At 45.0% G+C, this 115343-nt stretch carries 100 protein-coding genes and 1 tRNA gene (1 of these 101 running past the window's edge); 53 read left to right on the forward strand and 48 right to left on the reverse strand.

What is annotated here, in order from left to right; all coding sequences use genetic code 11:
• Positions 1-216: 216 nt before the first annotated feature.
• Positions 217-1266, reverse strand: coding sequence for an S-methyl-5-thioribose-1-phosphate isomerase (gene mtnA / locus N4A56_RS11510; protein WP_295547436.1), 1050 nt, complete (start codon positions 1264-1266; stop codon positions 217-219).
• A gap of 393 nt (positions 1267-1659) precedes the next feature.
• On the opposite strand from mtnA, the gene N4A56_RS11515 reads away from it, so the two are divergent.
• Positions 1660-2964, forward strand: a complete 1305-nt coding sequence (locus tag N4A56_RS11515; protein WP_295547439.1) for a GGDEF domain-containing protein — start codon at positions 1660-1662, stop codon at positions 2962-2964.
• 500 nt (positions 2965-3464) lie between these two features.
• Here the strand turns inward: N4A56_RS11515 and N4A56_RS11520 are convergent, their stop codons facing one another.
• The 3 genes from N4A56_RS11520 to N4A56_RS11530 all read right to left on the reverse strand — a co-directional run bounded on the left by N4A56_RS11520 (position 3465) and on the right by N4A56_RS11530 (position 7158).
• Positions 3465-5270, reverse strand: coding sequence for a methyl-accepting chemotaxis protein (locus N4A56_RS11520; RefSeq protein ID WP_295547441.1), 1806 nt, complete (start codon positions 5268-5270; stop codon positions 3465-3467).
• Positions 5271-5650: 380 nt separating this feature from the next.
• A complete protein-coding gene (locus N4A56_RS11525) occupies positions 5651-6568 on the reverse strand; it encodes a hypothetical protein (RefSeq protein ID WP_295547443.1) in 918 nt (305 codons plus the stop codon).
• Positions 6569-6570: 2 nt separating this feature from the next.
• On the reverse strand, positions 6571-7158 hold the full coding sequence (locus N4A56_RS11530) for a DUF1007 family protein (RefSeq protein WP_295547445.1): 588 nt from the start codon (positions 7156-7158) through the stop codon (positions 6571-6573).
• Between the two features lie 198 nt (positions 7159-7356).
• Between N4A56_RS11530 and N4A56_RS11535 the strand changes: the two genes are divergently transcribed.
• Together N4A56_RS11535 and N4A56_RS11540 are read left to right on the forward strand one after the other, a co-directional pair.
• Positions 7357-7626, forward strand: coding sequence for a DUF2325 domain-containing protein (locus tag N4A56_RS11535; protein ID WP_295547447.1), 270 nt, complete (start codon positions 7357-7359; stop codon positions 7624-7626).
• A gap of 13 nt (positions 7627-7639) precedes the next feature.
• Positions 7640-7951, forward strand: a complete 312-nt coding sequence (locus N4A56_RS11540; RefSeq protein ID WP_293669843.1) for a tetratricopeptide repeat protein — start codon at positions 7640-7642, stop codon at positions 7949-7951.
• Between the two features lie 376 nt (positions 7952-8327).
• Here N4A56_RS11540 and N4A56_RS11545 read toward each other — a convergent pair whose 3' ends face one another.
• Complete coding sequence (locus N4A56_RS11545; RefSeq protein WP_295547450.1) at positions 8328-9320, reverse strand: NAD(P)H-dependent glycerol-3-phosphate dehydrogenase; 993 nt, start codon at positions 9318-9320, stop codon at positions 8328-8330.
• 333 nt (positions 9321-9653) lie between these two features.
• Between N4A56_RS11545 and ahbB the strand changes: the two genes are divergently transcribed.
• From ahbB to N4A56_RS11600, 11 genes are all read left to right on the forward strand, one after another.
• The gene (ahbB, locus tag N4A56_RS11550; protein ID WP_293668391.1) at positions 9654-10133 is read left to right on the forward strand and encodes a siroheme decarboxylase subunit beta; all 480 of its coding nucleotides are present in this window, start codon (positions 9654-9656) and stop codon (positions 10131-10133) included.
• Between the two features lie 227 nt (positions 10134-10360).
• The gene (hemL, locus tag N4A56_RS11555; protein ID WP_295547452.1) at positions 10361-11629 is read left to right on the forward strand and encodes a glutamate-1-semialdehyde 2,1-aminomutase; all 1269 of its coding nucleotides are present in this window, start codon (positions 10361-10363) and stop codon (positions 11627-11629) included.
• 158 nt (positions 11630-11787) lie between these two features.
• Positions 11788-12855, forward strand: a complete 1068-nt coding sequence (locus N4A56_RS11560) for a cobalamin biosynthesis protein (protein ID WP_295547454.1) — start codon at positions 11788-11790, stop codon at positions 12853-12855.
• Positions 12855-13604 carry a precorrin-3B C(17)-methyltransferase gene (gene cobJ / locus N4A56_RS11565; RefSeq protein ID WP_295547456.1) on the forward strand — a complete coding sequence of 250 codons (750 nt, stop codon included), beginning with the start codon at positions 12855-12857 and terminating at the stop codon, positions 13602-13604. The genes N4A56_RS11560 and cobJ overlap by 1 nt, the downstream gene beginning before the upstream one ends.
• Positions 13605-13619: 15 nt before the next feature.
• Entirely contained in the window at positions 13620-14036 is a 417-nt protein-coding gene (locus tag N4A56_RS11570) for a cytochrome c3 family protein (protein WP_293668397.1), read from the forward strand.
• Between the two features lie 185 nt (positions 14037-14221).
• Positions 14222-14623 carry a cytochrome c3 family protein gene (locus N4A56_RS11575; RefSeq protein ID WP_293668398.1) on the forward strand — a complete coding sequence of 134 codons (402 nt, stop codon included), beginning with the start codon at positions 14222-14224 and terminating at the stop codon, positions 14621-14623.
• Positions 14624-15110: 487 nt separating this feature from the next.
• On the forward strand, positions 15111-19262 hold the full coding sequence (locus N4A56_RS11580; RefSeq protein ID WP_295547459.1) for a hypothetical protein: 4152 nt from the start codon (positions 15111-15113) through the stop codon (positions 19260-19262).
• A 251-nt stretch (positions 19263-19513) separates the two neighbouring features.
• Positions 19514-20068 (forward strand): acetate uptake transporter, encoded by a 555-nt coding sequence (locus N4A56_RS11585; RefSeq protein WP_295547461.1) that lies wholly within the window; start codon positions 19514-19516, stop codon positions 20066-20068.
• Between the two features lie 535 nt (positions 20069-20603).
• A complete protein-coding gene (locus tag N4A56_RS11590) occupies positions 20604-21623 on the forward strand; it encodes a substrate-binding domain-containing protein (RefSeq protein ID WP_293668403.1) in 1020 nt (339 codons plus the stop codon).
• A gap of 417 nt (positions 21624-22040) precedes the next feature.
• Positions 22041-23663, forward strand: coding sequence for a BCCT family transporter (locus N4A56_RS11595; protein WP_295547465.1), 1623 nt, complete (start codon positions 22041-22043; stop codon positions 23661-23663).
• 9 nt (positions 23664-23672) lie between these two features.
• Positions 23673-24359 carry a serine protease gene (locus N4A56_RS11600; RefSeq protein WP_295547467.1) on the forward strand — a complete coding sequence of 229 codons (687 nt, stop codon included), beginning with the start codon at positions 23673-23675 and terminating at the stop codon, positions 24357-24359.
• A gap of 146 nt (positions 24360-24505) precedes the next feature.
• Here the strand turns inward: N4A56_RS11600 and purE are convergent, their stop codons facing one another.
• From purE to N4A56_RS11615, 3 genes are all read right to left on the reverse strand, one after another.
• A complete protein-coding gene (gene purE, locus N4A56_RS11605; protein ID WP_293668406.1) occupies positions 24506-25006 on the reverse strand; it encodes a 5-(carboxyamino)imidazole ribonucleotide mutase in 501 nt (166 codons plus the stop codon).
• 19 nt (positions 25007-25025) lie between these two features.
• Positions 25026-26294, reverse strand: a complete 1269-nt coding sequence (purD, locus tag N4A56_RS11610) for a phosphoribosylamine--glycine ligase (protein WP_295547474.1) — start codon at positions 26292-26294, stop codon at positions 25026-25028.
• 183 nt (positions 26295-26477) lie between these two features.
• Positions 26478-27302, reverse strand: coding sequence for a mechanosensitive ion channel domain-containing protein (locus N4A56_RS11615; RefSeq protein ID WP_293668408.1), 825 nt, complete (start codon positions 27300-27302; stop codon positions 26478-26480).
• A 263-nt stretch (positions 27303-27565) separates the two neighbouring features.
• On the opposite strand from N4A56_RS11615, the gene N4A56_RS11620 reads away from it, so the two are divergent.
• Positions 27566-27988: a universal stress protein gene (locus N4A56_RS11620; protein ID WP_293668409.1), complete on the forward strand. Its 423-nt coding sequence runs from the start codon at positions 27566-27568 to the stop codon at positions 27986-27988.
• Positions 27989-28137: 149 nt separating this feature from the next.
• Here the strand turns inward: N4A56_RS11620 and N4A56_RS11625 are convergent, their stop codons facing one another.
• On the reverse strand, positions 28138-28287 hold the full coding sequence (locus tag N4A56_RS11625) for a hypothetical protein (RefSeq protein WP_295547480.1): 150 nt from the start codon (positions 28285-28287) through the stop codon (positions 28138-28140).
• Positions 28288-28289: 2 nt separating this feature from the next.
• On the opposite strand from N4A56_RS11625, the gene cls reads away from it, so the two are divergent.
• The gene (gene cls / locus N4A56_RS11630; RefSeq protein WP_295547482.1) at positions 28290-29711 is read left to right on the forward strand and encodes a cardiolipin synthase; all 1422 of its coding nucleotides are present in this window, start codon (positions 28290-28292) and stop codon (positions 29709-29711) included.
• Between the two features lie 451 nt (positions 29712-30162).
• On the opposite strand, the gene N4A56_RS11635 is transcribed toward cls, so the two are convergent.
• The 3 genes from N4A56_RS11635 to N4A56_RS11645 form a co-directional block, all read right to left on the reverse strand.
• Complete coding sequence (locus tag N4A56_RS11635) at positions 30163-31293, reverse strand: YibE/F family protein (protein WP_295547485.1); 1131 nt, start codon at positions 31291-31293, stop codon at positions 30163-30165.
• A gap of 216 nt (positions 31294-31509) precedes the next feature.
• On the reverse strand, positions 31510-33102 hold the full coding sequence (locus N4A56_RS11640; protein WP_295547487.1) for an alkaline phosphatase: 1593 nt from the start codon (positions 33100-33102) through the stop codon (positions 31510-31512).
• A gap of 612 nt (positions 33103-33714) precedes the next feature.
• Positions 33715-34956: a M48 family metallopeptidase gene (locus N4A56_RS11645; protein WP_295547488.1), complete on the reverse strand. Its 1242-nt coding sequence runs from the start codon at positions 34954-34956 to the stop codon at positions 33715-33717.
• Positions 34957-35629: 673 nt separating this feature from the next.
• Here N4A56_RS11645 and glnH point away from each other — a divergent pair.
• The 3 genes from glnH (at position 35630) to N4A56_RS11660 (ending at position 37901) form a co-directional block, all read left to right on the forward strand.
• Positions 35630-36370, forward strand: coding sequence for a glutamine ABC transporter substrate-binding protein GlnH (gene glnH / locus N4A56_RS11650; RefSeq protein WP_293670944.1), 741 nt, complete (start codon positions 35630-35632; stop codon positions 36368-36370).
• A gap of 112 nt (positions 36371-36482) precedes the next feature.
• Complete coding sequence (locus N4A56_RS11655) at positions 36483-37154, forward strand: ABC transporter permease subunit (protein ID WP_295547491.1); 672 nt, start codon at positions 36483-36485, stop codon at positions 37152-37154.
• A 9-nt stretch (positions 37155-37163) separates the two neighbouring features.
• Positions 37164-37901, forward strand: a complete 738-nt coding sequence (locus N4A56_RS11660) for an amino acid ABC transporter ATP-binding protein (protein ID WP_293670947.1) — start codon at positions 37164-37166, stop codon at positions 37899-37901.
• 97 nt (positions 37902-37998) lie between these two features.
• On the opposite strand, the gene N4A56_RS11665 is transcribed toward N4A56_RS11660, so the two are convergent.
• Positions 37999-38304 carry a Dabb family protein gene (locus tag N4A56_RS11665; protein ID WP_295547494.1) on the reverse strand — a complete coding sequence of 102 codons (306 nt, stop codon included), beginning with the start codon at positions 38302-38304 and terminating at the stop codon, positions 37999-38001.
• Positions 38305-38504: 200 nt separating this feature from the next.
• Here N4A56_RS11665 and N4A56_RS11670 point away from each other — a divergent pair, with 200 nt between their 5' ends.
• Positions 38505-40241, forward strand: a complete 1737-nt coding sequence (locus tag N4A56_RS11670) for an AMP-binding protein (protein ID WP_295547496.1) — start codon at positions 38505-38507, stop codon at positions 40239-40241.
• Positions 40242-40752: 511 nt separating this feature from the next.
• On the forward strand, positions 40753-41574 hold the full coding sequence (aroE, locus tag N4A56_RS11675; protein WP_295547498.1) for a shikimate dehydrogenase: 822 nt from the start codon (positions 40753-40755) through the stop codon (positions 41572-41574).
• A gap of 228 nt (positions 41575-41802) precedes the next feature.
• Here the strand turns inward: aroE and N4A56_RS11680 are convergent, their stop codons facing one another.
• A complete protein-coding gene (locus N4A56_RS11680; protein WP_295547501.1) occupies positions 41803-43128 on the reverse strand; it encodes a M14 family metallopeptidase in 1326 nt (441 codons plus the stop codon).
• Positions 43128-43973: a M15 family metallopeptidase gene (locus N4A56_RS11685; protein ID WP_295547503.1), complete on the reverse strand. Its 846-nt coding sequence runs from the start codon at positions 43971-43973 to the stop codon at positions 43128-43130. Before N4A56_RS11685 ends, N4A56_RS11680 begins: the two co-directional genes overlap by 1 nt.
• 403 nt (positions 43974-44376) lie before the next feature.
• Between N4A56_RS11685 and dnaX the strand changes: the two genes are divergently transcribed.
• From dnaX to recR, 3 genes are all read left to right on the forward strand, one after another.
• Entirely contained in the window at positions 44377-46272 is a 1896-nt protein-coding gene (gene dnaX / locus N4A56_RS11690; protein WP_295547506.1) for a DNA polymerase III subunit gamma/tau, read from the forward strand.
• 129 nt (positions 46273-46401) lie between these two features.
• A complete protein-coding gene (locus N4A56_RS11695) occupies positions 46402-46713 on the forward strand; it encodes a YbaB/EbfC family nucleoid-associated protein (protein ID WP_293670959.1) in 312 nt (103 codons plus the stop codon).
• Between the two features lie 13 nt (positions 46714-46726).
• The gene (gene recR / locus N4A56_RS11700; protein WP_295547509.1) at positions 46727-47332 is read left to right on the forward strand and encodes a recombination mediator RecR; all 606 of its coding nucleotides are present in this window, start codon (positions 46727-46729) and stop codon (positions 47330-47332) included.
• A 444-nt stretch (positions 47333-47776) separates the two neighbouring features.
• Here recR and cobT read toward each other — a convergent pair whose 3' ends face one another.
• The gene (cobT, locus tag N4A56_RS11705) at positions 47777-48928 is read right to left on the reverse strand and encodes a nicotinate-nucleotide--dimethylbenzimidazole phosphoribosyltransferase (RefSeq protein ID WP_295547510.1); all 1152 of its coding nucleotides are present in this window, start codon (positions 48926-48928) and stop codon (positions 47777-47779) included.
• Between the two features lie 153 nt (positions 48929-49081).
• Between cobT and N4A56_RS11710 the strand changes: the two genes are divergently transcribed.
• The 12 genes from N4A56_RS11710 (at position 49082) to N4A56_RS11765 (ending at position 59620) form a co-directional block, all read left to right on the forward strand.
• Entirely contained in the window at positions 49082-50437 is a 1356-nt protein-coding gene (locus N4A56_RS11710; protein ID WP_293670964.1) for a trypsin-like peptidase domain-containing protein, read from the forward strand.
• 212 nt (positions 50438-50649) lie between these two features.
• Entirely contained in the window at positions 50650-50838 is a 189-nt protein-coding gene (locus N4A56_RS11715; protein ID WP_293670966.1) for a ferredoxin, read from the forward strand.
• Between the two features lie 510 nt (positions 50839-51348).
• Positions 51349-52020 (forward strand): YkgJ family cysteine cluster protein, encoded by a 672-nt coding sequence (locus N4A56_RS11720; RefSeq protein WP_293670967.1) that lies wholly within the window; start codon positions 51349-51351, stop codon positions 52018-52020.
• Positions 52020-52409, forward strand: coding sequence for a hypothetical protein (locus N4A56_RS11725; protein ID WP_293670968.1), 390 nt, complete (start codon positions 52020-52022; stop codon positions 52407-52409). The genes N4A56_RS11720 and N4A56_RS11725 overlap by 1 nt, the downstream gene beginning before the upstream one ends.
• Positions 52399-53028: a tetratricopeptide repeat protein gene (locus tag N4A56_RS11730; protein WP_293670969.1), complete on the forward strand. Its 630-nt coding sequence runs from the start codon at positions 52399-52401 to the stop codon at positions 53026-53028. The genes N4A56_RS11725 and N4A56_RS11730 overlap by 11 nt, the downstream gene beginning before the upstream one ends.
• Positions 53029-53211: 183 nt before the next feature.
• Complete coding sequence (locus tag N4A56_RS11735; protein WP_295547514.1) at positions 53212-53673, forward strand: DUF3833 family protein; 462 nt, start codon at positions 53212-53214, stop codon at positions 53671-53673.
• A 237-nt stretch (positions 53674-53910) separates the two neighbouring features.
• Positions 53911-54618 (forward strand): cell division ATP-binding protein FtsE, encoded by a 708-nt coding sequence (gene ftsE / locus N4A56_RS11740; RefSeq protein ID WP_293670971.1) that lies wholly within the window; start codon positions 53911-53913, stop codon positions 54616-54618.
• Entirely contained in the window at positions 54618-55490 is an 873-nt protein-coding gene (locus tag N4A56_RS11745; RefSeq protein WP_293670972.1) for a permease-like cell division protein FtsX, read from the forward strand. Before ftsE ends, N4A56_RS11745 begins: the two co-directional genes overlap by 1 nt.
• Positions 55491-55553: 63 nt before the next feature.
• On the forward strand, positions 55554-57221 hold the full coding sequence (gene ilvD / locus N4A56_RS11750; RefSeq protein ID WP_295547517.1) for a dihydroxy-acid dehydratase: 1668 nt from the start codon (positions 55554-55556) through the stop codon (positions 57219-57221).
• A 434-nt stretch (positions 57222-57655) separates the two neighbouring features.
• Complete coding sequence (locus N4A56_RS11755) at positions 57656-57820, forward strand: hypothetical protein (RefSeq protein WP_295547519.1); 165 nt, start codon at positions 57656-57658, stop codon at positions 57818-57820.
• Positions 57821-58050: 230 nt separating this feature from the next.
• Complete coding sequence (locus N4A56_RS11760) at positions 58051-59043, forward strand: MerR family transcriptional regulator (protein WP_295547521.1); 993 nt, start codon at positions 58051-58053, stop codon at positions 59041-59043.
• 148 nt (positions 59044-59191) lie between these two features.
• Positions 59192-59620, forward strand: a complete 429-nt coding sequence (locus N4A56_RS11765; RefSeq protein ID WP_295547523.1) for an MOSC domain-containing protein — start codon at positions 59192-59194, stop codon at positions 59618-59620.
• Between the two features lie 310 nt (positions 59621-59930).
• On the opposite strand, the gene pal is transcribed toward N4A56_RS11765, so the two are convergent.
• From pal to N4A56_RS11790, 5 genes are all read right to left on the reverse strand, one after another.
• A complete protein-coding gene (gene pal / locus N4A56_RS11770) occupies positions 59931-60485 on the reverse strand; it encodes a peptidoglycan-associated lipoprotein Pal (RefSeq protein ID WP_293670977.1) in 555 nt (184 codons plus the stop codon).
• Positions 60486-60694: 209 nt separating this feature from the next.
• A complete protein-coding gene (locus tag N4A56_RS11775) occupies positions 60695-62038 on the reverse strand; it encodes a translocation protein TolB (protein ID WP_295547526.1) in 1344 nt (447 codons plus the stop codon).
• 22 nt (positions 62039-62060) lie between these two features.
• On the reverse strand, positions 62061-62981 hold the full coding sequence (locus tag N4A56_RS11780; protein WP_295547528.1) for a TonB family protein: 921 nt from the start codon (positions 62979-62981) through the stop codon (positions 62061-62063).
• An 11-nt stretch (positions 62982-62992) separates the two neighbouring features.
• Positions 62993-63418, reverse strand: a complete 426-nt coding sequence (locus N4A56_RS11785) for an ExbD/TolR family protein (protein WP_293670980.1) — start codon at positions 63416-63418, stop codon at positions 62993-62995.
• Positions 63419-63422: 4 nt separating this feature from the next.
• Positions 63423-64115 (reverse strand): MotA/TolQ/ExbB proton channel family protein, encoded by a 693-nt coding sequence (locus N4A56_RS11790; protein WP_293670981.1) that lies wholly within the window; start codon positions 64113-64115, stop codon positions 63423-63425.
• Between the two features lie 460 nt (positions 64116-64575).
• Between N4A56_RS11790 and N4A56_RS11795 the strand changes: the two genes are divergently transcribed.
• Positions 64576-66231, forward strand: coding sequence for a TolC family protein (locus N4A56_RS11795; protein ID WP_295547531.1), 1656 nt, complete (start codon positions 64576-64578; stop codon positions 66229-66231).
• Between the two features lie 319 nt (positions 66232-66550).
• Here N4A56_RS11795 and N4A56_RS11800 read toward each other — a convergent pair whose 3' ends face one another.
• Together N4A56_RS11800 and N4A56_RS11805 are read right to left on the reverse strand one after the other, a co-directional pair.
• On the reverse strand, positions 66551-67255 hold the full coding sequence (locus N4A56_RS11800; RefSeq protein WP_295547533.1) for a hypothetical protein: 705 nt from the start codon (positions 67253-67255) through the stop codon (positions 66551-66553).
• 184 nt (positions 67256-67439) lie between these two features.
• A tRNA-Leu gene (locus N4A56_RS11805) sits at positions 67440-67526 on the reverse strand.
• A 472-nt stretch (positions 67527-67998) separates the two neighbouring features.
• On the opposite strand from N4A56_RS11805, the gene N4A56_RS11810 reads away from it, so the two are divergent.
• From N4A56_RS11810 to N4A56_RS11830, 5 genes are all read left to right on the forward strand, one after another.
• The gene (locus N4A56_RS11810) at positions 67999-68943 is read left to right on the forward strand and encodes a bifunctional riboflavin kinase/FAD synthetase (RefSeq protein WP_295547534.1); all 945 of its coding nucleotides are present in this window, start codon (positions 67999-68001) and stop codon (positions 68941-68943) included.
• Positions 68944-68969: 26 nt separating this feature from the next.
• Complete coding sequence (locus N4A56_RS11815) at positions 68970-70757, forward strand: chloride channel protein (protein ID WP_295547536.1); 1788 nt, start codon at positions 68970-68972, stop codon at positions 70755-70757.
• A 631-nt stretch (positions 70758-71388) separates the two neighbouring features.
• On the forward strand, positions 71389-73851 hold the full coding sequence (locus N4A56_RS11820; protein ID WP_295547538.1) for a CHASE3 domain-containing protein: 2463 nt from the start codon (positions 71389-71391) through the stop codon (positions 73849-73851).
• A gap of 213 nt (positions 73852-74064) precedes the next feature.
• Complete coding sequence (locus N4A56_RS11825; RefSeq protein ID WP_295547540.1) at positions 74065-74760, forward strand: FadR/GntR family transcriptional regulator; 696 nt, start codon at positions 74065-74067, stop codon at positions 74758-74760.
• Between the two features lie 79 nt (positions 74761-74839).
• Positions 74840-75862: an alpha-hydroxy-acid oxidizing protein gene (locus N4A56_RS11830; protein ID WP_295547543.1), complete on the forward strand. Its 1023-nt coding sequence runs from the start codon at positions 74840-74842 to the stop codon at positions 75860-75862.
• Positions 75863-75963: 101 nt separating this feature from the next.
• Here the strand turns inward: N4A56_RS11830 and N4A56_RS11835 are convergent, their stop codons facing one another.
• On the reverse strand, positions 75964-76788 hold the full coding sequence (locus N4A56_RS11835; RefSeq protein WP_295547545.1) for a nitroreductase family protein: 825 nt from the start codon (positions 76786-76788) through the stop codon (positions 75964-75966).
• 342 nt (positions 76789-77130) lie between these two features.
• On the opposite strand from N4A56_RS11835, the gene N4A56_RS11840 reads away from it, so the two are divergent.
• Positions 77131-78309, forward strand: a complete 1179-nt coding sequence (locus N4A56_RS11840; RefSeq protein ID WP_295547548.1) for a Na/Pi symporter — start codon at positions 77131-77133, stop codon at positions 78307-78309.
• Positions 78310-78867: 558 nt separating this feature from the next.
• Here the strand turns inward: N4A56_RS11840 and N4A56_RS11845 are convergent.
• Positions 78868-79290 (reverse strand): universal stress protein, encoded by a 423-nt coding sequence (locus N4A56_RS11845; protein ID WP_295547549.1) that lies wholly within the window; start codon positions 79288-79290, stop codon positions 78868-78870.
• Between the two features lie 852 nt (positions 79291-80142).
• Here N4A56_RS11845 and N4A56_RS11850 point away from each other — a divergent pair.
• Positions 80143-82089: a molybdopterin biosynthesis protein gene (locus N4A56_RS11850; protein WP_295547550.1), complete on the forward strand. Its 1947-nt coding sequence runs from the start codon at positions 80143-80145 to the stop codon at positions 82087-82089.
• Between the two features lies 1 nt (position 82090).
• Positions 82091-82558, forward strand: a complete 468-nt coding sequence (locus N4A56_RS11855) for a YbhB/YbcL family Raf kinase inhibitor-like protein (RefSeq protein ID WP_295547552.1) — start codon at positions 82091-82093, stop codon at positions 82556-82558.
• A 307-nt stretch (positions 82559-82865) separates the two neighbouring features.
• On the opposite strand, the gene N4A56_RS11860 is transcribed toward N4A56_RS11855, so the two are convergent.
• The 3 genes from N4A56_RS11860 to carB are packed head-to-tail and all read right to left on the reverse strand — an operon-like array spanning position 82866 to position 88543.
• Positions 82866-83864: a KpsF/GutQ family sugar-phosphate isomerase gene (locus N4A56_RS11860; protein WP_295547554.1), complete on the reverse strand. Its 999-nt coding sequence runs from the start codon at positions 83862-83864 to the stop codon at positions 82866-82868.
• A 28-nt stretch (positions 83865-83892) separates the two neighbouring features.
• Positions 83893-85278, reverse strand: coding sequence for an amidophosphoribosyltransferase (gene purF, locus N4A56_RS11865; protein ID WP_295547556.1), 1386 nt, complete (start codon positions 85276-85278; stop codon positions 83893-83895).
• A 28-nt stretch (positions 85279-85306) separates the two neighbouring features.
• A complete protein-coding gene (gene carB / locus N4A56_RS11870) occupies positions 85307-88543 on the reverse strand; it encodes a carbamoyl-phosphate synthase large subunit (RefSeq protein WP_295547559.1) in 3237 nt (1078 codons plus the stop codon).
• 393 nt (positions 88544-88936) lie between these two features.
• Between carB and hisH the strand changes: the two genes are divergently transcribed.
• Positions 88937-89578, forward strand: a complete 642-nt coding sequence (gene hisH / locus N4A56_RS11875; protein WP_295547561.1) for an imidazole glycerol phosphate synthase subunit HisH — start codon at positions 88937-88939, stop codon at positions 89576-89578.
• Positions 89568-90347 (forward strand): imidazole glycerol phosphate synthase subunit HisF, encoded by a 780-nt coding sequence (gene hisF / locus N4A56_RS11880; RefSeq protein WP_295547563.1) that lies wholly within the window; start codon positions 89568-89570, stop codon positions 90345-90347. The genes hisH and hisF overlap by 11 nt, the downstream gene beginning before the upstream one ends.
• A 442-nt stretch (positions 90348-90789) precedes the next feature.
• Here the strand turns inward: hisF and N4A56_RS11885 are convergent, their stop codons facing one another.
• Complete coding sequence (locus N4A56_RS11885) at positions 90790-91122, reverse strand: hypothetical protein (protein ID WP_293671048.1); 333 nt, start codon at positions 91120-91122, stop codon at positions 90790-90792.
• 31 nt (positions 91123-91153) lie between these two features.
• Positions 91154-92800 (reverse strand): hydantoinase/oxoprolinase family protein, encoded by a 1647-nt coding sequence (locus N4A56_RS11890; protein ID WP_295547566.1) that lies wholly within the window; start codon positions 92798-92800, stop codon positions 91154-91156.
• Positions 92801-93410: 610 nt separating this feature from the next.
• Here N4A56_RS11890 and N4A56_RS11895 point away from each other — a divergent pair.
• Positions 93411-93803, forward strand: a complete 393-nt coding sequence (locus N4A56_RS11895; RefSeq protein WP_293671046.1) for a MucR family transcriptional regulator — start codon at positions 93411-93413, stop codon at positions 93801-93803.
• 126 nt (positions 93804-93929) lie between these two features.
• Here the strand turns inward: N4A56_RS11895 and N4A56_RS11900 are convergent, their stop codons facing one another.
• Positions 93930-95516 (reverse strand): peptide chain release factor 3, encoded by a 1587-nt coding sequence (locus tag N4A56_RS11900; protein ID WP_295547569.1) that lies wholly within the window; start codon positions 95514-95516, stop codon positions 93930-93932.
• Between the two features lie 303 nt (positions 95517-95819).
• On the opposite strand from N4A56_RS11900, the gene N4A56_RS11905 reads away from it, so the two are divergent.
• Positions 95820-97187, forward strand: coding sequence for a deoxyribodipyrimidine photo-lyase (locus tag N4A56_RS11905; RefSeq protein WP_295547572.1), 1368 nt, complete (start codon positions 95820-95822; stop codon positions 97185-97187).
• Positions 97188-97215: 28 nt separating this feature from the next.
• Here N4A56_RS11905 and N4A56_RS11910 read toward each other — a convergent pair whose 3' ends face one another.
• Entirely contained in the window at positions 97216-97989 is a 774-nt protein-coding gene (locus tag N4A56_RS11910; protein WP_295547575.1) for an exodeoxyribonuclease III, read from the reverse strand.
• A 196-nt stretch (positions 97990-98185) separates the two neighbouring features.
• Between N4A56_RS11910 and N4A56_RS11915 the strand changes: the two genes are divergently transcribed.
• From N4A56_RS11915 to N4A56_RS11925, 3 genes are all read left to right on the forward strand, one after another.
• Positions 98186-99253: an aminopeptidase P family protein gene (locus N4A56_RS11915; RefSeq protein ID WP_295547577.1), complete on the forward strand. Its 1068-nt coding sequence runs from the start codon at positions 98186-98188 to the stop codon at positions 99251-99253.
• 241 nt (positions 99254-99494) lie between these two features.
• Complete coding sequence (locus N4A56_RS11920; RefSeq protein WP_295547579.1) at positions 99495-100130, forward strand: tetratricopeptide repeat protein; 636 nt, start codon at positions 99495-99497, stop codon at positions 100128-100130.
• 7 nt (positions 100131-100137) lie between these two features.
• Positions 100138-100497: an STAS/SEC14 domain-containing protein gene (locus N4A56_RS11925; RefSeq protein WP_293671040.1), complete on the forward strand. Its 360-nt coding sequence runs from the start codon at positions 100138-100140 to the stop codon at positions 100495-100497.
• A 735-nt stretch (positions 100498-101232) separates the two neighbouring features.
• Here the strand turns inward: N4A56_RS11925 and N4A56_RS11930 are convergent.
• The gene (locus tag N4A56_RS11930; RefSeq protein ID WP_293671039.1) at positions 101233-102906 is read right to left on the reverse strand and encodes a VCBS repeat-containing protein; all 1674 of its coding nucleotides are present in this window, start codon (positions 102904-102906) and stop codon (positions 101233-101235) included.
• A gap of 317 nt (positions 102907-103223) precedes the next feature.
• On the opposite strand from N4A56_RS11930, the gene N4A56_RS11935 reads away from it, so the two are divergent.
• The gene (locus N4A56_RS11935) at positions 103224-104483 is read left to right on the forward strand and encodes an RsmB/NOP family class I SAM-dependent RNA methyltransferase (RefSeq protein ID WP_295547581.1); all 1260 of its coding nucleotides are present in this window, start codon (positions 103224-103226) and stop codon (positions 104481-104483) included.
• 181 nt (positions 104484-104664) lie between these two features.
• Here the strand turns inward: N4A56_RS11935 and fliQ are convergent, their stop codons facing one another.
• The 15 genes from fliQ to N4A56_RS12010 form a co-directional block, all read right to left on the reverse strand.
• Positions 104665-104934, reverse strand: coding sequence for a flagellar biosynthesis protein FliQ (fliQ, locus tag N4A56_RS11940; protein WP_293671037.1), 270 nt, complete (start codon positions 104932-104934; stop codon positions 104665-104667).
• Positions 104935-104946: 12 nt separating this feature from the next.
• Complete coding sequence (gene fliP / locus N4A56_RS11945) at positions 104947-105669, reverse strand: flagellar type III secretion system pore protein FliP (protein ID WP_293671050.1); 723 nt, start codon at positions 105667-105669, stop codon at positions 104947-104949.
• 7 nt (positions 105670-105676) lie between these two features.
• Positions 105677-106111 (reverse strand): flagellar biosynthetic protein FliO, encoded by a 435-nt coding sequence (fliO, locus tag N4A56_RS11950; protein ID WP_295547585.1) that lies wholly within the window; start codon positions 106109-106111, stop codon positions 105677-105679.
• Entirely contained in the window at positions 106104-106652 is a 549-nt protein-coding gene (fliN, locus tag N4A56_RS11955) for a flagellar motor switch protein FliN (RefSeq protein ID WP_293671049.1), read from the reverse strand. Before fliN ends, fliO begins: the two co-directional genes overlap by 8 nt.
• Before the next feature lie 38 nt (positions 106653-106690).
• On the reverse strand, positions 106691-107170 hold the full coding sequence (locus N4A56_RS11960; RefSeq protein WP_293671035.1) for a flagellar basal body-associated FliL family protein: 480 nt from the start codon (positions 107168-107170) through the stop codon (positions 106691-106693).
• A 35-nt stretch (positions 107171-107205) separates the two neighbouring features.
• Positions 107206-107934 carry a flagellar motor protein MotB gene (locus N4A56_RS11965; RefSeq protein ID WP_293671034.1) on the reverse strand — a complete coding sequence of 243 codons (729 nt, stop codon included), beginning with the start codon at positions 107932-107934 and terminating at the stop codon, positions 107206-107208.
• A 3-nt stretch (positions 107935-107937) separates the two neighbouring features.
• A complete protein-coding gene (locus N4A56_RS11970) occupies positions 107938-108807 on the reverse strand; it encodes a flagellar motor protein MotB (RefSeq protein ID WP_293671033.1) in 870 nt (289 codons plus the stop codon).
• Positions 108808-108843: 36 nt separating this feature from the next.
• The gene (locus N4A56_RS11975; RefSeq protein WP_293671032.1) at positions 108844-109605 is read right to left on the reverse strand and encodes a flagellar motor protein; all 762 of its coding nucleotides are present in this window, start codon (positions 109603-109605) and stop codon (positions 108844-108846) included.
• Between the two features lie 21 nt (positions 109606-109626).
• Positions 109627-110361 (reverse strand): YggS family pyridoxal phosphate-dependent enzyme, encoded by a 735-nt coding sequence (locus N4A56_RS11980; protein WP_295547589.1) that lies wholly within the window; start codon positions 110359-110361, stop codon positions 109627-109629.
• A 119-nt stretch (positions 110362-110480) separates the two neighbouring features.
• Entirely contained in the window at positions 110481-111398 is a 918-nt protein-coding gene (era, locus tag N4A56_RS11985; RefSeq protein ID WP_293671030.1) for a GTPase Era, read from the reverse strand.
• Between the two features lie 475 nt (positions 111399-111873).
• Entirely contained in the window at positions 111874-112644 is a 771-nt protein-coding gene (locus tag N4A56_RS11990; protein ID WP_293671029.1) for an aminotransferase class IV, read from the reverse strand.
• On the reverse strand, positions 112641-114011 hold the full coding sequence (locus N4A56_RS11995; RefSeq protein ID WP_295547591.1) for a chorismate-binding protein: 1371 nt from the start codon (positions 114009-114011) through the stop codon (positions 112641-112643). Before N4A56_RS11995 ends, N4A56_RS11990 begins: the two co-directional genes overlap by 4 nt.
• The gene (locus tag N4A56_RS12000; RefSeq protein WP_293671027.1) at positions 113983-114537 is read right to left on the reverse strand and encodes an aminodeoxychorismate/anthranilate synthase component II; all 555 of its coding nucleotides are present in this window, start codon (positions 114535-114537) and stop codon (positions 113983-113985) included. Before N4A56_RS12000 ends, N4A56_RS11995 begins: the two co-directional genes overlap by 29 nt.
• A gap of 12 nt (positions 114538-114549) precedes the next feature.
• Positions 114550-115302 carry a polyphenol oxidase family protein gene (locus N4A56_RS12005; RefSeq protein ID WP_293671026.1) on the reverse strand — a complete coding sequence of 251 codons (753 nt, stop codon included), beginning with the start codon at positions 115300-115302 and terminating at the stop codon, positions 114550-114552.
• Positions 115293-115343, reverse strand: partial view of a 5-formyltetrahydrofolate cyclo-ligase gene (locus N4A56_RS12010; protein WP_295547594.1) — the 3' portion only. 528 nt of this gene lie beyond the right edge of the window; 51 of the gene's 579 nt are visible here — the last part of the coding sequence; its start codon lies beyond the right edge, outside the window — the gene reads right to left on this strand; the stop codon is at positions 115293-115295. The genes N4A56_RS12005 and N4A56_RS12010 overlap by 10 nt, the downstream gene beginning before the upstream one ends.

Genomic DNA, 115343 nt, shown 5'->3' on the forward strand with positions numbered 1-115343 from the left:
ATATTACTTTGAGCCAAGTGAAAGAGGCGGTTGCTTTAATAAACAACCGCCCCAAAAAGAAACTAGGTTTCAGGACAACCATCGAGTTTTTAACTGAACTCGGAATATATCAACTGTTAAGTTTGACGTGACAATCTGCGCGAGAAAGGTTCTTAAAGCCCGCGGCAGCGTCGTCGAAGACACCAAGCTTCTATCAATAACTGCATAGCATAGAAGCTATTTACCCTGTTCCTCGAAAGCTTTTTTGATGGACTCTGAAAACGGAGGACGCAGCACGCCGACTTCGGTCACAATTCCTGCGATAAGCTCGTTTGGAGTCGGGTCAAAAGCAAAGTTAAATACAGGAACATCATCTGGTGTAATTTGAGTATCGCCTACATGCGTTACTTCCAATGGGGTGCGGTCTTCAATCGGGGTAGAATCTCCATCAGGCATATTTCTATCGATGGTAGATAATGGTGCTGCCACATAGAAAGGAACATTGTGTGCTTTCGCGAGTAATGCGACAGAGTAGGTACCAATTTTGTTTACAGCATCGCCATTTGCAGCAACACGGTCTGCGCCGACGACAACTTTATCTACCATTCCACGACGCATAAGAAGTCCACAAGCGTTGTCGCATGCTACGGAAACCGGAATGCCGTCCTCTTTAAGCTCATAGGCTGTCAGACGTGCGCCTTGCAGGAACGGACGGGTTTCGTTTGCGATAACAGAGATGTCTTTTTTACCTGCATCCACTGCACCACGCACAACTCCAAGTGCTGTGCCGTATCCAGCTGTTGCCAGCGCGCCTGCGTTACAGTGCGTCATAACAGTGTCGCCGTCGTCAATTACGGTTGCACCGTGCACTCCAATAAGCTTGCAAATTTCAATATCTTCTTTGTGGATTACTTTTGCTTCTTCAAGCCAGATGTCCATCAGTGCTTCAATGGTTTCTGCCTGAGAAGATTCCCATAGAGCTTTCATACGTTCTACGCCCCAACGTAAGTTAACTGCGGTAGGACGAGCTTCTGCAATTTCTTCTAATTTAGCATCAAGATCTTTTTTCCAATTTTCGCTGCCAGAAACTTCTTTTGCCGCAATCCAGCAGCCATACGCAGCTGTAACTCCAATTGCCGGAGCACCACGTACAACCATTGTTTGCAGGGCGTAAATAATATGTTCCACAGTCTGGCAACAGTAATCATCTTCGCGTGTTGGAAGATAACGCTGGTCAAGCAGTACAAGTGCTGCATCTTCATCAGAAAATCGGATATGACGTTCCATTTTATTCTCTCTATGGGTTTAGAAAACGCTTCGATATGTCGATAAAAAACCAAGGCGTAGTGCTAACTGCAATTTTTCGAGACAGTTAATGTGGATTGTACCGTGCCTGAATTTCCTAACAATCATGTAGTCTGCACAATTCACTTTAATGCCGCATGTTGTGAGGGCAGTAGCATATGCATATTCTTTATCTCGGTTTCTACCGTGCCGCATGGATGTCTAGGTAACAACGCAAAGAAACGCATCCTGTGAATAAAAATTACAGCCGAACAGATACCCTGTTGTTCTACTCTGAGCAAGGTAGTGCACCGCTTGCCCCATAGGGCACTTCAGGCTATTACACGTGGTAGAGAGGGTTAAGATTAACTATGATAGTAAACTTTAGAGGTTAATATGAGAGCGCTCAGGGATCTAGTTCTCTCTTTGTTTCTGCCTATTGCCGTGCTTGGTGGAACATATTTTATTTCAATGAATCAGCATGTTATTCCGCATTCTGTGGTACCTATTCTGCCATCGTTACCGTTTGTTATTGCGATTAGCGGTGGTGCAATGGCGTGGAAGTTCAAGCGCAGTAAAGCAGTCTTTTTGCTGATACTGATTGCCCTTGCATGCTGGCTTATTACCTTACATTTGCCTGGGATGAGTAGCACCGGAATGCGTTTGCGGCAGGCATATGGACTTTCTGCCCTGCTATTGCCGTTAAATCTGGCTATTTTTGCCTACTGTGAAGACAGGGGAGTTTTCACTTTCTGGGGGGCTCTTTCTGCACTGTTTATCGCTGCACAAGCCGCTGTTGTTGCCGCTGTTCTAGAGCCTGCGCAAGGCAGTGACTTCATAGCTTGGGTACATGCTATAGCAATGCCGCTGGACAGGCATGATCTTTTGCCTGCATGGGCAAGCAGCTGGACATTTTTACCGCAGCCAGTGCTTATTGTAGCAGGCAGCGTATTATTCCTTTTATGCCTGTTTATGATAATTAATCGCGGTAAACGTGACAGCACGTACGTTACGTTAATTACGAGCTGCATAGCGGTTCTTGCAGCGTATCATTATGTGGCTGTTCCTAATGTCAGTGCATTGTTCTTCATGGCAACCGCTTTTATTATTACGCTTTCCTTATTTCAGGACTCATATTTCATGGCGTATGTGGACGAACTGACAGAGTTACCGTCTAGACGTGCGCTTAATGCAGACTTTAAAAAGCTTGGTCGTAAATATGCCCTTGCAATGGTTGATATCGACCATTTCAAGAAATTTAACGACACATACGGGCATGATATCGGCGATGATGTGCTTCGCATGGTAGCTGGTCACCTTTCCAGAGTGACAGGTGGAGGCACAGCCTATCGATATGGTGGTGAAGAATTTACCATTGTTTTCCCAAAGGGTGTTGCCAAGGAAGTTGAATCACACCTAGATGATTTACGCCAACGGATAGCTCGAACAGACTTTCATATCCGTAGTGGCAAACGTGCACCAAAAAAGAAAAATGTACGTAAGGGCGCTGTAAACGTCACAATCTCCATTGGTATTGCAGAACGCACAGATGGAGCACAGTCACCTATGGATGTGGTAAAGCTTGCAGATAAAGCGCTCTACAAAGCAAAAGGAGCAGGGCGTAATATTGTGAAAATTGCAAGTGCGCCACGCAATTCTCGATCAAAAGAGAAATCTTCGAAGCGTAATTTTCGTAAATAAAAATTGTTGGCTTTCGCTTACAAGCCGTTAGCGAGGTTCAGATGCAAAGGCTTGCCGTAGTTTTTTGTCTTCGACGACGCTGCCGCGGGCTTTAAGAACCTTTCTCGAAGAAAGGTTCTTAAAAATCTCCAAAGACTTTTATTAGCGAGATCAGCACGTTTTTTCCGCTCTCTCGCGGCTTAAGCGACACGACCTTTTTCGTATCCGTGTGCGCTTCTTTCATACTAAGTTCTTTTGATGGGAACTTAATTAAGAGTTGAATAGTACAAACAAAAAGGCTGTCCTGCATGTGTAGGACAGCCTTTTTGTTTAAATTAAGTTACGCTAAGCCGTGCAAAGACATATCCAACGGGATACCCTCGCATAATAAAAAGTTTTGAAGGGGGTCTGGGGGAAACTTTGCAAAAGTTTCAGCCCAGCCGCCGGAGGCAACAATCCCTCGGAGAGTCGCCGAAGGCTTTTAAGAACAGCCTTCGAAGACACGTCCCCTCACTGCATTTTTATGCATCAGCTTTTAGTTGTTCAATAACGGCATCTAAGTTTTCTGCTTGGGCTACAAGCTCTTTTGTGTTCGAAGCAGATATATCGACGAGATTTGTATTTTCTTTTGCGATGAGATCAATTTCTTCAACGCTCCTAGTGATCTCTTCAGAAGCTGCTGATTGTTGCTCTGCGGCAGCTGCAATTGATTGTACCTGCTCTGCTGCTGATTCAACAGCAACAACGATATCTCTAAGTACCTCGCCGGATTTACCTGAAAGGGTTTGCACAGAATTAACAGCTTCGAGGGTTTCATCCATTCCTTGAGCATTGAGCTTGGCAAGGTCTTGTATTGTTTTAATGTTGCTGCTTACTTCATGGGTCGCGTTCATAGTTTTTTCTGCAAGCTTACGCACTTCATCTGCAACAACGGCAAAGCCTCTTCCTGCATCACCTGCACGCGCAGCTTCAATAGCCGCATTCAAAGCCAACAAGTTGGTTTGGTCTGCAATGTCATTAATGACGTTAATGATATCACCAATGGACTCTGATTGAGCATCGAGCGTGTTCATGTTGCCTTTCAACTCTACACTGCGTGAATGTAATTGTGTGATAGCAGCAACGGTTTCTGTAACGACATCCTCACCGTGTTGTGCCATTTCGCGGGAACGCTCTGCATCTGATGATGCTTCGCTCGCATTTCTGGCTACTTCCAGCACGGTTGCGTTCATTTCTTCCATAGCTGTTGCGGCATCACTAATGCGTGTCATTTGGGAGTTTGTGCCTTGCAGAATATTTGAATTCTGTGTGAACAGTGACCCGATTTCGTCATTCATGCTGTGAACAAAACCTTCTAATTGAGACGCTGCTGTAAGGATGCCGTCGCGTGTGGCAACTTCGGCTTGTGCCCGCGCATCTTCAGCCTGCTCTGCTGCTTGGTGTGCTTTGCGAGCTTGCTGTTGAGCTTCAGCCTCTTTTTCTTCCATTTCTTTTTTATCAAGCCTGAAGGTTGCAACCATTTGAGTCAGTGATTGCTGTAAATTGGTTATTTCATCGCGTCCATCGATGGAAATAGGGACATCAAGATTGCCGGATGCTACTTGCTGAGCTGCATCTGTCGCATCTGAAAGAGGGCGCAGGATGCTGCGTGAAATCATAAGGCACAGTGCAATGATGAAGACAAAAATAACGGAAAAAAGAATAATTTTTTCTAAGAAAGCATCATCTGTCATTGCTGTGATTGTGCTATTGATGCCCTCTCCTTTCGCTTCAATGCTATCAATATAAACACCTGTTCCGATGATATACCCCGTGTTACCTATCATGGTTGCGTAGCTGATTTTAGGCTGGTTTCCCATACCGGGTTTTTCAAAGATATATTCTACAAAACCGCCACCAGACTGTGCCTTAAATGCCAGTTGTTTGAGAAACTGAACACCATTGGAGTCCCTCAGGCTCTCAATATTTTCACCAACTCGTGATGGTGTTGGCGGAAATGCTACCAGCTTGTTGTCTTTGTAGATGAAGAAATAGCCAGAATTGTCCTGTTCGTATCGCAGGTTGTGTACTGCATTTTGTAGTGCTGCGTGTTGTTCGGCTACTGGTAATTGACTAATCTTTTTATTTAATAAATGAGCCAGAGTTGTAGTAGCAAGCTTAATTGAATTTTGACGCCCTTCAAACATTTCATTTTTAGCTGTTGCTACTGAATAATCTTTGATTTGCTGTGTAGTAAAATAGAAAAGAGAAAAAGCACCGAGAATGCACAGCATATTAATGAGCAGTAATGATAATATTCTGCACTGAATAGTAAACCTGCGTAACATAAACCCCTCCATGATACGCGCCGTTTACAAACGGCAAGTTAGTGTTATGTGAAAATTCCTAGGTTCGTATGTTCAGCCCCCTACTAATAGTAAGAGAAACTATTAGCGTTAATAGTCTTGTACATGTTCTTTCAGAAAGGTCAATAAGTTTCCGTAATTTTAGCCAAAAATGTTCACTACATTATTTTTAGAGAACAGCACAATGAGAAATAAAAGTATCTGTTAAAGGCACATTCTTTTTTTACAAAAAAACACGCCATTTTTTTCAAAATGGCGTGTTGATGTAAGGGGAATATAACGTTTTAAAAGACAAAGTTAGTCAAACTGTTAGGAGCGGATCATGTGTAGAACAAAACAAGGAGAGGTAACGTATAGAGTGACTATAGTTGAGAGGTGGCTACAAGCAGCCAACCTGTAGCAATAATGATGGTACCAGCAAGGACTGAAAAAGAAGTGTGCAAGATAGATATCGCTGTTGAGCTTCTTCCTGCAACATGCATAAGAATTTTTCGTGAATGGATACTAAAAAAGCCGAATAGTGACGTTGTAATGCCCATGCCCATGGTAAAGAACAACGTTCCCAACAGTCCAGTTGTCAGCAGATTAAGACTAAGCGCGAACGACAGCAGTAACGCTGCGCCGGGGCACGGTACTAGACCGGAAATTACAGCAACAGTGACAATTCCTTTGGTGTTGGCTTCCTTGGGCGCGTGTTTTTTGTTGTTGCGGGGCAGTACTTCGTATAGCGCATGAAGCAAAATAAAAATGCCTAGCCCAATAATAAGGTAATAACTTGTGGTCTGAAGTGGGGCACTGGCAGAACTGAGCGCTCGGCTTCCTTTTAAATTTAATAGAAAATATGCACCCAGTACTACAATGATAGCAGATAGAGTGTGCACGGCAGTCAGCAGGTGCCCCATGATAACACCTTTGAGCATCGTTCCTTTTCGACCAAGAAAATACGAAAAAACAATCGATTTTCCATGTCCCGGTCCTAATGCGTGGATGATTCCATAGAGAAAAGAAAAAAGTAAGAACGCCCAAAATGCTTCGCCATTAGGGTGTTTTTTTATTTCACGCCCCAGCAATGTCATTTTTGCCCGCATAGTACGTTGGGCAAGATTCACCTTGCGTAATATTTGTGAATACTGAAGCGCAAAAAAACCGGCTTTATGCTGCACCGGCGCACTTTGCTCAATACTTTTGGAAGCTCCGTGTTTTCCGCCTGTAAATGGACTTCCCTGCGCGATTGAGAGCATGCACAGCACAAGTAGAATGGCGAGTAAGATTTTTCGCATGATTAAAACTCGAACGTCACTGCGGTAGGGATAATTTGCCCCTGATAGAATGCAAGTTCAGGCGCATCATCAATGGAAAGCTGGAGATTAGTATTTCCGTTAACTGAAACAGCCTCAAGCGCGGTATAAAAATCAGTATAATATGATGGATCAAAAATGGCGATTTGCATTTTTTGTGGAGCTGCTTTTTGGGCAATACCAACCGGTATGGTCATTTTATACGTAAGAATTCCGTCTGCAAAGCTAGCAGTAAAATTATTGAGCTTTGCAAAATGGATACGTTTTCCGTCAAGCGTTACGTGCACAAAAAAACTTTGTTCTGACAGATATCCTTCAATGTCTGGGCGCTGTTTCTTCCACTCTGCTTTACTCAACGTGCCGTCAGCATTTGTATCTAGATCAATTAAAAACATGTCACTGGACATTTCATCAAACGTCCAGATCACATCAATGGCAGCGAGATCGTTTTTTTCAAAGCGAAGTTTGAGTGCGCTGTCCACGAACACATGTGGGTGTGCCTGTGCAACACGCGGAACGGATATACTAAAACAAAGACAAAAAATAATGAGCAAGGAAATGGTTGTTCTCATTTTATGACCGCTTGTAAAAGTTTGAAATGGCAGCTGTGTGGCGGTGCCATACGGAAATTGGGTTGGTATTAGGTGTCGTGCAAGCACCGTATACCAACGAGGAGAGATGAAAAAAAGCATTTTTCTAGTTGACATTGAAAATCGTTTTCAATTAAGAAGAGGGTAACGAAGAGGCCGGAATACATTTTTGGAGGCGTTATGTGCGCAACGTTAATTGGTGGAATGGATAGATTGAAGCGAGACTACATAAACACGGCAAAAAGTCAGGGCGTGAAATTGAAGGTGTTTACCGGAAAAGAAAACGCCATTGCCGGAAAAATGGGTAGCCCGGATATGGTTATTCTATTCACTAACAAAGTTTCGCACGCTGCCCGTAGAGAAGTTGTGCAATATGCCAAGTCGAAAGATATTCCGGTTCATATGGCTCATTCCTGTGGTGTTTCGACATTGAAGCAGGTTTTACGATAATAGGGGGTACAATATGTGTGCTGCAAAAGAAATTGGTGCGCTTAGCAAAGCAGGTATGGCGGCAATGGCTGAAGGAAACTACATGAATGCAGAATTTATGATGCATCAAGCCATCCGTAGAGCAGAGCATCTTGGTGTAGATACCTACACAGCAAAGCTCAAAAATAACTTCGGAATAATTCTTAACTTGCAAGGCAAAAAGCAGGAAGCAGCAACTTATTTTGGCGAAGCACTCACTACAATTACCCGAACTATCGGAACCGAAAATAAGCTTTACCGCGTTATTGAAGCAAACTTGCATGATGCCCAAGTGACACAAGCATAGCCCTCAACTGAGACTTAGTGCACAACACAACGATTTTTCTACTCAGTTAGTTTTATTATCTAGATTTTTTAAAAGGGAATACAGTAAGGTAATGGAATGACCTTTATCCTCCTTACAGACATATGGGCAAGTTCGAAAAGACGGTAGCAGAATTGCTACCGTCTTTTTGATTGCGGGGAGCAACATCGGTCATGCGCTGGCTGAACCAACGTAGACAACGGACTGTCTTTTACGAAAATAGTCCGTTGATTTTTAGTACAGGTATAGAACTATGACTTTTTTCTAAGAGCTTACATGCTCTCTTGTAAGCAAGGTCTGCGATATCTATTTAGCGGGAAAGGCTATAGTTGGTGTGCAATGAATAGAGCAACAGAACTTACTCTTCCCGTAACTCTCGTTTCATTAATTCACGCCATGCTGCCTGCGGGTCTTTTCCATCATGGATAATGGCATGCATGGTAGATGTAATTGGAAGTTCAATTTGCAGGCGTTGAGCCAGTCTGTGTACTGCGGTAGTGGTTTTCACCCCTTCTGCCACCTGATGCATTTCTTCCATAATTTGGGACAGCGTTTTGCCTTGTCCAAGCTTTAGTCCGACTTGACGGTTTCGGGACAGGTCTCCCGTACACGTTAAAACAAGATCACCCATTCCCGAAAGCCCCATAAATGTTTCTGCCTTAGCCCCCATAGCAACACCAAGACGGGACATTTCTGCAAGCCCTCGAGTAATTAAGGCGGCGCGGGCATTGGAGCCAAACCGTAAACCGTCAGACATACCTGCTGCAATGGCGATAACATTTTTAAATGCTCCACCAAGCTCCACCCCAAGAACATCAGTAGAAGAGTAGGCACGGAAGTTTTCGTTGGAAAACATTTCGCGCAGTTCTTTTCCGCACCGTTGATCGCAACAGCCGAGAACAACTGCTGTCGGCATACCGCGTACAACTTCTGCTGCGAATGAAGGGCCTGAAAGCATGGCGAAGATTGGCTCTTTGTGCCCCAGTTCTTCTGTAACTACTTCTGAAACAGTTTTTCCGGTTTCAAGCTCAAGCCCTTTGTTGGAACAGATAATTGTTGTTCCTTTTTCAATCAATGGTTCGTGTTTTTTTAAGGTGTCACGGAAAACCTGACATGGAACAGAAAAAAGGATGTGACGCACGTTGGTTAAAGCTGTCTGTGCGTTTGTGGTTGCAGTAATGTTGGTGTGGAGCGGCACATTTGGTAAGTATTTAGCGTTTTCCCGTGTGCTGTTGATTGCGTCTGCCTGCTTCTCATCGCGCACAAGTAGTGGTACTTCGTATCCCTTTTCAGCAAGCAGTTGAGCTAGAGCTGTTCCCCAGCTTCCACCGCCGATAACGGTAACTTTCATGTAATACTCCAGAAATCGAAAATGAGAGTCTTTAATAAGAAAATGTATACGGTTACATTTTTCTTTCTGGTTTCATGTATCGTATCGTCAGCCAAGGTACAAGGCTATTCTTTATGTGTCTGGTGCTGGTTCTATGTAATTTGTGTCCGATGGATGACATACCGGAGCGGAATGTCTGATACCTTAGTGAAATAGTATCAACGTAAAAATGACAATTCCATATAATGCTGTAGTGTTGAAGGCATGCTTTTGAAGAATGATTAGCGGTTGCAACACGCGGTGCGAACAGGTATCAACACTGGGTGAAATCAAAAAGGAATGTGAGGATGTACCATGGCGAAAACCGAGTTTACGGAAATCGAAAAAAAGATTTTGCACATTGTGCAAGCCAATCTTCCAGATAGTGCTACGCCTTACGCAGATATTGCGGAAGAAGTAGGCACAGACGAACAAACTGTTCTTAATTTGCTTCAGCTCATGAAAGATGAAGGCACAATCCGCCGTTTTGGTGCTAGCTTGAAGCACCAGAAAGCAGGGTTTAATCATAATGCAATGGTTGCATGGAAAGTCGATGAAGATGTTATCGACGAGATCGGTAAAATTGCTGCGAAACATCAGCTTATTTCTCATTGCTACCATCGTCCTTCCACTCATCCGGAGTGGCAGTACAACCTTTTCACAATGATTCATGGTCGCCATGAAGACGAATATATGGAAGTTGTTGAAGAGCTTCGCAGGACTACCGAGCTGGACGAATACGCAGTGCTCACGTCCTTGAAAGAGCTTAAAAAAATTTCTATGACATATTTTTAAATCAGATTGCTGACCGCGTTACCTCTTTCTGTTTAAAACACCCAGTTGTGCAGATTGCTAAGGTCTTTTGGGCTTTCAACAGACTGCCAAAGAGACAGGCTGCCTCGCACTTGAAGCTGCCCCGTTTTGCTTGAAAGAGTGTCCGTTTTCTGAGTTTTTATCAGCAGAGTCAGTGCTAGTGCGCTGAGGTTGCTTTTTATTTTATATTATCCAAGAGGGAGAACCGTATGGAACGCTCCAGTGAATTATATGCACGTGCAAAAGACCTTATGCCGGGTGGTGTAAACAGTCCTATCCGTGCTTGTCTCAGCGTTGAATGTGAGCCGCTTTTTATTAAAAAAGGTGACGGTGCAATGCTGACCACCGAAGATGGCAAAACTTACATTGATTACGTTGAAGGCTGGGGACCTATGCTTCTCGGGCACGCGCATCCTGATGTGACTAAAGCCATTCAGGAAGCCGCTGCAAACAGCTCTTGCTTCGGTGCACCATGTCTTGCAGAAGTCGAGCTTGCTGAGATGATCGTTGATGCAATGCCGGGTGTAGACATGGTTCGCATGGTAAGCTCCGGTACTGAAGCAACAATGACAGCACTGCGTCTTGCTCGCGGGTACACTGGTCGTAACAAGTTTATCAAATTTACTGGTAACTACCACGGTCACGGTGACCCATTCCTTGCTGCTGCCGGTTCTGGCTTTGCTGACCTCGCAATTCCGGGTACACCAGGTGTTCCTTCCGGTACTGTTCAGGATACTCTGCTTGTTCCGTACAACGACCTTGAGGCTGTGCGTAAACAGTTTGAAGCAAACGGCGATGAAATTGCCTGCATTATCGTGGAACCTACAGCAGGTAACATGGGACTTGTTCCTCCAGCAGAAGGTTTCCTTGAAGGACTTCGCCAGCTGTGTGACCAGTACGGTGCGCTTCTTATTTTTGATGAAGTTATTACTGGCTTCCGTCTTTCATACGGTGGTGCTCAGAAACGTTTCGGCGTTACTCCTGATCTTACTACCCTTGGTAAAGTTATCGGCGGCGGTATGCCTGTTGGTGCATACGGCGGTAAGCGTGAAATTATGGATCGCGTAGCACCTACCGGTAATATTTTCCAAGCTGGTACGAACTCCGGTAACCCTGTTGTTATGGCTGCCGGTATTGCTACTCTTAAAGTTCTTCGTGATGCAGATTACGACGCACTCGAAGCCCGCGTAGCAGCATTCGCAAAAGAATTGCACGCAACCATCGCTTCTAAAGGTGTGGATGTAACGTACAATACTATCGCTTCCATGTTCACAATGTTCTTCACTGCTGAAAAAGTGACACATTTCGATCAAGCAAAAGCTTGTAACGCAAAAATGTATGCTTCTTTCTACCAGCAGATGCGTGCTCAGGGTGTATACCTTGCTTCCCTCGGTCTTGAGGCTGCTATGGTTTCCTTTGCTCATACTGATGAGCATTTTGAAAAAACTCTTGAAGCTGCCCGCAACGTAAAGTTTTAAAGGCATCACTTTACGAAACTGTACTATAATGAAAGAGCTGCCTACGCTGTTACGCAGGCAGCTCTTTTTTAGTGGAAAGGGTGGAGCAATTACGCCACGCTCGCGGCAATACCAGCATAGCGTTGTAAGATGTTTTTTACAGAGCCGTCGGAGAACTTATGAATACCGCACATAACATTGCTGTATATGCAGTAACACCAAAAGGCGTAGCGTTAGCGCGCACGCTTGTGGATGCTCTGGGTGGCAGTATTTTTATGCCAGCACGCATGATTGAAGCAGATGCACCGGAGCATGAAACTGGCTTTGAAAACTTACGTGCTTGTGTTGCCGATACGTTCAGCACCTTTTCTACTCATATTTTTATTACAGCCGCCGGTATTGCTGTGCGTGCTATTGCACCGCATTTAGTGAGCAAAGATGTCGACCCCGCAGTTATCGTCATGGATCAAAAAGGGCAGCATGTTGTCAGCCTGCTTTCCGGTCATCTTGGCGGTGCCAATGATATGGCAAGCACGCTTGCTCAACTGGTCGGCGGTGTCCCTGTCATTACAACAGCCACAGATACAGAAAAGTTACCTTCGCTAGATGTTATAGCAGCACAGGCTGGATGCGCTATTTATAATCTCAACGCAGTAAAGCATGTTAACGGGGCATTGCTCGCGGGAGAAAAGGTTGTTTTAGATGACCCTGCCGATGTTCTGGGCTTAAAACGGGGCGAATACTCCGAGCTTTTTATTCCGGCAGAGCTTGTGCCGTTTTCGGAAGAAGATGTTCCAAGTGTCGTTGTTTCGTGGCGTAGTGCAGAATTGCTTGAGCCAGAAGAAAAAACTTTGTTGCTGCATCCTAAAGTGCTGTGCGTTGGTGTTGGCGCTAAGCGTGGTATTTCGGCAGATGTTGTTAACAGTTGTATTCAGGAAATTTTTGAAAAACATGACATGGCATTAGAAAGTATTTCTTGTCTGGCATCAGTTGATGCTAAAGCAAATGAACAAGGAATACTGGATGTAGCCGAATCGCTTAAGGTTCCTTTTGTCACGTTTGCAGCAGATATATTGGATACCGTGGATGTTCCTAACCCTTCTGATGCACCGAAACAGGCTGTCGGTACCAAAAGTGTAGCAGAGGCAGCCGCACTTCATTGTGCTTCCCTAAAGCATGGCGCACGGCTGGTTGTAGAAAAACAAAAAGGTGATGGCGTAACCGTCGCTATCGCTTTGGAGATATAATGGGTTCTTCGTTAAAAGTTGTCGGACTTGGTCCCGGCGACAGTGCTTTGCTGACACCGCAGGCGCAGAAAGCTATTGCGGATGCGGATGTCATTGTCGGATACACATTGTATGTTGATCTGGTTTCAGATGCGTTAAAAGAAGGCAAAGAAATTATTTCAACGGGCATGATGGGCGAAATGGCTCGCTGTGAAAAAGCAATAGAAGTGGCACGAAGCGGTAAAAATACTGTTGTTGTCTGTTCTGGTGATCCGGGGATTTATGCTATGTCCGGATTGATTTATGAACTGGCAGAAGAATATCTTGATACACTCGAAATAGAAGTTGTAGCCGGTATCCCTGCTCTGTCTGCTGCTTCTGCCCTGCTTGGCGCGCCTCTCATGCATGACTTTGCAGTCATAAGCCTTTCTGATCTTCTGACAGAATGGGACGTGATTGAAAAACGTTTAAAAGCAGCTGCTGAAGCGGATTTTGTGATTGTACTCTATAATCCAAAATCTAAACGCAGAGACTGGCAGATAGAGAAGGCTCTTGATATTGTGAGAGAGGTTCGTAGTGCTGATACACCGGTCGGTCTGGTGAAGTCTGCCTATCGTAACGAGCAGGAAGTCATTGTTTTTTCTCTGAATTCCTTTGACATAAGTCAAGTAAATATGCTTTCTACTATAATAATAGGCAATTCTTCAACACGAATGATAGGTGAGAACATTGTAACGCCACGCGGGTATCTTAACAAATACCGCAAATAACAAATGGAAAATGCCATGTTACATCGCTATTTAGTTCCGTCTGTTCCGCTTGTTTTATCGCTGTTTTTTGCAGCGGTCTGTATTGCTGCGGCTCAAGAAGCGCCGCAGGAACCTATAGTTATCGGCGTACCTGCCGGAGCACAGCTGAAAAAACCGAAAGTGATGTTTTCTCATGCCCCTCATGCTGCTTTGCAGTGTGAATCCTGCCACCACATGCTTAAACAGAATCCAGATGTTTACTCATGTTCTTCTAAAGGGTGTCATGATCTTGGCAATCCTGCGTCTTCAAAAGACCGCAAATCTATTGCCTACTTCAGAAACGCATTCCATGCGAACAGTAAAGTAAGTTGTAATGGCTGTCATAAGTCGCTTAAAAAGGCAGGAAAGCCTGCTGGACCGACTTCATGCAAGAAGTGCCATACAGTGAAGTAAAGTAATATAGATTGAGCGTGCAAACAATGCACATTATACATTGTCAATTGTTGTGCTTCCTTTGTTTATGAGGAAAGCTATGTGATTACTAGTGAGTATGTCGCGTTCGCTTGACAGTGTAATAGAGGTACAATATAGCCTAATGTGAAAATCATAACATGCCTTGTGAAGGAGGTTGTACTGTCATGAAAAGAGTAATGGTACTCGCTTTGGCTGCAGTGCTTTGTGTTGCTTTTTCTATGGTTGCTTATGCTGTTGATGTTCCAACTGGTCCAGTAAAAATGGATGCAACCAAGAAACCGGTTATTTTTAACCACGACACCCACAAAGACTACAAATGTGGTGAATGTCACCACCCGGTAGACGGTAAAGAAAACTACCAGAAATGTGCTACCGCTGGCTGTCACTCTGCTGCTAAAGCCGATAAAAAGAAAGCTGGTTCTTACTACAAAATCGTTCATAACAAAAAAGCTGGTAAGAAATCCGGTATTGCAACCTGTATCTCTTGTCACAAAAAAGTTGCTGGCAAAGATAAAGCTCAGAAAAAAGCTCTCACTGGTTGTAAAAAGTCTAAGTGTCACCCATAGGGTGCGCTTTTGCTGACGAGCGTAAAGACCGCCTGTATGGGCGGTCTTTTTTTATGAAATACGAGCAAGAGCATGTGCGTCCGCTGCTATGTCTAATGAAAAGCATCGCTGAACCGATGAGATGTAGAGTACAGCAGCTTGTATACAAAAGATGCAATGTTACAATGTGTTATATAAAGATGAACATGCGCGTATAGCGGTGGTAACTCTATGCAGTGCGGGTGATGTTATTGTGCATAGAGGGCTGCCAATTTCTGCAAAGTGAATACAGCGAAAAAATATCATACATATAATATAGCGCATGGGGATGAAGAACAAAGGGCTAACGCTTCTTTGCAGGGTAAAACCAGAGTCTTCATATCTTGCTTTATGCAGTAATGTATGATTAATTTTATGGAATAATGTATGTTGCGATATGTTCGTTTACATACACAACAGCACGATAGACTTGTGTGTAAAACTGCCTAACCGAATGTGAAGGTGTGTCATGTCCGATAATACAAAGAATGGAATTATCGATTTAACAGAAATTGTAGAGATGGGTACTCCTCCTGCGGAGTCCGAAAAGACCATCCCTGCCAGCTCCGCGGGCACTGTTGATTTTGAAAGTGAACTGGAAGACCTTTTCAGTACTTCAGATTTTTCTGAATTTGCAGACTCTTCTGATGAAAGCCCTCAGTCAACAGATTCCCCTGTTGATCTTTTTACAGACACACCGGTAGACGAAGCACCAGTCAGTGCGCCGCCAGCCAGTGCTCCTGAAGTTGAACCGCAGTCTTCTGACGCACCGTCGTTTGAATCTGATCTCTCAGAGTTACTCGAGTCTTCAGATGAAACAAGTGCGTCCGGTGGCTTTGATGCTGACTTTGAAGATCTTTTAAATGACTTTTCTGAATCACCTGCACAGAAGACAGCACCAAAACATCAGCCTGACTTTGATGAAGATTTATCCGCCATGTCCACGAGTTCCGAACCGGAGCCAGTGGTTGTTGCAGAACCAGCTCCGCAGCCTCAGGCAGTGGCTACGGAACCAGCACCTGCTACAGAATCTAACGTTGCAGATGTAACTTCTGATGACGTAGATGATCTTTTTGCTGATTTAGACTTCGAAATGGAAGAGGCTCCCGCTGCTTCTTCTGCACCTGAAAAGCCTGCTCCTGAGGCTGCTCCTGCGTCTGACGTTGATGATCTATTTGCTGATCTTGATTTTGATCTTGGTGAAGCTCCGGCAGCCCCAGAAGCTCCAGCAAGTACAGCTTCTGCTGTAGAGGCGCCTGTCGAGGATGATGCTTTTTCTGATTTTGACTTTGAAGTAGACCCACTGGATGCTGAGCCAGCAACGGAATCAGCACCTCAAGCCACACCTGAATCTTCTAGAGGGCCGTCAGATGATGACCTGTTTGCTGATTTAGGATTGGCGTTTGATGCAGATGACGAAGTAGCGCCAGAAGCCGCGCCAACTCCACCTTCTGCACCATCAAAGCCGCAAGCTGCGGCACCAGCCAGTGCTGAAGATGCATCTGTTGCCGACCCTGAAATTTCTGATCTTGATGATCTGTTCGCGGATATTGATCTTGATGATGCCCTTGCTGCGCCAGCACCTGAGCCTAAGCCAGCAGCGCCAGCTCCAGAAGCTCCTGCCAGCCCTTCCGCTGAAGATATTTTAGCAGATTTGGATGCCAGCATTGATACAGGTGAAGAACCGGCAGCAGAAGCCGCGCCAACTCCACAAGCTGCACCATCAAAGCCGCAAGCTACTGCACCAGCCAGTACTGAAGATGCATCTGTTGCCGACCCTGAAATTTCTGATCTTGATGATCTGTTTGCGGATATTGATCTTGATGATGCCCTTGCTGCGCCAGCACCTGAGCCTAAACCAGCAGCGCCAGCTCCAGAAGCTCCTGCAAGTCCTTCCGCTGAGGATATTTTAGCAGATTTAGATGCCAGCATTGATATAGGTGAGGAACCGGTAGCAGAAGCCGCGCCAACTCCACCTCCTGCACCATCAAAGCCGCAATCTGCTGTACCAGGTAGCGCTGCTGATGCGTCTGTTGCAGACCCTGAAGTTGCAGACCTTGATGATCTCTTTGCCGATATCGATCTTGATGATGCTCTTGTTTCGTCAGAACCGGAGCCTGTCGCAGCACCGGAACCGCAGGTAGCAACCCCTGCCGCTCCTATGGATCTTTCTATTGATGATCCATTTGATGTGGATAATATTTTAAGCGAAACCAGCGATGACACTCCTTTTGTGTCTGAAACTGATGATGCTTCCGGTCTGCTAGATCTCGACGAACTTTTACGCGTTGATGATGATTCAGCGCAGGCACCGAGAGGTAACGTATCGCCTGCTGACGGCATTACGCTTGAGTCTGAAGAAGTTGAGATGGATGACATCGGCTCCTTGCTTTCTGAGTTTGATAGCGAAGAAGCCCCGTTTGCTGCGCCAGAGCAAACTGTGGAGCCTGCAAGTTCAGCAGAAGCAGCAGATGAGTTTGTTGCAGAGCCGCTTGCAACGTCAGAAGTTCGACAGCCATCAGCACCTGTTGATCCATCAATGTTTGATGATGACATTGATGCATTGCTTGATGATCTTGAAATGGCATCGGCTGAACCTACAGCACCGCTTTCCGAACAGCCAGAAGCACCTGTAGCATCCGAAGAACCTGAGTCAGCAGTTTCGGCAGAAGCTCCTGAGGATGAAGTTGATCTAGACTCTTTAATGGAGCGAGATCAGCTGGATGTGGAAGGCTCCGAGCAGGAGCCTGTTTCAGAGTCTCCTGTAGAATCAGCACCGGATACTACAGAAAAACTTGATAGTGACGACATTGTTGGTGAGCTTGAGGCATTGCTGGATGAAGTTCCTGATGAAGTTGAGTCTATTGCTGAAGAAACTGAGCCTGTAGAAGAAGCTTTAGCTGAAATTACACCAGAAGAAGCACCTGCTATGGAAGCTCCTGCTGTCGATGACGCTGGCTCCGAAGAGGTAGCATCTCCATTAGGATCAGCGGATGAGTTTGAATCTATTCTTGATGAACTTGATTCCCTCCTCGAAGAACAGGACGCGGCAGCAGACGCTGCTGTGGAAGAGAATTCCGCAGAACCTGCTGATGCGTTATTTGATGTTCCCGTTGAAGACGTCCTTGATGAAGAGTCTGTACTCGAAGAAGGCAGTGAGGAGCTTGTTGGAACTGAATCTGAAATTTCTGAGTCAGCAGCCTTTGAACCAGAAGTTTCCTTACAAGATGTAGAACCAGAAGAGCTTATAGAGTCTGAAGCTCCTGAACAAGACTTGATGCCTGAGCCTGAAGCAGAAGTTCTGGCGGAACCTACCTCACTGGAAGAAGATTTAGATTCGACACTAGACAGAATTTTAGGTGAAGACCCGCTTTCCACTGAAGCTCCGCAGGAAGAGTTGGAGGAAGATACTCCGCCAGCAGCTCCTGTTGATTTTACGCATGATGACATTGATGAATTATTGTCAGAAGCAGTCGAAGAACCACAAGCGTTGGAAGAGCCAGCTTTAGAAGATATCGGCGCGAATGATGCCGAAGAGCAAGATGGCTCTGCTCTGTTTGCTGAAGCAGAAGAAGATGCGGACGAAGAGTTTGCTGAAGCGATTCCAGAAACGCAAATTGTCGATGAGCCTGTTCTTGATGCCGTAAGTGAAATTTTGGCAGCAGAAGAAGAGCTTTCAGAGCCTTCAGAATTGGATGATTTCAACACTGAAGATATCGATACAGAAGACTTTGCTTCTGAATTGCCAGAATTAGATGATATGGCGGTAGAGTCTGATGTCCCTGAAGAAGCGCTTGACGCTGAAGATATAGCAGAACATGAGCTAGCTAGTGAAACTGGCGCAGAGGTGGCTTCTGAAGCTGAAACAGAGGTTCTTGAAGATACCCCAAGCTTAGAAGAAGCATTTGATGAGCCAGACCCTGTTGTTGAGACAATGGATGCTATGGAAGAAGACCCTATGGCTGATATTGAGCAGGAAGCCATGGCAGAGTTAGAATCTCTGGCAGAGGTTCAACCGGAAGATGATGCTTCGGAAGATGCGTTGTCAGCCATTACCGAAGATGACTCTGCATCAGCATTCGATATGGAAGACATTGACGAACATGCTTCTCCAATACCACCAAACGCAAGTATTGGTGATCTGATGCGTGAATCTACAGTTGTTCCGCCTGAATTCTCGGATTCTTCTTTAGAAATGTTGGATACAACTCCGGCTGTTAGCTCTGCCATAGTAAATGAAGAACCATACGATGTTCCTCCTACTCCAGTAATGACTCCAGAAGAATTTGCGGAACTTACTGAACGTATTTACCATTTAGAGAGCACCTTGCAGAATGTTGTTGCTGCGCAGGAAGCGCAAGCACATGCAGAACCACAGCCTCCTGTTGTAGAAAAAGAGACTGTTGTAAGTGCAATTGATGAAGCATTTGACATGGATGGACCAATTATGGCGCGTGTTTTAAGCGCTGTTGAAGTACGTACAGAGACTTTAATTGAGTCCATGGGGACAAGAATCGAAGGTCAGGTGAAAGGTGCAATTGAACAAGCTGCCGCAAAATCAGCAGCACAGGTTATTCGTGAGGAACTAAAGGCATTGTTGTCTGAAGAACCATCTGAGTAACAATCTGTAACATAATTGTAACACAACTGTAACATTTGTTCGGTTGTAACTTCGTACTAAAAAAGAGCTGCTGAGACGCAGCTCTTTTTTTATTGTGGTAATGGAGATACGAATGCAGCGTTTTTTAGAGACATATGGGTATCAGCAAAAAGAAGTGCAATTTTGCTTGAAGTTCTAAGAAACATCTATTAGCTGTTCATTCAAACAGCCTTTGTTCGGGCGTACGACTTTTTAGTATCAGGAGTAGGTTGATGCGTGACTATTTGGCAAATCCAGCACCACTTGGGCTTATGGGTTTTGGTATGACAACAGTGTTGTTGAACATTCACAACGCTGGTTTCTTTCCAATTTCTTCAATGATTCTGGCTATGGGTATTTTTTACGGCGGTATTGCACAGGTAATAGCCGGTATTATGGAATTTAAAAAAGGCAATACCTTCGGCACAACAGCGTTTACTTCTTACGGTCTTTTCTGGCTTTCGCTGGTAGCGTTAATCGTAATGCCTAAGTTTGGCTGGGCAGAACCGACACCGCATGCATACATGGGGTGCTACCTTGCAATGTGGGGACTTCTTACCTTGTTCTTGTTCCTTGGAACGCTTAAAGGCAATTTCTGCATCAAGTTCATCTTCGCTTCCCTTACAGTGCTCTTTTTCTTGCTTGCAGCTCGTGATTTCACAGGATCTGCACTTATTGGCACAATTGCAGGATACGAAGGCATAGTGTGTGGTTTGTCAGCAATTTATCTTGCAATGGCAGAAGTTCTTAACGAAGTTTACGACAGAGTTGTTCTGCCAATTGGCTAACATCTCGTGAATAAGGAGTGTGCACTGCTCCTTACAGGTTTTTATGTCTGATAGATGCACAACTATTAGACGGGTATGTTCACTGGCTGGATAAAGTGAAATCCCTTAGAGCCGGAAAAGTTTAGCTTTTCCGGCTCTTTTTGTTCGTATTTCCTGAAAAAAAGAGTAGTACCTCATTTTTTTACTAAGAATGTGTAACCGTTTTCATAGTGATAAAATGGTTAATCCTTCATGTTTCAAACTTGTAATTTGCCTAGTTCCTGCCTGTGTCTAAGAGGTATTTATGATACTGTTTATTGAGATATTCAGCATGTGGTTGCAAAAGTTTTAAAAGCACCATATAAAGCAAAAAATGAAAACAGATTGATTTGTTTGTTGCACTGTTTTCATCGCATAGCACTGTGTGGAGTCTATGCAGTTTCCTTTGTTTTTATTGTGATACCATAAGTTATGATGCTTCCCCTTAGTCCAAGCACGCGTTTTGGGGATTACGCATCCCGTTTACAAAACCATAACGCGTTTATGATTTATGACTATGAACAAATCTTGCCAGCCGACAATTAGGGATATTGCCCGTGAGGCAAAAGTTTCTATCGCAACTGTTTCGCGGTACCTGAACATGCCAGAAAAGGTGCGCAAGGAAACAGGGGAGCGTATTCAGCGCATTATCGACAAGCACAACTACCGTTGTAACTTTGCGGCTAAAGCACTGGCTACCCAGCGTACTAAAACCATTGGCTATATTATTCCTGCGGTTAACAACCAGATTTATAGTGAGTGTGCGCGTGGTGTGCAGGATGAAGCCCAGCTTCATGGGTATCAGGTTTTTATCGCCAGTGCGGAATACAACCGCCAGCGTGAAAAACAGATGGTAGAAAATTTCCTTGAGCGTCGCGTTGACGGTATTATTCTTACCGTATCCGACTCAATGGGCGATATTGCACAAAAGCTGTATCAGGAAAAAATTCCTGCTGTGAACTTATTCAATAAGCAGGGCTGTCTACCATGTGTTTCTGTTGATAACGTGCAAGCAAGTTACGATGCTACCGAGTACATGGTAAAACTCGGTCATAAAAATTTTGCAATGCTTGGTGTGCCGTTTACAGCTTCTGACCGTTGCCGCATGCGATACGAAGGATTTTTACGTTGTTTGCAGGACAACGACATCCCGACTCACCCGCAGAGTTTTGTACAAGTTTCTTCTAATACTCTCGACTGCTCAGAGGGTGTTGAAAAATTAATGAACTCATCCAATCCTCCTACCGCAATCCTTGCTTCCAACGACCTTGTAGCAATTAACACTATCAGTGCGCTCCGCCGTCTTGGATTTGAGATTCCTAAAGATGTATCTGTTATTGGATTTGACGATATTCCAATGGCAAAGCATGTTTGGCCGCCACTGACTACAGTGTTGCAGCCGGGATACCGAATGGGACGTCAAGCTACAGCAGTGTTGCTGGATATTTTGCGAACCGGAAAGCATCCTGAAGAAACGATTTCTTCAGTACAACATGATTTAATTATTAGAGAATCATCCGGTGTGCCGCCGCGGTAGTTGTACATAACGCAAAAAAGTGCCTCTATTCGAAAGAATAGAGGCACTTTTTTTATGTATACATTTGCACCATAACTATACTGCATTACTCAATACAATATAGAGAATGTAAAAATAGCATAATACGTATGTATGTTAGCAGTTACTTTAATGCGAGATGCTATGCGGCATCTATGGTGTTGTGCCTTAGAATTATGCACAAATGCTGCTTGGTTGAAATTAAAAATGTACAATTTGACGAATGTCTTCGTTTGCTATATAGTTTAAAATACAGCGCTTTGTAACTGCGAAACATGATGCACTATTTTTTTATGTACTATGCATTTTTATGCAGAAATCATATTCTGCATTGTTTTTGGGACATACTATAAGCTGTATTAGTAAATAGTGTATTCCGCACAAGCATGAGGAGGAGTTTTGGGTATCCATTCAAACCTCACCAACAGTGACGGGGCGAAAATAAAATATGATGTGCATCCGTATATTTTCTTTATTTCTGCTGGGTTAATTGTTCTGCTCGTAGCTTTGACCCTTTATCTGGGTAAAGACATTAAAGACTTTTTCGGAATAGTTCAGACAGGTATTTCAACATACACCGGTTGGTTTTTCGTTCTTACAATGAACGTTATTCTCGTCAGTGTACTGCTTTTCATGTTCTCCAGATTCGGGGACATTCGACTTGGCGGCGATGATGCTGTTCCAGAGTTCAGTACTGCTGGATGGTTTGCTATGCTGTTCAGCGCCGGTATGGGGATTGGTTTGCTTTTTTACGGTGTTGCCGAACCAATGTTTCATTTTATTTCTTCACCGTTTTCAGACACTCCCGGCTCTCCTGAAGCCGCACGACGGGCAATGGATTTAACTTTTCTGCACTGGGGACTTCACCCTTGGAGCGTATATGCCATTGTAGGTCTTTCTCTTGCTTTCTTCTCTTTCAATAAAGGCTACCCGCTTACAATCCGTTCTGCATTTGTGCCACTGCTTGGGGATAGGGTTAACGGACCTATAGGGTACGCAATTGATATTTCAGCTACTGTTGCAACATTGTTCGGTGTTGCCACATCGTTAGGTATTGGAGTGCAACAGGTGAATGCCGGTTTGTTCCATGTGTTCGGCGTTCCCCAAACTACCAATGTTCAACTTTTGCTTGTTTGCGGAATCACGCTTATTGCTACCTACTCTGTTGTGCGTGGGTTGGATGCCGGTATCCGTAAACTGAGCGAGATTAACATCAGCCTTGCTCTTGCCTTGATGTTTTTTGTGCTCCTGCTCGGACCAACGTTATTTATTCTGAATGCCCTCGTTGAAAACATCGGTATTTATCTGCAAAACTTCATGCAGCTTTCAACTTGGAATGAAACCTACGAAAACTCCTCATGGCAAAATGGTTGGACTGTTTTTTATTGGGGCTGGTGGATTGGGTGGTCACCGTTTGTAGGTATGTTTATTGCCCGTATTTCTAAAGGTCGCACCATTCGTGAGTTCATCGCAGGGGTGCTTCTTGTTCCAACGTTGGTAACCTTTGTCTGGATTACCGTATTCGGTAACAGTGCCTTGTTCATCGATATGTTCGGTGGCGGAGGTATTGCCAAAGCCGTACAGGAAAACGTTCCTGTTTCTCTGTTTGTGTTGCTTGAGCACTTCCCGTTCTCTTCAGTAACAAGTGTGCTTGGCATCGCTGTTGTCATTACCTTCTTTGTTACCTCTTCTGACTCCGGCTCACTCGTTATTGATATCATCACCGCAAACGGTAACCAAAGTCCTCCGGTGGCGCAGCGTGTATTCTGGGCACTTATGGAAGGTGCTGTAGCTGCAACGTTGCTTTATGGCGGTGGACTTATTGCTCTGCAAACAGCAACAATCACAGCAGGGCTGCCATTCGGGATTATTCTGCTCTTTATGGCGTACAGCTTGTTCAGAGGGCTTAAAGACTACTCCGGTCCTCAGCAATTTTATGTTGATCCTGAGATGAAGCCTAAAAAAATCAGCATTACGCCTAAAGCATTTCCTGCTAAACGTCGTCGTCATAAAATTCGCTAGGAGACAGGTATGTATACAACTTCTGCAGAAAAATTCACTGGCGGCTGTATGATGCTTATGCGACAGAGCGAGTCAGGGGCAGCGTTCCTTGGTTCTTGCTTTCTTGTCCATGAAGATGGCTACATGCTTACAACAAGTCATCTGTTCGGTGAGAATTATGAAGATCTTTGCGTGGTGCCATATGCGCCTGAAGCCACAGACTTTCAAACAATCAGCCGTGAGCATGTCCGGTCCATTCCGGTTGAAGTAATTAGCGTAGATAAAGATCGGGATATCGCATTGCTAGCTCTCGATGTTGATGCGGATATCGTCATGCCGGATTTCCTTTTAGGGAATACAGAGGCGTTGCGTCTTGGTGCACCGCTTGTGAGCTTGGGATATCCTTTCGGTTTTCAGAACATGCATCACCTGACGGTCGTGAGCTCCGTTGTGAGTTCAAAGCTTATTTCTCCGCTCGGCAACAACCATATTCTCTTCGACACCCGTGTGCATGCCGGGGATGTGGGAGGACCACTTGTAAGTGTGAACGAAGACCGTATTGTGGGCATTGTCTGCGGACGATACTGTCCAATGGCAGACGGTAGCTCTATTTCTTCTTATTCCCGTGAGCAGGCACTGGATACGGATTTATCGTATGCTATTGCAATTGAGCACGGTATAAAGCTTATGCTCGAAGAAGATTTAGAAATAATTTAGAAGCACCACACAGATCATGTAGTAAAAAAACGCCCGTCAGTTCGATCTGACGGGCGTTTTTATTTATGCAATGGTTGGGTTGTGTTTTGCAATACTATTCATTGTGTGCTGTGTGGCAGGGTGCAACTGCCTTGTTCTGAAAGGTATTACTTGCGGTAACGTGCTTCCAGTTCTTCCGCGCTTTTGACAACAGCGGCTTTGCCTTCTTCACGCGCAGCTTTAAGGTTAACTGCTATGCTGCTGTCTGTAAGTGCAATCATCTGAGCAGCAAGCCATGCGGCGTTTTTAGCACCAGCTTTATCGAGCGCAACAGTCGCAACCGGATATCCCGGAGGCATTTGAACCGTTGCAAGCATTGCGTCCAGACCAGAAAGGTTGGATGCAGTGACAGGTACGCCGATAACTGGTTTAAGTGTGCGTGCAGCTACAGCACCGGCAAGGTGCGCAGCCATACCCGCAGCACAGATGAAAACCTGACAACCGTCTGCTTCAAGAGTATCCACCAGATGCTCTGTGCGCTCTGGTGTTCTGTGAGCAGAACTGACAGTGAAGATGTACGAAATCTTAAGTTGGTCTAATAGCTGGGTGCATGGTCGCATCGTTTCTTCATCGGAAGCGCTGCCCATGAAAATAGCAACTTGAGGCATAGTGTATCTCCTGAAAGTCTTATTGTAAGCCTTTAAATCCAATATCCTTACGGTAGTAAGCATTATCCATTTTAACGTGCTTGAGGGCTTCGTAAGCACGTTTTTGTGCAGCAGCAAGATCAACATCGAGCGCTGTTACACAAAGAACCCGTCCGCCAGTAGAGACGGTTTGCCCATTTTCAATGGTTGTACCGGCTTGAAAAACCTTCACGTTGCCGAGTGCTTCTGCTTCTGCAAAACCGGTTATCGCCATACCTTTCGGGTAGGCTCCGGGATATCCATCCGCAGCAACAACAACGCCCAGTGTAGTTTCGTCTTTAATAAGAAGCGGGGTTTCTGCTAATTTGCCTTGAACACATGCCATCATTACTTCTGCAAGATCACAATCAAGACGCATAAGGAGCGGCTGACATTCAGGATCACCAAAGCGTACGTTAAATTCAAGTACGTAAGGGCCGTTTTCTGTCATCATAAGCCCTGCGTACAGAATGCCGATAAACGGCTTATCTTTGCTTCCGAGAAGAGTAACAACAGGCTTCATGACAGATTCGATGATTTCGTCATAGCGACTGGAAGGCAAAACCGGAGCAGGGCTATACGCGCCCATACCGCCAGTATTAGGACCTGTGTCGCCGTCGAATACTGCTTTATGATCCTGAGAAGAAGGGAGCGGCTTAACGGTGTTGCCATCGCAAAAACAGATAAAGGATGCTTCTTCACCCACAAGACATTCTTCGACAACAACATGTTTTCCTGAATCACCGAAGGATTTTTGTACCATGATCTCTTCGAGCGCTTGAATGGCTTCGTCTGTGGATTGAGCCACAATAACCCCTTTACCGGCTGCAAGACCATCTGCCTTAACAACAATAGGGGCTCCTTTATCTAAGACAAAGTCGCGGGCTTCAGAAAAGTCTTCAAATACACCGAACGCAGCTGTGGGTACACCGGCTTCCTGCATAATCTTTTTGGCAAATGCTTTAGAGCCTTCCAGCTGGGCTGCAAATGCGTTTGGACCGAAGCAGGGAATCCCTTCCAGATCAAGAGCATCTTTGATTCCAAGAACCAAAGGGAGTTCAGGACCCGGAACAACGAGATCAATAGCCTTTTCTTTGGCGAAAGCCACCAGTGCGGGAAGATCATCTGCTTTAATCGGTACGTTCGTACCTTCAAGCGCAGTACCACCATTACCCGGTGCGATGAAAATTTCTTCAACCTCTGCACTCTGACGAAGTTTCCATGCGAGGGCGTGTTCACGACCACCGGAACCGACGATAAGAATCCGCACGTCTGGCCTCCTAGGCTTGGAATGGATTTCATTCCTGTTTATGGCGCTGCTGAGAGCACCATTAAAAATTCTAGATGAGCGCCTGATACAGTTTTTTGACGATTGGTTCAAGATAGTTACAATTTTTGTCTCGTACCGTCTCAAGAAAGAATTGTACTTAAAGCGCTGAAGGTTGCAGCCTTTTTATTTGTTCATGTGAACATCCATTTGAGGAAACGGAATGGAAAAACCTTGTTCTGCAAGAGCCGTTTTACACTTTTCCAGTAATTCAAATCTGGAAGCCAGATACAATGAAGTAGGAACCCAAGCGCGCACTGTAATATTCACGCTGCTGTCGGCAAGAGCTTCAACCGCAACCACTGGAGCAGGAGTGGTTAGCACTTGAGGGTGGTCTCTTACTGCGCTTTCTAAAACATCCCTCGCTGCCGGAATATTAGCATCATATTCAATGCCGATAGATAAATCGACCCTCCGAATGTCATTAGCACTGTAATTTGTGATGACGCTATTCATTACCAAGCTGTTGGGGATAAACACTTTTTTATTGTCTGTAGTGTTCAGGATAGTGCAAAATAATTCGATAGATTCAACAAAACCCGTGGTTGCAGAAACTTCTATATAATCACCTTTGGCAAATGGATGAAAAAATACAAGCAAGATGCCTGATGAAAAGTTGGATAAGTTGTCCTTGATAGCAAGACCAATTGCTAACGCGGCAGCACCAAAAACTGCAATCAGCGAGGTCATGTTCATTCCAACACGGGAGGCGGCTGTGAGAAGTGCTGTTATGATAATGGCATATTGCAATATAGTTGCGAGGAAGCCAGCCTGAAGAGAATCAACTTTATATTTTTCCAGCCATACGCGTGCAATTCTGGAAAAGTATCGGGCTACCCACAGCCCTACACCTGTTATGCCCAGCGCATAAAGAATGTTTGTACCACTGGTAAAAGCCCATGTAGAGATAATGGATGTAATTTCTTCACTCATTTTTTGAACATCGAGCATATAAACCTCATAGGTGCATACCAAGTATTAAATAAGCGACGGTCAGATTGCATAAATTTAGCATGGCAAGATCCATAGAGAAAGTATTTGAGACGTGAATACACAATGGTTGTGGATGTATAGTGTCCTGAACAATATCCTTGAATCAATTGCTGCCCGCGCGTCATACTGGTGACATTCTCCAGAGGTAGCATACTGGGTATTGTGACGGTGCGTTGTTGGTTTCAATACGCCGCAAGGCGGTAAGCATATGGAGGCTGTTCATGTTTTTTAAAAAGATTCTGGTGCCTGTTGATGGTTCAAAGCATGCAATGCTTGCAAAGCGCAGAGCGCTGGCTATTGCGGAACGTATGGATGCAGAAATAGTATTAGTACATGTTCTTGATACTATTCCTGCCATAATCGGCGGGCATGCACGCGAAGAGTTACACGCAGATATGAAAGCTGATGCGCAGAAAATTTTTGACGAATATATTCCGGGGCTGAAAGAAAAGAATGTGAAGTACAAAACTAAGATCGTATCTGGTCGTCCGTTTGATGCCATCTGTACGGTTGCAGACGAAGAAAAGTGCGATCTTATTTGCATCGGTGCGCGTGGATTGAGCGATGTGGAAGGTATGTTCCTTGGTAGTGTTTCCTCTGCTATAATATCTCACTGCCACATCCCTGTGCTGGTTGTGCGCTAATATTTTTCTACAATACGAGCGTGAAAATATGTATTTCGCGCTCGTATTGTGTCTTCAGCACATAATAAAACTTGCAAAAAATAACTGCACAGAGATATTGAAAAAGAGTTGGTTTCTCTTAGCTTAATAATAATTTTATTTCTGGATTGTTAGCACAGAACTGCCATCAGGTTCCACGCAGTCAACGGCTGCGTGCTCGTGATTCTATGTTCTTCGGGCAACAGCAATGCTGTCTGCATAGAAGAGTACATGTCGTAGATTTTTGACGCCTTTGGCAGCCACCATCTACAATGGAGCATCCATGTCTCCTTATGTGTTATTATTCAACTTCTTTTTCATATTGTCGCTGATCGGTGCAGGGCATGCGCTATTGACACGTAAGCAGCCCAACTCTGCGTTAGTGTGGGTCACGGTATGTCTTTCTCTGCCTGTTGTCGGGGTGCTTGCCTATGTAGTCTTCGGTGTTAACCGTGTAAGACGAAGCGCTACACGGCTGCGTGAAGAATTTGAGCAACAAAATGCCATGGGGCATTTAAAGCCTCCCGATCATCGCGCACATACATGCATGCTCAAGGAGCTTCCTGCCGAATTAATTATGCTGGAAAAAATCGGCAGAGCGCTAACTGGAACATTTCCGCTTAAAGGCAATAGTATCCAGCCGTTGTATAACGGGAAAGAAGCGTATCCCGCCATGCTGGAAGCGATTAGATCAGCGAAAGAGTCAATTTATCTTTCGACCTTCCTTCTGGACAAAGACCCTGTTGGTCGAAAGTTTGTAAAGAGTCTTATAGAAGCACATAACCGCGGCGTACACGTTGCTGTCCTGATTGATGGATTCGGATTGCTTCTTTCATGGCGTTCCGTCATTAGGATGCTGAAAAAAAACGGTGTTCCTGCAACAATTTTTCTTCCTTTGCGGCTCATTCCTCCACAAATCCGTCTTAATCTGCGTAACCACCGTAAGCTTCTTGCTGTAGATGGAAAAATTGGATTTACGGGAGGCATGAATATCGGCGGGACTCGAAACTCCAAAGGGCATCGCCGACTTTCAGATATGCATTACAGGCTGACAGGGCCTATTGTCTCCCAGCTTCAACAAATATTTATGGAAGACTGGGCATATGCCAGAGGAGCAGAACATCAACCACTTCCGGCTCCAATGGATCATACCGGTACTATTCTGGCGCGTGTTCTTAAGGATGGGCCGGATAATCCGGACAATCCGTTGCAAACATCTATTATCGCCACAATAGGTGCTGCCAAACATTCAGTTCGCATCATAACGCCCTATTTTCTACCATCAGCGGAGTTGTTAAGTGTGCTTTCCATAGCAGCCTTACGTGGAATAGCCGTAACAATTGTGTTACCGGTAAAATCAAATTGGCCGTTCGTACACTGGGCAAGCAGAAATTACTTTAAAGGGCTGCTTGAATCAGGTGTGCGCATTTTCTATCAGCCGCAGCCATTCTGCCATACAAAATTGTTGGTCATAGACGACTGTTATGTTCAGTTCGGCTCAGCAAATATGGACCCGCGGAGCCTTCTGCTCAATTTTGAACTGAACGTCGAAGTGTTAGACAGCGGACTTGCAAGGCAACTTATCGCACATGTTGACGATACAGTGCGTCGATCTCAAGAAGTTGCGCACCGTGACATGGTGTCGCGACCGCTTCCTATCCGCATTCGTGATGCCTTCTTCTGGCTTTTTTCACCGTATCTTTAGAAGGGAAGGAGCGTTGGTGGTGGGGGTGTCTCCGACGACGCTGCCGCGAGCTTAAGATGTCTTCGACGACGCTGCCGCGGGCTTTAAGAACCTTTCTCGAAGAAAGGTTCTTAAAAATCTCCAAAGACTTTTACTCGCGAGATAAGCACGTTTTTTACACCACCGCGCGGCTTACGCCCCACTACCTTTCCTTATTTTTGTATGCTGTTCTACAGTGAGTCTTTTTGATGCGAGCGTATTCAAAGTGAAAAGGCTGTCCTATTATAGATAGGACAGCCTTTTGATTTAAACTAGTTCTGCTAAGCCGTACAAAGGCATATGCGACGGGATGTCCTCGTATAATAAAAAGTTTTGAAGGGGGTCTGGGGGAAACTTTGCAAAAGTTTCAGCCCAGCCGTCGGAGACAGCAGCCTCTTGGAGATATATAGAGGCTTGTATGAAAAATTTTTGCTTACGCTTTATTTTCTTCTGTACATAAACAAAGCAAGCATCCTGCGATTATTGCTGTCACTGGCGCAACCATGAGGAGTCCAATGCTGCCTATGAGGATTCGAAAAATTTCAGCAGCAACTAGCTTCATATTTATTATCCGCGTAAAACTTGTTCCTTGGGAGACAAAAACCATGAGCATGGTCAGATAGCCACCGGAGTATGCGAGTAGTAGGGTGGTTGCCATGGTTCCAATAACCATACGTCCTACATTGAAGCCGGATTGAACAAGCTCCCACATGGCGATATCGGGACGTTTGAGCTTAATCTCATTCATAGATACGCTGACATCCATTGCAATATCCATTGCAGCACCTGATGCGCCAAGAAGCACGGCAGAATAAAATATGTGCTGCATATTGAGACCGTAATTGCCCTGCATAATCAGCGTCGTTGCAAATGGTGCTGTCATACCGCCAAGGTTGAGTTTGTCGCCAAAAAAGAGCGTTAGCACGAGCGTTACCGCCAGTCCGCTTACTGTTCCCAAAAATGCGGCAATACCATGACGTGTTACGCCTGCAACAGTAAGAATAATAACCATGGACAGTAGCACCAGTACGCTCAAACTCAGGGTAAGCGGGTCAGTCCCGTTAAGAAGATTTGGAATATAGTAACACCAGAGAAGCCCAAGGGATGCTACAAAAGAGAAAAGAGCTTTAAGCCCTATTATGCGGGAATATACGATGAGAGCTACGGAAAAGAGAACAAAAAGAGCGAGTTCCCAGTTTTGGCGTAGTGAGTTAATCGCTTTGGCGTAAGCGACTTTTTGCCCTTCAACTTGGATAGCAAGCAGGATGGTATCCCCGGGCGTGTATATTTCATCCATGTCCAGCTGTCCGTTAAGGTGATTGATGGCTGTAACCTGCTCACCTTTCCAGTCGCCTTCATTGAGGATGACACGGGCAATCTGTATGCCTACTGTACCTGCGCCGGACTGAATTATCTCACTATTATCAACAGAAAGAACTGTTCCGGATACTTCATATACATTGCCGGAATGTTCATTTCCCATCCATTTTTTGCCACTAAAAAGCAGTAGTGCCACAAGCCCCAGAAGTAGCACAACTTCTGCAATAATTTTTAGTCTCGACATCCCCTCTCCAATATTTTGCGCGTAGTAGCTGCGTAGCGTGTCTTACCGTTCGCGGCGCATGACAAAACAATTAAGAGCAGATGTAACTAGAGATACAATGATGCTGCGGCAAAATTCGACAAACGGGCAACTGTACGGATATCGTGTTCTGATAATACGTCTGAAAAATAGTGCAGGCGGAGCACGTTGGTTGCTCCGCCTGTATAGGATATACTGCTAGTTTTTGCCTTTTACGTTCGTTGTGTGACCGTATGGGACTTTAGAGTATTTTTCGTTAGGGCCTGTTGTTTTACCAAGCAATGCTTTGGAAGGACCAAGCTTGAAGGAGGAAAGCTTTACGCCCATAGCATCTGCCATGATTCGAGGCACATCGGTGTTATCTTTAAAGCCGCTGAAGTTTGCGGACTGTGCACCGATTGCAGACAAAGCAATAACAGAAGAGGTGTGAACGTAAGAAGTCCAGCTAATACGTGCACGTTCAGATACAAGGTGGGCAACGGCAATCATGGTTGGAGTATATGCATAGCCGTAATTGGTCTGTTCTTCTGCTGGTAAGCTCTGGTTACGATCTTCAATGCTCATAGCAGACTCAAGCTGGTTCAATTCACGTGCAGTAAGATCGGTTAATCCGAAGTATTCACTAACGTAGTTCAGGTACGCTTCGTGACGTTTTTCTGTTTTCGGGTATTCTTTAATCATACCAGGGTATACATACGCGAGAACATCTTCAACAGAAGCTTTTACCTTTAAGAGTTCATTGAGCTTGAGGAAGTAACCTTTAGAGTCAAGGCTGATGCCCATTGCCATACCACCTGTTTCGTGGTCGGCAGCAACAACAATCAGTGTATCCTCAGGGTGTTTTTTGTAAAATTCAACTGCTTTCGCAATAGCAGCATCAAGAGCGAGGGTGTCGTAAATAGTGCCTGTAGCATCGTTACAGTGTGCAGCGTAGTCAATACGACCACCTTCAACCATCATGAAGAATGGTTTTTCCTGTGCTTCGAGAGCTTCAATACCTTTTTCAGTCAACTCGGAAAGAGCAGGCATTGCATTCTTTTTCTCAGAGCTGAAACGACGATCAATTTCCATTCCTAACGCGCTGTATGCGAGAGGAGCGAGGATTTTATCACCTTTTTTAGGCTGGTATGCACGGAAAGTATCACGAGCTTTATCGCCAATAAATGTGGTGTAACCTTTAGCTTCAAATTCAGCTACAAGATCGCGACCGTCTTTACGTTTTGACTTAAGGCCTTCAGCGTTGTTTTTAGCAACAAAGTGACGGAAACCGCCGCCTGCAAGGTATTCAAATCCGGTACCAAGCTGGTCGATAGCAATTTCGTTTTCGTTGCCTCGGCTCATATTGTGAGCAGAGAAAGAAGCAGGAGTTGCGTGTGTAATGCGGGCAGTTGTTGCAATACCTACTGCGTAGCCAGCAGCGTGAGCAGCTTCTGCAATGGTTTTGATATCAGTACCGTCAGGGAGTTTAGAAACAGCACCGTTGGTTGTTTTAAAACCAGTAGCGAGAGCGGTTCCACCAGCAGCGGAATCTGTAATCATGGTGTTGTCAGAGTGAGTAGTAACCAAAGCAGAAATCGGGAATGTATTCATCACCAATTTTGCTTCAGGGTCTTGTGTCTCAATTTTATGGAAGTACTGAGCAGACTGGCGCTGGGCAGGTCCCATGCCGTCGCCGATAAAGTAGAAAACATACTTAGGTGCCGCGGCGAAAACGCTTGACGCCATAAGCAGCAGACACGCACAGAATGTCGCTACACACATTACCTTACTACTACGTCGATGCAAAATCATTTACTTCTCCATCACTTGTTCTTTCATGGCTCTGAGCAACTCAACTTTTCCCACTAACTACCTGTTCACTAGAGATAAAAACAACTTTATCTTTTACTATGAGCAGCTCAAAAGGTAAGCCAATTATGCCTGAGGCAGAATTGGCGTAAACATCGTAACTCTTGATTGTGAACTATAGCACAAAAGCGTAACGCCTATCCCTTAGGGGAAGGTCAATGTAAAAAAAAGATGTGTTTTGTTTGTATATTACACAAGCAATAGTATGTTGTAATGAAAAGAAGACAAAGTACTTTACACAATATGCAAGGAATCTTCCTTTTATATCAAACACAAGAAAAATAAAATATTGCTATAGTTTTCTAAGAGCTTAAAATAAAATATTAAGGGTAAAAAAATACACCACCAGATCAAATCAATATGTACATTGTAATATTGTTATATATCCGATGAAAAGGGTTACAATATTATTTGATTATCTACATAATAAAAACAACATGCCGCAATAGTATATATTGCGGCATGTTACGTTTTGATTACATTTTTTTTCTATCAGGATGTTGAAATAGTGACAAAAAAGATCTTGCTGCAAAGCAGCGTGGGAAATTTTTACTATTACTCTACGGTAATAGTTTCGAGAGCTTCAATACGGTCTACAACTGGTGGGTGGGAGTAATGCAAAAAGACATATGCAGGATGCGGAGTTAAATTGGAAAGACTATTAACAGATAGCTTTATCAATGCTCGCGAGAGTTCGCACGGTGCTTTTGTTGTTTTTGCTGCAAATGCATCTGCTTCAAATTCGTATTTTCGAGACTGATGGGCAGCAAAGATTGTTAAAACAAGAGACAGCGGGGTGTACAGGAAATTAAAAAGCACCATACCCACAGCAATGGTCATATGTTCTACATGAAATGCAGCATACAATGGCTGATACCCCAACACGAGCGAAAGGCAAAAAAAGGTAAGTCCTGTTGTTGCAATGCTAGTAGCAAACATTCGTTTAATATGGTTGAGCTTGCAATGTCCAATTTCATGAGCAAGCACACCTACAATTTCTTCTGTTGTCATGGAGTTAACAAGAGTATCGAACAAAGCAATGCGCTTTTGCTTACCAAAGCCAGTAAAAAAGGCATTGGCTTTATTAGACCGCTTGGAGCCGTCGATGATGTAAATTCCAGACAGATTAAAACCAGTTTTGAGAGCAAATTCTTCAATAGCTTGTCGCAGCTCACCATCTTCTAGTGGGGTAAATGTATTAAAGAGTGGCATAATCCAAATTGGTGCTACATACTGTACTGCGAACAAAAATGCTGTTGCAAATCCCCAGGCAATTAACCAGCCCATGTTAGGGAAAATTTGGAAAAACCATATTACGCCAGCGGCAAGCGGTGCTCCGATGATGATCGAAAGCAGAATGCCTTTTACTCGATCAGCAATGAACAGTGCCGGAGTTGTGCGATTGAAGCCAAATTCTTCCTCAATAACAAAGGTTGTATAGATGGAAAACGGCAGTGAAAGAAGCATCGATGCTAGCGACACAATACCCAGAAAGGCAAGACCTTGTAGTATTGCTCCGCTGAACAGAGCTGATGCCCATTCATTGAAAGTATTGAAAATTCCGAAAAACAGACACATCACAATGGCTGTTACATTCACAAAATTTGAAAAGAAAGACACGGTACTGTTTTTTCGTGTGTATTCTTGAGAGCGTGCGTATTTTTGTGCATCAACTGCGTGTTTGAACGCAGCTGGAATCGGTTGACCAAGAGATTGGATATTAAGCTTGCCTACCCATGTTTCAAGTCCCCATGCGCCGACAATAAAAAAGAGAATAAGTACAGTCAAAAATGTCATATGCTTTCCTTGAGAATATGTACCAAGAATATTTCGATACCACGGTACGTTTCTATCTTCTACGATAAAAACAATATGGTAACAGTCAATAAGCGTTCAGTTACATAGTGTAGATTTACGTCTTTTGCATCGCGAAACGAAGCATAAGGGATTTACTCAGCATCGTAACAAGTTGCAAACAGTAAGAATATAATCTCCTTTGGGCTTAATCGTAAAAAGCGGTGACACTGCTCAAGCAACATATACACATTTTCAAGCTAGAAAGAGCAAAGGCACGTTGTACATTTTATTGTGTGCAACGCAGCAAAATGCGGTTTGCCCTATGCAGCGTTGTTTTGGTGTTTTCAGCAGAAAAATAACTTTTTTTACTGTCTGACTTCATTTTTGAGTAGATTTTATTGTTTTGCGCACAATGTTGTTAACAAAAAAAAGTTAGCAAGAGCTCGCTTGGTATCGCTATTATGTTGAAATGATTAACTTGTGAAAAATGAAATTGTAAAAATATTTTTACAATTAACAAAAACGGGAAAAATTTTCAGCTTGTTTGATTTTTTCTTGCCCATCTGCTAATACTCTCTCGGTTTGTGGACATATTTTCGTTAAACTAAAAAAAACGAAATAGTAGGTAGTTTAAAAAATTAGTTATCGTAATCATTTTATGGAGGGTTCATTTATGAAACGTCTAATCGCTATATTCGCTGCGTTACTCCTTATCGCTTTTTCTTCCAGTGCTTTTGCTAAAAAACTCGTTGTAGCGCATGATACCAACTTTAAACCATTTGAATTTAAACAAGATGGTAAATATGTCGGCTTTGATATCGACATGTGGAAAGAAGTTGCTAAGCGTATGAACCTCGATTACGAATTCCAGCCGATGGATTTTAACGGCATTATTCCGGGACTTCAGGCTGGTTCTATTGATGCTGCTGTTGCAGGCATCACTATTAAGCCTTCCCGCGCTGAAGTTGTAGATTTCTCAGATGGTTACTACGACTCCGGTCTTGTTATCCTTGTTCGTTCCGATAACAACGACATTAAAAATATTAACGATCTGAAAGACAAAATTGTTGCAACTAAACTTGCAACTTCTTCTGTTGACCTTGCGCAGCAGTACGTACCTAAGAAAAACATTAAGCTTTTCCCTAACAACGACAACATGTTCATGGAATTGATGACTGGCGGCGCAGACGCAGTTATCTTCGACATGCCAGTTGTTAAAGACTTTGAAGCTAAGGCTGGCAAAGGAATGGTTAAAGTAGTTGGTCCTATCTATCAGGGTCAGGCTTACGGTATTGCGTTCCCTAAAGGTTCAGAATTGGTTTCCGGCGTAAACAAAGCGCTTAAAGAGATTAAAGCAGACGGCACTTACAACGAACTCTTCATCAAGTGGTTCGGTTACGCGCCAGCTAAGTAATACCTTCTCTTTTTTTCATAGCTTGCAAACATAGGGATGGCGTTGTGCCATCCCTATGTACATTTTATCAGCCGAATTTTTCGGCAAAGTACCCCAAAGGCAGATACACTCTATGGCATTTCAGTTTAAACCAGAAGTGATGTTAGACACCGTCCCTCTTCTTGTAGAAGGTGTTGAACTCACTATTTATATCACGCTACTCGGTCTTGTATTCGGTTTTCTCATTGGTACCGTTGCAGGACTTGGTCGCCTTTCCCGAAATAAGCTTACACGCGCCCTTGCAACCGTCTATGTAGAAATTATCCGCGGTACCCCGATGATTGTACAGGCACTCTTCCTGTACTTCGGTGTTCCGCTTGTTACCGGTATTCGTATCAATCCTATTACAGCGGGTGTTATCACCATTGCTGTCAACTCCGGTGCATATATTGCTGAAATCGTTCGCGGTGCGGTTCAGTCTATCGATCAAGGACAGTTTGAAGCTGGTCGTTCTATCGGTCTTACCAGACGCCAGACCATGCTCTCAATTATCTGGCCACAGGCGTTCCGCCGCATGATTCCACCGCTCGGTAACCAGTTCATTATTTCGCTTAAAGATACCTCACTCCTTACCGTTATCGGCGTAGCAGAGCTTACCCGTTCCGGTCAGGAAATCGTAGCGGTAAACTTCCGTTCTTTCGAAGTATACCTGACTGTGGCGATCGTATACCTGTGTATGACGCTTTCTATTGCGACAGCATTGCGCTGGTATGAAAAAAAATTGATGGCACGCAGCCGCCGCTAGGAGCACATAATGTCCGATACATCAGCAATGATTCAGATTCGTAATCTGCATAAAAGTTATGGCGACGTCGAAGTAATTAAAGGCGTAGATTTAACTGTTGAACAAGGTGAAGTAGTTGTTCTTCTGGGACCTTCCGGTTCCGGTAAATCAACCGTACTGCGCTGCATCAACCGCCTTGAAGAAATCACCTCCGGTAGCATTGTTGTAGACGGCTTTGACCTTTACGCCAAAGAAACAGACATCAACTACGTGCGCTCAGAAGCTGGCATGGTGTTCCAGCAGTTTAACTTGTTCCCGCACTTGTCTGTTCTACAGAACATCACCATCGGACTTATTAAAGTTCGCAAAATGGACAAAGCAGAAGCCGATAAAATTGCTCTGAACCTTCTTGATAAAGTAGGTCTGCCAGACAAAGCGGCAGTATATCCGGATCAGCTGTCCGGTGGTCAGAAACAGCGTGTTGCGATTGCGCGTTCTTTGGCTATGAGTCCTAAAGTTATTCTTTTTGACGAGCCGACATCTGCGCTTGACCCTGAGTTGGTAGGCGAAGTTCTTGATGTTATGAAAAAGCTTGCTGATGAGGGAATGACAATGGTTGTTGTAACGCACGAAATGGACTTCGCCCGTGAAGTTGCAGACCGCGTTATATTTATTGCTGATGGCATTATTCAGGAAGAAGAAGCACCTGACGAGTTCTTCTCCAATCCAAAACACCCGCGTCTTAAAGATTTCCTTGGAAAGCTCTAAGGGGATCTATAAAGATAGTCACCAGCATTGCTGGTAATCATCCGATTATAAAGCCGACAATCCTTCGATTGTCGGCTTTTTTGTGTCCAATAGTGTATTACACCACAAAGTCGATTGCTTTTCGGGATGCAATTACGGTTTTAATAAAGCTCACGCACTCTTGGTGCAATGGGTGCTCGTTGTAGCTTGCCAGTCCTGCTTCATCATCGTGTGTGGAAAGTAAAATAACCTGCACGTCTTCTGTCGTTGTTTTTGCAAAGGTCATAGACACATCAATGCTTTTAAGTGCAGGGATTTTTCCTTCAAGATTTCGAAGAATATCAACTGTTTTAGCAGCGTTTTCTGCTGCGGATGCACCTTCAGCTTCTTCTTTGAAAGTAAACCATACGATATGTTTAATCATGGGATTATCCTTCTGTAAAATAGTGTTGTACTCTTTTTTTTATGCTCAAAAAGTCAAAAAGGTCAATTGACCGTATAGGAAGACGCGTGAATTAGAATTGCTCGACATTGCAGACTTGTCCATCTTCGCGTACAGAAAATTCGTTTAGCAGAAATTCGCATTCATCATTTTGCAAAAGATGCCTTTATTACGGAGCGCCTATGTACCCACTTACAACATATACACTGACAGCAGTGCTTGATCGTAGCGCTGACTTGTTCCACGACCAACCTGCATTATCTAATGTAGGAGGCGCTCCCATTACATATAAAGAGTTCGCCATAGCTGTTCAGGGCTTGCAGAGCTTGCTTGCTAAACATGGAATAGGCACTGGTGATAAGGTGGCAATTCTCAGCGAAAGTACACCTAACTGGGGAATTGCTTACTTCGCAATTACCGCTATGGGTGCTGTTGCGGTTCCTATTTTACCCGATTTTCATCCGGATGCTGTACATCACATTATTCGGCATTCTGAAGCTTCGGCAATTATCGTTTCGCAAAAGCTCTTCAGCAAAGTGGAAGACGGGCAGTACGATGAACTCCCTGTTCTTTTCCTGATGGAAACCTTTTCGCCGGTTGCGTTCGATGAGGAGCCGCAGAAGCTGAAGGAATTAAAAAAAGCAGGATTGCGTGAATTCCGTTCTATTATGGAAAAAGCGCGTGACCTTACGCAAAAGCTTATCGACCGCAAAGAGTCCGAGGAAGAGCACCGCACTGTGAGCCTTTTCTCCGGTGGAAACACCATCAAACCTGATGATGTAGCAGCAATTATTTATACATCCGGCACAACTGGTCATTCCAAGGGTGTTGTTCTTACACACGAAAATATTGTGTCTAATGCGTATGCCGTCCGTTCTATTGTAGAAGTAGGGCCGGGAGACAGACTTCTTTCTATTCTTCCTCTTTCGCATACGTATGAATGCACTTTAGGGCTTATTTTACCGCTGATGAATGGCGCACACATTCATTATATGGATAAACCTCCTACAGCGCGCGCTTTGCTGCCAGCAATGGCTAAAGTACAGCCTACAGTGATGTTGTCCGTACCGCTCGTGATCGAAAAAATCTTCAAGGCTGCCATTTTGCCGAAGCTGACAAGCAGTTGGGCAAAAAGAATGCTCTACAAAGTTGCTCGCGCAAAGTTACATGCTCTCGCTGGTAAAAAGTTACTGGCGACCTTTGGTGGAAGCTTGCGTCTTTTCTGTATAGGTGGTGCAGCCATCGCACCGGAAGTGGAACGCTTCCTCAAAGAGGCAAATTTTCCATACGCTATCGGCTATGGGCTTACTGAAACAAGTCCGTTGCTTGCAGGGACAGGGCCTGAGCAAACGCGTCTGCTCTCAACAGGGTATCAGTTGCAGGGTGTTGAGTTAAAGATTGATAACCCGCATCCAGAAACTGGTGAGGGCGAGATTCTGGCTAAAGGCTCTAATATTATGAAGGGCTATTACAAAGCGCCGGAAATTACGAAATCTGTCTTTACAGAGGATGGATGGTTCCGCACAGGAGACTTGGGTAAATTTGACGCCGACAACTTCCTCTACATCCGCGGTCGATTGAAAAACGTTATTGTAGGACCGAGCGGTGAAAATATTTACCCTGAAGAACTTGAAAACATGATTATGCAATCTCCATGGGTGCTGGAAACCATTGTGTATGAACAGGACAGAAAGCTGATTGCCCGTATTCATCTCGACAGAACAAAAGTAGATGATGAATTTGGCAACTTGCACGCATCCAAATTGGAAGAAAAGGTATTGAAAATACTGGAAGAGATTCGAACTGGTGTAAATAGCAAGGTTGCAGGTTTTTCACGCATTATGAAAGTCATCGAACAGACTGAGCCATTTGAAAAAACACCTACGCAAAAAATTAAACGATACCTGTACGTCGATTAACTACTGATGTTGTAATAAGCGACGTGCCGTTAGTTCAAAATTTTTGCACCAACTTCTTGTGAATAGCGGAAGCTTTTTCCGAAGTAAAAATTATTTGACCTTCCAGTGGTTATGACAGGTTGAACAGATATAGCTTACTCCTTGTTTTTATAGCACTTTTATAAAATACATAGAATGCAAAGGAGTTGGCATGAAGGTTGCTAGGTTAATAGTACCTTCTTTCTTTCAAAGATTTTTTCTGACAAGGGGTGGCTCCCCTTATACAGATTTTTAAAGCGGAGTGTCGGTCAAACACTCCGCTTTTTTCTTTACTGCCTAGCTACCGACTCTGTACCTCAGTTTTTTTCTTGGCTACACTAAGCACAGATATAGACATTCCACCTAAACGCTTGGATCAAGCGTATCAGAAGCAATATTCTGAAATACAAAGATATTCTCTCTGCTTTTGCCTTATCTATCATCAAAAACGAAAAAGACAGCAATAGTACAGCTGCCAATTGGAAGAAAGAACATGATTCGCACGCCAGAAAAATTATACGCCATTATTGGACACCCATTAGGACATACAATGAGTCCTGCCCTGCATAACAGCGGGTTCAATATGTTTTCCCTTCCTGCTGTTTATATGGCGTTTCCTACCCCGCCTGAAAAGCTGGCTGACTTCATGAACGCATTCAGAACATTACCGATACATGGCGCAAGCGTGACCATTCCGCACAAAGAAACGGTTATGCAATACGTTGATCGAATTACTCCGCGTGCAGCCAAAGTCGGCGCAGTAAATACACTTTTCTGGGATAATGAGACGCTCGTTGGGGACAATACAGATGTACTCGGCTTTCTTGCCCCACTTACTCAAGACGACTGTACCTTCCGCCATGCTCTGATTCTTGGCGCAGGTGGCGCTGCAAAGGCTGTTCTGGCAGGATTACACGAATTGAATGTACAGCAAGTGACCATCTGCAACCGAACAGCAGAACGCGCTCAACATCTCGCTGAACAATTTGCTGTAGAGTTTGTCGATTGGGAAAAAAGAGGCACTGTAGAAGCTGATCTTGTCATCAATACAACACCAATGGGTATGTCTGGTGAGCATGTTGAAAAAACACCGTATCCGCCAGAGATGTTCCGTAACGAAGGCATAGCATATGATCTTGTCTACAATCCGCTCAAGACCACTTTTTTACGAGATGCTGAAAAAGCAGGATGGAATACCATAGATGGATTACATATGTTTGCTGCCCAAGGTGCAGAGCAATTCAGGCTTTGGACAGAAAAAGATATTCCCCTAGAACATATCCGTACACTTATATCTACCACACTAGGACTTTAGGCGGAGCTTAGGCATTGTCCTTAGTATACGTCATTTCTTCGGCAGCTTGGTAGAAATTTCAGGAAAAATATAAAAAGGGCGGTTGTCTTATGTAACAACCGCCCCAAAAAGAAGCTTATTTATCGGACGAGAATCGAAGTTTTGCCGAGCTGGGATGAACTCAAATGATACCTTTCGCGTGATAGATTGTACAAAAGTTTCAGCTCAGCCATCGGAGCCAGTGTCTCGTTAACGGGCAGCGACCGCGCTGTTCTTTCCGAAGCGAACGAGAATCATGCCGGAGAATTTTTCTCCACGGTATGCTTCAACGCGATATACACGTCCGCCTTTATCGAGTGAGAAACGTTTCACGAGATCTTTTTTCCGCACAAGAACATCTGACTCAGTCCCTTTGTTTGGTGCGACGTATCCGATGATGTTAAAGCGGTATCCTTTCAAAGAGCTTACTCTGAAATGATTGTTGACCTCGACGATAGTTCCTATCGGTACTTCTTGAGTGCGCCCATCAATTGTTACTTTTAATGAAGACAAGCTGTCGTCAAATTCAAAGAACTGCGGGGACAGGTTCGTCAAATTTCTATTGCCGTAATAGACCTTGTACCCGTTAGGGGCATCAACCATGGTCAACAGCGGTTTGGATGCTTTAAAGTCGTCAGCTAAGTCTTTGTTCATAGGAACATAGTTCAAGTACTTGCGAACATTATCCAGCTCCAGCTGTAATTTTCCGCCGTACAACGCCAGTTTAACCTGACTGAACATTGCTCGCTTGATGGCGCGTGGACTTAGTTCAAAATTACGAGAAAATTCTATGCCTGCCTGCTTCAAAAATGATTCAAGAACCGACAAATGATAGTATGTACGGGTCGGTGTCATGAACGACTTGCTGGCTTCAATACCGAATGCTGGTTTGCCATGCTTAATTGCATAGTAGGTGAGTGATTTTTCCATTTCATGGTCACCTTCGCGAGTGCGGGTATTTTTCAAATGAAATTTATCGCTCTTTTTCAACAACTCGGTATTTGCTTTTTTCACTGCAATTCGCGCCATGCGGCTTAAATTACCAAATTTTGGGCTTTGGATATTTTTTTGATCGATAATTACACACTGCCCCCAGTAGCGAGGGTTATGTAATTTGTCGATATACTTTGGATTGTAGAACCCGCTTCCGTCATGCAGATTGAGCACCATGTCGATCTGTTTATTCCGAATTATTTTTTTAATTCGTTGTACAGAAGCATAGTCTGGATCATTTTTATCCAAGGCAGCAAACTTTCGGTTCATATCACCGTATGACCCACGGGAGCTTTTGATGATGCTCAGAAAGTTCAAATTGGGAACAACCCAAATATTACCTTTGGTAATTTCGTAGTGGGATACAAGCATGCCCGCAGCGCTAAAACCGCCCGGTTCATCTCCTTGAATACCACCGATGACAAGAATTGTCGGACCTTTTGGATCATTGCCAAGCTTGTGCAAAGAAAAATCCAACGGTTTTTGCGCAAATGCAGAAACCGTCGTTATGGCAACGAGTATGAAAGATAATAACAATCGCATTATAAGCTCACCTTAACATGCCAGGGTTCATACCGTACTCCCAGCAAATTTCCTCTAGGGTATCGCAGTGTTAAATAGCCAAGTTCATTTAACTTATTGAACACACGTGTTTCTGTAAAACGGGAAGTGAAGTTGAACTCCCCGTATTTTTTTTGTCCTACATCAAAATCGCTGATGCCATGAAATGAGTAGCCCGGAGGTGCCAATGACCGTGAAGCAAGGGAAAGGTTCCCGCCATTGCTGCTTGCCTTCATAAGGAACAAGTGGAATTGCTTGACGACACCGCGCACGCCGGACGTTAAAATTACATCTGATGAAAGAGCACTTTTAATTTCTTTCCACACTTCAAATGGATGACCTTTGAATATGTAGTGCCCACTGTGGCGGATTTTAATTACATCTTTACGGGAGATTGTCTGCGTAAATGCAGTAATAGGCTTGTCACCGTAAAAACCTAACGCATCAGCATCATAGTAAAATATCTTTTCAAGAAACTCTTTTTCTTTAGTAGAAAACGCTCCTATGCGGCTGTACTGTCTTCCGAATAAAAAAGCCTGATCAACACTTATAAGATTAAAATTACCATAGCCGACTGTACGCATTACACGTGTAATTTTGGCAGTGCAGTTTTTAAGTAATTCTAATTCTTCATCTTTTAAAATAATATCATCAGGATGTGCTAAATCGAAATGACTCATCTTGGAGATGTAGTCTTTTACATGCAAATCATATTGTTCCTGCTGTTCCTGAGGTTCTTCCTCTGGAAATTCAGCAGCAAGCGCATTGCATGGTATTGCCATCGCTGATGCAATACAAATCTGTCGTAAAAAGGCTCGCCTATTCATACATCGCTCTTGGAAAAGGATAAGTACACTACAGCATCATTGCTATTTGTTTCGGAAGAAAAGTACGTCATTTCAGTCTAAAATTAAACCCTGATTATCAAGGCGTGATTTGTGCAGTCTGCACTGCACTCACCGCTTGTAACAGTAATATATTGTAAAAGTACATCCCTTAATATGTTTACAATAGTAATGCTGAATAATCTTAGTGTATTCAATCTACTTTTTTTCTTACCTCAGGCTCACAAAAATCATGCCTTCTTTCCAGTTGCCGCAAGGGTTCATCTTGCCATTGCTCTGTTTTTTTTTTAGCGTGGCTAATTGTAGTTCTTTTTGTGTATTCCACGTTTTGAATGCATAAATATGCAACGCACAATCCCAAATTTCTGAAATTTGCAGGACCATAATGAGTACAGCAGCATTAACCACAGCCTACAGACCACAACGCTTTGCCGAAGTTGCAGGGCAGCAGACAATCAAATCTGTTCTGTCCAGAGCAGCCAAAGAAGACAAAGTAGCCCCCGCCTACCTTTTTAGCGGCACTCGCGGTGTCGGTAAAACAACCATTGCCCGTATTTTTGCAAAAGCACTTAACTGTCAGAACGCACCGACCGGAGAGCCGTGTAATGAGTGTGAGCATTGCAAAAAGATTACGCAGGGCATGCATGTAGATGTGGTAGAAATTGACGGTGCCTCCAACCGAGGTATTGATGACGCACGCAGGTTGCGCGAATCCATTGGATATGCCGCAATGGAAGGACGTTACAAAGTCTTCATTATCGATGAAGCCCACATGCTCACCCGTGACGCGTTCAATGCGCTGCTCAAAACGTTGGAGGAACCACCTAAAGGGGTGACGTTTATTCTGGCGACTACAGAATCACATAAATTTCCGATTACAATCATCAGCCGTTGTCAGCACTACACATTTAAGATGCTTACAGAGCAGGAGCTTGTGGAGCATCTGAGTAAAATTTTAGAGCTTGAAAAACATGAATATGACCCCGCCGCAGTGCGCCTTATTGCGCGTCGTGCCGCAGGTTCTGTACGTGATTCTATGTCCCTTCTCGGACAGGTGTTGGCTCTTGGTCATGATCGTCTAGAAATAGCTGATGTACGCTCTATTCTTGGACTTGCAGGGCAAGAACTGTTTTTCAGCGTTATGGACGCTATGAAAAATCAAGATGTTGTCGCATTGTCGCAAGTTATCCGTGAAATATTGGAGCAAGGTGTAGATATTGGGTTCTTTTTGCGAGAACTCGGTAATACGTGGCGAAATTTGTTTATGCTCAAGCAGGCAGGAGAACAGGCTTTACCGCTTCTTAATTTGCCGGAAGCAGAAGCACAGCAATGGCTGGAACTTGCACCGCAATTTGCACTTTCGCATGTGCATGCTTGCTGGCAGCTTACACTTGAAGGGCAACGTCGTGTTCTTACCAGTTTAGAACCAGCAATGGCTCTTGAACTGCTGTTGCTTAACCTTGCTTTTCTACCGAAACTTATTTCTACAGAATCGCTCTCGCGTGGAACCGGTGCTCCGCAGCAACCAGCGGGACAACGCCCCGCTCCTCAGCAGGCAACACCACAACCTGCACCACAGGAAACACAACAGGCAGCACCACAAGCCCAGCAGCAACGAGCGCCGCAAGCTCCATCTCAACCGCCGCATAGACAGCAAGGGCAGCAGCCATCGTATATGCAGCAGGAGCAACGCCAGCAGCCACCACATCGGCAGCAACAGGAACAGCGTCAACAACCTCCGCATAGGCAGCAGCGTCAGCCAATGCAACAGAATATGCCGCCTTCTATGCCTCCAATGGATGCGCCACCTGTGGAGCTTCCTCCAGAGCTTGGAGGGGCGAACAACAGCATGAGCGCGCCGCCGGATATTCCTTCTTCCGGTGGAGGAGACTCCTCAAGTAATACTCAGCCGTCCGATCTTACAGGCTGGAGCGAATTTTTAGAGTCCTGCCAAAAGCAGGATGAGACGGGCGGCAAAAGCTTACAGTATCTTGCTCAGGCAACAGGGAAAAGGCTCGGTGACAGTATACAGATTACCGCGGCTGGTCGAACTCAGTACGACATGTTAAATAATACGGATGTTATCAATCTGCTTACGCACCGTGCGAAAGAGTGGTACGGAACGTCCTCTGTAATCTTGCTTGAGCCTGAATCAGAAGCGCGCAGTTATCACGAATTAAAAGAAGAAATTGAATCGAATCCGGCAGCACAGCTTCTAAAAGAAGAACTCGGTGCTGAGTTGCTGACATTCAAACATAAAGATGACCCGAGCCGGAAATAATTCCGGTGCGCAAGGCATGTTCCTATTCTTTGTTATAAACAGAAAATGGTTAGGAACGCTTTTTTCAACAAACAATGCAGAACGTATTTTTCTGCTTACAGTAAATAAAACATTCTCAAGGAGACTACCATGCGTGGAATGAACGATATGCTTCGTCAGGCTCAGATGCTTCAGAAAAAAATGACTAAACTTCAGGACGAACTGGCAGAACGCGAAGTAACCGGCACTGCTGGCGGTGGTATGATTACCGTTGTTTGTACTGGTAAACAGGAAATCCGTTCAATTGCTATCGACAAAAACGCTGTAGACCCTGAAGATGTTGAAATGCTTCAGGACCTCGTGCTTGCTGCAACCAATGACGCACTGCGTAAGTCTAAAGAAATGGCTGAAAACGAAATGGGCGCTCTCACCGGCGGCATGAACATCCCGGGCTTATTCTAAATCAGGATTATCAGTGCAACAGCTCCCTGAACCGTTAAAAATTCTGGTCGAACAGCTTTCCAAACTGCCGGGGCTCGGACCTAAGTCTGCCCAACGGCTTGCAATGACACTTCTCAAGTGGCCGGAAAAGCAAACCCGCGATCTTGGACAAAATATTCATGACTTGCGGGATAAACTCCATCTGTGTGACCGATGCGGTGCATTATCAGATACCGACCCTTGTGCTATTTGCATCAATGAGACCCGCGCTACAGATACCCTGTGTCTTGTGCCGGAGTGGGATGCAATGCTCGCACTTGAAGAAGGCGGCTTCTATAAAGGACAATACTTTATCATCGGCGGACTCATTGCGCCGCTTGAAAACGTAACTCCTGAGCAGTTGGAGCTGGACAAACTGAAGCAGCGCTTACTCGAAGGTGCTATTACCGAGATTATCTTTGCGCTCGGAACCACCATTGAAGCGGAAAATACCGTTTCCTACATTAAGGAACTTGTAAAACGGGAATTTCCGCACATTAGTGTAAGTCGACTAGCGCAAGGTATCCCCCTTGGCTCAGATGTAAAATTTGTTGATAAGGCAACGCTTCGGCAGTCATTGAATTATCGGCAAAAGCTGTAGCTGTTTCCGACGGCGCTGCCGCGGGCTTTAGAACCTTTTTTGAAGAAAGGTCTCAACGTCCCGTTACCTTGTGCCTTCGGCGACCAGAACTTTTACCCGCGAGGTCAGCACGTTTCTTTTGCTCTCTCGCGGCTTACGTCCCATTACCTTTCCATATACTTGTATACTGTTGCATCATGAGTCTTTTTGATGCAAGCGTATTCAAAATCAAAATAGTACATACAAAAGGCTGTCCCATATATGAAGGACAGCCTTTTTATTTGAATCAAGTTACGTTAAGCCGTGCAAAGACATATCCAACGGGATATCCTCGCATAATAAAAAGTTTTGAAGGGGGTCTGGGGGAAACTTTGCAAAAGTTTCAGCCCAGCTGTCGGAGACAACAGCCCCTCGGAGAGTCACCGAAGGCTTCTAAGAACAAAGTAGCCCAAGAGGTTTAAAAAATTATGGCAGCAGGTTGTCAGGTGGCTCTACATTGGCATCATCGTAGGTGGTCATTTGGTTATAGGTATTGCAGGCACAGCGCATAAGGAAAAGCGCAAGCGGCACGCCGCTGCCTTCACCTAGCCGGAGTCCGAGATCATGAAGCGGGGCAATATCCAGCTTCTCAAGGATGGTCTTGTGTCCTGCTTCGGCTGATGCATGCGAGAAAAATGTATAGTCTTTGACCGTCGGACAAAGCTTCCACGCGGCTGTGTAGGCTGCTGTTGCGATGAATCCATCGAGAAGTACGAGTTGGTTATTGGCTGCTCCACCAAGTATTAAGCCTGCCAGTGCGGCAATTTCATACCCGCCGACAGCCGCAAGAATATCTACGGGGTCACCGGATTGAATTGTATTGGCGTGTAATGACAGTGCGCGCTCGATAGCCAGAGTTTTTCTTTTGATACCCTCTGCGTCTATGCCGCCGCCTGCCCCTGTAATATCTTTCGGGAGCAGGTTAAGAAATGAGCAGTAGAGGGCTGTTGAAGGCGTTGTGTTGGAAACCCCCATTTCTCCGGTGCCGATTGCTGGGCAGCCTTCCAGATGGGCTTTATGGGCAAGGGAAGCACCAATGAGCAGCGCCCTCAGGCACATTTCTCGACTCATTGCCGGTGCTTTTGCTATGTTGTTGGTACCTTGGGCAATTTTGCATTGAATTAATGATGGGTGCTCAGGATACGCTCCACCTTTGGATGCGAGATCAACTACGCATAACTCAGCACCCGCAGTATTTGCCAACACATTTATTCCTGCCCCGCCGTTGCAAAAATTTTGTACCATCTGGCGTGTTACATCTTGTGTAAAAGCCGAGACTCCTTCTTCATTGACACCGTGGTCTCCTGCAATTGCGTAAATGCGGAGCGGATCAGCAGCTATGCCTATTGTTTTCTTTTGGATGCAGCACATGCGTATGGCAAGCTCTTCCAGCTTACCGAGGCTGCCCACAGGTTTTGTGAGATTGTCGAGACGCTGGTTTGCTGCTTTTCGCAAAGAGGGGGAAACCGGCTCAATCCGGTCTAAAAGATCGCGCAGCAGAACTTCGTTTTCTGCGGTGTTTTCGTAGGTGGAAAATTTCCTAGCTTCGAAAGCGTGACCTGATTCGGAAAATTTCATGGAATCTCCTGAAATAATGGGAAAGCCATATGCCGGATAACGCTATAGTGTTGACTTTACGTGTGATGGCGTTAGTTTTTTGTTTCAGATGTGTAGATGCTGTCTGAACGACAGTGGTACGGTTAACCATCAAGAACAGGATAAAGGTAGCTGATGCGTCGATTCTTCGCAATAATCCTTCTGGTCATGCTTAGCAGTAGTATTGCATTTGCTGGAAATAATTATGCAAAACTTCAGAACGAGGGCAGCGTTCGTATAACGCCTGTAGTTACGGCGGTGCATAAAGCTGCACCTGCGGTTGTAAGTATCAGTACTGATAGAATTGTTGAGCGCTCAGTAAATCCGTTTGCAAATTTGCTTCCCCGAAATCCGATCTTTGACGACTTTTTCCAGCGAGATCGTGGACGCCGTAAAGTTAAAGAACAAACGCTCGGCTCCGGCGTAATTATTGATTCCAATAAGGCGATTGTTTTGACAAACGCCCATGTTATTGAAGGTGCAGCCCAGATTAATGTTACGTTGCTTGATGGCAGAATTTTTACCGCGACAATGCTCGGTTCTGACCCTGATTTTGATCTTGCCGTTCTTAAACTTGATGATGCAACAGACTTACCTGAACTGCCAATGGCGCAGTCTGACGACATTATGCCGGGTGAAACTGTAATCGCCATCGGTAACCCGCTCGGGTTTAGCCACACAGTCACTACTGGGGTTGTCTCTGCATTAAATCGTTCTATTAAAACAGATAACGCAACGATTACAGACCTTATCCAGATTGATGCTGCAATTAATCCCGGAAACAGCGGAGGCCCGTTAATTAACCTTGCTGGAGAGCTGGTTGGTGTTAATACGGCTATGTTGCGGCAGGCTGCAAATATTGGGTTTTCCATTCCTATAGATAAAGCACGTCGGGCTGTAACAGAGTTACTGGAAACCGGACATATTGTACCTGTCTGGCTCGGAATTTCCGGACAGAATCTTGATGAAAACACTGCCGCGTGGTTGCAGTTGCAGTCCACAAAAGGGCTGCTTGTAACAGCAGTATTTAATGATGCTCCCGCACAGCAGGCTGGGCTGGTGTCTGGTGATACAATAATTGCTGTAAATGACAATTTGGTGACAGACCATCGTCACTATATACAGCTACTGAAGAATATGACAAAGGGAGAAAAGGTAGCCGTTACTTTTGTTCGTAATGGTGAAAAGTTTACTGCGTCACTGTATGCAGAACCATACTCTGAAGCTATGGCAGCGAATCAGCTTGTCGACAGATGGGGCTTTACGACAAGACTTGGCGATACCTATTTAGTTGTAGATTCCGTACGTAAGGGCAGCCCTGCTGCAAAGCTAGGATTACAGACTGGTGACTTGCTTGTGAACATAAGTGGAAAGAAGATGACTGATATGAATACGTTGTATCAGGCGTTCTTTACACATAGGCTGGATTCTTCCCTTATTCTGCTTGTCGGAAGAGGCGGTAAAGGCTACCGCGTTCGTATGGATATATAGTCCTACAATTACTAGATAAAAAAAAATGTGTGTGATATTCACGCAAAAAAATCTGCAAAGCATGAAGATAATGTTTTTCAGGTCTTGACACTGGCAACAGGACAGGGCTAATTGCAGGTTTCGATGAGACTAATGCACCAAACCTAGTCACTAGGTGTTGATGCTCTTATTACAGGTTCATCGAGAACCAAAATCAAACCTGGAGGATTACCATGGGTTACAATGTTACCGTTGATACAGACAAATGTACTGGCGACGCAGAATGCGTAGACGTATGTCCAGTTGAAGTTTTCGAAATGCAGGACGGCAAAGCAGAGCCAGCAAACGCAGACGAATGTCTCGGTTGTGAATCCTGTGTTGAAGTTTGTGAAGCAGACGCAATCGTTGTTGAAGAAATGTAATTCAACACGTGCGATTCTTCGCATGCTTTGATTTTTAAACCGGACAGCGGGGTATCCCGTTGTCCGGTTTCACGTATGGAAAGCTGTTTGATACGATGCCTGCAAGAGGCAGCAAGCCGCAGGGTAGCGTGATTTACTGTGTGTGCTTTTGAACTTCGTGTTCATTCTTGCTTGACCTGATCGAAACGATTTTTCAGCAGCTCTCTTTTTTGTGTGTGGGGGAACTTCGCAATATATAAGCTGTAATTTGTTCAGTAACTCTTGTTGAGCAAAAAATCCTTTCTGCTGTACCCGTTGGTACTCAACGTTTTGCCGTATATTTTTTTATTCTGCTGCCGTTCTTCCCTTGCCAGTTGGGCATTTCGTTACTAATAATTTTGTTGCAGACAGGTTCAATTTTGAGTGTGGCTGTCTGGTGACCACTAAGAATATATTGCTCCAATCATGTATGTATAAAAAGGCTACCGATTGTGGACTGTTACTGAGTCTACAGAGGTAGGGAGTTTTCTGATGAAGTTGGATTTTTCTGAATTTTTTGCACAATACGAAGCACTTGTTGCTGAAGTAGATTCTGTTTTTGATCGTGTAGCCGATATGCACGGTGACTGTATTAGCTGTAAAACTGGTTGCAGTGACTGTTGCCATGCATTGTTTGACGTAAGCCTGATTGAAGCGCTGTACCTTAACCACAAATTTCTCGAACGATACCCGTTTGGTGAAGAGCGTTCTAATATCGTAGAAGCTGCTAACATCGCGGACCGTAAGATTTATAAACGTAAGCGCCAACTGTACCGCGACTCCATGAAAGGTGTTGAAACACGCGAATTGCTCGAAGCAATGGCTAAGGAGCGTATCCGCTGCCCACTGCTTAACAGCGAAGAAAAATGTACATTGTACGATGCCCGTCCGATAACCTGCCGGTTATACGGCATCCCTACTAATATCGGTGGCAAAGCGCATACCTGCGGACTTTCTAAGTTTAAACCGGGCACACCATACCCTACTGTGTCCCTTGATACTATTCAGGATAGACTCGGAAAAATCAGCCTTGAGCTGTGTAAAAGCATCAAGTCTAGATATAAGGAACTGCCGGAAGTGCTGGTTCCTGTGTCAATGGCACTTATTACTAACTACGATGATGAGTACCTTGGTCTTAAAGAACCAAAGAAAAAGGGTGTGTAATGAGTATTTCAGCAAGTATGTACCGTACCGGTGCTGAACATGAGTTGACACCGGAAGAAGAAGAACAAAAGCGGATTATGTACGACAATATGGCTCCGCGCCGTCGTAAGTTCATTGACCGCATCGGATATGATAACTGGGATCCGTTTCCTAAACCGAACGATCCTATGGAATTGCGTATGGATTTATCCAAGCGCACCACACAGCAGCTCGTTCGCGAGTTTCTCCAGTCTCATAGAGGCCAGTATTCCAACGACTATGGTCGCGGCGCATTAGAAACCGCTGTGGGCATTGTCAATAAGGATGAGAAGTACCGCGGCATTTTTGATTTCTGCGTTTGGTATTACAACCTCTTGATTGAAGAAGGGCATATAAATCATGACGACTAAAGAATTTGCAAGCATCGAAGAGTACGTTGCTTTTTTACGTAAAGAAATTGAGGAAAACCCAGAATGTGCAAACCACCACTACAACCTTGGTGTAGCACTTCTTTCTGTACGTGACTGGAACGGTGCCGAAGCTTCTTTCCTCGAATGTATCCGTAACTCAAGCCGTTTTGCTGAAGCATATGTACAGCTTGGTGGTATTTGCATGCAGCGTAACGACCTTGAAGGTTGCATGCAGTACAACAAAGAAGCAGCACAGTGCCGTGCTAAATTCCCTGTGCCTTGGGCTAACATGGCATTTGTACATTTGCAGATGGGTAATGCTGAAGAGTCTATCAAATGTGCGATGAAAGCTCTTAAATGGGATCCTGATTTCGTTCAGGCTCAGGCTACTATTGCTTCTGCGCATTACATGCTCGGTGAGCTTGATGACAGTGAAAAAGTTTCCAAAAAAGCTATCGCTTCCTACCCTTCTTTTGCTCCGGCGTACAACAACCTTGCTCTGGTTGCTCTTGAGCGTGGTGACTTTGCCGCTGCTATCGAAAATGTAGATAAAGCAATTGAGCTTGGCTTTGACGTTGACCCTAACTTCCTTGAAGAGCTTGCTCCGCATCGCGCATAGCTTTTTGCTACAGCATATACGCTTGTCCGTTCTGTAACGAACTGGGTCGAGCGTAAGACATTGATTGTAAGAAAAAGACCGTCCTCATACGAAAGGGCGGTCTTTTTTTTGTTATAATCAGTGGAGAACGCTTTCGGCTACGGCATAATATCCCGATATATGATCTTTCATCGGGAGAGAATTATGACTGACCATATAGTATTGGAAGAGTTTTTTCAGGGCGTATTAGATTGTCATGGCGTTGTTGTCCGGCGCAATGGTGATATACGGCACAGGTTTTCAGCTGTGCTGACCGCAGAGTGGCAGACAGACGCGGTCGAGATGCTTCGGGGAAGGTTGCATGAGAAGTATACGTATGCCTCAGGACATGTGTACGAACGCTTGTGGCGTCTCACCAAAGAAAATGAGAACGGCTATATTGCGACCGCTGATGATGTGGACGGATTAGCGACGATTACAATTCGCGGCTTTGAAGTCATTCGAATGTATCAGTTGAAAATCCCTATCCGTACAAAGCATTTGACTGTTGATGTGGAAGATATGATGTGGCTTACCCCCGGTGGCGTACTAGTAGGTAAGGCTGTTATACGCAAAATGGGGGTGCGTATTGGAGAGCTTGTTACAGCTACAGTGCCTAGAAAATAATAATCGGTTATTATTTTTGATAATATAAACAGAATTTGGATATCACGGATGCAGTGCAAGGCATACGGTGCTTTGCGCTGCTTTTTATTTTTTGTCTAATTCAGTCCTACCAGCTGTCATTCCTTGAAAAGAACAGAACTAGTGCGTATTCTGCTCTGTCTGTATGTTAATTTGGTTGATTTTTACATAATTGTATACAACAAATAATCCATCAGCTTTTTACAAGGCAGGAGTGCTTTGCTTACCGTTACAAATTTATCGCATAATTTCGGGTCGTACTGGGCATTAAAGAACTGCTCTTTTTCCTTAAAAAAAGGGGAGTTTCTCTTTCTGACCGGTTCTTCCGGTGCAGGTAAAACAACGCTGCTGCGTCTGTTATACGCATCACTTCCGGTTATGCGTGGTAACGTGAATGTTGCGGGGTATGATTTAAAAACATTACCCGCGCGCAAAATTCCCGACTTGCGACGAAAAGTAAGTGTTGTTTTTCAGGATTTTAAAATTCTTCCCTACCGTACTGTGTACCAGAATGTCGCTATGGCGCTTGAAGTTCGCGGACTGAATCAGCTCCATATTGACAGAAGGGTACGTGCTGTTGTCCGCGGCTTGGGGCTTGAACCACGCATCGATATGCTGTGCGGAGAGCTTTCCGGTGGTGAACAGCAGCGAGTTGCTGTAGCTCGTTCCATTGTGGTTAACCCGAAAATTCTTCTTGCAGATGAACCGACAGGTAACCTTGATGATGAACTTGCTGCACGCATGATGAGCATATTTAAACAGTTCCACATGCATGGAACAACCGTAGTGCTTGCAACACACAGTAACGAACTGGTGCGAATGCATCCTGAGGCGCGTCAGCTTAGATTGGAGCAGGGACAAATTGTTGCTGCCAACTGGCGCGGGGCACAAGTGTTTTCGGAAAAGATTAAGGAGGTGCATATCTAATGCGTGTCTTCTTAAAACTTATCGGACAAGGCTTTCGTGACGTTGCATTGCACCCGTGGGCGCAGTTGATGGCACTTCTTGCAGTTACTTTTATTACCTTCCTTGGTGGACTCATGCTGCTGAGCGTGGACAATCTGGACAGTGAGTTAAAAGTAACCCGAGGGGAAGTAGCTTTCCAAATTTATTGGAAAAACAACGCATCGCCAAAGCAAGTAAAAGAGACATGGAAGACGTTGCACAAAATGAATGGTGTGGTTGAGGTTCTTACCTACACACCGGAAGAGGCGCTGAAAGACTTAGGTTCTGCGCTGCCGAAAGGGAGCACCAGCACGCTACTGGCTGCTAATAGCCCATTGCCGTACACGGCTGTGCTTAAATTTGCACAGCGTACGGGGGATGTATCCGGTTGGAAGCAGCATACGCAGGAGATACTGGAACGTCTGCCTGAGGTGGATATTGTGCGCTCCAGCAGCCTGAAGGACGAAGTCAGCCGTGCGTGGCAAGAGTTTTCCGGTTCGGTAACCTTGCCTATCCTTATCTTTTTGGCGGTTATTCTCTCCATTGCAGTCGGTAACACCATAAAATTGTCACTTATCAGTAAAATGGATGAAATCGAAATCTTGAAACTGGTTGGCGCAAAAAATTGGTATATCCGCACACCGCTTATTGTTGGCGGCGCATTGCTTGGCAGTGTTGGCGGTCTGCTGGGTGTTGCCGGTTTATACGCTGCATGGTGGAATCTGAAAGATACGTTCAATTTTGCGCCCCTTCACTGGGAACTCCACTTCCTGCCTGTAGACCAAGCATGTTTGCTGGTGCTTATTCCCATGGTGGTTGGCAGCATCAGTAGCTGGGTTGCTGTACGAAGTTAACACTGTGCATTGTTGCAACAGTTTATATTTAGATTGACCAGAAACACTACAGGAAGCTTAACTATGCGTAGTAAAAAAATGACAGGTGGTCTTGAAAAAGCGCCACATCGTTCCTTATTGTATGCTCTCGGGCTTACACGCGAAGAAATTTCCCGCCCGCTTGTGGGTGTTGTTAATGCAGCCAACGAGGTGGTTCCCGGTCATATTCACCTAGATACCATCGCCGATGCAGTGAAAGCTGGAATCCGTGCCGCTGGTGGTACGCCTATGGAATTTCCTGCAATTGCCGTTTGCGACGGTTTGGCGATGAACCACGAAGGCATGCGTTTTTCACTTCCGAGTCGTGAGCTTATTGCAGATTCCATTGAGATTATGGCGACTGCACATCCGTTTGATGCGCTTGTATTTATCCCGAACTGTGACAAATCGGTTCCGGGAATGCTCATGGCAATGCTGCGCATGAACATTCCTTCTGTACTGGTAAGTGGTGGGCCAATGGCTGCCGGTACAACAAAAGGAGGCGGTGGTGCAGACCTTATCAACGTTTTTGAAGGTGTTGGTCAGGTTAAGCTCGGAAAAATGACAGAAGAAGAGTTGGAAGATTTGTCCGAAACAGCTTGCCCCGGTTGTGGTTCCTGCGCCGGTATGTTTACGGCAAACTCCATGAACTGTCTTTCTGAGACCATCGGTCTTGCTTTACCGGGTAACGGCACAACTCCTGCTACTTCTGCTGCACGTATCCGTCTTGCAAAAACAGCCGGTTTCAAGGTTATGGAACTGCTTGAAAAGAATATTTGTCCACGGGATATCGTGACAGAAGCATCTGTTTCAAATGCGATTGCTGCGGATATGGCTCTCGGTTGTTCTACAAATACAGTACTTCATTTACCGGCTGTATTTGGCGAAGCCAATCTCGATATTTCGTTGGAACTGTTTGATAAAATCAGCAAGAAAACTCCTAACCTCTGTAAATTATCACCAGCAGGCGATCAATATATTCAAGACCTTCATCGAGCGGGCGGTATTCCTGCTGTGCTTGCTGAATTGCGTAAAAAAGATGCGCTTAATCTTGATGTAATGACTGTGACAGGCAAGACTCTTGGTGAAAATTTGACGGAAATGAACGCCGTCAACTGTGATCCGACAGTTATCCGCCCTATTGAAGAGCCATATTCAGAGGAAGGCGGCATTGCTATTTTGTATGGCAGTCTTGCAGAGCAGGGAGCAGTCGTAAAGCAATCTGCCGTGGCACCGGAAATGATGGTGCGAACTGCCAATGCGCGCGTATTTGATTCAGAAGAAGCAGCATTTGAAGCCATTATGGGGCAACAAATCAATAAAGGCGATGCAATCATCATTCGCTACGAAGGTCCTAAAGGTGGTCCTGGAATGCGCGAAATGCTCTCCCCGACAGCCGCAATTGCGGGAATTGGTCTTGGCTCTGATGTCGCACTTATTACAGATGGTCGTTTCTCCGGCGGAACCCGTGGCGCAGCGATTGGGCATGTTTCTCCGGAAGCAGCCGACGGCGGCATGATCGCATTTGTAGAAGAAGGTGATAAAATCGAAATTAATATTCCAGAGCGCAAACTTAATCTGCTTGTTGATGAAGCAGTTATTGAAGAGCGTAAAAAAGGCTGGAAGCCTCTGGAAAAAGAAATCTCTTCTCCGCTTCTTAAACGCTATAGCCGTATGGTTAAAAGTGCCGCTTCAGGAGCTGTGTATAAATAGTTCGTACTTGTGCGAGACACGATGAACCCGCAAGAGTTTCTTGGGAGTTTCGTAGTGTCTGTATAAAAATAGCAATAAGTTGAGCGTTGGCATGTGATCCACATGATAGTGCACGACTTTTTGAATAGTTAGAAAAGGGCTGTCCTGCCAATGTAGGACAGCCCTTTTTATTTGCAAAAAGTTAATCGTGTGAGCGCAATTGACCCTCATTCAAGCAAGGTTTTTAAAGAAGCAGAGGCTAGGCTGTGCAGAAGATCTATCCTGTCCTTTCTTACTTAGGTGTCTGCTTTATTAAAGCATCGTAGTCTGGTGCGCATGTTATGCACATACGTTCGTATTCTGTTTGTAAAATTGTAAGCAAAATTTGAAAAATACGAACAAATTATCAACATAGTACGCACAGAATGTTCGTAATTAAAGTAAGTGGTTGATTATTGGTAGCTATAATTTGTCATCTTTCAAAATATATTGTGGAAAACTTCCTCGGTGAACCATCACTTGTTATCAAACTGGGCATAGTTGGTGGCGTAGATGTGTGTGCAGGCTGGATTTGTCTGCCTCTTTGCATAGAAATATTGCGAGACACGATGGTGCTGTAATAGACTTTAATGTTGGAATATTAGTCCGTGATTGTTGTTATTACAGAAATGAATGCGGTAAGTTGTAGTGTTTGGCTTGTTCTTTGCCGTCGAAATGTGCAAAATGTGCGTTGCCCGCCAGTAAACTGTATATTCAGAGTCGATACCTTTGTTACGGGTGGTATATGGACTCTGTTGGTGAATAACGTATTGATTACGATGCCGTGATCCTATTGAAGTTGCGAGGAAATATGAGCCAGATGCCTTTGACTCACAAAAGAATCGCCCGAATTTTGGGTGTCTCGGAGACAACTATCAAAAGTTACAGGCGCAAGTTCCCGAACTGCATTCCTGTAGCGAGCAAGGGAAAGCCAATTCAGTTTACTGAAGAAGCTCTGGAAGTGTGTCGCGCTATTCGTGACTTATTCAGCGCGGGGTTTTCTGTAGATGAAACACACCAGCGGCTTGCCGAGCTATTTAAATTTATTACCCCGCCAGTGGTTGAAGAGCCAAAAGAAGAAGTTGAAGCTGTTGAAGTTACATTGCCGAATGACTACAAATTGGCAATGAGCAACCTTGCTAAAAGTATGGTGAATTTGTCTTTAAAGCAGGAACAGATGCTTAAGAAGATGGTTTCTATTGAAAACCGTCTGCAACAGCTTGGACTTGTGAACAAAGCTTCTACAACTTCTCCACCCCATGATCCTGTTCTTGAAGAGGTGCGCGCTCTTGCTGAACGAACAGAAGAGCTGTGGAATGCCCTAGCCTGTTCACGGGTAGAAGACCTTGATGTCGAAATGCAGGATGATTATTCTGAAGAGCAAGATTCGCAAACGCAAAAGGCAACTGTTCATAGATTAGTGCCGCTGCGTGACGTTATTTCGCATGACCCACCACGAAAAATGTTCGCATTGCCGTTGCTTATTCAAAATAATGAAGGCGCCTATACGCCGTTAGTAGGACGCGGAAACAGTCGACTGACGCTTAACGATTTTCGTGCATCAATTATGGCACATTTTGTTGAGGAGCATTGCTATACCCTGCGATGGTCTGAAAACAACTCCGGCTGGCAGCTTGATTTATTGCAGGAGCGGGCGGACGTTCCCCACAATATCTGTTTGATAATGGCGCAGACTTCTACTTTGAGCGGTTCAGCTATGGTTATCAAGGACATGACCACCAATGGGCACCGCATTACGCCTGACGCATTGCAAGATTTTATTTTGGATGTCTATTCGCGATAACTTACGTCTTTTCAATATAGTAGATAAAACCATCACATGTTCGGTACATGTACTATTCTTTCAAAAGATAGTATTACTTGCAGCAAAAGGTGTGCAACCAGAGTTGCTGGCGACACCTCTAGGTCTGTAAGAATAACGGAGTACCAAGATGGGACAAGTCTTAGCAATATGCGTGAGTGCAAAGAAGGGTGAGCAGAAAAAGCCTGTTGATTCAGCTTTACTCGTTGAAGAGCATGGGATTGAAGGCGATGCGCATGCGGGCAGCGGCAGGCAGGTAAGCCTACTTGCTGTGGAAAGCGTCGACAAAATGCGGCATAAACTCCCAACTCTTAAAGCAGGTGATTTTGCAGAAAATCTGCTTGTGGATGGATTTCCTATTACTTTTTTGCGTGTGGGACAGCAGTTTTCTATTGGCTCAACACTGCTTGAGCTAACGCAAATAGGAAAAAAATGTCATTCAAAATGTGAGATACACAAAGCTGTCGGTTTTTGTGTAATGCCAACTGAAGGAATTTTTGCCAAAGTTCTTAAAGGCGGCGAAATAAAAACAGGGGATGAAATCACCCTTGTATCATAATGAATGTAGCTCGAACGTTCTCTTACAATGAAAGGGCGTTCGAGTTTTATTATTTGCAACGTAGTTGGGCAGTATATCGCTAGTCGCCAAACGCTCTATTTTGCATCGGCTCTTGGTAGCAAAAATGCTTTGCACCTGCCTTATAAAGTAGAGAAAGCGGGTAATGCTGCATAGAGTGAAAAACGGTACTGCACTACAGTTCTTTACTTTTAAAAATGTGTCGCTTTGAGTTCCACTACTCGAGAAGAATAGCACAAAAAAAGGCGTTTCCTTATGGAAACGCCTTTTACTATATTAGCAAATAGGGGACTTACTGAATAAGTGCGAATTCTGCACGACGATCCTGAGCCCAAGCTGCTTCGTTTGCGCCCTGAGCTGCTGGACGCTCTTCACCGTAAGATACGATTTCGAGCTGAGTTGCGGATACACCGAGAACGATCAGGTAATCCTGAACAGCGCGTGCGCGGCGTTCACCCAAAGCGAGGTTGTACTCAGATGTGCCGCGTGGGTCTGTGTGACCAGCGATGAGCATACGCATTGTAGGGTATTTTTTCAGTAATTCAGCGTTCTGCTTGAGAACGTCGCGGTACATAGGTTTGATGTCGAATTTATCGAAATCAAAAAGAATAGGGGTGTCAGCCAAAGTAGCTGCTGCAGCTGCAATCTCTTCTGCAAGCTGAGCTTCGCTGGCTGTTGCATTTTCTGCGATAACAACACTGCCGTTATCACTGTCTGAAACTTCAACAACAGCAGCTTCAGAGCCAGAAGATTTTTCTGGTGTAACAGCTACCTGTTTTTTGGCACAGCCAAAGCTCATGGACATAACCATAATGAGCAGCAGTGCAAAACCGAATCGTTTAATCATTGCATCCTCCTAAATTTTGCAAAAAGGACTCTAGAGATAGAATCTCTTTTCGTAGCAAGCATTTAAAAACCGATTTGAATAGCATGAACGTCTATAAATTACGTAAAAAAACGGAAAAATCGACGTTCTTGTTAAATTCAAAAAACTCCGTCCATTTCTTACACGGTTTCAAACTGTTGGCAAGTGCGATAACGCCCTCACCGCAAATGTCACCGTCCTGACCCCGCAGGTATCATACCCCATGCAGGCAGAGTTGCTTCTCCTGAGCCGGTTTTAACCATCCTTGGAGTCCCCCCGTGACGGGTTGTAAGATATATTTTGTACTCGCCGCTTCGATTGGATGAAAATGCTACAAAAAAGCCGTCCGGCCCAAATGCAGGCATTTCGTCGTCACCAGGTCCGAAGGTAATCTGCTTTTCTTTGCCTGTAACAAGATCAAGAGCAAAGATTCTGTGCCCTTGTGACGTTCTGCGAGCGAATACGACCAGTTCTCCATCAGGTGATATCGAAGGACTGGTATTGTATTTGCCATTTCGAGTAATACGGGTCTCTTTACCCGTTTTCAGGTCTTTGAGGAAAATGTGCGGGTTACCGCGTCTGCTGGAAACAAAGACCATTTTTTTGCCTGTAGCGTCAAAGCTTGGAGAAACATCAATTGCCCAGTTTTGAACAAGGGTTTTCTCGCGTTTGAATTTATGGTTCAGCAGATAGATGTCCGGATTTCCACCGGCAGCGAGACTGACAGCCACTTTGTTGTCAGGCAGAAATGCAGGACCAATAATAGTGTTTCCGGGAAACTTCACTTTTTGCACTCGTTGGGTCAGGCGATCCCAGATGCCAAGTGAATGGAACCTCTTGCCGATGTGGCTGAATAATATGTAGCGACCATCGGGAGACCATGTCGGGGACATGGCGAGACCGGACATATTCGTCAGCTTGTTCAGTTCACGACCTGTAGGGCGGACTGTCCAAATATCTTTCTTTTCAGGAGTGCTTTTCTTAACAAAAGCAAGTGTGGAGAGGAAAAATTCTCCGCGTCCTGTCAGTTTTTTCATTAAAGCAGAACAGAATCTGTCTGCAACATTCGGCAGGTTTTCCGGTGTAAGTTCGGAATACGCTTTGCCAAGAACCAGCTTGCCAGTAAACACTTCAAATGCGCGCAACTCAACACGAGGGCGGGCATTTTGCGGTACATCCGGCCATACTTCTGTAATGAGAAGGTCTACACTAGCCAGCTGGTATTTTTTGAAATCAATAGTTTTTCCTGAACCGCCTACAACGGTATTGCCGCCGAGAATTGTATGATCTTGTATCAGATTCATAAATGGCAGATAGAACAAGTTGTTATGAATTAGTTTGGTTAATTCAGCAGCACTTTTCGTAGTTTGAGGGCTGGTTGCAGCCTGCGGAGCAATAACTGGTTTTGACTGGATGAGGTTTATCTTGTTTTGCCCAGGACCGTAGATGTCGATTTCTAAAGAACGGGCATTTGCAGATGTTGCTGTGGCAAATGCCATGCAGAGTAGTAATGTAAGTATATAAATACGCTTCATTGTATGCATCCAGACGTTATAATTAGTGTTCCTGACTGTTAAAGTTCAGGGTTATTTCTGTCAGATCAGGACTTGGTGGACTTGGCAATTGCTCGGTATCGGCAATTGCGCGTAACGTAGAAGAATCAAAATCCGGACGACCAGAGGAATTCAACAACTGAGCATCGAGAATTTCTCCTGTCTGCGAAATAAGTACACGTACCTGTGCAACAAGAATGGTGCGTGTGGCAAGCTTTGGATAGCGCCAATTTGGTCTGATAGCAGCCATAACTGTTAACGCATATAAATCTTCAATGCTGCCGATAACGCCTTCTTGTGGTGTTCCTTCAATACCTTGCTCTGCTTTTGCAGCGTCTTCTTTTTCGACTGCTTTTTGTAAAGCCGCAAGCTCATTTTCAAGGTCATGCACCTTTTTCTGGTCATCTTTTTTTACAGTTGCCTGTGTGGAAGCCAAAGCTTTCCGCAAAATATCTTCGGGGGTTGGTTTAGGTGGAGTCTTTTTCTTTACCTTTTTCTTTTGCGGTTTTTTTTTCGTGTTAGCTTTTTTTACAGCTTTTTTCTTTTGCGGCTTCTTTTTTTTCTTCACCGCTTTTTTCGGTTCATCTTTCTTTTTTGTGCTAACAGGTTTGGCTTTTGGCTTCGCCTTTACCGGTGTCTTCGGTTTAGCTGGTTCCTGCTTAGGTGCTTTTTTTACAGCCTCTTTTTTAGGGGGAGCTGGTTTAGGCTCTTCCTTGGCAGGGGCTTCTTTCTTAGGTTTGGCTGCTGTGGCAACTGCTTTCGATTTTTGTGCAGGGGCAGGAGCCTTTTTTGCCAGTTGTACAAGTTTAACCTTGTACACAGGTACATCCAGCCGCACTTTAATTGTAGAAGCCGGCCAGTAAAGTATTGCAGCAATAAGTCCTAAGTGAAGACACAAGGAGAACAACATACTCAAAAAGCGCATGCGTCACGCACCTACTTTTTTGCTGTTGCGGTTTCTGGGTTTTCAGCAAGAACGCCCAAATTGTCGATACCGGCACCCTTAATGATGCCCATAGCTTTTACAACGCTTCCATAAGCAACATTTGTATCTGCGCGTAAGAAGAGTTGTTTATTCTGTCTTTTAACAAGACGTTCCAAATGTCCGGGAAGGTCTTGTTCTGTAACCGCATAGTCATCAAGCATCATCTTTCCATTTTTATCGATGGTAAGAATAAGATGATCTTTGTCAGAAGGCAGTGCGGAAACAGTCTCCGTTTGCGGTAGTTCAACGTCCAGTCCTTGCGTCATAAGCGGTGCTGTAACCATAAAGATGATGAGCAACACCAGCATTACATCGACAAACGGAGTAACGTTGATTTCGGAAACAAAGCCTTTTTTATTTCCCATAGATATAGCCATGTAGCTATCCTTCGCCTGCGGTGCGTTTAGGGCGCTGGGTATGCAGTTCCCGCTGCACGCGGTTTAAGAACACGCCGGAAAAAGAATTAAGCTGGACTTCGATGTCCTGCAATTTTCCAAGGAACATGTTGTAGCCGATAGCGGCAGGAATAGCGACGGCAAGACCGATAGCTGTTGCTACGAGTGCTTCTGAAATACCCGGTGCAACAGCAGCAAGTGCCGCAGATTTCATCTGTCCAATGGTATGGAAGGAGTGCATAATACCCCATACAGTACCAAAAAGACCGATAAACGGTGCAGAGTTAGCACAGGTTGCAAGAAACGGAAGCGCGGAAGAAAGAGAAGCAGACTGCATGGATACGCCTTGATCCAGTGAGCGCTTAACGTTGTCTGCAATGACTGTTGCGGAAGTTACGCTTTCGCGCAGACGTGTATATTCGTCTACGCCCTGCTGTGCTACGAAAAAGAGTGGGGAGGAAGCATCAGTGCCGACAGCCTGAACTGCTTCGCGCAGGGATTTAGCGTTCTGGAATGCTGTGATGCCTCTGGCAGCACGTTTTTTCGCAGAAGAAAGCGTGAACCATTTATTACACATAATAGTCCAACTAATAAGGGACATTGCAGCAAGCATGCCGAGTACAATTTTTACGACAATGGTGGCTTGCCCAATGAGCATGAGGATATTGGTGTCACCCATATATTTCTCCGGTTGATGTTACGGATATATTTATTGTGAGTCTGAAGCGTTGTACCCTAAATAAGTGACGGTTAAAAGTTATTACGTATCATGCTTATTTTTTTCTCTTTTATAGTGTAAAATGAATATTGCACTAGTATGTTTCTAGCTGGTTTGGACGGTGTGTTTTGCTGTTTTTTGTTTGCAGCGTAATGTGCCTTGCAGTACTTGGTTATTTTGAGTATTTACCTTTTTTCAAACAGTGTTTGAAAAAAGGTAACTGCCTAGGAATTATCCTGATCATTCAGTGCTTCTCTTCACACACGGAAGCATACCTGAAACACAGCGTGATTTTACGTATAGATCAGTGTTTTTATCCCCTTACCCTTGAAACAGCGCATGAAAGTGTTTATTCTTCTACGACTTTACTCTTCGTGATGCTAGCTGCGAGTCTATGAGACAAACGCAAGGAGACCTGACCATGAGATGCCCCCGTTGGCAACAGCTGCTTATACTCGTCATGTTGAGTATGGTTTTGGCAGCCCCTGTTTACGCCGAGACTGTACCTTCATCTGGTGACATGACCGAGTCGGCAGATATGAAAGAACTCGATAAAGGCGCGCTGGACGTTGATATTCAACGCGAAGCTTCGCCTGAAGAGCGAACTGCTGTTGCAGAAGAAATTAAACAGGCTGCAAAAGCAGTTAAACCGGAATCTACTGCCGGAATTCTTTTTTCCGGAACATATAATCTTAAAGAAGCGGTACTCAAAGCTCTTGCCGACAACCCTTCCATTGAAGCAGCCCGCAGAGGCGCAACCAGTGCCGAAGAAACCAGAAAGTCTGCTCGTGGTGCATTTGGACCGGCTTTAAGCACAAACTACGGTTGGACATATTCCAAACCAAGTTTGAATGGCAGTCAGCACAATTACCAGTGGGCAGTTGAAGTTACTCAGCCTATTTTCACTGGTTTCAACCTGCTTGCAACTTACAATAGTGCAGCCCTTACTGCTGAAAGTCAGGATCTTGCACTGAGCTTAGCTGAATTGAACTTGATTTTTGTTGTACAGCAAAACTTCATTAATCTGTTAACAGCACGCGAAAATGTCGAATCTGCAAAAGACTCTGTAGAACGTCTGGCTTCTCAGCTTAAAGTTGCACAGGCATTCTATGATGTTGGGCTTAAGCCACGCATTGACGTTCTGCGCGCAGAAGCACAGCTTTCCGAATCTGAAAACACTCTTATTTCTGCACAGAATACAGTTGTTATTCAGGAAGCACGTTTGAACACATTGCTTAATCTGCCAGTTAACGCACATATTAATTACAAAGGTGAACTTGCATACTTCCCATTTGACCAACCATTGGAAGTGAGCCTTGATACTGCGGCGCATTACCGTCCAGATATTTTGATTGCCCGCAAAGCTACTGAAATTTCTCAAGAGCAGGTAACAGTAGCTGCCAGTGAATTTTATCCACAGGTTAAAGGTACTGTGACGTGGACTAAAAATGGCGACGGCATAGAAGTTAACGGGTATAGTCGTAGAACCATTTTGGTTCCTCTGGCACGTACTCAGGTTGGCGCGCAAGCATCATGGAGCGTCTTCTCTTGGGGTACTACCTACTTTGCAACAACCAGCGCAAAACAAACGGTTCTTTCCAATAAAGCCAGCGAAGCCAACACATGGCAGGAAGCTGCGTTTGAAGTAAAGTCCCGTTACCTCAACATCATCAACGCTGCAAAACGTATTAAAGTGGCAGAAAAAACTGTTGCTGCGGCAGAAGAAGCCTACCGCATGGCAGTTGCCCGTTACCAAGCGCAAGTTGGAACAAACACAGACGTGCTCGACGCACAGGCTGACCTTTCCTCCGCGGAAGCATCTCTGATTTCTGCACGCGGTGATTACATGATTTCTGTAGCGTCCTTGTATAATGCAACAGGAACTAAGGTTCCGGGACTTACAACCAGCAATATCATCAATGAAACTGGTCGTGGATTGGAAGCGGACATTGCAAGTGATATTAGAAAAGATGAAGCAGCAGAACGCCGTGACGATACAGGCGCTCTTGATCAGCCTCTTAACACTGAAGAAGATCGTCAGATTGAAAATACACTTGAATCAGAATCAGATCAGTAAAAATACGTAAGGTACTTGTGGTATAGGTATACATTAGCAAGATATCTTACGATTTCGTTTACCAAGAAAGGCTGTCCTTTGAATAAAAGGACAGCCTTTTGTTGTGAGGAATTGGGGGGGAGCCTCTGGCGGCTCTCCGAGGGGGCTGTCTCCGACGGCTGGGCTGAAACTTTTGCAAAGCTTCCCCCAGACCCCCTTCAAAACTTTTTATTATGCGAGGATATTCTGTCGCATATGTTTTTGTACGGCTAATTGGGAGTGATTTGAAAACAAAAGGCTGTCCTATGTATATTTAGGAAAACCAAAGTCTTTGGTAAAATTAAATAGCGTAGCCGGAAAGAAGTAGCATAGTCACAACGCTTTGCTCGACAATTGGTGATAAACCAGGTCTGAGCCACACAGTCATTGTTGCGCCACCAAACATGTTTTTACCAACTCGCACAACGCCGAGAGTTTTGTTTCCTCGAGTCACCTTGTAGCCAAGTGGTGAACCATGGACTTTGCCTTTTTCGTCTTTAAACACGGATGCAAGCTTGTATCGTTTGCCTAGAATATTAGCCCCACCGCTCAATGTAAGATTTGTGTGTACCAGACTATCAAGACCTACTTGTTCTAAAAGCTCACTTTTTGCATCAATATCAGGCATGCTAATGCCGATATTGCCGATAACTCTTCCTTTACGGGTAATTACGGCAACATAAGGGTTGTGCAGTCGCATCCCAATGCTTGGGAGTGCAAACGCTTGTCTTTTGCACTCAGCAGAAAGCTTCCATTTTTGGGCGGCTTTGATGGTAAGATCGATATTCTGTGCACCAGCATAGTAAATAAGACCAGCTTGGTAGCCGATGCTTTTGTATGTGCCAGTGGCAATATTTTCTAGCTCAAAATCAGAAGTTAAGCCGATTCCAGAGTATTTCAGCTCAGCAGTTTTTGCTTTTGGGTGAACGCCGTACAAAGGAGCTTTAGAGCCCATGCAACCTGTCAGGCAGAAAACGAGCAGTAAGCAGAAAAGAGTTTTTTTCATAGTTTCTCATTGATTAGGTAGTAGTTGAGTTAGAGAAGAAAATTCAACAAAAACGTATAATATACTGTGAAGATTGCCTTTATCAAATACGGTGAGCATAGGAAAGCAAAACACGCCGTTAGAGCTAACTCTTAGGTACAAAAAAAGCTCTTAATTCATATGAATTAAGAGCTTTTGAATTCGATGGTGCCGGGGGAGAGACTCGAACTCTCACGGAAATACATCCACTAGACCCTGAACCTAGCGTGTCTACCAATTCCACCACCTCGGCACGTTTTTCGACGAAGCTTTTGTTGTGCTTCGAGGAGTGGTGTTTATCCATAAAACAAAAAGCATGCAAGCTTTTTTTAAGAAAAATCAAAAAAATATCGTAATTCTACTCGCTGAGAAAAAGAAGTATAGGTGTATATATCCCATAACAGGCTTACTTTACATGTCTATTTTCTACAATTGCATGTATAAAGAACATGCTTGTGGATTAGGTTCTTATTGTTCGAATACACACGAGGTATGTTGAGTCACGCACAGGAGTGAGGGCTGCAGAGTGTGCAATTAATTGCATGTAACCTCGTGACGTTGCGTAATAGCGCTTGCCACGCAGATTTCTCCATCAGAAACCAGCTTGTGAGCCATCTGCCACTTGAAGCACCAACCCTTTTGCTGTAACAATGTTCGCCTTCGCGCAACAGGCTGCCTGTTCGCGAAAGCATTTTTACGAAAATCACATGCTGCTGGTGGTACCCATGCAAATTGCACGAAGCATACAGGAAATCTCACTAGATCTTTCCCAAGGTTGTTGCGTCACTATCGGAAACTTTGACGGCGTACACAACGGTCATAGAAAGTTAATCAACCGCGCTAAAGAAAAAGCGGCATCTATGGGTGTACCCAGTGTTGTTGTGACCTTTTGTCCACACCCACTTAAAGTACTTGCCGGTTCGCATGCCCCTGCTCTTATTACCGATTATGAAAAGAAGTTAGACCTGCTTGAAAAAATCGGCGTAGACCTTGTTCTTTTACTTGAGTTTACACGGGAGCTGGCTGCACTTGAACCCGAAGAATTTGTAAAAAGTATCCTTGTTGATGAGCTAAAGATGAAAGAGCTTGTTGTGGGCTACGATTACGCCTTCGGTAAAGGGCGCAAAGGGAATTTTGAACTACTTTCCGCGCTGGGCGAGAAATATGGATATGGCATAGAACGTCTTGATCCTGTTATGATCGGCGACGCTATTGTCAGCTCCACACGTATTCGTGACCTCATTAAAGCCGGTAAAGTGTGGGATGTGCGACCTCTTATGGATCGTTTTTATATTATCCGCGGTACTGTTATTCATGGTATGGACCGTGGTGGAAAACTGCTGGGCTTTCCTACTGCAAACATGCGTGTGCGTGACGAACTGCACCCGAAACCGGGTGTGTACGCCACTTGGGCTGAATTAGACGGCGAAGTATATCAGGCTGTAACAAACATTGGTTACAACCCGACCTTCGGTAATGATGAGATTAGTGTTGAAACGTTTATTCTTGATTTTGATGCAGACATTTACGGATGGGAACTGCGTCTCAATTTTGTTGCGCGCATGCGTGATGAGAAAAAGTTTAGCGGACTAGATGAACTCATCGAACAAATAACTAATGATGTAACATTAGCCAGACAACTGCTCGACGCCCCTGAAGCACGCCTGTAGCATGAATATACAATCTGGAGCGCCTGATGCTCGGTCCATTTAACAAAATCTGGAAAGAATACCTTCGTGTATACCATAGTGTCACATACGTCCGTATGCTTGTGCTTGGTGTGCTTGTTGGTATTTTTGCCGGTTTAGTCGCTGTCATATTCCGTCTCGGACTCGACTATTCTCTCGACTTTATCCAACACAACCTTGCTGGATTCTCCAGTCACGGCGGACATAGTGGTGAATATCGCCCTTGGGTTATTCCTATCGCACTGGTTTCTGTCGCGTTAGTTACCGGTTTTCTGGTGGAAAAATTTCTTCCAGATTCCATTCATGGTGTCACTGACGGCACTGATGCGATGATTAAAGCGTTCCACCAGAACAAAGGTGAAATTAAACCTAAGGCTCCCATCATCAAAGGGATCACTTCTATTATGACCATTGCAGCGGGTGGTTCCGCAGGTCAGGAAGGCCCTGTTTCCCAGCTTGGTGCTGGGCTTGGTTGCTGGTTTGCACATAAATTCGGGCTTTCTACTAAAGAGCGTCGTATTTTAATGCTCACTGGTGCTGCCGGTGGTCTGGGTGCTATCTTCCTTGCGCCTCTTGGTGGCGCTATGACAGCCATTGAGGTTATCTACAAAGAAGACTTCGAATCAGAAGCTATTGTTTCTGCGGTAACATCGTCCGTTGTTGCGTATTCCCTTTTCTTTATGGCATTTGGCTCCAAGCCAATGTTTGATATTCCGGAATTCCACTTCAACGATGCACGGGAGCTGTTGTTTTACGCCATTCTTTCCGCTGCATGTGCCCTTGCAGCGTGGATTTACGTCCGAACCTTCCACTTCCTCAAATACTCAGTGTTTGAAAAGCTCCGCCAGCGTGTAGGCATAATGTGGACAATGGCAGCTGGCGGTCTCATCATGGGCGTGTACGGCATGTTCTATCCGGAAGTGCTTTCAACCGGACATCACGGCTTGGAACAAGCAATTAACGGTAGCCTGCCGGTATTTACCATGCTTGTGCTTCTTTTTGGAAAAACACTGGCAACGTCACTCACCCTCGGCTCCGGCATGAGTGGTGGCATGTTTGCCCCTGCACTGTTTGTAGGGGGCATGACAGGTGGTGTTGTCGGATTTACCGCAAACAGCTTTTACCCGAATATTGTTACCCAGCCGGGCGGTTATGTTCTGGTAGGTATGGCAACATTTTTTGCTGGAGTCGCAAACGCGCCTATCGGGCCGTTAATTATGGTTTGCGAACTGTCGCAGGGCTATGGTTTGCTGGCTCCGCTTATGCTCGCAGGTGCTATCTGTGTTGTTATTAGCCGTAAAGTTTCACTCTATGAAAATCAGGTTGAGAATAAATTTGAATCTCCTGCGCATATTGTTGATTCTACAGTAAACATTCTCGAGAACCTGCACGTGGGCGACTTCTACCAACGCGGACGTGTAACGATTCTTGAAGAATCTATTACACTAAAGGCTTTGACAAACATTATTACCGGCACAAACGAGTTCTTCTTCCCTGTGAAAAACATTGCAGGAGAAATTACAGGCATTCTTTCCATCAACGATGTGCGAAACATATTGTACGAGGAAAGCTTGTTTGATCTTGTTGTCGTAGGTGACTTGGCGCGTAAAGGTGTAACACTCCATGACGATGATGACCTGTATACCGCGTTGGTTAAGTTTGTAGACTCAGACCTTGGACAGATTCCAGTTGTGCAGGAAGATAATCCGCATGAAATTCTTGGTCTCATCAACCGAGCCGATGTGTTCCGTGCCTATAAAAATCATTTGAGCACAATCCACGAAAACGAAAAATAGGCTTTTCGCAAGCTTGCGGTGGCACTTCGAGGGACTGCTGTCTCCGACGGCTGGGCTGAAACTTTTGCAAAGTTTCCCCCAGACCCCCTTTAAAGCTTTTTAGTATGCGAGAATATCCCGTTGGATATGTCTTTGCACGGCTTCGCATAATCTGATTTAAACAAAAAGGCTGTCCTATGTATGTAGGACAGCCTTTTGTGCTTTATGTTTTCGATATAGTAAGTGCATGTTGCATTCACAACATCTTTTCGCATGTCTTTTTTATAATAAAATATCAGTAAGTAAAGGGTATGTTGTATGGGGTTTCCTTAATACCTAATCAATAATTAGAAATTGAGCTAAATGTCTTGATAAAACACTAGGTTAATTTCTTTCAATAAGTGTACGTGGTTTCAATAGCACATAAGGTTTCGGTGAAATCGTATACAATTATTCCTTATGCAATAAAGATTAATCGTAAAAAAATATTTTCAAATTATTGACATCGCTAGTTTTTTCATGTCAACAGCCTCGACGTTATTTTTTTTATAATGTAAATAAATTTGTAACAAAATGTTATTTCGCCTTCCCCGATCAACTGCGTGAAGTGACATTTTGAAATTATTTTATAGAGGGATGGTTGGGAGGCTGTATGAATTTAACTACCATGCGTTTTAAAACAAAATTAATTTTAGGGATAGGTGTCCCTATGGTAATGCTCAGTTTGCTTGGGACTGTATGCATTACGAATATTGATAACTTGACGCAAACCTCCGGTTGGGTTGAGCACACGCACTATGTTCTTGAACAAGCGGAAGCCCTTCAAGGGAGCGCCATTAATATGGAAACCGGTATGCGTGGGTATTTGCTGGCAGGCAAAGAGGCATTTCTTGAACCGTATACTAATGGAGAAAAAAGTACATACGCAACAATTGCAGAGCTTAAAAAGACGGTAAAAGACAATCCTAACCAAGTGGCAAGACTTGAAGAAGCTGAACGTGTCCTCAAAAGTTGGCAACACGATATTACAGAGCCAATCATTAGCTTGAGACGACAAATTGGTAACGCTCAGACCATGAATGACATGGCAAAGCGCGTAGGCGAAGAGCAAGGCAAAAAATATTTTGATTCTTTTCGTGCACAAGTTGCTGGTTTCATAAAAGCTGAAAAAGCGGAGCTTGCACGATACCAGAGTACAGGCGGCATGGGCTCCCGCGTATCAGCTACCTATGAAACAATTATCATGGGCACGAACTTGCTCGCTGCGGCTGTCGATATGGAAACCGGCATGCGTGGTTTTTTGCTGGCAGGTAAAGAAAATTTTTTAGCACCATATAATAATGGCTCTGATAGCTTTTATGCTCAAGCTGCAAAGCTGAAGCGCAAGGTTGCAGGCAACCCTGCTCAAGTTCGTCGAGTAGCCGCAATGGTTGGCACTATACGAGAGTGGCAAACAAAGGTTGTTGCTCCAAGTATCCAGCTACGCAGAGATATTGGTCACGCTAAAACCATGGATGACATGGCTGATATCGTCGGTGAAGCCAGAGGCAGAAAGTTCTTCGGAAAATTCCGTCAACTTATGGCAGATTTTGAACGCGACGAGCGGGCACTGATGGAAGTTAGACAATCAGAAAACGACGAGACCGTCACCGAAACCATGGTTCTTGTCATAAGCTGTATTGTATTAGGCTTCGCGATATCCGGTGTTCTAGGGTACATTATTATCCATAGCCTGAACAGCCAGCTTGATACTATCCGTGTGTATGCGCAGCAGGTCGCAGATGGTGACCTTGAGAGCACTCTTGAGGGGACATTCCCGCCAGAGTTAGACCGTGTGAAAACTGCAATTGAGCAAATGGTTGAAAATCTGAAAGAGCGCCTTGGCTTTGCTCAAAGCGTACTTGATGGCATTTCTAACCGATTCCCAGTGTTAACCCTTGATGCTCAGGGCAACATAACCTTCCTCAATAGTCGACTGGTGGAAGCGTGCGGTAAAACAGGTAGTACAGAAGAATTCATCGGCAAGCATATGGACGCACTTGGCGTTGATAGCCAGACCACTCCTTCTGTGCAAGCGCTTACTAACGGTGAGATGGTTCAGAGAGAGTTAATCGTTCAGCGGAGCGAAGGGGATCGAATTCTTGAGGCAAATGCTAACCCTCTATATGACCTTGATAAAAATTTAATAGGTGTATTCACAGTTTATTACGAACTGACCTCTATCCGCAATCAGCAGGCAGAAATTCAGAAAAAGAACAAGCTGATGGCGGAGATAGCAGAGCAAGCAACAGGTATTGCGAACTTGGTTTCCGTCGGTGCTGAAGAGCTTGCAGCTCAAGTGGCAGAAACAACCGAAGGTGCTCAGCGTCAGAGTGCACGTACTTCTGAAACAGCAACCGCCATGGAAGAGATGAATGCTACAGTGTCAGAGGTGGCACATAATGCATCGCAAGCTTCAGAAAACGCCTCTAAATCACATGCAACTGCCTCTCGCGGTGAATCCGTTGTTGATGAGATGGTCGCGTCTATTCAAGAAGTGCATGGGCAGATGGATACATTACGCCGTAATATGGACTCGCTGGGTACTCAAGCTCAGGACATCGGAACAGTCATCACGGTTATTGAAGATATTGCTGACCAGACAAACTTGCTGGCTCTTAATGCAGCTATTGAAGCAGCGCGTGCAGGTGATGCTGGTCGAGGCTTTGCTGTCGTTGCAGATGAAGTACGTAAGCTGGCAGAAAAAACCATGGATGCCACCCGTGAAGTAGTAGCTACCATCACAAGTATTCAAAAAGGTGCTGAAGCAAGTATTGCCGCTACTGGCGAAGCAACAAGATCAGTGGAAACAAGCACAGCACTCGCTGGTGAATCTGGAGACCTGCTCAACTCTATTGTTCAGCTAGCGGGCGAAACAGCGAGTCAGGTTGAATCTATCGCTACAGCAAGTGAACAACAGTCTGCGGCAAGTGAGGAAGTCAACAGGGCTGTTGAGGAAGTAAGTATGATCTCCGATGAAACCGCTCAGTCAATGTTGTCGGCATCACAATCTGTTGAAAGCATGGCGCATAATGCGCAAGAGCTTAGAGGATTGATTAGTCGCCTTGCGCACTAAGTAGAAATAACAAGAAGGAACAGGGAGCAGCCATCGTTACTATTGAAGATGGCTGCATCCTTTTTTATGAAGAATGGATTTTGCGACACTCTTAGCCCTTATTCTGGTAAGGGCTTTTTCTATTGTATTTGGGAAAACAAAATTCTTCAAAATCGGTTCTCAATATGGTACTTCTCAGACCAAATAATTGGTCAGACCACATGAAAGGATTACATGAACAAGCTATCTTCCGCCCCAAAAAAAGAACAATTAAAAATATACGAACAAGTCGTGCTGCGCATACAAGAAATGGTACAAACCGGAGCGCTTGGTATTGGCGATAAGTTGCCGCCAGAGCGGGATTTGGCACAGACATTTCAAGTTTCCCGCAGTTCAATCCGTGAAGCAATACGCTCTCTACAAGAAAAAGGGATTGTAGAAAGCAGACGCGGAAACGGAACGTATATTATCCATACTGGAAATATTGTTGAGCCATTGGCGGAGGCTGTTACAGAACAACGAATTTATTTATTGCAGATTATGGAGTTCCGGCAGGCAATTGAACCTGCAATGGCAGGGCTTGCGGCTCGCAATGCTACGCCTGAACAACTGGATGCTATTGCAGCTATTATTGAGGAAAAAGCACCGGAACCACCAGCGGGGAATCCGTGGGAAAAAGACATTCGATTCCACTGTGCTATTGCCAAAGCTTCTGGAAACCCGCTGTTTGAACAAGCGTTATATAACGCAAGCACCGCGCTTGAAGAAATACGGCAGGCACCGCTTCAATCTCCTGAACGCAGAGCGCAGTCCTGTTCTATGCATAAAGAAATTTTTAACGCTATCCGTACCGGTGATGCAGCGCTGGCGACAGAATCTATGCGCACGCACTTAAAGCAGGTACACGCGCTACTCTTTACAACTGTGTGATTCTAAGCTGTACACTTGTGCTGCTGTCATCTTTTATTACGCACAAAATTAACCAGAACAATCAAGGTGAGGAAATGTTATGCAAGATGTTCGTAAAATAGCCCGTGAAAGAATGAAAGGTTTTTGCAAAGTCTGTAAGGAATGTGACGGGCGAGCCTGTTCCGGCGAGGTTCCAGGTATGGGTGCACTTGGAACTGGGGCTTCATTTAGAAGCAATATAGAGGCACTGGCAGACTACAAATTACGCATGCGTACTATTCATGATGTTTCTGAACCGGATACTCGTTCAACCGTTCTTGGGTACGACCTTTCTATTCCGGTATTTGCAGCACCAATCGGCGGTGTATCGTTCAACATGGGCGGGAAGATAAGTGAAGAAGAATACATTACTTCAAAGCTGAAAGCATGTGACGCCAACGGTATTGTTGGCTGTACTGGTGACGGTGTGCCACCGTTTATCTCAGAAGCGGGATTCGGTGCAATTAAGGCTGTGAACGGTAAAGGTATTCCGTTCATTAAGCCTTGGGAAGGTGCTGAATTTTTCGAGAAAATCGAAAAAGCTGCTGAAACTGGCTGCACCACCTTCGGTATCGATATCGACGCCATTGGTCTTATCACCCTTGCTAAAATGGGACGCCCTGTTGCACCGCGCGGTGTTGAGCGTTTAAAAGCGCTTATTGAAAAAATTCCGGGGCAGGTATTGCTCAAGGGCATTATGACTCCTGAAGATGCGCAGGCAGCAGTAGAAGCCGGAGCCGCAGGTATTGTTGTTTCCAACCACGGTGGTCGCGTTCTTGACCATACTCCGGGTACAGCACATGTGCTTGCAGATATCGCAGAAGCAGTAAACGGTGAGCTTGCTGTTCTTGTTGATGGTGGTGTCCGTACTGGTGCTGATATTTTGAAAATGATCGCTTTGGGTGCAGACGCTGTTATGATTGGACGTCCGTTCTCCGTAGCAACTGTTGGCGGTCTTGAAGAAGGTGCTTCCAAGTACATTCAGCAACTTACCGGAGAGCTAAAATCTGCTATGGTTCTCACCGGCTGTGAATCTATTGACGATGCTAATTTCAACATCATTACCGATGTGCTCGGACAATAGCGCTATAGGTAGACTAGGAAATTAACAAAGCGGTCATATGCTGGCTACAACCAGCATATGACCGCTCTTTTATGTGCGTATATCAACAGCAATATGCTGTTTTATAATTTGACTCGATGAACTGTCTGGAATTTACGGTCAACAGTGCGCTGATACTTTACCGCCGGTGCGCCGAACATCATAACATATGCTGCATCGTGCTCTTGCGGGATACCCAGCATTTCTTTGTAGTCTGGAACCAAGCCTGTGAGCGCCTGTAATGCAAATCCACACCACAGACTGCCTAATCCAGCATTTGTTGCTGCCAGATCGAAGTGAGTAAGAGCAATTGCAACATCAATATGCGCAGAAGCTCCAGCTGTAGGCGCTGAAACAATAAGCATATGTGGTGCGTTTCGGAATATAATGTCGTTACCTTGGGCATGCGCTTTTGCAAACGCTTTAAAATGCCCTAAACCTTTCGGTAACCGTTGTTCTGTAATCGCTTCTGTAATGTGCTTATATGTGTGGTCAGATATTTTTTTCATTACATCCATATCGTCCACAACAGTAAATTGCAGTTCCATAGCATTTTTTGCTGTAGGTGCATTTGCAGATAATTCGATCAATCTATTGATGAGTGCTGTATCAACATTTTCCTGCTTGAAACGACGAACGGAGCGGCGTCCGCGCATGAGTGTTTCGAGCTGCTCATCAGATGGAAAGCTGTTTTTGATAGTTTTACAGTCGCTTGGCTCTACATCAAGAATAGATATAGCGCCTGAAGGACAGATAGCTAAACAGTGTAAACACTTCAGACAACGAGCTTCACGGGACGGGTCAATAGAAGGGTGTTCACTATCAAAACGAATAATTGTTGTAGGACAGTCTGCAACACACAGACCGCACTGAATGCATTTTTCAAAATTAACGTTAAAATCAAGCATATTTTCTCCGTATGCCACAATATCAATCTACTTTATTTTAAAAAACAAGATATTGCGTTGTGCCGTGTGCAGGGAAATCGTTTTTTAGTGTGGCATCATGTCGGCGCACAGTACTGCAAAAAAGAGACGGGATAAAGGACGATATTTTTTGTCGAGAATATTTCACCAAAAAAATATCATATTTTAACAGGATAAGGGCATAGTTACAGCCCAGTGGCACAATGACAAAAAGCTGTAACAATGTTGTCACAAAAAATGACTATCTAGAGCACGGCTCGAGGAGCAGGCAAGGATGTCTGAGCAGGTCGGGTCGATCACCTAGATATATTTTTTGGAGCATGTATGCCTGATATGACTTACTCTCCCAAAGCGACACCGCAGGTGTCTTCTGTGACTGACTCTCAAGGATTTAACCTTACTGTTATTTGCCGCTGGCTTGCTGTTGCTGCGTTAATTTACTGTATGCTGCTTGCCGTAGGCATGATTGGCGCAGGATTTAAGACTGCGACTGCCGGACAAGCAAAAACATTATTTGCCTTTGCCTCAAATCCGTTTCTCGGACTTATTATCGGTACGGTGTGTACCGCTCTTATCCAGTCCTCAAGCACAGTAACATCTATTATTGTAGGGCTTGTTGCAGGTGGCTTGCCGGTGTCACTGGCTATCCCAATGATTATGGGAGCCAACATCGGTACTACTATCACCAATACAATCGTCAGTGCTGGGCATATGCGATGCAGTACTGAATTTAAGCGTGCGTTTTCTGCCGCAACCGTGCACGACTTTTTCAATTTGATTGCTGTTGGTATCTTTTTACCACTCGAAATATTTACCGGCTTCCTGCAAAAATCCAGTTTAGCCATTGCATCCATGTTTGTAGGCGGAAGTTCTATGAGCATGAAAGGAATGAACTTTATTAAGCCGATCACCAAGCCGTTGATTGGTGGGTTGAAAGGAATGTTCGGTGCGTTTTCACCTGAGATTCAGGGCGCGTTGCTTGTAGTTATAGGCATTGGACTTATTTTCTGTGCAATTACCATGATGGGTAAGCTGCTCAAGAAACTTATGGTTGGTCGTGCTAAAAATATGCTGCATACCGCAATTGGGCGTGGCTCATTCGCGGGTATCCTTTCCGGCATGGTTGTCACCATTCTTGTTCAGTCTTCTTCAACAACAACCAGCCTTATGATCCCGCTTGTTGGCTCAGGCATTTTCAGCATGCGCCAGATCTACCCATTTACCTTGGGAAGTAACATCGGCACATGCGTTACAGCTCTGCTTGCTGCAACAGCTGTTGTCGGCGGTAACAGTCTTTTTGCTCTGCAAATTGCGTTTGTGCACCTGCTCTTTAATATCTCCGGTGTACTTATAATTTATGGAATACCGTTTTTACGCGAAGTGCCACCGCGATGTGCAGAATGGCTTGCAGATTACGCCGGACGAAAAAAACGCTACGCAGCATGCTACGTTCTTGGAGTATTTTTCTTACTCCCTGCAACATTCATCATGCTTGCACAGTAAAAAATAGCGACTGTAGCAGATAAAACCCCATTCAACCGAATAATTTTACTGTCCGAACGTTGTAGTAATCCTGTAAAAAAATGCCGTTCAGGAAACGGAACGGCATTTTTTTACTATTTTGTTCTTCCCAAAAGCAAAGGATAGCTTTACAGTTACCCTGAAACCGTTTACAGAATGAATTAGCTAATTTCTACTAAATTAGTCCGAATATAGAGTACGCACTGTATAGAAAGCGTGTAACCGCTTCCGGAAAGCCATCGATAGAAGAGGGTACCCCCGTATTAATCTTCTATCGCAGTTTGCCGGATGAACCTGACATAAATCGTCTGGCAATAAGTCGGTTAATCCGACTTAGCGCTGCGTGTTGCACATCCTTCGGTAGCATTCAATGGGCGAAATGCTGCCGGAGCTCCTCAAAAGAGTCCGGGGTTCAGCGATGGTTACTAGTCTGAACTCCGGACTCTTTTGCGTGCAACGAATAGAACAAAAAAAGGTCAGCATCTACTCCTAGATAATCGTGTCGGAGTAGATGCTGACCTTAAGTTTTTTTGCAGGTTATTAGTGCTTTTTATGCACAACAAGCACGTTACATGGAGCTTGTTTTAATACTCTGGTTGTCACGCTGCCAAGCAGGATAGAAGCAAGTGGGTTGGTTCCCCGCGGTGCCATAATAATTAAATCTACTTTTTCTTTTTCCGCTATTCGTGGAATTTCTTCACTTGGCGAGTTATCCACAACACGTTCTGAATACAGCGCCTTATGCTTTTCCATCATTTCGCGGACAGGTGTAAGCACTTGATTGGCATATTCTAGTGACTCTACGGAAAATTCTTTAAATTGCTTGAGGTTTTGGAACGTCTCACTGCAATACAGTACTATTATTTCCGCATTAAACTTACTTGCAAGATCAATAGCTTCAGTAGCAGCATTGAGAGAATATTCGGAACCGTCCACCGGCAATAATATTTTTGTTATTTTCATGTAATACTCCCGCATAGCACCAGAGTTTAGAGTAATTAGACTGTGTATAACCCCGTGAAGTACTGTTTATTCTTGTAGTTATAGTAGAAAACTTTCTACTTTAGAGTATGCATAACTGAAAAAATGCATTGCATACAAAGTACATAACCATACCCTGCTTACATAGCTGTAGCAATGGTATAAAAAATATATCATATTACAAAAAAAGAGTACTTATCGTAGATATCGAGACTGGAAACGATATTTCACATCAGAAAAATAACCTGCTCTTATATATTAAAATAGCAAAGTACCTTTCCGTTATACACATCATCGCACAATAAAAGCCCCTGTCTCAAATTTTGTATGAAGAGACAGGGGCTTTTGATATTTGTACTGTATGCTGCCGAGTTTTCCGAACACTTTTACGGAACAGTGTGTTCGGAAAACGCAGCATAAACGCGTAAAGGTCACGCGTCATGCGAGGAGCGTGCATAATACCTAAGTAACGCGAGTAAGCAACTTAATAAATTTTATATAGTTCATAAGTTTTTTTTGAATCTATTCACAGGTGCTTAAAACTACAGTAAATAGTAAGATATCCACTGCTAAAAATCACAGATTCACGCCAATTCTTTTGCACTATGCTGTAGATTTGTCGTTGGAAATTTCAGCAAACATTCCGTGTGAAAACTTAGGGATAAAATTGCGTACAAAAGCGGTACTTACTGCATGTTATGAGCTTGATTACTATTCACTTTCTCTTTTACAGCAATACGGTACGCCAGAATATGCGTACGTCACAGGCTCTTTTGTTACTTTTCTAAAACATGTATTATGCCTGTTGATCACAAAAAATAGCGCGAGGGACATATGACTGCACCGAAACGAAACGTATATTTGAAAACAATCCCGCTTACTGAAGCCGTAGCCAAAACACAGGCTGTGCTCGATAGAGATTTACTGCTACGTAGCGAAATTGTACCGACACATGAAGCTGCCGGACGAGTTTTGTCCGAGGCTGTGTTTGCGGAATATTCCTCGCCGACATTTCATAGTGCAGCTATGGACGGCATTGCTGTAACAGCAAAGGAAACGTTTACTGCACGCGAAGGTTCTCCGTTACGCCTTACAAAAGGGGAATCTTTCGATTCTGTGAATACAGGCAACCCCCTGCCTGAAAATCGTGATGCTGTTATAATGATCGAAAACGTCGTTTTCGTTGACGAGAACACCGTTGAAATCGAAACACCGGCGTTTCCTTGGCAGCATGTAAGACGCATCGGCGAAGATATTGTAGCAACCGAGTTGTTGTTCCCGCAAAACCAGCAAATTTCTCCATATGATATCGGGGCACTGCTGAGCGCTGGTATTTGGGAAGTGCGCGTTTGGGAAAAAGTGCGTGTTTGCATTATCCCGACCGGTGATGAAGTGCTTGATTTTGAAAAGCGTCCTGAACCAGCTCCGGGACAAGTGATTGAGAGCAATTCACAGGTTCTCGGTGCAATGGCTCGTAATTTGGATTGTATTGTAGATCGTGTTCCCCCCGTGCCGGACGTACCGGAACTTCTGGAGAAAACGGTCGAAGCCAAACTCAACGAGCCGTATCATGTCGTGATTATTTGCGCAGGTTCTTCTGCCGGTTCCAAAGACTTTACCCGTGCAACTATCGCCAAGCTTGGCGAAGTTGTTGTGCACGGCGTGGCGGCAATGCCAGGGAAGCCATCCCTACTTGGTGTCTGCAAAGATAAGCTTGTTGCGGGTGCTCCGGGATATCCTGTCAGTGCTGTTATTTGCTTTGAAGAATTGCTGACTCCGCTTATTTCATGGATCAGCCGTAAACCTGTTCCTGCCCGTCCGACTGTAGATGCAGAATTGACCCGCAAGATGCCTTCTAAATTGGGTGTAGAAGAGTTTTTGCGACTTTCCATTGGCAAGGTTGGTGATAAATACGTTGCAACCCCGCTTGCCCGTGGTGCCGGATGCATTACAACAATGTCCCGTGCGCAAGGAGTGGGGCGTATTCCTGCTCAATCAGAAGGCACAGATCAACACGCAACAGTGCATACCGAGTTGTTAGTAGAAGAAAAGCGTCTTGATGAAGTGCTTGTTACTGTCGGTAGTCATGACAACACGCTCGATATTCTTGCTGACGAGTTAATGGGGTTGGATACTCCATTGCGCCTTGCCTCTAGTCATGTGGGGTCAATGGGCGGTATTCTGGCTGTAAAGAATGGCTCATGCCATATGGCAGGTGCGCACCTCTTTGATCCGGAAACAGGTGACTACAACTTCCCGTTTATCGATAAATATTTACCGGACACAGATGTTACGCTGATAAATCTGGCAATCAGACATCAAGGCTTTATTGTTCCTAAAGGCAATCCGCAGAATATTGCATCCATTACTGACATTGCTGATGGAACTGTTCGTTTTCTTAACAGACAGCGTGGAGCCGGAACGCGTATTTTGTTTGACCACCATCTGAAAGAGGCTGGCATTACACCTTCAGCTGTAAGCGGATATGACAAGGAAGAATTTACGCACATGGCTGTAGCTGTTAATGTGCTTACAGGCGCAGCAGATACTGGGCTTGGCATTTACGCTGCCGCAAAGGCGCTTGATTTAGATTTTGTACCGCTTGCCCGCGAACGCTATGATCTGATTATTCCGACCGCTCATCTTGAAACTCCGCAGGTACAGGCTGTGCTGAAATTATTGCAGTCGCCGACATTTAAAGCACGTATTGAGGCTCTTGGCGGTTATGAGACATCGTTAACAGGACAAATTATGAAACCTGGAATCGGTCTTGGAGAGTAGCATGAAGTTTTTTAGTCCGGCGTTTGCCCCGACAGAGAACATTCCGGTTAAATATACATGTGATGGTGAAGATATTTCACCACCGCTGCAATGGTCTGACCTTCCTGAAGGGACTAAAACTCTGGCTCTTATTTGCGATGACCCCGATGCGCCTTCAGGCGTTTGGGATCACTGGCTTATGTTTAATATCAGTCCAGACGTAACAGGACTGGAAGAAAATACCCCTAAGCAGTTTGATCCATTCAGGGGTGCAGGGCACGGACTGAATAGCTGGAATAAAGCATTTTATAACGGACCATGTCCGCCAGCTGGGCAGCATCGATACTATTTTAAACTATATGCCCTTGATACACGATTGCGAATTAAACCCGGCGCAAACAAAGCAGCACTGCTAAAAGCAATGGAAGGTCATATTCTCGACCAAGCACACTTCTGGGCTGTTTATTCCCGACCTGAGTCTGAAGAATAGTTTTTAGTTCTGGTGGATTTCGAGGGGGCTTCGACGGCGCGCTGAGGCTGGTGGCTCCGAAGGCGCTGCCGCGGGCTTTAAGAACCTTTCTCGAAGAAAGGTTCTTAAAAATCTCCAAAGACTTTTATCTGCGAGATCAGCACGTTTCTTTTGTTCTCTTGCGGCTTAAGCGGCGTTTTTATCCTGTGCTCTTGTTTTTGTGCAGAATAAGTCTTTTAGATGTGAATTTATTTAGGGACGAGACATAGTAATAAAAAAGGGCGACATTATATGTCGCCCTTTTGAGTATCGTAGGTTTGAAGCGTAGCTATCTGCTGAATTTAACGCGCCCTTTGCCGAGCAAGTCGTGCATATGCACTATACCGCATAGGGTTCCGTCTTCTTCTACCACTGGGAGGACGGTTATTGCCTTTTCTTCCATAAAGTCGAGAAGTTCCGCTACGGATGAGCCTTTTTTAGCTCTGTAAGGATCTTTGACCATTATTTGCGAAGAAGGCTGCGTCATATCTAATGCACCTTTGCAAATAAGACGTCGCAGGTCGCCGTCGGTGAGTATTCCTGTAAGGCAGCCTTTGTCGTCCGTAAAGACGACAGTTCCGAGACGTCCTTTATCCATAATGCGCAGGGCTTCGGAAAGCGGAGTATTCTGAACAACAACGGGGTCAGACTCACGCAGAATAAGCGCATCTATCGGCATAGTCAGACGCTGTCCAAGCGCACCACCGGGGTGGTAGCGTTTAAAGTCTGCCGCGGTAAATGCTTTAGCTTCGATAAGGCATGCTGCGAGGGCATCTCCTATTGCAAGCGTTGCAGTTGTTGAACTTGTGGGAGCAAGGTCAAGCGGACAGGCTTCTTTAGGCACACCGGTATTGATGACGATGTCTGAAAGACGCGCCATTGTGGATGTTACACCGCCGGTTAAGGAGATAACAGACGCTCCCAGAGAGCGCATCGCCGGAAGAACTGCGTTTAACTCGTCAGTTTCACCGGAATTTGAAATAGACACCACTACGTCTTCTTCTCGAATCATACCAAGGTCGCCATGGGCACCTTCGACAGGATGCAGATAAAAAGACGCAGTCCCTGTGGAAGACAGGGTTGCTGCAAGCTTACGTCCGACAAGACCGGACTTGCCAAGACCGGTTATGATAACGCGACCTTTGCATTCTGCAAGCAGTTCGACAGCACGTACAAAGGAATCGCCAAGGTTTGCTTTCACAGTTTCCAGACCTTCAATTTCAATCTGGAGTGCTTGGCGTCCTTTTGCCAGCCAGTCGCCAGCAGGTGTGCAGATACACTTATTCATTATTTATTACGCTCCAGTGAGTCTGCAACTAGCAGCTGCATGACCCACAATTGCCGCCTGGACAAGGGATAGCATAATCCCCGTTAAAGCAAGCAAGACAGTAATCATCAGGAGATGAAACCGATTTGAGCAGCCCTTCGATGGAAAGATAGTGAAGGCTGTCCAGACCGATGAATTTTTCGATCTCCTTTATGGTATTATTGGCGGCAATCAATTCTCCCTTAGATGAGAAATTGATGCCGTAGTAACACGGAAACTTGATAGGCGGGCAACTTACTCTGAAGTGAATTTCCCTTGCACCAAGCTCCCGCAGCTTTTTAACTCGAGAGCGGATTGTCGTACCGCGAACAACGGAGTCGTCCACAATGACAATACGCTTATCTTTGATAAGGCTTTTAACCGGATTGATTTTAACACGGGTGCTAAAATCTCGCATATCCTGTGATGGCTGAATGAATGTTCTACCAACATAGTGGTTTCGAATCATTGCATGCTCGTACGGTAGTCCGGACTGCTGTGCGTAGCCAACAGCACAGTAGATTCCAGAATCGGGAAACGGCATGACAAAATCAGCATCTACATGTGACTCCAGCGCAAGCTGGTGCCCCATTTTCTTTCGACAGGCATATACATCTTCGCCAAAAACAAGTGAGTCAGGACGAGAGAAATAGATAAGCTCAAAAATGCAATGGCGTCTTTTCTCTACTTGCACATCCATTTGATAGGATTCAACAGAGTTGCCATCTAAAACGAGCATTTCTCCCGGCTTGATGTTGCGTATCAAGTCTGCTTCCAGCAGATCGAACGCACATGTCTCTGAGGCGATTACATGAGAGTCTCCGAGACGTCCGAGAACCAACGGGCGAATACCAAGAGGGTCTCGTACTGCAATAAGTTTATTGTTTGCCATAAGCAAAAGCGAGTAAGAACCCTGTGCCTCTTTACACGCAGCAAGCACTGCTTCTTCAAGCGGTTTTGTGCGCAGGTGTTTTACAATCAGATGCACAATGACTTCGCTGTCGATTGTGGTCTGAAAAATGGAGCCGCTTTCCTCAAGCTGAGCACGCAGTTCCATTGTATTAACGAGGTTTCCGTTGTGTGCAATGGCAAGCTGCAAGTCTTTGTACTGAACCATGAATGGCTGGGCATTTCGTAAACGAGAGCCACCGGTTGTTGAGTACCGGATATGCCCCATTCCAATATCGCCCTTCAGTTCTCTGCCAAGGTGCTGCTCATTAAACACGTCGGGAACAAGTCCCATGCCACGCTCTTCACGAAGTTTTGTGCCGTCCCATGTTACAATTCCGGCACTTTCCTGTCCTCTATGCTGCTGAGCATAGAGACCGAAGTAAGTAAGGCGGGCTGCCTCTTCGTGATTATAGATCCCGAACACACCACAATATTCACGTTTCATGGCATCCCTTCCAGCCTTTTATGGAGAATTATTCTCCAGCGTAGTATTCTTGCAAACTTTTAACAGTCAGTTCGCAGTTTCTCTGTTCTGCTATAGCCATAGATATAGCACGAGCTCCGGAAACAGTTGTGGAGTAAGGAACTCCGTACACCAATGCTTCCTGCCGGATGGACTTGGAGTCCTGCACGGTGCGTTTGCCGGAAGCCGTGTTCAAGAGGAGAGCTACTTCACCATTCTTAATAAAGTCAACTATGTTTGGGCGCCCTTCGTACACTTTTGCAACTCTGGTTGCCGGAATTCCGTTTTCTATGAATAGCTTAGCGGAACCGGAGGTTGCAAGAACTTCGAAGCCGAGATCGACAAAACGTTTGGCAACATCAAGGATGTATGGCTTGTCACGATCATTAACTGAGATGAAGACTTTGCCTTCCTGAGGTAGTACCTGACCGGAAGCGATCTGTCCCTTCATAAATGCTTCTTCTACTGTATTTGCAATGCCCATTACTTCGCCTGTAGAGCGCATTTCAGGGCCGAGAAGGATATCTACACCAGGGAATCGGTTGAATGGGAATACAGATTCTTTAACGGAAACATATCCGTGCTTGCGCATGGACCAAGGGTCGAGGTCTGCCAGCTTTTCACCGAGCATTACCTGTGTTGCAAGGCGAGGCAACGGTACTCCGGTTGCTTTGGATACAAACGGTGCTGTACGTGATGCACGCGGGTTAACTTCCAGAATAAAGATTTGTCTGTCTTTAACTGCAAACTGAATGTTCATAAGACCGATAACGCGCAACTCTTTGGCGAGTTCGATTGTCTGTCTTCTGATTTCACCGACGATTTCGGCTGGTAAAGTATGCGGAGGAAGAACACATGCGGAGTCGCCTGAGTGGATACCGGCTTCTTCAATATGCTCCATAATGCCTGCAACGTACACTTCTTCACCGTCGCTGATGGCGTCTACGTCAACTTCTGTGGCATTCTCAAGGAATTTGTCCAGAAGAATAGGATGCTCAAGATTGCTAGGAACATATTTATCAAAGTATGTAGCAAGCTGTTCTTCATCAAATACGATTTCCATAGCGCGTCCGCCAAGAACGTAGGAAGGGCGAACAACAAGCGGGTATGTGATAGTTGTAGCTGCCTTGCGTGCTTCTTCAAAAGACATAACCGTTGCGTTTGCTGGCTGCATAAGATCAAGCTTATGAATGAGAGCCTGAAAACGCTCGCGGTCTTCTGCGCGGTCAATGGAGTCAGGATGTGTTCCAAGAATAGGTACACCAGCGCGCAATAACGGCACAGCAAGGTTAAGCGGAGTCTGTCCGCCGAACTGAATGATTACTCCGTCCGGTTTTTCCAGCTCTACGATGTTCATTACATCTTCAAAAGTGAGCGGCTCAAAGTAGAGGCGGTCGGATGTATCGTAGTCAGTAGAAACTGTTTCAGGGTTGGAGTTAACCATAATGGACTGTACGTCCATGTCGCGCAGTGCAAACGATGCGTGACAGCAGCAGTAGTCAAATTCAATGCCCTGACCGATTCGGTTAGGACCGCCGCCAAGAATAATTACTTTCTTCTTGTCCGCAACTTCAATCTCATGACCTGTTTCATAGGTGGAGTAGTAGTACGGGGTGTAGGCTTCAAATTCGGAAGCACAGGTATCTACAAGGTAGTATACTGCCTCAAGTCCGAGTTCTTTGCGTAACTGGCGGATTGCAGTTTCTGGCTGCTTCCACATTTCAGCAAGCTGACGGTCAGAGAAGCCGTATTCTTTGGCGCGCTTCATGAGTGCATGAAGCTCTTCGTTTTCTGGAGCAAGAGAGTTTGCAAGACCAAAGTCTTTAATCTCTTCTTCCATTGAGATGATATCTTTCAGCTGATGGAGGAACCAAGGGTCAATGTGCGTAATCTCGTGCAGTTCCTCAATGGTCATTCCAAGGAGGAATGCATGGCGCAGGGCGAATACACGCTTAGAGTTCGGTGTTCGCAGCAGCCCCATAATATCTTCAAGTTCAGGAAGCTTGCTGCGGTAGTTGCTACCGAAACCGGCAACACCTACTTCAAGAGAGCGCATGCCTTTCTGGAAGGACTCTTTGAAGGTACGTCCAATGGACATAGCTTCGCCGACACTCTTCATTGCGGTGTTCAGTTCGTCCTGTGCACCAGGGAATTTTTCAAAAGTAAAGCGAGGAAGTTTGGTTACACAGTAGTCAATGGTCGGCTCAAACGATGCCATTGTCTCGCGGGTAATATCGTTCGGGATTTCGTCGAGAGTATATCCCACAGCAAGTTTTGCTGCAATTTTCGCGATAGGGAAGCCTGTTGCTTTGGAAGCAAGGGCAGAAGAACGGGACACACGCGGGTTCATTTCAATAACCACGAGGTCGCCGTTTTTAGGGTTTACACCGAACTGTACGTTGGAACCGCCAGTTTCAACACCAATTTCACGCATGATGGCGATAGAGGCGTCACGCATTTTTTGGTATTCAACGTCAGTAAGGGTCTGTGCCGGAGCTACGGTAATGGAGTCACCGGTATGAACGCCCATCGGGTCGAAGTTTTCAATGGAGCAAATGATAACGCAGTTATCCGCCTTATCGCGCATAACTTCCATTTCATATTCTTTCCAACCGATGATGGATTGTTCAAGAAGGAGTTCTGATTGAATAGATGCTGCAAGACCCTGTGAAGCGATAGTTTCAAGGTCTTCCATGTTGTAGGCAATACCGCCGCCTTTACCGCCCATGGTAAATGCAGGACGGATAATGATCGGGAAGCTCATTTCTTCGCCGATGCGGCGTACATCGTCCATGCTGCGGGCAATATCAGAACCCGGAACACTAAGGCCGATGTTTGCCATTGCTTCGCGGAACAACTCACGACTTTCAGCTTTTTCAATAACTGATTTGGTTGCTCCGATAAGCTCAACACCACACTCTTCAAGTACACCGGATTCTGCAACTGCAAGCGCAGTGTTCAGACCAGTTTGACCGCCAAGTGTCGGCAGTAGAGCACAAGGTCGCTCTTTTCGGATAATCTCCGCAACCGTCGCAGGTTCAATTGGCTCAATATACGTCCGGTCTGCAAGCTCAGGGTCTGTCATAATCGTAGCCGGGTTGGAGTTAACCAACACAACTTCGTACCCTTCTTCTTTCAAGGCTTTAACAGCCTGAGTTCCGGAGTAGTCAAACTCACAAGCCTGACCGATAACAATCGGTCCGGAGCCAATAACCATAATGCGCTTTAAATCTGTCCTTTTCGGCATGGTGGCAAAAATCTCTGGTTGTAAAGGTTGCACCTTCTCGGTGAAGACAGAAAATACTGTCGGGCACAAAAATAGCGGGAAAGAATTCCCCGCAAGATTAATGACGTAAGAATCCGAGATTACCGTCAACCTGTAAGACAAGGAGCGGATTGAACCTCGTGCCCTCGCCAGAAATCTCCGTGTCTTACGCTAACGGAGTTTGAAAAGCAAATTAAAATTTTGCTGTTTGAAAAATATATCCTGCCGTGCTGCGTAATGCAAGCTGTGTCCTAAATACTTGCTCTTCTCGTATCTGACTGGTACTCCCACAAGCTGAATCATTGTAAACTACTGCTGTATCGTGCGATTATACAGCAGCAGAACACCATTAGATTACATAAGGAGGCCGCTCACATGCTCGCGATTCTTGAGTACAAAGCGGGGAACCAGACAAGTGTTAAGCGTGCGCTTGACCATCTTGGTATCCCAAATAAAATTACAGCAAACCCAGATGAAGTGTTGGCGGCTCACGGAATTATTTTCCCCGGTGTCGGCGCTGCCGGTCAAGCAATGGAAGAACTTTTAGCTTCCGGTCTTGAATCTGTATTGCGCACTGCAATTGAACAGGGAAAACCGCTGCTCGGTATCTGTGTAGGTTGTCAAATCATGTTGGATTACAGTCAGGAAGGTAATACCAAAACCCTTGGTATTATTCCCGGACAGTGTAATCTGTTTAATGATGAGTGGAAGGACATGAACGGTGAGCCGATTCGTGTTCCGCATATGGGATGGAACAAGGTAATTCAGCATAAACCTTGCGAACTGCTTAAAGGCATCAGCGATGAAGACGAGTTTTACTTCGTACATTCATACTTCCCTGAGCCGCATCCAGACTATGTGATTGCAACAACACAGTACGGTTACGAATTTTGTTCTATTCATGGTGGTTCCGGCTTATGGGCTGTTCAGTTCCATCCGGAAAAAAGTGGTCGTGCAGGATTGCGCCTGATGAAGAACTTCTACAACTATTGCGAGGAGGCCGCTAATGCTAAGTAAACGTATTATTCCGTGCCTTGATGTACGCGATGGAAGATTGACAAAGGGCATCAAGTTCAAAGGTAATGTTGATATTGGCGATCCAGTAGAGACTGCAAAAAAATACTATGAAGAAGGTGCTGACGAGATCGTTTTTTACGATATTACAGCGTCGCATGAAGGACGTGGTATCTTTCTTGATGTTGTAGAAAAAGTAGCCTCAACTATCTTCATCCCATTTTCCGTAGGTGGCGGTATCAACTCTGTGCAGGATATGCGCGATGCCTTGAACGCAGGTGCTGAAAAAGTTTCCGTTAACTCAGGTGCAGTGAAAAATCCCGATATCATCAGTGAGGGAGCTGCCCGTTTCGGAAATCAGGCAATCGTACTGGGGATGGATGTCAAACAGGTTCCAATAACTGCCGACATTCCTTCCGGCTATGAAATCGTTATTCATGGTGGCAGAAAACATATGAATATGGATGCGATCGAGTGGGCAAAAACCGCTGAAGCGCTCGGTGCAGGTGAAATCTGTGTGAACTCCATCGATGCAGACGGTACAAAAGACGGCTATGAGCTGAACCTTACCCGCACAATTGCAGAGTCTGTGAAAATTCCGATCATCGCCTCAGGTGGTGCAGGTAATCCGCAGCACATGTATGACGCAGTGACAAAAGGGAAAGCAACAGCAGCTCTTATTGCCTCTATTGTTCATTACGGAGAATACACAATCCCTGAACTCAAACGGCAAATGAGCGCCATGGGCGCTAAAATGCGCATGAGCTGGTAGTCGCTAGTCATTTACTTTTGGAATGACGGCTCTGCCGTAGGGTTTTGTCCCCGACGGCGCTGCCGCGAGCTTTAAGAACCTTTCTCGAAGAAAGGTTCTTAAAAATCTCCAAAGACTTTTACCTGCGAGATCAGCACGTTTCTTTTGCTCTCTCGCGGCTTAAGCGGCACTACCCTTCGCTATTCAAGTTGGCTTGTGCCTACGTCTTTTGCTGCAATATTCTTCAATAATAACAATTAAAAAAGGCTGTCCTACATAGATAGGACAGCCTTTTTGTTTGAATCAAGTTACGCTAAGCCGTGCAAAGACATATCCAACGGGATATCCTTGCATAATAAAAAGTTTTGAAGGGGGTCTGGGGGAAACTTTGCAAAAGTTTCAGCCCAGCCGTCGGAGACAACAGTCCCTCGGAGAGCCGCCGGAGGCAGAGCATCTTGAAAAATTATTTGCTCAGCGGGTCAACATCAGATGTTGTGGCAAAGAACAGTTCTTTGTCGTAAGGACCGAAATGCTTTGTGTCACCCAGAAGGGTAAAGAATTCGATGCGGGTATAGCGACGCAGGCGTTCTTCTGTTACTCCGTGCTGTTTGTAATATTCTTCACGGTGCTGCGGGTCACGAGTTTCGGTAAGATCGTATACTGCTTCATCGGTTTCACCCCATGCGTGCAGTACCCATTTTGTGCCATCGTACAGCCAGCCGTGGACGATTGTGCAATCTTCGCATTCGCTACCAACTTCGATTACAGCCTCAAAACTTTGTTCTTTGTATTCCATTAGATATTCCTCTCGTAGCATATTGCAAATATTAACAGGTTGTTTCTGCCATAAACACTGAACCTAGGGCATTGCCTACCGCAAAGTGATCGGGGAATGTTATGGTTGTATTTAACCGCTTGGCTACGTTTGTGAGCAAGAATGGTGCAGCAGCCCCTATTCCGATCATTGGCACATTGAGCGATACTGTAATTTGCAATAATTGGTTTTCTTCGCGGTTTGCAAGATATCCGGCAAGATTGCCGCCAATCTCGCGTTTAGAAAGATGCCGCAATACTGTTTCTTCGATTACCCTTTCTGCCTGTCTTACAACGCGCTCTGCAAGCTCTTCAACAGTACAGCCTTCTATCGTTGCAAGAATGTTTGCAGCACTGAGCGCCATGTCACGGTCACCGATTTCAAGCTTGTTTAGAACATGCAGCGCATCCGTAGGCGTGAATCCAATTTCGATGACATCCTGCTTGTGCAGAAGCTTTTTCAATTCCTGCTCAAAGGTGATTTCTGCCATGCTCAAATGTTTGAGTAGAGCATGTGGCGTCATGGAGCCGTGTTTAGTCAGACACGTCAGGATAGTCGATTTTTCAATGCGTTCTTGCGATACGTCAGGCGCTATTGCGATACAACGTGATAGCTTGTCTTGCCCTATCCAAGTCTCTGGTGCGGGGACAGCCCGCGCCATACAGATAGGCGTGACGCGTGCAGGACCCACTTGCATTGGCTTGCCGCTGGTGAGTTGCACGAGGCTGTCACCACCGATGCCCACAGTAAACATTTCTACTGCTTCAACATGTGTTTCCCATTTTCCTATGGACATGCCTGCGGTGTCTACGACTGGTTTCCCATCTTTGATTAGGGTTATGTCAGTAGTTGTGCCGCCTACATCTAAGATAAGGGCATCTGTTGTATTTGTTGCCTTTGCACCGAACAATGCTGTTGCCGCAGGACCGCTGGCAATTGTAGACGCTGCATGTGTGAGAGCTTCCTGCATCTGCATTGCGGTTGCATCACCACGAACTACGAGAACTTCGCCTGTAATTCCACATGCTGTAAGCGCACTGCTGATACCGGAAAGAAATTTTTGCATGACTGGCAGTAGTTGGGCGTTGAGGCAGGCGGTTGATGCGCGCTCTTTCATACCAGCTCGGGAACTTGCCTCGTGTGAACAAAATACGGGGGCGTCGCTCACCAGCTTAACAGCTTTAGCTGCGACCAACTCATGTACTGGATTTATGAACGCCATTGAACTGCATACTGCCCATGCTTCAACATCGTTTTTAAGCTCGTTCACACCATCTACTATATAGTTGATGCCCAACGGTTCTACTTCTTCACCTTTGATGGTGTGCCCGCCGGGAACAAACCGTGCTGCCACTGCTGGCACTTCGAGCCGTTGGTTAAAGCCGATAACAAAAAGGGCTACATCTGCACCTTTGTTTTCCACCAACGCATTCGTCGCTAACGTGGTAGAAACGCATGTTTTGCCGATATCATCAGGATTAATTCCAGATACGCTAAGTACCTGTTCAACCACAGATTGAATGCCCTTTTGAATGTCATAATGTGTTGTGGGACTTTTGGCAGTTGCTACAACTGAACCAGAGGTTTTATCCACAATAACTGCATCCGTATATGTTCCGCCGGTATCTATGCCAATACAATACCGCTTCTCTTTTACCATTCCTTCTACTCCCGTCCATGAATGAGCGCACAGCCTACAGCCCGATGAGGTGGTTTGGCAACAGCACACATTACATACGGATTTGAGGGATAGTAGTACTGTACTGAAAGAATAAAGATATAAATTATAATGCGATTCTAATAGATTCTAATACGGAACCTTTGCTCAAGACTGTATTTAAGCGTAAAGAGACTTAATCTGACTCTATTTCGGATTGATACATTTTTTACAACATACAGGGGGATTCGTATCAAAATCTAATCAATTTGAATAAAAAAGATGCGGGGGAAAAATACGCTTCCGACAATCTGTGCGTATTATTTATGACTATACAAAACGTGTGTTAAAGAAATTTTTTTCGACAAGAATACACGCAACGTACACTATTAGATTGCAATGTGATTTTAACGATATGAAAAAGTATTTTTTTATAAGAAAAATAATATTCCAACACAATATAATGGAAATGTTATATTTTACTACGTAGCTTCAGCTAAGAATTTAAGAAGCCAGTATTAAGGTCTGAACAGTCGTACTATCGTACTCGCAGATCATTAATGCGTGTGGAATATGTTGCAATAAATTATGTGGCGTAAAGGAAGGAGGAAATATGGAAGAATATCTGAAGCAGGCTTTGGATATTGTTAAAGCACAGGCTAGTGTTCGCACTATGACTGAAGATGAAATCGGCTCTATGATGCAAAAGTTGGCTTTTGGCATTAAACAAATTGCCGAAGGCGCTCAGGAAGAAATCGAGCAAGAACCGATAATGGAGCCTGGAAAAGCTATTAAAGAAAAGTCCATCACCTGCCTTGAATGTGGTAAGTCTTTCAAAATACTTACCCGCAAGCACTTGCTTTCTCATGACCTGTCTATGCAAGATTACCGCGAAAAATACGGCTACAAAAAAGGTATGCCGCTTGTTTGTAAATCTTTGCAACGTGAGCGCAGAAAAAAAATGAAAGATATGCGCCTGTGGGAAAAACGCAAAAAGAAAGCGTAGCAAGTAGCTGAAAGCGTAGCACAGTCGCTTGTGCGATCAAGCGTAATGCAACGCTGCATTTACCTGACAAAAAAACCCGCGTTGGAGTAATTCCAATGCGGGTTTTTTATTTGTATCATGTATTTTCTAGCGGATTTCGCGGGTAGTGCTGAACGTTACTTTCGGGTAGCGCTCCTGAGCAGATTCCAGTTTCCATGGATTCGGCGCAAGGTAGGCAAGGCAGCCTTCAGCATCAATTGCAAGATCACTGCTGTAGTAATCTTTGAAATCAGCGAGAACTTTCTCGTCATCACTGCTAATCCAGCGTGCGGTTGTAATCATGCATGGCTCATACAACGCGTTTACGCTGTATTCTTCTTTCAGGCGGTGTACAATTACATCAAACTGCAACACACCAACAGCACCAAGAATGTAGTCACTGTTGGAGATAGGGCGGAACAGCTGTACCGCGCCCTCTTCTGCCAACTGCTCAAGACCTTTCTGCAACTGTTTGCGTTTCATTGGGTCTTTTAACTGTACACGGCGGAAATGTTCCGGCGAGAAGCTTGGGATACCAACGAATTTCAGCTCTTCCTTTGTTGTGAAGGTGTCGCCGATTTTGATTGTACCGTGGTTGTGGATACCGATGATATCACCTGCAAATGCTTCATCAACGCCTGTTCTATCCTGCGCCATAAAGATGGTTGCATTCGCAATGGTAAAATCTTTGCCCTGACGATGATGCTTTACCTTCATGCCACGGGTAAACTTACCGGAACAAATACGCATAAATGCGATGCGGTCACGGTGGTTTTTATCCATGTTTGCCTGAATCTTAAAGACAACACCGGAGAAATCAGTTTCGTATGGTGAAACTTCACGAGTTGTAGTCGGGCGGCTTTTTGGCGCTGGTGCCAGATCAACAAAGGCATCCAGCATTTCCTGCACACCAAAGTTGTTAATAGCAGAACCGAAAAATACCGGAGTCTGCTCACCACTGAGGTAACGCTCTTTGTCAAATGGGTTACCTGCACCTTCCAGCAGTTCCAGCTCATCGCGCAGTTGTGCTGCATATTCACCAAGGTATTCTTCGAGGCGCGGGTCGTTTACGTCATTAAAAACAAGACCTTCCTGAGTTTTACCTTCGTGTACAGCGCTGAACAAGTGTAGTTCGTTTTTGTAGATATTCCATGTACCTTTAAAATCTTGTCCCATGCCGATTGGCCATGTGAGCGGTACACATTCTATCTTTAAATGCTCTTCGATATCAGCCATGACGTCGAGAGGATCAAGACCGTCACGGTCGAGCTTGTTGATAAAGGTCACGATAGGGGTGTTACGCAGGCGACATACATCCATCAGTTTCAATGTCTGTGCTTCTACGCCCTTTGCGGAGTCGATAACCAGCAAGCCAGAGTCTACCGCTGTTAAAACACGGTAGGTGTCTTCAGAGAAATCCTGGTGACCCGGTGTGTCTAGCAGGTTAACTTCGTGCCCTTTGTATTCAAACTTCATAACAGAGGAGGTAACAGAAATACCGCGTTCCTGTTCCATCGCCATCCAGTCAGAAGTAGCGTGGCGTGCCGCTTTACGGGATTTTACTGAACCCGCCATCTGAATAGCACCACCGTACAGCAGCAATTTTTCTGTAAGGGTGGTTTTACCGGCATCCGGGTGACTGATGATGCCGAAGGTACGGCGCTTATCAACTTCGCGTGCTAAAGCTTTACTCATTGTTATTCCTCTGTATTCCGTTTTGTCTGTAAAAACGGTGCGATCTCGCAAAAAACAGCGCGGTAACCCGCGCTGTATATAAGCTGATATTGTCAGCGTAGAAATGTATATCCAACGCTGTTGATGACTGCCTATTCCATAAAGACACTACTTTGGTCAAGGAGGAACAGATGCCTCAGGCACACTGTTTTTTCTTCTTTTCTGTTTGCTTTTTGCTTTGGCAGGGTAGAGTCAGCGTATTTTCACAGTTTTCATCTTCTGGTAATGTACTTAGGATACCAAGCAGAGGGAGTATTATACTACATGCAGATACAAAATGAACGAATCTTTCTGAACCGAAATAGTACCGAATCAACCACAGCCCAGTCCGTTGTGTATTGGATGCGTTGCGAGCATAGGGCACAGGACAACTGGGCACTCCTTTATGCTCTGGAACAGGCGAACAATCAGAATTTGCCGTTGATTGTACTTTTTTCTCTTTATGGCTCAACACCCAACGCCTCATACAGACAGAAGCGTTTTTTGTATGACGGTATTCAAGAAACACAAGCTACGCTGGAAGACCTCGGAATTCCATTTGTTAATTCTAATGCGGTGACACCTGAAGAATTAGCTGAAGTGGTTAATCGATTCGAGCCTTCCATTCTTATTACAGACCATTCTGCATTGAAACCACAGCAGCGCTGGCTGCATGCGATTGCTAGTCAGACACAATGTGCCATAGCTGAAGTGGATGGACGTAACGTCGTTCCTGCACGGTATGTATCTGGTAAACAAGAATACGCCGCACGTACAATCCGTCCTAAAATTCACAGGTTACTGGATCAGTTCCTTACATCTTTCCCTAAGCTTTCTAGCCCTGAGGTTGTATGGAAAGGAGACACCTTTACAGAGCCGCTACTGGCTCCAGCAGAGCATGTAGGCAGCCCGTCAGCAGTTTCCAGTTTTGCCGCAGGGGAAAAAGCCGCACATAGCGTTCTGGATGTGTTCTTGAAACGAAAAGTTTACCAGTATCTTCAGAGAAATAATCCTAATGAGGATGCCTTGTCGAATCTTTCGCCGTATCTGCATTTCGGGATGCTCTCTGCACAGCGTATTGTACTGAAAACGTTGCAGCATCCACAAATTCCTTCTGAAGCAAAAGAAACATTTTTGGAAGAGCTTGTTGTTCGTAGAGAACTTGCAGACAACTTCTGCCTGTTCAACCCAAATTATGATTCTACACAAGGGTTCCCTGAATGGGCATTGCGAACATTAGAAAAACATCGTTCCGATCAGCGGGAATATATCTATTCTCTTGCTGAATTTACGAATGCAGAAACTCACGACCCACTGTGGAATGCAGCGCAGCAGGAATTGCTATTGCTCGGAAAGATGCACGGATACATGCGTATGTACTGGGCAAAAAAAATTCTGGAGTGGACAGCATCGCCCGAAGAAGCCATGCAGATTGCCATATACCTTAATGACACTTATTCGCTGGATGGTGTTGATTCCAACGGATATACAGGAGTCGCATGGTCAATAGGCGGTGTGCACGACAGAGCGTGGCGTGAACGCCCTGTCTTCGGCACTATCCGGTATATGAACTATAATGGAGCCAAGCGAAAGTTTGATGTTGCTGCGTATATCGACAAAATGCACTTTCTGGCTCGAAAACATCAAAAGTAATATCTGGGCACGCCTGCTGCTCAGAATGCTATGACTCTATATCGAGTTCAAGCCATACTGGGCAGTGGTCGGAACCAAACTGCGTATCTTCAATCCATGCATCTTTAACAGCATCTTTTAATTCTTCAGAAACAAAGAAATAGTCGATACGCCAGCCAGTATTATTCTTACGTGCGTTAAAACGGTATGACCACCACGAGTATTTGTCTTTGGTATTCGGGTTAACGTATCGGAATGTATCCACGTAGCCAGCGTCTACAAATTTATCCAGCCATGCCCGTTCAATCGGTAAAAATCCGGAAGTGCCTTCATTCGGTTTCGGGCGTGCAAGGTCTACCGGTTTGTGGGCGGTATTAAAATCACCACACACAACAATCGGTTTTGTTTTCCGCAACTCTTCTGCATGATCTAAGAATGCATCGTAGAAACCGAGCTTGTATTCAAGGCGGTCATCGCCCGCCTGCCCATTAGGGAAATAGATGTTGAAGTAATGGAATGCATCAAATTCAAGGTGAATAACACGTCCTTCCCCTTGGTATTTAGGATCAGGAAGCTCATAGGAGACACTGAGAGGCTTTATTTTAGAAAATACCGCCGTACCGGAGTAGCCTTTTTTTACACTGGCTCCAAGCCAGTAGCTGTAAATACCTTCAGGGTGTCTATCTTCTTCGGCAATCTGCTCCGGCATCGCTTTTGTTTCCTGCACACCGACAACATCAGCACCGTTTTCTTCAAACCACTGCCACTCTGGCTTTTTTCGAACAGCTCTAAAGCCGTTAACATTCCAAGATGTCAATTTCATTTCTACTTCCCCAAACTGCTAAAATTTACTGTGCAGACCGTAGCCTAGTGAGATTTTGTCGTCAATCAGGAATTATTCCTGATTAATGTAATTGCTTGATATAAAGAGCAGGGATATGTTGGGGCGTTACAGTACATAAGAGTCGATCACGCTATTAGTTAACTTCCGTTCTCTCTTTAAAGGAGACAAATACGCTATGATTCAAATATACAAAGCAAGGCGAGACAAATTACGCGCTCTCATGGATGAGAAGGGCATAGAAGCACTGTTTATCAGCCATGAAGCAAACCGTTTTTATCTGTCTGGTTTTGAGCTGCATGACGGGCAAAAAAATGAGTATGCAGGATACCTGTTCATCACCAAAGATGGAAAAGACTGGTTGTTTACAGACCCTCGCTACCAAGATGCTGCAAAGCGGTTATGGGACGACTCTCATATCTATATATATAAGGGCAGTGCGTCGGCATCTATTAATGAACACATCAAGCAGTTGGGATACTCAACCATCGGTTTTGAAGCTAATACCATTCCATATGCCTTTTTGAAGGTTCTTGCTGGTGGCTTGCAATGTGTAGAAGGCGACGGACTTGTAGAAAAATTACGCATCATCAAGGATGAACACGAAATTGCCTGTCTTAAAGAAGCGTGTGCATTAAACCATAAGCTCATGCAATGGGTTCCATCTGTTTGCAGACCGGGACGTACAGAAAAAGCCGTAGCGTGGGATATTGAAAAGTTTTTCCGCGAGCATGGTGCTAGCGAGCTTGCTTTTGCCTCTATTGTTGCTGTCGGTCCTAATGCTGCACTGCCACATGCTATTCCCGATGACACGGTCATCACGGACGAATGCCCTATTCTTATTGATGTAGGTTGCCGCCTGAACGATTATTGCTCAGATCAGACCCGTACCTTCTGGGTTGGCTCTCACCCTTCAGACGAATTTCAGCGAACTATGGAACTTGTCCGCACCGCGCAGGATACAGCTATAGCGTCTATGGAACCGGGAATGCCGGTAAAAGAGGCTCATGCTATCGCTTCCAAAGTATTTGCTGATGCCGGTGTAGAAGAAGCCTTTACTCATTCGTTAGGGCACGGAATTGGGCTGGAAACGCATGAGGCTCCTTCCGTGAACATGCGCTCTGATGCCATCCTACAGCCGGGAATGGTGGTTACTGCCGAACCCGGACTATACTACCCAGAGTGGGGCGGCGTGCGCTGGGAACATATGGTTCTGGTCACAGAAAATGGCGTAATTCGTATGTAGGGATAGAATAGCGAATCGTTGCAGAGCAAGTGTATTCGTTAGAAAGCCCCTCTGGTTTTCTAGACTTTCTAAGCCTGCGGTATTGTTTAATACCGCAGGCTTTTTTGTAATCCTGAGACTCCAGATAATCCTTCCGTATATCCTCTCCCTAATCAGCTTATCAACGTGCAGCTGTTGTGTGGATGTTACAATTGCCCATAGTTAAAACAGATTCTCGATCATGGTCACGGGAGGGCATGATATGATAAAGGTACTCCGTTTTAGTGCATTGTTTTTGTGTTTATGTCTGATTTGCGTATCGACTGCTTCAGCCAAAAAATACACGCAGCAAGAATGTGATAAATACTATTTCTCTGCTCAGTATGATGAGGCGTTTCAATGCATTAGTTCTATGGCAGACGAAGGTGATCCACAGTCACAATTTAACTTAGCAGTGTTGTACCATTTGGGACAAGGTGTAGAAAAGAATAAAGAAAAAACTATTTACTGGTTACTACGTGCAGCAGAAAACCAGCACCCTAATGCGCAATTTGGTGTTGGCGCAGCATATGAAGCAGGTTTCGGGGTAGAAAAAGACCTTGGAATTGCTGCCCAGTGGTACACAAAAGCTGCCAACCAAGGACACGCAGCCGCGCAGACTAATTTAGGCGTTATGTACGGTAACGGTGAAGGTGTGCAGAAAAACCATATTGAAGCATTAAAATGGTTCAGGCTTGCAGCCTCCAGTGGAAGCAGCAAGGCAAAACGCAATGCAGAATTGTTATCCGAGCACATGTCAAAAGAAGAAATTATTGAGGCAGATGCAATGGCGGCATCATGGGAACCGATAGTGCCTCAAAACGCAATTTCACTTCCAAACTCATCTGTACACAAGTGAGGAATATATGCTTAAGCTTTTAGAAGGATTCGATGACGCAACGGTTGCAATAGAATCAGAAGGCGAGGTGACTCACAAAGATTATGAAGAAGTGCTTATACCCCGCGTAAAAGAAATTTTGGAAACCCATAAAAAGGTAAAGTGCTTTATTCATTTCACCGAAGGCTCCACCTACTCTGTCGGTGCTATGGCAACAGATGCAATGTTCGGCTTCCGGCACTTACTCTCTTGGGATAAAGTCGCCATAGTGTCAGATATTGAATGGATTCATAAAGCCATGCGCTTCATTCTTCCTATCATGCCGTTCAAAATTACGCTCTTTGCGGAAAAAGAATACGACGAAGCCAAAACTTGGCTCAACTCATAACCGTCACGGTACGTATGGCTTTTTCCGTCTTCGCCGACCAGAGAACTTTTTGCAATACTATAGTGCAATAAGGGTTCTTTGGTCGGCGATAGTTTTTTTGCTTACACTAAGCCAGACCTACTTTTGAAACGTTACAAAAAGTTTTGCACAATTTTGCGAACAAGATATTGACATGGTGTGCAAAACTATCGGGATGCAAGAGTAATACTGTTACGTTAACAGGTTGCTTTCTTGCATCTTTTTTTTCAAGAGAGTTGATTGTGGAATTGGTTTTAGTAACAAAAATACGAACAAGTTACGAACATCTGTGCAAAACTACTATAATATGCTGGAAAAGATGGGTTTAGCTTTATGTCATTAACTTGAGTTAACTGAAGGTGTCTTACGTTAAGTTGAATTCACTTAAGGTCGCATTGAGAAACTGTTGGGGTATTTCGTGTAGTGCTGTCACATTAACAAGAGGGAGAGGATTAGACCTAGGGATTGATGTGCAAGATGCATACTGGTTGATATGCGGGGAAGTCAGGTGAGGCGTGTGCATACATAGCGGTGCTTGATAGCTAAGCGCGTACAATTACAAGGCTGTATGACGATGGAAAAAGTAAGCCCCCGTTGTATAAACAACGGGGGCTTTAATGCAGATATGTATAGGCGCGGTGAGTGCCAAACCAGAGGACTGAGTGAGTCTAAATGACGTTCCTGTCCTGCTGTGTTTTTACTACGTGCCTGTGACTACTACTTTTCTTCAGCGTAATCTTTGGATGCCGGTGTGTTTGGATTATTCATTTCGAGGTCAAGCGGGTAGCCAAGCACCATAGTTTTACGTGCTTCAAAACCACTCACACCCGGATGGGTATTGATACCCACAACCAAATCCATGATGCCGTCGTTATCAAGGTCTGCAACCTGATATCCCATTACACCGCCTTTAATACGGCGTGTTTTCCACTGAAGTCCAAGACCTACGCCATCCCACTGCAAGGAGTGAATTTCACCCTGTGGGAAGAAGCGGTAGCGATCAAAGAACTGAGCCGCAATGGAAATAGGTTTGTTAACCAACACTTCATATTTACCATTGTGGTCAAGGTCTTTGACTACAAACGGCATTGGAATGAAGTACTTAGCAGGGATAAGAAGTTTGTCCTTACCGAGTCCCGGCATGGTGTCATCATTTTCAATACTGATGGTGCTACCGGAGTACGCTGCTGCGGAAGAAACAATGCGGTCAAAGCTGGAATTGTATACAGCAATTTTTTCACTATCTGGAAGAAGAACAATAATTTTATCGCCGTCCTCTTCGTCAGGTACCCATGCAAAGTTGAACAGGTTTGTCTTCTTAGGAAGCGCGATTCGGCGGCTGGTGGTTACTTCACCGTTAATGAACGCAAGTTCGTGTACGCCGGATGTGAATACATCTCCACCTTTGCGGGTCTTTTGTCCGATGAGAACAGGCAGGTATGTAGGTGGCAGTGCTACGACGTTTGCAAGCATTTTAATGTGCGGTGCAAATTCAACAAGCTTACCGTCTTTCATTGTGTAGAAGAAGGTAATGGAGCCTTGATCTTTGTCCATGCCGCTTACAACAAGCTCTTTTTTCTTATCACGGTCTAAGTCAATAGCGCGAACTGTAAGTAAGTCGTAGCGGCGCATTGGCTTAACTTGTGTGATAGGATCAAGAGCGTTCTTTTTAAAGTTGTAAACACGAACGGTATGTTTATCGATAAGAACTACTTCGTTTTTCTTGTTACCAGTAATGTCAGCAACAATCATGCTGTGCGCTGCAAAACGCAAAGAGTTGGAACGAAGACGGCTGTTAGAATCGTTGTTCCCTGCATAGCGGAACTGCGGGTTCAGAAAAACTTCCTGATTTGCAGAAGTCTGGTTAACAGTAATTGCAGGGTTCATCTGGTTGACGCGCTCTTTAGTTTCAGCAACAGCTTGTGCGCGTGCGTCAGGGCGGTCAAAAACTTCAGTGTTAATAGCACCTGCAATGTTTTGCAGGGTCGGAATCATATCATTCAAGGAGCTGGAAGCAGAACGAGGCCAGATTTTACCGTTTTTATCAGCGACACGAACATCCAATGATGTCTGATCGCCGATCATGTTTACGCTACCGTAAATGAGGTAATCTGCACCGGAGGTTTCCAGAGCTTTTTTTGCCTCTGCGTTGCTGGCAGGTGCAGCAATGCCTTCGAGAGCAGCAGCGTCAACAGGAACAAAATGTTCCTTCCAGAACAAACGAGAACTGAGCATTTGCGGAATAGCACGCTCTAAGTACTTGAATGTTTTCGGTCCATTGACGGTAAACGGAACAACCCCAAACGTCTTTGCCCCTTCTGCAAACGCTACAGACATGCTTAACATCAGCATCAGCACTGTCAAAATTACAGTGCGTATAACAGATTGCATATAATCTCCTTAAAAAAAGTACGTACTGGGCAGCGTATTTACCCAGAATAGTCGCAAGGTTACTTGAAAAGGTCGAACTGTAGTTACCATACAGCGTGCTTACCAACGCCTTCTCAAAGGCAGGTTGGCGCACGTAAATATGCTACAATGCCTGTATTTAACTTTTTTTGTGGCAATTTTTGAAAAATCACGTTTCAAAAAAAATCTCATTTTGCTTCGTTAGCATCCCTTCCATAATATCACTTGATCGATGAAGCAACCATAAGGTACAGCGGCAAGCATAATTTTAATATAAAATGGATCGAGCAGGAGACTTTGTGACAGTAACAACCTCATCCCGTTCTTTCAGGCTTGTCTGCACCCCTGAAGAGCGCCCACTCGTTGAAGAACTTTTACGTGCTCAAGGGTACGATTTTGAGCCGGAGCCGTTTTCTGAATGGTCCCGAAGAATAACGCATGAGCCGAAACCACTCGGTTCCAGCCTCGCTGCCTTTTTCGGGCTCATCTATATTCAGGACAGATCGTCCATGCTGCCGCCTGTTGTGTTGAATCCTGATGCTGGAGATGCTGTACTTGATATGTGCGCAAGTCCTGGCAGTAAGACAGGCTTTTTGGCGCAGCTCGTAGGTGCTGATGGTTTTGTTATGGGGAATGAACCAAGCAGAAACCGTCTTGCTACATTGCGGCAGAATCTTTTCACAATGAACCTGCTGCATACAGCTACCTGCTCATACCCCGGTGAAAGTTTGCCTTTACCTTCCGGCGGTTGGAAAAAAATCCAGCTCGATCCTCCATGTAGTGGATGGGGAACAGTAGAGCGTAACCCGAATGTTCTAAAATTGTGGCAAGGCGATAAGGTTAAGCCGCTTATCGGCATTCAGCGCAAGTTGCTGCAAGAAGCATTTCGCTTGCTGGCTCCTGGTGGCAAAGTCGTTTTCTCCACATGTACAACGAATGTGCAGGAAAACGAGGAGCAGGTGCGGTTTGCAGTAGATGAGGTAGGCTTCCAGCTTGAACCTGTGACACCACCGGAAGGTTTTACGTTTGAAGCACCGTATCTTGACGGATGTGAAGGTACGCTGCGTGTTGATCCTGAAAAATCCGGCGCACAGGGTTTTTATATTGCTGCTTTTACTAAACCTGAAGATGCGGAAGCTCCAGAGGAGTTTGAAGCTGGTCTTAAAGCAGACATTATGCCGCGAAAAGCCTTGAGCATGCCGGGAGTAGACGCAGCTTTATTGCCTGATGGTGAGCTTGCGCATGTCCGCGAAAATGCGTTGTTCCTTCCGCAGTATGCCTTGGATAACTTCCCTGAAACATTCCGGTGGAGAGGATTCCCTATAGGCAAAATGGCTCGTGGAGAAGTGCGCCCGTCGCCGAGATTGCGTGCGCTTATGCCGGAGTATCAGGAAGGCAACGGCATCAACCTTGAAGAAACAGAGCCGATTGAACGACTGCTTACCGGTCAGTCCATGCAGGTGAAAGCAAAAGGTAAAGAGACAGGCTTGTACTTCAAAGGGCTACGTCTTGGACGCTTAAAAGTGAAAGGGAATCGAGTTCTTTGGAGTGAAAAATAATTTTTAACTGTTCTGCTTCTGCTTTATCCAGCTAAGAAACGAGACAGCATTGCGGATGTTGAAAAGACAAGATGATAACAGGGCGTGACCTCTTTAGATTTGATTTTTGAAACGTACCGCATTGTACTTGATAGTGAAAAATCCCCTCCGGTAGTCAAAGGCTGCCAGAGGGGATTTTTTGTTATCGAATATAATTGGGAATGTTTATGAACACTTCCCTCGTGAATGTCGTCATTTTTTCCATAATCCATGGGAATGCAATGAGCAGCGCCACAAACATGGCTATAATTTTCGGAACAAAGGTAAGGGTTTGTTCCTGCACCTGTGTTGCCGCCTGAATGATGGAGACAACAAGACCTACAACAAGACCTACGAGGAGCATAGGCAAAGAGATCATGAGAGTGAGCTCAATGGCTTTACGGGCATAGCCGATTACAAATTCGGGAGTCATAGTGTGTTATCCTTACAATAGGAAGCTGTTAACAAGTGATCCGGTGAGCAGGCTCCAACCGTCTACCAGAACGAAAAGAAGCAGTTTAAACGGCATGGAAACCATCATTGGCGGTAACATCATCATACCCATGGCCAGCAGGATACTGGAAACAACCATATCGATAATCAGGAATGGAATGTAAATGAGGAAGCCGATGGTAAAGCCGGTTTTAAGTTCGCTGATAACATAGGCAGCTGCCAGCATTAACGTTGGAACTTCTTTTTTAGTTTTTGGGCGTTCCATCTTGCTGATAGTGTAAAACAGCGACAAATCTTTTTCGCGTGTATGCTTGAACATAAACTCTCTTAGCGGCTGTTGTGCCACGTCCAGAGCTTCTGTAAAGCCTATTTGTTCGTTGAGGTATGGTTGTAATGCGTTATCGTTAATCTGCACACCTACAGGGCGCATGATGACAAACGTCATAAAGATAGCAAGACTTGCCAGAACCTGTGATGGTGGCAGCTGCTGGGTTCCTAACGCTTGTCGCAGGAACGAGAACACAATAATGATGCGGGTAAAGCTTGTCACTGTGAGCATGATAGCTGGTGCCAGCGACAAAATGGTGAGCAGGAACAGGATTTCCAGCAGAACGGAGACGTTTTCCGGTTCTGATTGTCCTGCGCCCAACGCGAGAGAAAGGGATGGTACTGCAAGGTCCCGCGCAGCAAAAGCTACAGCGGGAACCAGCAGCATTAAAGCACTAAGAGTCAGAATCCTTGCTGTGGAACTGTCCCATAATTTTCGTAAATTCTTCTGTGTCAGAGGAGTCGCTAGAGTCATCTTCCGCTTCCGTTTCAGATAAAAGGTTGATCTGGTGGTCTGTAACCCCCAGTAACAGCCTTTTATTCAAGAAGTGTACCACGACAAGTTGCTTTTTCGGCGCAATATGGAAGCGTTCTTCCACAGAAAGGGTGATTTTGTCCCCTTTTTTGCCTCTAAAGCCTTTATTCATGCCGATTTTCTTGACAAACCAGAGCAGTCCGTAAAGTCCGCCTAAAAGTATAAGCAGAATACCGATTGCCTGAATATAGCTACTCCAGCCAATAACTTCAGGGACGGCAGGTGACGTTCCATTGACGATATCAACGGTGGAATCAGCTGCCGCATGAGCTACTGTCACAAAAATGTTATGCAAGTTGCTTCACTCGCTCGATAGGGCTGATGATGTCTGTTAAGCGTACACCGAATTTTTCGTTAATAACAACAGCCTCGCCGCGCGCAACAAGCTTGCCATTAACAAATATTTCAAGTGGTTCACCTGCAAGCTTGTTCAGCTCTACAACAGAACCCTGACCAAGCTGGAGCAGTTCGTTGATAAGCAGACGGGTACGACCAAGCTCTGCGGAAACATCAAGTGGAATATCGAGAATGAAGTCGAGTTCGTGCTTGCCGGATTCTGGACGGATGGCTTTTGCATCCTCTGTCAAATCCTTGAACTCTGCTTCGTGCGCTTTGTTGGAGAGCGCGCTCTGTTCTTTTTCTTTCTTAATTTCTTCTTGTTCTTCAGAAGCGAGGGCAGCAGCCCACTCTTCAGCAAGAGCTTCGTTTTGGCTCATGTTTTGGGATGAACCGCCACCAAGGTCAGAAATATCGGTCATAGGGTCATCATCTTGATCTTCAAGAGCAGCAGCCCACTGTTCAGCCAGTAAATCCTGGTTTACATCGTCAGACATAATAAACTTCCTTATCTGAAAGGGAATTATTGCAAATTAAATTACTGGATAACCAGTTCGGTAAAATACACACGCACAACTTTAGAGCTGCCAATGATCTGGTTAAGGCGCGTTACCAGTTCATTTTTCAGCAGAAGCTTGCTTTCAAGTGATGCAAGGTCTGCATAGGATTTGCTGGAGAGCAGCAGAATAACAGCATCGCGTACTTTTGCTCCAGCATTTTCCAGAACCTGTGCCGCATCTGGACTTGCAACCTCTACATCAAGAGTAAGCTTGATGTAACGACGTCCGAGCGGGTCAGAGAGGTTTACAAGGAAAGTAGGCAGCGTGATTATCTGAGAATCTGATGAATCAGCAGGTTCCAGCTGAACATCCTGTTGCTCAGGTGTTTCGGCAGAATCCTGAAAATACGTTGTGTAAGCATAGTATCCGCCGCCTCCCAATAGGAGAAGGATCAAAAGCATGATGATCCATTTCATCTTGCCGTTTTTTTTCTTAGACTCACTTCCTTCTTCAATCACGATACAGCTCCTTTGCAGTTTCTTGCAGCAGTCTCTTATATGTAGCGTCCAAGACGCTGGGTTGTTTTAATTAAAATTTCTACTCGTCTATTTTGCGCTCGTCCGTATTCTGTCGCATTCGATTCAATGGGTTTGTCAGAACCGTAGCCGCTTACTGAAAAGCGTTCCGGTTCAATCCCTTGAGCCAAAAAGAATTCAAGTACGGACATGGCGCGTTTTCCAGACAGCGGATAGTTGGCGGCGGTGTTGGTGCCGGTGTTATCTGCATGACCGGAAATATTTGTATCTGCTGATGTATATTGCAGCATCAGCATTATCTGCGAGAGCAATTTTTTTGCAGAAGGTGTAAGTGTGTAGCTGCCCGGTTCAAACACAAGGTTATTTGTGAGTACAATGGCAACACCTTCCGGCTTTTGCAGGATGCGTAAGTTACGATCCAGCGTGCTCATATCAATATCCGGCGGAAGAATATCTTCTGGAAACAACAAGTCTTTAATTCTGTCTCGTTGTTCAAATGCCGACTTCGGGTCAGATATGAGGTCTAAAACTAATTTAATTCTTTGTGGAACGCGTCCGGAGCCATGATAACTGATAGCGCCAAATCCACGTTCAAACGGGTTAAATTCTGTAAGCATTGTTTTGTCCATAGAGGACATACTCAGAATCAACACAAAAAATGTGAGCAGCAGAGTTACAAGGTCAGAGAACGTAACCAGCCACGCGGGGATTCCTTCTGGTTCTTCTTGCTTTTTTTCACGAGCCATCAGTTACACTCCACTTAGCGAGGAACCGTCTTCACCGGAGAGCTGAGCGCCGCCTTCGCGAACCTTTAGATTAAATTTGAAATCTTTGAAATCAAATTGTTGTTTCTTAGCAGGTGCTTCGTGCGTAAGCTTTTCCAGTTTTTTAATCCACTGCATGTTACGTTTATCAAGCACAATGTCTACGCGCCTGTTTTTCTTTCTACCTTTAGGCGTGTTATCACTCCAACGTGGATGATAGTTAGCAAAAGCTTCCACCATCATGTTGTCTGAAGGAATACCGCGTCGTTTCAGGTAGCTGTATATGCTCATAACGCGCATGAACGAAATATTCCACGTAGGTGAAAGTTCTTTATCGCGCGAGAATGATACTTCGTAGTCTACTCCGGCTTCATCTCGCAGTGCGGATGTGTGTCCGGCAAGAAGCAGCGGGTGTTTGATGCGCATAAGCCACGGCATAATGCGGTTAAGCAATACCATGCCTCTTCTGCTTAACTGTGTGGTTCCCGGTTCAAAGAGAACATCTTCGCTGATAGAGAAAATTTGAACATATTGGTTTTCCTGAAAGTTCAAATCTTCCTGTTCATCTTCCCACAGCAAATCTTTGAGCGGTGACAAATCGTTTGTTTTGAGATCCATAGGACCGGGGTCAACGATTTGTTGCGTGTTCTCTTTAGAAGCAGGGTTAAGGTTTCCCTGCCCTTCACCGAAAGCACCTGTGACGGATGTCAGCACAATAAGCTTACGTCGTTCGTCTGTAACAGCCATACTTACAAGCAACACAAAGAATGTAAGCATGAGTGTCATCATATCTGAGAAGGTGATTAGCCAGGAAGCGCCGCCACCTTCTTCTTGTTTCTTTTTACGCTTAGCCATTACGTACTCCCGTTACCTGAAACGTTTGGGGAGCCGCTACGCAGCTTCTTCACGATCGCCGATAGGCTGGAAGCAGGATAATTTTTCTTGAATAATTCGAGGGTTTTCACCACGAGAGATGGAAAGAACCCCTTCAAGCTGCATTTCTTTAATACGGATTTCTGCATTACTACGGGACTTAAGCTTGCCAGCCATCGGGATGAACACAAGGTTAGCAAGGCAGGCACCGTAGAATGTGGTGATAAGCGCAACCGCCATAGCAGGGCCAATGGAACTTGGGTCGTTCATTGTTTGCAGCATCTGTACAAGACCGATAACAGTACCGATCATACCCAGTGCAGGTGCATATTCACCGAAAGATTTGAGAATATCCTGCCCATCGCTGTGTCGGGCTTCGGTGTTGGCAATTTCAGATTCAAGAATTTCTTGAATTGCCTGCGGTTCAAGACCGTCAACAGTCAGTTGCAGACCTTTTTTTAAGTACGGGTCGTCAATACTGTTGATAACCGGTTCAAGTGAAAGAATACCTTCTCTACGTGCGCGGTCAGCGTAGTCTTTGAACTGATCGATAGTTTCCTGCTGAGAAAGCTCGGTAGCAAAGAGTGTCTTTTTAAAAACACTCATTACGGAAACAACGCGCTTTAGCGGATAGTTAACGAGCGTTGCGCCAATGGTGCCGCCAAGAACGATAAGTAATGACGGTATGGAAATAAAGATGAGAAGACTGCCACCCATCATGATAGCAGAGAGAACCAGACCAAAGGAGATTACTATCCCGAGAACCGTTGCCAAATCCATAGAATGCTCTTTTTTCGCGTGTTAGTAAGGACGCGGGCCGAAAATTTCTGTTCCTATACGTACAAATGTGGCGCCTTCTTCAATTGCCTGCACGTAATCCTGTGTCATACCCATAGACAGGTGTTCCATTGGGATGCCGATGTGTGTTGACAGGGAATCACGCAGTATGCGTAAATTACTGAAGAAAGGACGTGCCTTTTCTGCAACACTAGATGCCGGTGGCATACCCATTAATCCGCAAATACGCAGTTGTGGAAACGCCATAATCTGTTCAGCAAGTTCAAAAAGTCCGTCTTTGTCTACACCAGACTTTTGCGCTTCTTCGCCGATATTTACCTGAAGCAGAATATCCTGAACTTTTCGTTCACCGTCCAAACTTGAAACGGGAAGCATCTCCATGCGTTTTTGCAGTTTTTGTGCCAAGACTAAACGATCAACAGAATGGATAAGGGTAAACTTCCCTGCAATGTCTTTAGCTTTCTTAGACTGCACATGCCCGATGAAATGCCAGTTGATATTGCATTGCGCCAGTTCTTCCTGCTTTGCAACAGCTTCCTGAACGTAGTTCTCTCCAAAGTCTAATTGTCCGTGATTGTTGAGTATTTTTATTGCTTCGGCAGGGTGGCGTTTAGAAACGGCAATTAACGTAACATCTTCAGGGTTGCGCCCTGCGTTACGTGCGGCTTGCGCCACTTTTTCCACCACAGCATCGTAACGGGCAATAATTGCAGCGCTGTCAATATGACATTCGTTCATAGTTCGTAATCCATTTTTCCGGCGGTTATTACCCAGCGCCGGTGCAAGAAAGTAACGGGGTTTTGACACCCTAATAAAAAAGGCGGCAAAAGCCGCCTATGATCGCTGATGTGGTGCAGCTAGGAAGAAGAAAGACCAAGTACGCGCATAAAGCTGAGGTCTTCAGTCCAGCCTTCACGTACTTTTACCCAAAGCTCAAGGTGAACTTTTTGGCGAAGCATTTCCTGAAGCTCTTTACGTGCTTCTGTGCCCACTTTTTTAAGATTCTGTCCCTGTTTACCAATCACCATTGATTTATGACTCTTGCGGGAAACATAGATGACGGCGTTTACAAAGACGCGTTCACCGGTATCATCCCATTTTTCAATTTCAACAGCGCAGTTGTACGGAAGTTCCTGACGCAGTTCCATGAAGAGCTTTTCACGCACAACTTCAGAAGCCATAAAGCGTACAGGCACGGTTGAAAGCTGATCTTCTGGGTAGAGCTTTTCGGAAACAGGGAGATGCTTCTTAATGTACTCAAGCATAGGCTCAAGACCATCTCTACGCATTGCAGAAACAGGGAACACTTCCGCATTAGGCCAGAGTGCGCTCAGCTTTTCGAGAAGCGGAAGCATTTTTGCTTTATCGCGGAACTTGTCGACTTTGTTGACAGCAACTACCACAGCACGTTTTTCGTTAAGAATTGCTTCTTTTAACGGTTCGATATCTTTATCGAATGCACCGGGACGGTCAACGTACAGGGAACCGTCCAGAACAACCATAACTACATCTGCACCGCTTAATGTGTGCCATGCAGTTTGCAGCAAAATTTTGTTCATTTTACCGCGAAGCTGGTGAATACCCGGGGTATCCATGAAGATAACCTGAGAGTCTGGACTGGACAGGATACCGCTGACCTGATTTCGGGTAGTTTGTGGCTTAGGGGTAACAATAGCTACTTTCTGCCCTAAGTATGCGTTAAGCATAGTTGATTTACCCGCGTTAGGTGGTCCCATCATTGCGACCCAACCGCAGCGGTGTTCTGTGTTACTCATATATATTTTTCTCCATCAATTTTCTGACAAATTAGTTTGCTTAGATGTGCAATAGGACTTCATATAAAGTCAAGAAGTCATCGGTAAATATACCCATGTTGAGGCGATACAGCAAATGGAAGATTATGGAATAGTCTACGAAGAATGCGAAGTTGCTGGGAATAAGCAAGGATGCAGAATCTAGCTAGTTTTCTGCATCCCTGCGCGAGGAGACTCTCAGCCATTGCTGGCAGGAGCGTCTAGACATCGCGGCTTGGGCGCCAAAATGTCTGATGCTCACAACAAGTGGTAAACCACAAGCGGAAGACGTTGTGTGCATTTTGTAACTGTAGCGTTTATTGTGTGCGGCATCAAATAGTAAACGCTTCCTTTTATAACAAATATCACTATTGTTCTTTGGTAAATGGTGATTACTAGCCTTAACGGTCACGTTTTGTGAGTAATTGCTGACACTATTGGGAATTGTACATGCAGTTTAGCAACCGCAGATTTTTTCTGTGACAGTTTTACAGCTATGGTCGTCCGGCATAAATCGTGTTCCATTAATGGCTGTTACAGGTCGCATGCCGATTAGTGAATTCAAAACATAGGCGTAGCGGAAGTCACCTACAGAGTAAGATCGGACTGAGCAGTCATAGACAGGAAGTATTGTGCGTGCTGCTTCAAGGGCGATGGAAGGCAGGCGGGATTTGCCGCCGGGCACACAAAACCGTTCACCATCACCGAACAAAAGCGCGGCTGTTGTTGTTTCGGTAACTAAATTATCGCGCGCAAGGAGTACTGCGTCGTCATAGCCTTTTTGAATGGCAGAGCGGCGTTGCAACCAGTTGTACATATAGTTCATAGTCTTGTGCCCAAGCAGAGGATGTTGCGCGCCGTCAGTTACCGTGCATAACTTGTACATTTTCTCTAGTTGCGGGGTGTATGGAGCAGCTGTGATAACAGGGTCTACTGTCTCGTGCTCGTCAATCAGTGCGAATATATTGACACGGGCGGTTTGACCGGCAAGTTTTTTGCGGTCAATGACTTCCATCACGATTTCAGCATAGTCTAATTGCGGAACAATGAAACCGAGTTTCTCCAGCGAGCTTTCCAGCCTGTCCAGGTGCTGGTTGAAGTAGCATAAGCTTTTGCCGTTAAATAGAATTGTCTCAAAAACTCCAGCCCCAAAACGAAAAGACGGAGCTGCAATATGTTGCATTACTCCGTCTTCATCATGATATTTACCTGATCTGTAGTAGGTCATGTCGATAGCACCTTTCGAAACTTTTCGGCTTTTGCGATAGTTTCGTCGAATTCTAGCTCCGGCACAGAGTCGATTACCAGCCCGCTTCCTGCGAAATACCGGAACAATTGTATACCACTATGGTCATGTGTAAACCATCCGGTGCGAATTGCAATACTTGAGTTCATGGTGGTTTTATTTTTGATATGAATAAAACTACCGCAGTATAAGTCGCGGCTATGTGGTTCTAATTGTTCAATTATTTTCATTGTCCTCAACTTTGGGCAGCCTGTAATTGAACCACCGGGGAAAGCATCAAATAATAAGTCGAGACATGTGGATTCCTTTTTCAAGGTTCCTTTCACAATTGAATACATTTGCAGCATGTTATCGACAGTAAATATGTCTTTATGCCGTTCTACAGAAACAGAGCCGTAGTCACAGTGTGCGGAGATATCGTTTCGAATAAGATCAACAATCATGGAAAGTTCAGCACTTTCTTTGGGAGACTCGCGCAGATCTGTGAGAAGTTGTTCGGAAAAGGTATCGAAGGCAACAGTACCTTTGATTGGCTCAGAGGTGATTGTTCCTTCTTCTACCCGTAAAAAGCATTCTGGTGATGTTGAAATAATTTTGACATCTTCTGATGTGAACCACGTATAGTACGCAGCGGGATAGTTTTGCCAGAGGTGCAGAAACAACCCGACAGCATCGCACTGTGGAGACGTTTGCGTTGAATTTGTAGCTGTTGTGGTACTGAAGCTTTCTGGAACCTTCATGGAAAAGGACGAGGAAAGGCAGAGTTGGTACGTGTCGCCACTGCGGATGTGTTCAAGTACCTTCTGTACGCCATCAATGTATTCATCACGATTCATAGAGGGCGTTGGCGTCGAAAATTCGCTGCATTCCGGTAAAAGTTCTGTCAGGCGCGGCGGGGTGGTACAAAAATCTTTCAGACGGTGTAACGTACGAGTGTTAGCACTTTCAAGGGCAGAGCATTCAAGCAGCCCTGTCGAAATATCTACTGTGATGAGAATAGAATACTGGCGCAAATGCCCAAGAGGGAGGTCGTTTTTCTTATCTGAGTGAATGCCGCGTTCTTTTAATCCGTAGGTGTACGAAAGGTAGCCGAATGACTCGCTCCCCGTGTCAAAGCAGAAGGATTTGATCTCTTCCCGCGTAGTTTGCGGCTGCACAATGAGTTCTGCGACAGGGTCTATGCCGATAATGCATTTATTTGCAGAACGGCGAAGCGGAGTATCGTCATCTGTAACACCGGATAAAAACATGTCGGCATCATAGATAGTCGCAAATCCGTTGAACAGTGCGGCGAGTTTTGATCGCTGTACTCTGCCTGCTTCAAGAAAGACCGAAAAAGCGCATTGCATGGTGTATGTACCACTCACCCTGATCCGTTAGAAACGATTCAGGATGGAACTGAAGCCCCATTATAGGGCGGGTTTTGTGTTCGATAATCATGGGGATGTCACTCCCTGCCAAGGTTGCTGTAACCTGTAATCCGTCGCCAATGGATGAAAGGTAGAGAGAGTGGTAGCGAGCGACTGTTCGTAATGTTCCGTCGTCAAGTTCAAGCGAGTCTGTTTTACCGTGGACACAATTGGGAAGTCTGTCCGTGGTTCCACCAAAAAAGCGGTTGATAATCTGCATTCCCATGCAGATGCCTAGTACGGGTTTGCCGCTTTTAAAAACATAGTCGTATGCACTGTATTCGTCTGGATGCCCCGGTCCCGGTGAAATAACGATTAAATCGTAGTTTGCGAACGGATAGCCCTGTAATGCTGCTCCATCCTCGCCGTAGGAAATAATGTCCGGCTTAGAGGACGTAGCCGCCACAAGAAGATGTTCCAGATTGCGGGTAAAACTATCGTTGTTATCAATCAATACAATGTGCACAGCTCGTTCCTGTTACAGTTCCGGATCAATCCAGATGACAGAAGCCTGCCTTCCGGTGACTCTGTCACGACGGTACGAATAAAAATCGTCTTCAAGCGTTTTGGTGCAAAGGTCAAGGCTGAAAATTTGCTTTTCTGGGATTCCTGCAAGCTGGAGCTGGTGCTTTGTCAACTGCCATAAATCCATCATCTTGGTATCCTTGTTGAACCAGCGCACCCATTCTACGCCCCATTCATTTTCGAAATTGATAAATTGTGCTTCTGCTGGGCCTAGGCTAGGGCCGCGCACTGCAAAAACATCTGAAGGGGAAATACTGTACTTTGTGCAGAATGCTTCTACGCCTGAAACAGGAAATGCAATACGGTTGCCACGCCAGCCTACATGCAGCCCCGCAATGTATTTGCCGCTTTTGTGTGCCAACAATACGGGTTGGCAATCTGCCGTCTTAATTATCAGTGCCTTATTCGGCTTGCTGGTGGCGCTCCCGTCTGCTTCCAATACGGCAGCTTCTCCAGAGGGCGTTTCAGGTGGATCAAATTCGACGATATCCCCATGCACTTGTTTCAGTTCACACCATGAGCGAATCCCAAGTTCTTTTTGCAGACGCAAACGATTGTAGACAACGTGTTTGGGGTTATCTCCGACATCCATGGATATGTTGCTAGCCATGTATGCGCCTGTGCTTTCGCCGCCCAGACGATTCTGAAAAAAACAGCGGACATGTGGAATGCCCGGAAACGAAAAATTGATGCCGCCTACAGCCATTGCAAAGCCTCCTCAGTGCACAGTGCATGCATAGTCTTATC

The sequence above is a fragment of the Halodesulfovibrio sp. genome (genome assembly GCF_025210605.1).
GTDB lineage: Bacteria > Desulfobacterota > Desulfovibrionia > Desulfovibrionales > Desulfovibrionaceae > Halodesulfovibrio.

Excerpts from the sequence above, each read along its gene's own strand:
- N4A56_RS11670 (WP_295547496.1), top strand. The coding sequence starts at position 38,505 with ATGTACCCACTTACAACATATACACTGACAGCAGTGCTTGATCGTAGC.
- N4A56_RS11905 (WP_295547572.1), top strand. The coding sequence starts at position 95,820 with ATGCAGATACAAAATGAACGAATCTTTCTGAACCGAAATAGTACCGAA.
- N4A56_RS11635 (WP_295547485.1), bottom strand. The coding sequence starts at position 31,293 with ATGTCGAGACTAAAAATTATTGCAGAAGTTGTGCTACTTCTGGGGCTT.
- N4A56_RS11965 (WP_293671034.1), bottom strand. The coding sequence starts at position 107,934 with ATGGCTCGTGAAAAAAAGCAAGAAGAACCAGAAGGAATCCCCGCGTGG.
- N4A56_RS11845 (WP_295547549.1), bottom strand. The coding sequence starts at position 79,290 with ATGAAAATAACAAAAATATTATTGCCGGTGGACGGTTCCGAATATTCT.
- N4A56_RS11600 (WP_295547467.1), top strand. The coding sequence starts at position 23,673 with ATGTATACAACTTCTGCAGAAAAATTCACTGGCGGCTGTATGATGCTT.
- N4A56_RS11680 (WP_295547501.1), bottom strand. The coding sequence starts at position 43,128 with ATGCGATTGTTATTATCTTTCATACTCGTTGCCATAACGACGGTTTCT.
- N4A56_RS11715 (WP_293670966.1), top strand. The coding sequence starts at position 50,650 with ATGGGTTACAATGTTACCGTTGATACAGACAAATGTACTGGCGACGCA.
- fliQ (WP_293671037.1), bottom strand. The coding sequence starts at position 104,934 with ATGACTCCCGAATTTGTAATCGGCTATGCCCGTAAAGCCATTGAGCTC.
- hemL (WP_295547452.1), top strand. The coding sequence starts at position 10,361 with ATGGAACGCTCCAGTGAATTATATGCACGTGCAAAAGACCTTATGCCG.
- N4A56_RS11975 (WP_293671032.1), bottom strand. The coding sequence starts at position 109,605 with ATGGATTTGGCAACGGTTCTCGGGATAGTAATCTCCTTTGGTCTGGTT.
- ilvD (WP_295547517.1), top strand. The coding sequence starts at position 55,554 with ATGCGTAGTAAAAAAATGACAGGTGGTCTTGAAAAAGCGCCACATCGT.
- N4A56_RS11890 (WP_295547566.1), bottom strand. The coding sequence starts at position 92,800 with ATGGTAAAAGAGAAGCGGTATTGTATTGGCATAGATACCGGCGGAACA.
- N4A56_RS11660 (WP_293670947.1), top strand. The coding sequence starts at position 37,164 with ATGTCCGATACATCAGCAATGATTCAGATTCGTAATCTGCATAAAAGT.
- N4A56_RS11625 (WP_295547480.1), bottom strand. The coding sequence starts at position 28,287 with ATGCTCCATTGTAGATGGTGGCTGCCAAAGGCGTCAAAAATCTACGAC.
- N4A56_RS11800 (WP_295547533.1), bottom strand. The coding sequence starts at position 67,255 with ATGAAAAAAACTCTTTTCTGCTTACTGCTCGTTTTCTGCCTGACAGGT.
- N4A56_RS11570 (WP_293668397.1), top strand. The coding sequence starts at position 13,620 with ATGTTACATCGCTATTTAGTTCCGTCTGTTCCGCTTGTTTTATCGCTG.
- N4A56_RS11840 (WP_295547548.1), top strand. The coding sequence starts at position 77,131 with ATGCCTGATATGACTTACTCTCCCAAAGCGACACCGCAGGTGTCTTCT.
- N4A56_RS11885 (WP_293671048.1), bottom strand. The coding sequence starts at position 91,122 with ATGGAATACAAAGAACAAAGTTTTGAGGCTGTAATCGAAGTTGGTAGC.
- N4A56_RS11535 (WP_295547447.1), top strand. The coding sequence starts at position 7,357 with ATGTGCGCAACGTTAATTGGTGGAATGGATAGATTGAAGCGAGACTAC.
- N4A56_RS11860 (WP_295547554.1), bottom strand. The coding sequence starts at position 83,864 with ATGAATAAGTGTATCTGCACACCTGCTGGCGACTGGCTGGCAAAAGGA.
- hisH (WP_295547561.1), top strand. The coding sequence starts at position 88,937 with ATGCTCGCGATTCTTGAGTACAAAGCGGGGAACCAGACAAGTGTTAAG.
- N4A56_RS11895 (WP_293671046.1), top strand. The coding sequence starts at position 93,411 with ATGGAAGAATATCTGAAGCAGGCTTTGGATATTGTTAAAGCACAGGCT.
- N4A56_RS11850 (WP_295547550.1), top strand. The coding sequence starts at position 80,143 with ATGACTGCACCGAAACGAAACGTATATTTGAAAACAATCCCGCTTACT.
- N4A56_RS11790 (WP_293670981.1), bottom strand. The coding sequence starts at position 64,115 with ATGGGTGACACCAATATCCTCATGCTCATTGGGCAAGCCACCATTGTC.
- N4A56_RS11590 (WP_293668403.1), top strand. The coding sequence starts at position 20,604 with ATGAACAAATCTTGCCAGCCGACAATTAGGGATATTGCCCGTGAGGCA.
- N4A56_RS11920 (WP_295547579.1), top strand. The coding sequence starts at position 99,495 with ATGATAAAGGTACTCCGTTTTAGTGCATTGTTTTTGTGTTTATGTCTG.
- N4A56_RS11765 (WP_295547523.1), top strand. The coding sequence starts at position 59,192 with ATGGGACAAGTCTTAGCAATATGCGTGAGTGCAAAGAAGGGTGAGCAG.
- N4A56_RS11585 (WP_295547461.1), top strand. The coding sequence starts at position 19,514 with ATGCGTGACTATTTGGCAAATCCAGCACCACTTGGGCTTATGGGTTTT.
- N4A56_RS11915 (WP_295547577.1), top strand. The coding sequence starts at position 98,186 with ATGATTCAAATATACAAAGCAAGGCGAGACAAATTACGCGCTCTCATG.
- N4A56_RS11720 (WP_293670967.1), top strand. The coding sequence starts at position 51,349 with ATGAAGTTGGATTTTTCTGAATTTTTTGCACAATACGAAGCACTTGTT.
- ahbB (WP_293668391.1), top strand. The coding sequence starts at position 9,654 with ATGGCGAAAACCGAGTTTACGGAAATCGAAAAAAAGATTTTGCACATT.
- N4A56_RS11730 (WP_293670969.1), top strand. The coding sequence starts at position 52,399 with ATGACGACTAAAGAATTTGCAAGCATCGAAGAGTACGTTGCTTTTTTA.
- N4A56_RS11575 (WP_293668398.1), top strand. The coding sequence starts at position 14,222 with ATGAAAAGAGTAATGGTACTCGCTTTGGCTGCAGTGCTTTGTGTTGCT.
- N4A56_RS11735 (WP_295547514.1), top strand. The coding sequence starts at position 53,212 with ATGACTGACCATATAGTATTGGAAGAGTTTTTTCAGGGCGTATTAGAT.
- N4A56_RS11645 (WP_295547488.1), bottom strand. The coding sequence starts at position 34,956 with ATGACATTTTTGACTGTACTTATTCTCTTTTTTATTGTCGGCGCATGG.
- N4A56_RS11855 (WP_295547552.1), top strand. The coding sequence starts at position 82,091 with ATGAAGTTTTTTAGTCCGGCGTTTGCCCCGACAGAGAACATTCCGGTT.
- N4A56_RS11900 (WP_295547569.1), bottom strand. The coding sequence starts at position 95,516 with ATGAGTAAAGCTTTAGCACGCGAAGTTGATAAGCGCCGTACCTTCGGC.
- hisF (WP_295547563.1), top strand. The coding sequence starts at position 89,568 with ATGCTAAGTAAACGTATTATTCCGTGCCTTGATGTACGCGATGGAAGA.
- N4A56_RS11725 (WP_293670968.1), top strand. The coding sequence starts at position 52,020 with ATGAGTATTTCAGCAAGTATGTACCGTACCGGTGCTGAACATGAGTTG.
- N4A56_RS11780 (WP_295547528.1), bottom strand. The coding sequence starts at position 62,981 with ATGCGCTTTTTGAGTATGTTGTTCTCCTTGTGTCTTCACTTAGGACTT.
- N4A56_RS11520 (WP_295547441.1), bottom strand. The coding sequence starts at position 5,270 with ATGTTACGCAGGTTTACTATTCAGTGCAGAATATTATCATTACTGCTC.
- N4A56_RS11540 (WP_293669843.1), top strand. The coding sequence starts at position 7,640 with ATGTGTGCTGCAAAAGAAATTGGTGCGCTTAGCAAAGCAGGTATGGCG.
- N4A56_RS11580 (WP_295547459.1), top strand. The coding sequence starts at position 15,111 with ATGTCCGATAATACAAAGAATGGAATTATCGATTTAACAGAAATTGTA.
- N4A56_RS11830 (WP_295547543.1), top strand. The coding sequence starts at position 74,840 with ATGCAAGATGTTCGTAAAATAGCCCGTGAAAGAATGAAAGGTTTTTGC.
- N4A56_RS11815 (WP_295547536.1), top strand. The coding sequence starts at position 68,970 with ATGCTCGGTCCATTTAACAAAATCTGGAAAGAATACCTTCGTGTATAC.
- N4A56_RS11810 (WP_295547534.1), top strand. The coding sequence starts at position 67,999 with ATGCAAATTGCACGAAGCATACAGGAAATCTCACTAGATCTTTCCCAA.
- glnH (WP_293670944.1), top strand. The coding sequence starts at position 35,630 with ATGAAACGTCTAATCGCTATATTCGCTGCGTTACTCCTTATCGCTTTT.
- N4A56_RS11695 (WP_293670959.1), top strand. The coding sequence starts at position 46,402 with ATGCGTGGAATGAACGATATGCTTCGTCAGGCTCAGATGCTTCAGAAA.
- mtnA (WP_295547436.1), bottom strand. The coding sequence starts at position 1,266 with ATGGAACGTCATATCCGATTTTCTGATGAAGATGCAGCACTTGTACTG.
- N4A56_RS11525 (WP_295547443.1), bottom strand. The coding sequence starts at position 6,568 with ATGCGAAAAATCTTACTCGCCATTCTACTTGTGCTGTGCATGCTCTCA.
- aroE (WP_295547498.1), top strand. The coding sequence starts at position 40,753 with ATGATTCGCACGCCAGAAAAATTATACGCCATTATTGGACACCCATTA.
- N4A56_RS11795 (WP_295547531.1), top strand. The coding sequence starts at position 64,576 with ATGAGATGCCCCCGTTGGCAACAGCTGCTTATACTCGTCATGTTGAGT.
- N4A56_RS11835 (WP_295547545.1), bottom strand. The coding sequence starts at position 76,788 with ATGCTTGATTTTAACGTTAATTTTGAAAAATGCATTCAGTGCGGTCTG.
- fliP (WP_293671050.1), bottom strand. The coding sequence starts at position 105,669 with ATGCTGCTGGTTCCCGCTGTAGCTTTTGCTGCGCGGGACCTTGCAGTA.
- N4A56_RS11640 (WP_295547487.1), bottom strand. The coding sequence starts at position 33,102 with ATGATTTTGCATCGACGTAGTAGTAAGGTAATGTGTGTAGCGACATTC.
- cobJ (WP_295547456.1), top strand. The coding sequence starts at position 12,855 with ATGGGTTCTTCGTTAAAAGTTGTCGGACTTGGTCCCGGCGACAGTGCT.
- N4A56_RS11515 (WP_295547439.1), top strand. The coding sequence starts at position 1,660 with ATGAGAGCGCTCAGGGATCTAGTTCTCTCTTTGTTTCTGCCTATTGCC.
- N4A56_RS11970 (WP_293671033.1), bottom strand. The coding sequence starts at position 108,807 with ATGGCTAAGCGTAAAAAGAAACAAGAAGAAGGTGGCGGCGCTTCCTGG.
- N4A56_RS11545 (WP_295547450.1), bottom strand. The coding sequence starts at position 9,320 with ATGAAAGTTACCGTTATCGGCGGTGGAAGCTGGGGAACAGCTCTAGCT.
- purE (WP_293668406.1), bottom strand. The coding sequence starts at position 25,006 with ATGCCTCAAGTTGCTATTTTCATGGGCAGCGCTTCCGATGAAGAAACG.
- era (WP_293671030.1), bottom strand. The coding sequence starts at position 111,398 with ATGAGTAACACAGAACACCGCTGCGGTTGGGTCGCAATGATGGGACCA.
- N4A56_RS11530 (WP_295547445.1), bottom strand. The coding sequence starts at position 7,158 with ATGAGAACAACCATTTCCTTGCTCATTATTTTTTGTCTTTGTTTTAGT.
- pal (WP_293670977.1), bottom strand. The coding sequence starts at position 60,485 with ATGATTAAACGATTCGGTTTTGCACTGCTGCTCATTATGGTTATGTCC.
- N4A56_RS11775 (WP_295547526.1), bottom strand. The coding sequence starts at position 62,038 with ATGAAGCGTATTTATATACTTACATTACTACTCTGCATGGCATTTGCC.
- N4A56_RS11930 (WP_293671039.1), bottom strand. The coding sequence starts at position 102,906 with ATGCAATCTGTTATACGCACTGTAATTTTGACAGTGCTGATGCTGATG.
- N4A56_RS11820 (WP_295547538.1), top strand. The coding sequence starts at position 71,389 with ATGAATTTAACTACCATGCGTTTTAAAACAAAATTAATTTTAGGGATA.
- N4A56_RS11990 (WP_293671029.1), bottom strand. The coding sequence starts at position 112,644 with ATGACCTACTACAGATCAGGTAAATATCATGATGAAGACGGAGTAATG.
- N4A56_RS11620 (WP_293668409.1), top strand. The coding sequence starts at position 27,566 with ATGTTTTTTAAAAAGATTCTGGTGCCTGTTGATGGTTCAAAGCATGCA.
- N4A56_RS11980 (WP_295547589.1), bottom strand. The coding sequence starts at position 110,361 with ATGAACGAATGTCATATTGACAGCGCTGCAATTATTGCCCGTTACGAT.
- N4A56_RS11910 (WP_295547575.1), bottom strand. The coding sequence starts at position 97,989 with ATGAAATTGACATCTTGGAATGTTAACGGCTTTAGAGCTGTTCGAAAA.
- N4A56_RS11615 (WP_293668408.1), bottom strand. The coding sequence starts at position 27,302 with ATGCTCGATGTTCAAAAAATGAGTGAAGAAATTACATCCATTATCTCT.
- N4A56_RS11655 (WP_295547491.1), top strand. The coding sequence starts at position 36,483 with ATGGCATTTCAGTTTAAACCAGAAGTGATGTTAGACACCGTCCCTCTT.
- N4A56_RS11785 (WP_293670980.1), bottom strand. The coding sequence starts at position 63,418 with ATGGCTATATCTATGGGAAATAAAAAAGGCTTTGTTTCCGAAATCAAC.
- purF (WP_295547556.1), bottom strand. The coding sequence starts at position 85,278 with ATGAAACGTGAATATTGTGGTGTGTTCGGGATCTATAATCACGAAGAG.
- N4A56_RS11925 (WP_293671040.1), top strand. The coding sequence starts at position 100,138 with ATGCTTAAGCTTTTAGAAGGATTCGATGACGCAACGGTTGCAATAGAA.
- N4A56_RS11745 (WP_293670972.1), top strand. The coding sequence starts at position 54,618 with ATGCGTGTCTTCTTAAAACTTATCGGACAAGGCTTTCGTGACGTTGCA.
- cobT (WP_295547510.1), bottom strand. The coding sequence starts at position 48,928 with ATGAAATTTTCCGAATCAGGTCACGCTTTCGAAGCTAGGAAATTTTCC.
- cls (WP_295547482.1), top strand. The coding sequence starts at position 28,290 with ATGTCTCCTTATGTGTTATTATTCAACTTCTTTTTCATATTGTCGCTG.
- N4A56_RS11760 (WP_295547521.1), top strand. The coding sequence starts at position 58,051 with ATGAGCCAGATGCCTTTGACTCACAAAAGAATCGCCCGAATTTTGGGT.
- carB (WP_295547559.1), bottom strand. The coding sequence starts at position 88,543 with ATGCCGAAAAGGACAGATTTAAAGCGCATTATGGTTATTGGCTCCGGA.
- N4A56_RS11685 (WP_295547503.1), bottom strand. The coding sequence starts at position 43,973 with ATGAATAGGCGAGCCTTTTTACGACAGATTTGTATTGCATCAGCGATG.
- N4A56_RS12005 (WP_293671026.1), bottom strand. The coding sequence starts at position 115,302 with ATGGCTGTAGGCGGCATCAATTTTTCGTTTCCGGGCATTCCACATGTC.
- dnaX (WP_295547506.1), top strand. The coding sequence starts at position 44,377 with ATGAGTACAGCAGCATTAACCACAGCCTACAGACCACAACGCTTTGCC.
- N4A56_RS11825 (WP_295547540.1), top strand. The coding sequence starts at position 74,065 with ATGAACAAGCTATCTTCCGCCCCAAAAAAAGAACAATTAAAAATATAC.
- N4A56_RS11665 (WP_295547494.1), bottom strand. The coding sequence starts at position 38,304 with ATGATTAAACATATCGTATGGTTTACTTTCAAAGAAGAAGCTGAAGGT.
- N4A56_RS11710 (WP_293670964.1), top strand. The coding sequence starts at position 49,082 with ATGCGTCGATTCTTCGCAATAATCCTTCTGGTCATGCTTAGCAGTAGT.
- N4A56_RS11560 (WP_295547454.1), top strand. The coding sequence starts at position 11,788 with ATGAATACCGCACATAACATTGCTGTATATGCAGTAACACCAAAAGGC.
- N4A56_RS11995 (WP_295547591.1), bottom strand. The coding sequence starts at position 114,011 with ATGCAATGCGCTTTTTCGGTCTTTCTTGAAGCAGGCAGAGTACAGCGA.